This is a genomic window from Micromonospora sp. NPDC005298 (genome assembly GCF_040607375.1).
GTDB lineage: Bacteria > Actinomycetota > Actinomycetes > Mycobacteriales > Micromonosporaceae > Micromonospora.
This window is the reverse complement of record NZ_JBEXGP010000005.1, coordinates 115,344-230,686: the sequence shown is the minus strand read 5'-3', so window position 1 is coordinate 230,686 and position 115,343 is coordinate 115,344. Positions and strand designations below refer to the sequence as shown.

Sequence of the window (115,343 nt, the reverse complement as noted above, 5' to 3'; positions counted from 1 at the left end):
AGCACCGGCACCACCCGGACGCCGCGCCGCCGGGCCCGCAGCACACCGAACCACAGGAACGGCGAGTGCACGCCGTGGACGAGCAGCACGTCGGTGGCCTGCTCCCGCAGCTCCCGGCTCCCGGTACGCCAGGCCGCCCCGAACCGGGTGAGGTGCTTGAGGCCGAGCAGGTTGACGAACGCCAGCAGGTGACCGTCCACGTCGTCCTGTCGGAACCGTCCGGGGCGGAAGCGCACCTGACGGTTGCCCGGCCAGGTGGACACCGGGGCGGCGGACAGCAGGTGCACGGGACAGTCGGCGGCGCGCAGGCTGCGGACCAGGCCCCAGGCGAACGTGTGCGTCTGGGTGGGCATGATGGTGTCCCGGGCGATGATCTCGGCCAGGACGTCGTCCGGCACGGTGAAACCCAGCAGGGTGACCCGAGGGCTGCGCTGGCGCACCCTGCTCACGTCCGGATGATCCGCTGGTAGACCCGGTCGAGTGAGCCGAGCATGACGTCGAGGCTGTAGCTCTCGGCCACCACCTTGCGGCCCAGCTCACCCACGTGCAGCCGCTCGGCGGAGTCGTCGAGCAACGGCGAGAGCGCCCCGGCCAGCGCGTCCGGATCGCCGGCCGGCACCAGCCGGCCACCGCCGGACCGCAGCACCTCCACGTTGCCGCCGACCGCCGACGCGACGACCGGCAGCCCGTGGGCCATGGCTTCCAGCAGCGCGTTGGAGAGGTTCTCGTGCAGGGTCGGGAAGACGAAGAGGTCCGCCGCGCCGAGCAGGTCCGGCACGTCGAGGCGGTTGCCGAGCAGGCGCACCTCGACGTCTCCGGTGTCGGCCAGGGCCGCGGCGACCCCGTCCCGGTCCGGGCCGTCGCCGGCGACCAGCAACACCCGGCGGGCGGCGGGCCGGTGCGGCCGGCGGACCGTGGACGGGGGCAGCCGGCGCAGCGCGTCGGCGAGGACGCCGTAGCCCTTCTCCCAGGTCAGCCGGGACACCGCGATCATGGCCACGTCGTCGGGGCACAGGCCCAGCTCGGCGCGGACCCGGTCCCGGGACGCGCGGGGGTGCGCCGGCAGCGGCACCCCGTTGGGGATCACCCCGACGAACCTCCCGCCCAGGTCGCGGAGGAAGTCCCGCCGGGCCGCGTACTCGCAGACGGTGCCGACGTGGCTGGCCATCCGCAGCGTGGCGGGTTCGGCCCCGTGCACGAGCAGCCGGCGACGCCAGGGCCGGCCGGACTGGCGCAGGTCGCGGACGGTGCCGTGCACGGTGACCAGGATCCGGCGGCAGCCGGCGAGGCGGGCGGCGAGCACGCCGTGGAAACCCTCGTTCTGCAGGCCCCGCACGTGCACGAGGTCGGGGCGGACCTGTCGCAGCAGGCGTACCCACTCGCGCAGCAGCGGCACGTTCAGGCTGCCGTTGCCCTCGTGCTGGTGCATCCGCACGAACTCGTACCTGTCGGCCAGCGGTGAGTCAAGCACCCGCCGCACGGCCGTCAGTGGGCCGTTGGCACCCGGGGTGCCGGCCGAGTGCTGCACCACCACCGGCCGGCTCACGGGGTGACTCCGACCGACGCCGGCAGGCGTCGGGTGCCGCGTGCGGGGAGACGCTGCATGACCTCTCGTTCCGGCAGGGCTCGACGGCGAGCCGGTCCGGGTGTGCGGACCACACCCCGGGTGGTAACGGCGGCGTCGGCGGCCAGGTGACGCCGACGCGCCGCACCCCGACCCGTCACGACGTCACGTCCGTCGCGGTCGCGGCCGGCCGGGACGATCCGCCGGCCAGCACCCGGCGGTAGCCGACCACGGCGGCCGGCAGGACCGTGAGCCCGTAGGTCACGGCCGAGGCGAGCGCCACCCCGCTCAGGCCCACCCGGTTGGCCAGCACGATCTTCAGGGGTACGGCCAGTAGCAGGCAGCCCGCCCAACCGACGAACTGGGGCCGGAGCAGACCGACGCTGTTCTGCACCATGAACAGTGGAGCCGCGACGGCCAGCAGCAGCGACCAGGCGGCGAGCCCGGCGAAGAGCGTGGGCGACACCGGCGGAAGGTCGGTGGCGCGCACCCAGAGCCGCAGCACGTCGTTGCCGACCAGCACGAGCACGATCGCCGGCAGGGCGACGACGCCGGCGGACAGGCAGACCATCCGGCGGGTGACGCGCCGCACCCAGGCCAGGTCACCGCGGGCCAGCGCCTCGCCGTTGGCCGGCCAGAGCGGCAGGTTCACCAGCGTGACGAAGAGCGTCAGCAGGGCGAACATCCGCAGCACCACCGCGTACGTGGCGGCGGCGGGCAGCCCGAGGACCCGGCTGACCAGGAAGCCGTCCAGGTTGAGCACCACCGACGAGAGCACCGAGAGCAGGAAGAACCGGACGCCCAGCCGGAGCAGCCCTCGGGCCGCCGTCGCGCGCACGTGCCGCGGGCGGGGCCGCAGGTCCCGGTCCTGCCAGGCGAAATAACAGACCGAGTTGGCCAGGTTGACCGCCGGGACCGCGAGCACCGCCGCGGCGATGACCGGCACGGGACCGGCCCCACCGGTGACCGCCGCGTAGACGAGGGCGACCGAGACGAGGCTGCCGCCGGCCTGCCAGAGGTTGCTCTGGGCCACCTGCTGGTGGGCGTACTGGACCCGCTGGATGAGGGCGAGTGGGATGTTGACCAGGAAGGCGCCGAAGCAGAGCAGCACCACCGCCCGGGCGTCGCCGGCCACCGCCGGGTCCGTGGCGTTCAGCAGCGCCGGCCAGGGCACCCACCACAGGGTCGCGACCAGCACCGCCGCCAGGAGTACGGACAGCGCGCCCAGCAGCGCGTACGCGCTGGAGACCTCGCGGGCCGCCGGCTGCCGTTCGCCGGTGCCGCGCAACCTCGCGAGCCGGGTCAGCAGCCCGTTGCCGAGACCGAAGTCGGCGAAGAGCGCCATGCCGGTGAGGGAGGTGACCGCCATCCAGAGGCCGTACCGCTCCGCGCCGAGGCTGCGGAAGGCCAGCGGGGTGATCAGCAGTGGCGCGGCCAGGCCGACCATCTTGCCGGCCAGTGCGGACACGATGCCGCCGGCGAGCACACGGCCGCGGGACCTCCGGGTGGGCGGCGGGACCGGTGGACTCTCGGCCGCCGGCCGGTCGACGACGACCAGACCGGGTCGCCCGGCGACGGGGGCCTGGTCGGTGGTCGGTCGTCGCATGCCGTTGCCGCCTCCGCGCGCCGTCGACTGGTCACCCGGTACAACGAAGGTCCGATGGCCCTGGTTGCTGTGTGTAGTCATATCGCTACTGAAAGCGTTCGAGGCTTCCGGTCCGACACGAGGGCGCGAGCGGTCTCCGATCACCCACGATTGCCTAGACTAAACGGCCATAACGGCTGAACAACCCGAATCTCTCTCGAGGGGGGCGGACCGTGGGCGAGCCCACCACGACGACGGACCTGACCCCGGCACCGCGACCCACCGCGACGCCACAGGTGCTGGCGGTGGCCGCCTACCGGTTTCCGCACGGGGACGCGATGTCCAACCGCCTGCTGCAACTGGCCCGCTCGGCCACCCCGCCGGGAGGGACGACCCTGGTGGTGAACGACTGGCCGGACGACGGGTCGTGTCCGCCGGAGAGCCCGGAGCTGCCCTGCGGCGTCCGGCTGATCACGCTGCCCCGTCGCCGCGTCGGCGGCGGGATGGCGGGCCGCTGGCTGCACCGGTACACCCGCCCGCTGCGGGTGCTCGCCGGCCTGCGCGCGGCGGGCGTCCGACCGGACGCCCTCGCCGGGGTGCACCTGCCGCTCAGCCTGTGGAACCTGTCCACCTGGCTGGTGCTGCGCACCGCGGTCCGCTGCCCGGTGACCGTTGACGTGCTCGAACGACACGACCGGGAGCAGTTCCCCCGGGGCTGGCTGACGCCGTACTTCGTCCGGCACCGCTGGGCGTTCTTCCTGGCCGGCCGGCTCGCCGACCGGGTCATCGCCATCTCCGAGACGCTGGAGCGGCACTTCGTCGGCCGGGGCCGCGCGACACTCGTGGTACCGCCCCAGGTGGACTGCGCCGACTACGACGACCCCGCGCCACCCTCACTCGACGACGGACTCCGGCTGCTCTACGCGGGCTCCGCCGGCGCCAAGGACCAACTGGCCGTGGTGCTGGAGGGCATCCGTCGCCTCGCGCCCGAGGACCGCTCCCGGGTACGCCTGGTGATCGCGGGCGTCAGTCGGGACGCGGCCGGCAGCCTCTCCGACCTGGACGCGAGCAGCCCGGACGACCTCGACGACCAGGTGCGCTTCCTCGGTCGGGTGCCCCGCGACCGGGTGCTCGCCGAGCTGCGCCGGGCGCACTTCTCGGTGCTGGTCCGCCCGCCGGCCGGGTACGCGCAGGCGGGTTTCCCGTCCAAGGTGCCGGAGAGTCTGGCCGCCGGCTGCCCGGTGCTGCTCAACCACACGAGTGACCTGCGCCGGTACATCGTGGACGGCCGTGAGGGCATCGTGCTCGACGGCTCCGGGGCGGACGACGTACGGCGCGGCCTGGAACGGGCGCTGCTGCTCGACGACCCGGCCTGGCGGGCGATGAGTCGGGCGGCCCGGGACCGGGCGCGCTGCTTCGACTACCGCGCCTGGACGCCGCTGGTCAGCGACTTCGTCACGGGCGTCACGCGCGGCCCGGACGTCGGCAGCGCAGACGTCGGCGACTCAGACGTCGGCAGCTCGGCTGTCGGCAGCTCGGGCGTCGGCAGCTCGGCCAGCCCGGCCAGCTCGGCGGAGGTCAGCCGCCGCCGGGGCGGGTAGAGCTGCCGCTCGTGGTCCCGGATGGTCTCCAGTGGCCACCGCAGCCGGAGCACCCGGGCCGGGTTGCCGGCCGCCACGGCGTACGGCGGAACGGACCGGGTGACGACCGCCCCGGCGCCGATCACCGCGCCCCGGCCGATGGTCACGCCGTGCAGGATCACCGCGCGGGTGCCGACCCAGACGTCGTCCCCGATGGTCACACCCCGGTCGTGGCTCTCGTCGCCGGGCTTCTTCCTGACCGCGATCATCGGCACGCCGACCTGGTCGATGCGGTGGTTGCCGCCGCGGATGGTCACCTCGGGACCGAACATGACGTTGTCACCGATCCGGATCCGCCCTCGGGCCGCCATCAGGATCGGCCGGTAGCCGAGGTCCACGTTGTGTCCGACCTCGATCGTCTCGCAGGTGTAGACGCCGTCGGGGTCAAAGGTGAAGTTGTCTCCCCGAGCGGCGAACCGGTTGGCGAGGGCGAGACCCCGGACGGCCCGGCGCAGGCGGGCACCGGTGTCCGCGAGCCGGTGCAGCGCCCGGACCACCGGGCCGACGACGGCACCGGGCCGGCCGGCCGCCACCCGCATCAGAATCCCGCCCGGCCGGCACCGACCTGCTGGGGTACCCCGTAGATCTGACGGATCACCGCGGCCTTCTCGGCGGCCGGCAGGTGCCCGCACCCCAGCGACCGGGCGCGCATCCGGTCGAGGTAGTCGTCGACGCTGCGGATCACCCGGGCCGGAACGCCGGCCGCGACACTGTTGGCCGGGATGTCCCGGGTGACCACCGAGCCGGCGCCGATGATGCATCGGTCGCCGATCGTCACGCCGGGCAGGATGGTCGTCCGTACCCCGAGGTAGACGTCGTCCCCGATGGTGATCGGCGCGGTCCACTCGAGATCGGGCACCTCCCGGCGCAGGATGAGCGTGCCGCCGTCGTGGGTGATGAACTGGACTCCGGCGGTGACGTAGACGTTGTCTCCGAGAGAGACGAGCCACGGTTCGGAGCCGAACATCGCGCGGTCGATGCCGTAGAACCGGACCCGCCCGCGCAGGTCGACCCCGAGGGACCGGGCGAACGCCTCCGGGTCACGGGCTGCGGCCCGCCGGTCCCGCAGGGCGTTCGCCACGCCGCGCACCATGCTCAACAACGCTGTCTCCGTCTCCACTGTCGATGGTTGATCACGCGGTCCGAAGTGTAAATTCGACGACTTGCGCGTATTGCCGAAATCCGAGAAATACCGACAAATCTGGCAATCGCCGCGCGGGTGACCGGCCCTGGCGACGGCGTGAACGCCCGCCCGGACCACTCGACCGGCGAGGAAAGGCCCCGGCGCGGCCGTGTCCGGCGACGGATGCGTCGAGTTGATCGGTCATGCTGTTTGTCCGCATGTCTGGAAATGTCCAGTCGTCGTACCGGCGCCGGGCGGCCTCGTGACCGACACCGTGCACCTGTCACCACCCGACGTCGGGCCGCTCGAGGAGTCGTACCTGATCGCCGCCCTGCGCTCCGGGTGGGCCGCGCCTGTCGGTCCGGACCTGGAGGCGTTCGAGCGGGCGATCGCGCGACGGGTCGGCACCGACGGCGCCGTGGCCGTCAACTCGGGGACCGCCGCCCTGCACCTGGCCCTGCTGGGCGTCGGTGTCGGGCCGGACGACGTGGTCATCGTGCCCACGCTCACCTTCGTCGCCACGGCGAACGCCGTCCGGTACATCGGCGCGCGCCCGGTCTTCGTGGACTGCGACCCCCGGACCGGCAACGTGGACGTCGACCTCGTCGACGGACTGATCCGGCGGCTGCGGTCGCGGGGTGAGCGGGTGGGCGCGATCGTCCCGGTGGACATGTTCGGCAGTTGCGTCGACTACGGCGCCCTGATCCCGATCTGCGCCGAGGCCGGCGTGCCGGTGGTGGAGGACGCCGCGGAGGCGCTCGGCGCCAGCCACGCCGGACGGGCCGCCGGATCGTTCGGGGAGGTGGGCGTGCTCTCCTTCAACGGCAACAAGATCATGACCACCTCCGGCGGCGGGATGCTGGTGTCCGACGACACCGCGCTCCTGGCACGGGCTCGCCACCTGGCCACCCAGGCCCGCGAACCGGCACGACACTACGAGCACCGCGAGACGGGCTACAACTACCGGCTCAGCAACCTCCTCGCGGCACTCGGCCGGGCCCAGCTGGTCCGGCTGGACACGATGATCGCCCGACGCCGCCGACTGCGTGACAGCTACGCCAAACTCTTCGCGCCGGTGCCGGGGGTACGGCTGCTCAACGCCGAGGACACCGGCTCCAACTGCTGGCTCACCGTCATCACGGTCGAGCGGGACCGGTGCGGTTGGACGGCCGACGACCTGGCGATCCACCTGGCCGAGCGGAACATCGAGACCCGACCGGTGTGGAAGCCGATGCATCTCCAGCCCATGCACCTCGGAGCGGAGTGCCTGCTCACCGGCGCGGCGGAACGACTCTTCGCCGACGGCGTCACCCTGCCCAGCGGGAGCGCCCTGACCGATCCGCAGACCGCCCGGGTGTTCGCCGCCATCGACGAGTTCCTCGCCCTGCGGGCCGGCGGGTAGCCGCCGCGTCGACGTCGGGCCGAAGCCGAACTGGCACGGGACGTGGGCCGATCAGGTGGCGATGAGAGGCGGTCCGGCCTGCCCGGTTCCCCCGGGACAGGCAGGAAATCGCGCCAATACCCGAAAAACGGTTACCAAGGATGAGTCTGCCTGTAACAAGGACAAAGGGCGCGGTACGCCCTTCTGCCAGGCACGGCGGAAGCAGTCGGAAAGACGGGCAGGGAGCCAGACATGCCGCAGGACACCGAGCACACGGACCACGCGCAGCGGCAGACGCGACGAGCCAGGGCACGCCGCCGCGCCGTCGCCTTCCTCGCCACCGACACCACCGCCTGGATCGGCGGTTTCGTCGCCGCCGCCTGGACCCGGTTCGAGTTCCACCTCCCCCCGGGCCAGCTGGGCCGGGCCGCGGCGATCGGCGTCCTCGCCGCGATCGTGCACGTGGCGGTGGCGGCGGTACGCCGGCTCTACTCCGGACGTCACCCGCTGGGCAGCCTCCAGGAGGTCCAGGGTGTCGCCGGCACCGCCATCACGACCGCCGCCATCGTCCTGCTCGGCCTGCTGCCCAGCGGCCACCGGCCGATCCCGGCGAGCACCCCGCTGGTCGGCGGCGCACTCGCCCTGCTCCTGATGCTCGGCGCCCGGTTCGCGTACCGGAACCGGCGGGACCTGTCCCTGCGCCCGGACGTCCGCTCCTCGACACCGGTGCTGCTGTTCGGGATCGGCGACGCCGGACAGGAGCTGCTGCGCGCCCTGCTCGGCGATCCGCGCGGCCGGTACCTGCCGGTGGGAGCCCTCGACGACGACCCCGACAAGCGCGACCTGCGCATCCGGGGCGTACGGGTGCTCGGCGGGCGGCACGACGTCGGGCGGGCCGTGCGACGCACCGGCGCGAAGGCTGTCATCTTCTCGGTGGCGAACGCCGACGCCGCGCTGATCCGTCAGATCCGCGAGGCCACCCTGGCGGCGGACGCGGTGTTCAAGGTGCTCCCCCCGGTACGCGACCTGGTCGACCACCGGATCACCGTCACCGACGTGCGGGACGTGCAGATCAGCGACCTGCTCGGACGCCGCCAGGTGGTCGGCGACCTGCCCCTGGGTACGAACAGCCTGGCCGGACGGCGGGTCCTGGTCACCGGCGCGGGCGGCTCGATCGGCTCCGAACTCTGCCGCCAGGTGTTGAAGGCCGACCCGGGTGAGCTGATGATGCTGGACCGCGACGAGTCGGCCCTGCACGGCCTCCAGATGTCGCTCGCCGGACGGGCACTGCTGGACGGCCCCGAGCTGATCCTCGCCGACCTGCGGGACGACGAGGGCATCCGGCGGATCATCAGGGAGCGACGGCCGGAGATCATCCTGCACGCGGCGGCGCTCAAGCACCTGACGCTGCTGCAACGGCACCCCGGCGAGGCCGTCCAGACGAACGTGTGGGGCACCCTGTCGGTGCTGGACGCCTGCCGGGACGTGGACCGGTTCGTCAACATCTCCACCGACAAGGCGGCCAACCCGGTGAGCGTGCTCGGGTACTCCAAGCGGATCACCGAGCGGCTGACCGCGCACGCCGCGTCCCGGTTCCCGGGGACGTTCCTGAGCGTCCGGTTCGGCAACGTGTTGAGCAGCCGCGGTTCGGTGGTGACGGCCTTCCAGCGGCAGATCGAGGACGGCAGGCCACTGACCGTCACGCACCCCGAGGTCACCCGCTACCTGATGACCGTGCAGGAGGCGGTCCACCTGGTGCTCCAGGCCGCCGAGATCGGCCGCGACGGCGAGGCGCTCGTGCTGGACATGGGTGAGCCGGTCCGCATCGCCGACCTGGCCCGGCAGATGGCCGAGCAGGCGTCGAGCACGGTGCCGATCGTCTACACCGGCCTGCGCCCGGGAGAGAAGCTGCACGAGGACCTGCTCGGCGCCGGGGAGGTCGACGCCCGACCGCTCCATCCCCTGGTGTCCCACGTGGCCGTACCGCCGCTCGACCCGGCGGATGTGAGCGGACTCGACCCGTACGACGACACGGCGAAGGTCATCCAGCACCTCGCCCTGCTCAGCGCCCAGCCGAGCGACCCGACGGTCCACGGGCCGCTGGGCGTACCCGTGCGGTCGCACTGATCGACCGCGACCGGGCACGGCCGGTGCGTCCGCATCCAAATCCCCTCACCGACAGTTATGCCGGGAGGACCCAGAGCGATGTCGCACCGCGGCACTCGCATCGTCGGGCGCGTCTTCGCGACGCTCGCCCCGAGATCGATAGGACCGACACTTTGCGGGCCCCCGACGGCAGGTTCGAGCGGCCGGAACAGCCGGACCCCGGGTCGCCGGGGCCGGGGCTCGCCGTCCAGACGGTCGAGCCGCCTCAGCCGGCCGCCCCCGCCGCCCCGAGTCCCGGTCGCGGTCGCCGGCTGCTGTCCTGGATCGCCACCGCGGCACTGAGCCGGGCGGTCAGCGCTGTCGTACCACTCTTCCTCCTGCCGGTGACCCTCTCCTACCTCGGCACCGATCTGTACGGCCTCTGGGCGGCCGTCCTCGCGGTCACCGGGATGGTCGCCTTCGCCGACCTGGGCGTCGGCCTCGGCCTGATGACCAGACTCGCCGCCTGCCGGGTGGACGGCGACTCGGACACGGCCCGGCGGTACGTCTCCAGCGCCTACGCGGCGGTCTGCGGCATCGCGCTGCCGGCGTGCGGCCTGCTCTGGCTGCTGGGTGGACTCGTGCCGTGGCCGCTGCTGTTCAACGCCACCGGAACGGCCGCGCGCGACGCCCACCTCGTCGCCCTGATCTGCCTGACCGCCTTCCTGCTCAACATCCCGTTGTCGCTCGTCGCCCGGGTGCAGTACGCGTACCAGCAGGTGGCCGTCAGCAACGTCTGGCAGGCGGCCGCGAGCGGCCTCTCGCTCCCCCTCGCGCTCGGCGCGGTGTTCGCGGGGCTCCCCCCGATAGCGGTGATCGCCAGCATCGCCATCTCCCCGTTGCTGGTCAACGTCGCCAACACGGTGTGGACGTTCGGCTGGCGCCTGCCGCAACTGGCGCCCCGACCGCGATTCGTCGACCGTCGGGGAATCCGCGACCTGTTCGCGCTCGGCGGCCTGTTCTTCCTGGTGACGCTGGTGATGGTGCTGGCCGACAACGCCGACCCGCTGATCATCGCGCACATCCTGGGCCTGGCCAGCGTCACGGCGTACGCGGTGCCGGCCAAACTGTTCACCCAGCTCGGCGCACTCGTCACGCTCGTCAACCAGCCACTGTGGCCGATGCACGGCGAGGCCCTGGCACGCGGCGACCTCGCCTGGGTACGCCGGACCGTCCGCCGGATGACAGTCGTCTCCACGCTCATCGCGCTGCTGCCGTCGACCTTCCTGGTGGTGTACGGCGAGCGGTTCTTCGCGGCGTGGCTTCCGGTCCCCATCGGCAGCCGGTCCCTGCTCGTCGGCCTGGCCTGCTGGTGGCTGGTGCTGGCCGCGATCTCGCCGCGCTTCATGGTGCAGAACGCCGCCGGGGTCGTCCGCCCGCAGCTCTTCGGTTACCTGCTCTACCTACCACTGTCCATCGTCGGCAAGGTGTTCGGCGTGCACTGGCTGGGACTCTCGGCCGCGCCGTTCGTCGCCGTCGTCGTCTACAGCCTCACGGTCGTCCCGGCTGCCATCTACGGCTACCGGCGGACGCTCTCCGTGCGGGCCACCTGAGAGAGGCGGATCCACTGATGCTGTCGCAGGAGGAACATCCCCGGGTGCTGGTGGTGAGCCACACGCCGTTCAGCCGGGTCAGTGGCACCGCCATGACCCTGTCGAACCTCTTCTCCGGTTGGCCGAAGGACCGCCTGGGGCAGGTGCACACCGGCAACATCGCGCCGTCGACCGAGGTGTGCGAGACCTTCTTCCACTTCCCGCCCCGGGACCACTACCTGCCGATCCAGTACTACTCGATGCGGATGCTGGGCTGGAACGGTCGCACACCGTTGCAGCAGAGCCGGCCTATCGCCGCCGTACACGCCGCGGCGGAGAGCCGCCCGGCCATGGCCAAGGCCTACGCCCAGCTGCGCGCGACCGCCGACCTCAGTCCCATCCGGGTTCCCCGGACGCTCACCGACTGGATGCGGGACTTCCGCCCGGACGTCGTCTACTCCATGCTCGGCAGCGTCCGGCTGACGAGGATCACCGCTCTCGCGGCGCGTACCTGCGGCGTCCCCGTCGTGCCGCACTTCACCGACGACTGGCCGGCGACGCTGTACGACAAGGGTGAACTCCTCGGGCGGGCCAACCGGTCCGTGCAGGAGTCCATCGCGCGGCTGCTCCGGCTGGCTCCGCTCGGCATGGTCATCAGCCGGCCGATGGCGCAGGAGTACGCCAGGCGGTACGGCATCCCGTTCAGCCCCTTCGTGAACTGCGTCGACGAGACCTACTTCGCCGCGCCCCGGGAGGAGACGGACCAGCGACCGACGACGGAGCTGGTGTACGTCGGTGCCCTGCACCTGAACCGGTGGGAGTCGCTGCGCGACATCGGCGCCGCCCTGGACCGGCTGGCCCAGGACGGCCGACCGGTCCGGTTGACCATCCACGCTCCGGAGAAGGACCTCGCCCGGTACGGCCGGCACTTCGCCCACCTGGAGCGGGTGCGCCTCGGGCCGTCGCTGGCGAGCGACGAGGTGCCCGCGGCGCTGCGGTCGGCGGACGTCCTGGTCCACATCGAGTCCTTCGACGAGGAGATCCGGCGGTACACCCGCTACTCGGTGTCGACGAAGATCCCCCAGTACCTGGCCTCGGGCCGCCCCATTCTCGGCTACGGTCCCGCCGAGGTGGCGTCGATGGACCACATCCGCGCGGCGGACGCCGGCGTGATCGTCGGTACGAACGACCCGGCGGCGCTTGTCGGTGACCTCGCCAGGCTCTGCCGTGACGCGGCGCTGCGCCGGCGGCTGGCCCACAACGGGGTCGACTTCGCACGGCAGGAGCACGCGAGGGAGAGCGTGGCCGCGCGGTTCGCCGCCACGCTCCGCTCGGCGGTGGACGTCGCATCCGGCCGGCAGGTGCCCCAGCGGCGAGCTGAGGTGGGGAGGTGAGACGCTCGGGTTGGGTCGCCTGTGTGGGCCCGTTCCTCTTCCCGTGGGGTGAGGCGGGGTCGCGACGTGTCCACGGCCTGGCGGCGTCGCTCGCCGCCGCCGGCTACGACGTGGTGGTCGCCGGCGGTGGGGCGGAGCCGCGCACCGTCACGCCGCTGCCGGGCATCGACGGGCCGGGCTCGGTGGCGTACGTCGGCCTCGCGGAGAAGCCGCCGCCGGACGCCGGGGCGCTCGCCAGTTCGATCCAGACGTTGGTGCGCTGGGGTCAACTGACGGTCCGTTGGCTCGACGCCCAGCCGACCAGACCCTCGCACGTCCTGGTGCACGGCGGTCAGGCCCAGTACATGTACCACCTCCAGCGCTGGTGTCGTCGTCACGGCGTGCCGTTGATCGTCGACGTCGTCGACTGGTTCAACGGACGCTACGTGCGCGGCGGGTACCTCGGGCCGTTGCACGCCAGCATGAAGCTCGCTCTGCACCACTACTACCCGCGGTGCGACGGCCTGATCGCGATCAGCTCGTACCTGGAGAACCACTACCGTCGTACCGGCAAGCCGCTCCTGCGGGTGCCACCCACGCTCGACGTCAAGGGCCTGACGCTCGACGCCCGGCAGACCGCTGCCGGCTCGTCCGGGCTCACCCTCGCCTACGCCGGCAACCCGCACGGGAACAAGAAGGACCTGCTGGGCACCGTCATCGAGGCGGTGAGCCGTGTCCAGCGCGAAGGCGCGCACGTCGAGTTGCGCATCTACGGTCCGACACCGGACGAGGCACGCGGCCTGTTCGACGGCCGGGCGCTGCCCGACGGTGTGCGGTGCCTGGGTCGCCTCCCGCAGGCCGAGGTGGCGGACGCCCTCCAGAACGCCGACTTCACAGTCCTGATCCGCCGACCGGAACGGGCGACCGACGCGGGCTTCTCGACGAAGTTCTGCGAGAGCCTGGCCAGCGGCACACCGGTGATCGCCAACCTCACCAGCGACATGGGGAGATACCTGCGCCCGCACCGTGAGGGGCTCGTCTGCCGGGACCACACGGTCGCCGAGGTCACCGAGGCGGTCCGCACCGCCGCCCGGTTGAGCGACGCCGATCGCGCCCTCATGCGCCAGGCCGCCCGCAGCCAGGCCCTCGAGTCGTTCGACTACCGGGCCTACGCGGAGCCGATCGGCAGGTTCTTCCGGAACTGGGACTGACGGTCCTGGGCTGCCGCGAACTGCCGGCGCCAACTGTTGAGCGACTGCATCGCCCAGAGCCCGAGCAGCGTGGCCATCCCGACGATGGATTCGGGCGCCATACCGAGCTGGTTGTTGGCCGGCACGTAGACGACGAGGATGCAGAGCTGCGCGAAGATCAACGTCGGGACGACCCGGCGGGAGGACACCGCCGCACGCCACGAGCCGGCGAAGAGCCAGCCGATCAGCCCCATGAGCAACGCCGCGCCCGGAAACGTGAGGTCCGAGGCGAGCCAGGGATAGATGGTGGCCCAGTACATGCGCGCCGGCCAGCCCTTCTCGTGCTCCGTCCGGTCGGGAAAGGGCGGGTGGTCGGTCAGGTCCACTCCGAACCTCTGCTCGGCGAAGATCGCCGCGGACGGTGAGCTGCCGAGGCCACGGGACCACTCGAAGGGCACCTGGAGGTTGTAGGAGAGCCCGAGGTAGCCGTGCGTCGGGTAGCCGATCACGTCCGCGACGCCCTCGGCCACCGGCGTACCGACGACCCGCTCGACCGTGGGGTTGACCTGGACCAGGGCGCCGGTGGTGCCGAACTCGGTCGCCCGCGTGGCATGACTGTGGACCATGTAGATGGCCAGCAGTCCGAACGCCACCCCGACCACCACGAGCGCCCCGCGACGTCGCGAGCTGGTGCGCCGCCGACGCCTGACCGACGCCCGGGCGACGAGCATCCCCGCCGCCAGCATGATGGCGACGTCACCGAGCCCCTTCGTGGTGCCGATGAAGAGGTAGAACGCCATGTGCAGCGCCGTACCGGCCATGCCGGCGAGCCGCAGCCAGGCCGGGAGGCTCCGCCAGTGGACCACCAGCAGCGGTACCAGGGCCACGCTGAGGACGCCGAGCGGGAACAGGACGTTCATCCACGGGCTCGTCGTGCCGGTGCCCTGCTGGTAGATCTCGAACTTGTTGAGGTAGCCGGTGGCGGGTGCCCGGATGCTCGCCCACACGCTCCGCGGGCCGGTGGCGCCGAACTCGGCCAGTCGCGTCAGGCTCACCACGACGTAGTAGACGGCGCTGGCCAGGACCAGCTGGCGTACCTGTCGGATGCGGTCGACGGAGTGGGTCACGACGGCCACGGCCGGCGGGCGGCGCGACATCTGCGCCACGTATCCGCCGGCGAAGAGAGCTGTCGCCGCGAACACGAAGACGCAGAGCTGGCCCGGATTGACGACCTGGCTGGCCAGCCCGGTCAGCCAGAACGCGCCGAACGTGCCGAGCAGCCACGCCAGGGCGAGCCACAGGGGAAGCCAGGTCAGCGTCCGGGAGCGGGGTCTGCCGGCGGTGGACTCGGCCCGCGGCGCGCGGCGGTCGCGCTGCGGCGACGGTGTGAGCCTGGCGTCGTCGACGTCATCGCGGGACGATCGGTGCCGACCACGGCTGATGCCGTCGACGGTGGTCACCACCGTCCACTCCCGACCGGCGGTCCCGGCGGCCGGGCAGCACGGGGCCGCGGCGGGTCACCCCGTCGAGCGCACCGCGATTCCCCACGCCAGAACTCCCAAGACACACCACGCGCAACGACCTCACGACCGACGAGGCAACGCGGAAACGACCGGTGTGGCCTCGAATCGGGAATTCCTGAACACGCGGTCATAGTCCGTCTTAATTGCGTGAATCACCTCTAATGACCTGATAGCGTCGGCGGCACTGTTTCGAGCTGCCTGAGTTCGGCATTCGCGAACAATCCCGCAGACCACGCTCGCCTCCGCCGCGCCCAAGGGATAGCTGATGGTGAAGAACCCCCTCCGCGCGATCGCCGCGGACCTGCGCGCCCTGGGCGGATCAGCGCCGCTGCGGGCGGCGTACGAGACCTCCAAGCGCACCGGATTCCACGCCGTCCTGTTCCACGCACGGGCACACCGCCACCACCCGGCGGCGCCGGTGCCGCTGACCAACGCGCGGCCGATCAGCGACGAGGCCGAAAGGCGCTGCCTGGACGACGCCCGACGCGTCCTGCACGACGGCCTGCGGGTCTTCGGCGGCCGAGTGGCCACGGGCGTGTCGGCGCCGTGGTGCACCGATCCCCTGAGCGGGCAACCGTGGCCGGCCGACGAACCGTGGTGGCGCATCGACATCCGTTCCGACGCACGACTGTCCGACGTGAAACACATCTGGGAGGCGGCCCGGCACCGCGACCTGGTCGTCCTGGCGCGCGCCGCCCGCCTCGACCCGGACGGCCCCTGGCAGGACGGCCTCGACGGCCTGCTGCGGACCTGGTGCGACCAGTCCCCGCCGGAGCGGGGCGTGAACTGGTACTCGAGCCTCGAACTCGCCCTGCGCGCCATCGCCTGGAACCAGATCCTGACGCTCGTCGGCGAACGACTCCCGTACGACGTGACGACCGCCATGGACCGGCTCCTGCTGGCCAGCGCCCGCCACCTGATGGTCGAGCTGCCGTACACGGTGAGCAGCATGCGCAACAACCACATGCTCGGAGACGCGCTCGGGCTGATCCTGCTCTCCCGGATGTACCCCACCGCGCCACGCGCCCGGCTCTGGGCGCGCACCGGGGAGAGGATGTTCGCCGCCCAGCAGCGCCGGCACTTCGGACCCGACGGCCGCATGATCGAGGATTCGCTGTCGTACCACCGCTTCGTCCTCGAGATGCTCACCGTGCGGACGCTGCTCGGCGGCGCGCCGGCGAGCGTCCTTCGTGACCTGCGCGCGGCCAGCCTGCACCTGGCGCGGCTTGGCGTGTTCGACGGGGACGTCCCGCAGTACGGCGACTGGGACGAGGGCCGCGTGCTCGCCTCCTCCGGCGATCCGCTGGACGTGGCCGGCTCGACCGCGCTCGGGCTCGCGCTGTGCGGTGAGCGGCTGCCCGCGCGGTGGTACGCCGACCTCGACGAACTGGCGTGGTACGCGCCGGCGCCCACCAGAGATGCCGCCGGGGAGGAATTCGGCGCGGCCACCCCAGGACGGTCCCCGTCGACGACCTCCGGCGGCATCGCGGTGGTCGACCGGGGGCCGTGGCGGGTGTGGTTCAAGGTGGACGGCGGCCCGTCGCACGGCCACGCCGATCTCACCTCGGTCTGGATCAGGCACGGCGGGCCCTGGCTGGTCGCCGACCCGGGCACGGGCACCTACAACGGGCCGCTGGAGGTCCGCAACGGGCTGCGCACCTCGGCCGCCCACCCGGTGCGCCGGCCGGACGGGCAGGACCAGCTCGTCCCGCACCGCGCGTTCCGCTGGCGGCACACCGCGCGCGGACACCTCGGGCCGCCGCTCGACCTGCCGGACCGCACCGTCCTGTTCGGGTGGCACGACGCGTACGAGCGGGGCGAGCGCCCGGTCCGGGTCGGCCGTGCCGTCGTGGTGGCCGACCAGTACGTGGCGATCGTCGAGTTCGCCGATCCGCAGGCGTCCGTCGGGACCTGGTCGCTCACCGTCCCACTGCACCCCGAGGTGATGGTGGAGGACGACACCCTCGTCGCCGGTGGAACCAAACTCCACCTCTTCGGGCTGGACGGTCACACGGCGGTACGGGGACGGTCGGCCCCGTTCGCGGGCTGGCACAGCCGGACGTACGGGCGCTGGGAGCCGGCGACGTGGATCACCGCCGAGAGCCGGGCCGACACCGCCGTGTGGGGGTTCGGCACGGTGGCCGGGTCACCGCCCACACCTGACGCCCTCGACGGTTACGCGTTCGAGGTGACCTGGAGCGACGGTGGCGCGTCCCTGGCCGTCACGCACCTCGCCTCCGGGACGGTCCGACACGTGCGAGCGCCGCGATGACACACCGCAGGGTCCTCGTCCTCAACCACTTCGCGGTCCCCCCGGGTCAGCCGGGCGGCACCCGACACGTCGAGCTGTTCAGCCGACTCCCCGGCTGGACGTACGTGATCCTCGCCGGTCGCCGCAACATGATCACCGGCGCGCCGCAACGCCCCGAGCCCGGCTTCCATCCGGTCGCCGTGACGCCGTACCGGGGCAACGGTCTGGGCCGGGTGGTCAACTGGGCGAGCTACGCGGTGACGGCCACGGCGGCCGGCCTACGGCAGCCCCGCCCCGACGTGGTCTACGCGTCCTCGCCGCACCTGCTCGCCGGCCTCTCCGGCTGCGTGATCGCGACGCTGCGCCGCACGCCGTTCGTCCTGGAGGTGCGGGATCTGTGGCCGCGGGTGCTCGTGGAGATGGGCACGCTGTCCGAGACGTCGCTGGCGAACCGCGCGCTGGAGCGCCTGGAGCGGTTCCTGTACCGGCGCGCCGACCGGGTCGTGATCATGGCGCCGGGCGTCCGGGCGGCGATCGAGGGCAAGGGCGTGGCGCCGGAGCGGATCGCGTTCATCCCGAACGCGGCCGACCCGGAGGACTTCACCCCCAGCGCGCCCCGCGACGAGCTGCGCCGCCGCTACGGCTTCACCCGCCGAACCGCCGTGTACGCGGGCGCACACGGCCCGGCCAACGGGCTCGACCTGCTGCTGGCCGCCGCCGAGGCGGTGCCCGAGGTCGACGTCGTGCTGGTGGGCTCGGGCGTGGAGAAGCAGCGCCTGCGGGACAGGGCGCGCGCCATCGGCACCGTACGGTTCCTCGACCCGGTGCCCAAGACCGAGATCCCCGACCTGCTGCACGCGGCGGACGTCGGGCTGCACGTGCTCGCCGACGTCGAGCTGTTCCGCGCCGGTGTCAGCCCCAACAAGGTGTTCGACTACATGGCGGCCGGGCTGCCGATCGTCACCAACAGCCCGGGAATCGTCGGTGACCTCGTCATGGGCGCCGACGCCGGCTGCGTGACCCCGCCGGGTCACCTCGCCCACGGCCTCGCCCAGATGGTGCAGGCGAGCCCGGACGAGTTGACGAAGATGGGCGCGGCGGGCCGGCGCTGGATCCGGGAGCACCAGTCGCGCTCGGCGATGGCCCTCGCGCTCGCGCGCCTGCTCGCCCCGCTTGTCGACGGCGAGGACGACGCCCCGCGCTGATCCGGCCCCTCGGCGGCACTTCCGTCAGAGGGTGAAGCCGCTGCTCACGCTGCTGTCCGCGTCGAGCTGCGTGGGCAGGCGCGACGGCTGCTCCTCGGCGCCGGTCAGCGCGGCGACAGCGGACAGCGCCGCCCGGGTCGTCCCGAGCGACGCCTCGAGCGCGCCGTCGTCGGACGCGTCGCCGGCGATCACCGCCCGCGTGTGGGCGAGCAGCTCCCGGTGTCCCTTGCCGCCGGGCACCCGCTTCACCTCCCGGCCGTCGATCTCCAGACGCTGGAAGTCGTCGATCAGTATCGTGCGTCCCCGGCCGAGGACCTCCAGCCGTTCCTTGGGCGTACGCCGGTGCCCCCGGGTGGAGTAGGTGATCGTCGCGGTGGACCCGTTCGGGTAGCCGAGCAGGACGCTCACGTCCTCCTCCAGCCCCGGCTCACCACGGCCGCTGCCGTACGCGGACACGACCCGGGGCTGCTCGCCCACCAGCCACGACGCGAGGTCCAGGAAGTGGCACACCTCGCCACGGACACGACCGCCCTGACGCCGGTCGTGGTACCAGTGCGAGTCCGGCAGTTGCCCGGCGTTGACCCGGTAGGCGACGGTGATCGGCCCGGACCCGGCGGCGAGCGCCGTCCTGGCCGCGACGACCATCGGCGCGTGCCGGCGGTTGAAGCCGACGAACAGGTGCCCGGAGTTGCGCTGGTACGCGGCCGTGACCTCGTCGAGTTCGTCCTGCGTCAACGCGAGCGGCTTCTCCACGAAGACGTGCTTGCCGGCGTCGAGCGACTGCACCACCAGGCGGGCGTGCGAGTCGTGGCGACTCAGGACGAACACGACGTCGACGTCGTCGCGGACCAGCAGGTCCTCCACGGTGGGCGCCACCACGCCGATACCGTTGCGCTCGGCCGCGTGGCGCGCCGACAGGCCCTTGGCGGACGTGATGGCGGCGAGGTCGTCCGCCCAGCCCGCCGCCTTGAGCGCGGGCAGGAACGTGGCCTTGGCGTAGTTTCCGGCGCCGATCAGGCCGGCCCGTGGCGACGTCGAGCTACGGCGCGGCCGGATCGTGATGGTCTGCCGGGACGGCTGCGCGGGAGCCGAGTAGTCGAGCTGCACCGCGAGCGAGCGCGGATCCGACGCCAGCACCTCGTACGCCGAGGTCGCCTGCTCCACGTCGAAGACGTGGGTGACCAGGTCGTCGACCGCGATGCGTCCACCGGCGACCAGATCGAGGTACGCCTCGATGTTGCGTCGCGCCGTCCAGCGCACGTGGCCGATCGGGTAGTCGATGCCCCACTCCTCGTACGCGCGGTCGTAGCGGCCGGGGCCGTAGCTGCGGGCGAACCGCAGATCCAGCTCGCGTTCGTAGAACCGCCGGCGGTCGAGGTCCAGGCCGACGTCACCGACCACGACCAGCCGGGCCCGGTCGCGGGCGATCTCGGCGCTGCGCGCGACCGGCTCGGACGAGGCTGTCGCCGCCGTGATCAGGACCGCGTCGACGCCCCGGCCCCGGGTCAGTTCCCGGATCTGTTCGGTGGTCGCCGCGCCGGCCTCGACGAGACCGACCGCGCCACCGCCCTCGGCCAGCTCGGCGGTCCACCGGCGCAGGTCGACGCCGATGACGGTGAGGCCCGACGCGAGCGCCAGGCGTACGGTCAGCTGCCCGACCAGACCGAGGCCGACCACGGCGATCGAACCGCCGAGCCCCACCTCGGCCTGCCGCAGGCCCTGCAACGCGATGGCCGCCACCGCCCCGAACGCGGCCGCCTGGTCCGACACCGAATCCGGTACGGGTACCGCGAGCAGGCCCGGCACCGCCTGGTACTCGGCGTGCCCGGCGGACGCGGTGGCCACCCGCATACCGGGGCGGATCCCGTCCGTCGCGGTGCCGGCGGTGACGACGACACCGGCGGCGCTGTACCCCAGCGGCATGTCCTCGTCGAGCCGGCTGCGCACCGCGGCGAGCGTCGACCGCACTCCGCCGGTGCGCGCCCGGTTGACGACCTGGCGGACCAGGTCCGGCCGCGCGCGGGCCTTGCTCAGCAGACTCGCCGACGCCAGCTCGCGGACGGCTCGCTCGGTCCCCGCCGAGAGCAGTGACCGGCGGGTGGCGACGAGCACCTCGGTCGGGCCGGGCTCCGGCTGTGGGACCTCGACGACCTTCAACTCGCCGGCGGACACGGACTGGACGATCTGCTTCACGTAAGGCCCGCCTGCCCTCAGGAGTAGGAAACTTCGCTCACGGCAGCCCGCCCCTCGGGCAGCGCAAACCGCAACGCATCCGTCATTCGACATTGTATAGAGAGCACAGGCATCAAACTGGATAACTTGTACTATTGCCGCGTCGCTCCTGATTGTCGGCCACGAGGAGACCCATGCCAGCCGGGATCGTTCTGCACGTCACGGGCGCGCGCCCCAACTTCCCCAAGGCGGCGCCCGTGATCCGCGCGCTCGAGCGGCACGGCGTCCGGCAACGTCTCGTCCACACCGGACAGCACTACGACGACCGGATGTCCGAGGTCTTCTTCCGCCAACTGCGCCTACCCGAGCCGGACATCAACCTCGGCGTCGGGTCGGGCAGCCACGCCAGCCAGACGGCCCGCGTGATGACCGGGCTGGACGAGCTGATGGCCGTCGAGCGCCCCGCGCTCACCGTCGTGTACGGCGACGTCAACTCGGCGCTCGCCGCCGCCCTCGTCGCGTCCAAGCTGGACATCCCCGTCGCGCACGTGGAGGCGGGCCTGCGCAGCTTCGACAGGTCCATGCCCGAGGAGATCAACCGGGTCGTCGTCGACCACGTGTCCGACCTGCTGTTCGCCACCAGCCCCGACGCCGTGACACACCTGCGCAACGAGGGCATCGCGGCGGAGAGGATCCACCTGGTCGGCAACCCGATGATCGACACGCTGCTGGCGAACCTCGACCGCTTCGACGTCGCCGGCATCCGCGCCGCCCTGTCGCTGCCGGAACGCTACGTGGTGGCGACGCTGCACCGGCCCGGCAACGTCGACGACCCGGCGGACGTGGTCGACCTGGTGAAGGCGATGCACGCCGTCGCCGACCAACTGCCCGTCATCCTGCCGCTGCACCCGCGCGGACGGCAGCAGCTCGAGAACGCGGGCCTGCTCTCGCACCGCGCGCTGCGCGTGGTCGAGCCACTGGGCTACCTCGAGTTCGTGAGCCTCGTACGCGGCGCGGTGGTCGTCGTCACCGACTCCGGCGGCGTCCAGGAGGAGACGACGATGCTCGGCGTGCCCTGCCTGACCCTGCGCCCCAACACCGAACGCCCGATCACCATCACGCACGGCACCAACCGCCTCGTCACCCGCTCGACGCTCGCCGACGCGGTGGCGAACACCCTGGCGGCCGGGCGACAGACCCTGCGTCCCACACCGCCGATGTGGGACGGCGCGGCCGGCGGACGCATCGCGGAGATCATCTCGGCGGCGCTCGGTTGACCGGCGGCGCCCGGCGCACCTTCGACGTACGCCGGACGTGTCCGACGCCGATGTGGTGAGCTGTACGGGTGTCGGGGCTGGGACTTGTGCTGCACCCCACCCGGGATGTCACCGAGGTGGTCGGGATCATCGAACGGTGGGCGACGCGCCACCGCAAGACGCTGATGGTGCGCGCCGAGGACAAGCATCGGGTGCCGGCCAGTGTCGAGCCCGTGCCGGAGGGCCAGCTGGCCACCCGCGTCGACGCGCTGATCAGCATCGGTGGTGACGGCACCATGCTGGGCGCGCTGCGCTCGGCCATCCTCGACCCGAAGCCGGTGCTCGGCGTACACCTGGGTCGGCTCGGTTTCCTCGTGGAGGTCGAACCGCCGGAGCTGCCCGACGCGCTGAGCCGGTTGCTGTCCAAGGACTTCACCGTCGAGTCGCACGCCTGCCTGGCCTGCGACGTGTGCGGCGACGACGTCGTGGCGTTCAACGACATCGCCCTGGTCCGGCAGCCCGGGTCCGGCTTCGTCACCGCCACCCTCGCGGTCGACGGCCAGCAGTACGGCTACTACCGCGCCGACGCCGTGGTGGTGAGCACGCCGATCGGCTCCACGGCGTACAGCTATGCCGCCGGCGGCCCGCTGATCTCCCCGGCGGCGGACGCGGTGGTGGTCACCCCGTCGGCGCCGATGGCCGGCATCTCCCGGTCGGTGGTGCTCTCCCCGGACGAGAAGATCCGCCTGGAACTCGAACCCCACTCGTCGGCCGTCGTGGTGGAGGTGGACGGGCAGGTGCTGCGCGACGCGGCGACCGAGGGCGCGGTGGACATCGGTTACCGCCGCAACGCCGGCCTGGTGGTCCGCTTCGACCCGCTGCGCTACCAGGAACGCAACCAGCTCAAGATGGGCCTGCTGGACCTGCCGTTCCTGCCCGAGCAGCTCCGCGAGCTGCTCCCGCAGGAACTGCGCAGAACCCAGGAGGACATCCCCCCACCCTGCTGACCCCATCCCCGGCCCCGGACGACGGGGCCGGGGGATGGTGGTCAGGACTGGGTCAGTGCCTTGTCCACCAGGTTCTTCGCCTCCTGCTGGATCTGCTTGAGGTGGTCGGGCCCCTGGAAGGACTCGGCGTAGATCTTGTAGACGTCCTCGGTGCCGGAGGGCCGGGCGGCGAACCAGCCGGACTCGGTGCTGACCTTCAGACCGCCGATCGGGGCGCCGTTGCCGGGCGCGGTGGTCAGCGTCGCGGTGATCGGCTCACCGGCCAGCTCGGTGGCGGTCACCTGGTCCGGGGAGAGTTTGCCGAGCACGGCCTTCTGCTCGCGGGTGGCCGGCGCGTCGATCCGGGCGTACGCGGGCGCGCCGAACCGATCGGCCAGCTCCGCCCAGTGCTCACTCGGGCTGCGTCCGGTGGTGGCCAGGATCTCGGAGGCGAGCAGGCAGAGCAGGATCCCGTCCTTGTCGGTGGTCCAGGTCGAGCCGTCGCGGCGCAGGAACGACGCCCCGGCGCTCTCCTCACCGCCGAAGCCGACCGCCCCGTCGAGCAGGCCGGGCACGAACCACTTGAAGCCGACCGGCACCTCCAGCAGCGGCCGACCCAGGTCGGCGGCCACCCGGTCGATCATCGAGGACGACACCAGGGTCTTGCCCACCGCGGCGGCCGGACCCCATTCGGTACGGGTCCGGAACAGGTGCCCGATCGCCACCGCCAGGAAGTGGTTGGGGTTCATCAGGCCGGCGTCCGGGGTGACGATGCCGTGCCGGTCCGCGTCGGCGTCGTTGCCGGTGGAGATCTGGTAGTCGGCGCGGGTGGCGATCAGCGACGCCATCGCGTTCGGCGACGAGCAGTCCATCCGGATCTTGCCGTCGCCGTCCAGCGTCATGAACCGCCAGGTCGGGTCGACCGTCGGGTTGACCACCGTCAGGTCGAGTCGGTGCCGGTCGGCGATCTCCCCCCAGTACGCCACGCTCGCCCCGCCCAGCGGGTCCGCGCCGATCCGGATCCCGGCGTCGCGGATGGCGTCGACGTCGATCGCCGACGGCAGGTCGTCGACGTAGTGCGCGAGGAAGTCGTACTCCCCGGTGGTGTCCGCGGCCCGGGCCCGCGCGTAGGTGATCCGGCGGACCTCCTTGAGCCCGGCGGCCAGGATGGCGTTGGCCCGGTCCTGGATCCACCGGGTCACGTCGGTGTCGGCCGGCCCTCCGTTGGTCGGGTTGTACTTGAAGCCACCGTCGTCCGGCGGGTTGTGCGACGGGGTGATGACGATGCCGTCGGCGAGCCCGCTGGTGCGCCCCCGGTTGTGGGTGAGGATCGCGTGCGACAGCGCCGGGGTGGGGGTGTAGCCGTCACGGCTGTCGACGAGCACGGTGACGCCGTTGGCGGCGAGGACCTCCAGGGCGTCCACGGCGGCCGGCGCGGAGAGCGCGTGAGTGTCCCGGGCGAGGAACAGCGGGCCGTCGAGGCCCTGCTCGCGCCGGTAGTCGCAGAGCGCCTGGGTGACGGCCAGGATGTGGTCGGAGTTGAACGCGTTGCGCAGGCTGGAACCCCGGTGGCCGGAGGTGCCGAAGGCGACCTGCTGCGCCGGGTCCGCTGGGTCCGGATGCTCGGCGTAGTAGGCGGTCACCAGGCGCGGCACGTCGACCAGGTCGGCGGGCTCGGCGGGCTGGCCGGCACGGGGATGGGTCACGGGGTCAACCTTCCTGCTGGTACGACGGTCACGGTTCGACCCGCTGGCCCTTGCCGATGACCACGATGCCGTTGTCGGAGACGGTGTAGCGCTGCCGGTCCTTCTCCAGGTCGACGCCGATCTCGGCGCCCTCCGGGACGAAGACGTTCTTGTCCAGGATGGCGCGCCGGACCACGGCGTGCCGGCCGATCTCCACACCCTCCATCAGGACCGAGCCCTCGACGTGCGCCCAGGAGTGCACCCGTACCTTCGGCGAGACGATCGAGTTCTCCACGAGTGAGCCGGAGATCACCACGCCGGGCGAGACCATGGAGCCGACCGCGCGGCCGACCCGCTCACCCCACTGGTGGACGAACTTCGCCGGCGGCCACGGCGGCTGCTCGGTGTAGATCGGCCAGTCGAAGTTGTAGAGGTTGAACACGGGGTGCACGTTGATCAGATCCATGTGCGCGTCGTAGAACGAGTCGAGCGTCCCCACGTCACGCCAGTAGCCGCGGTCCCGGTCGGTGCTGCCCGGCACCTCGTTGTCGCGGAAGTCGTAGACGTTCGCCTCGCCGCGCTCGACGAGCATCGGGATGATGCTGCCGCCCATGTCGTGCTTGCTTGACTTGTCCGCCGCGTCCCGCTCGACCGCCTCGCACAGGGCGCGGGTGGTGAAGACGTAGTTGCCCATCGAGGCGTAGATCTCGTCCGGCGCGTCGGGCAGGCCGACCGCGTCGGTGGGCTTCTCGCGGAACGCCCGGATCCTGCGGCCGTCCTCGCCGACCTCGATGACACCGAACTGGTCGGCCATCGACAGCGGCTGGCGGATGCCGGCGACGGTCACCGCCGCGCCGGACGCGATGTGGTCCTCCACCATCTGCCGCGGGTCCATCCGGTAGATGTGGTCGGCGCCGAAGACGATCACGTAGTCGGGCTGCTCGTCGTTGATCAGGTTGAAGCTCTGGTAGATGGCGTCGGCCGAGCCGGCGAACCACCACGGGCCACGACGCTGCTGCGCGGGCACCGGGGTGACGTAGTTGCCGAGCAGCGTGGACATCCGCCAGGTCTTGGTGATGTGCCGGTCGAGGGAGTGGGACTTGTACTGGGTCAGCACGACGATCTTGAGATAGCCGGCGTTGGCCAGGTTGGAGAGGACGAAGTCGACCATGCGGTACATCCCGCCGAACGGGACGGCCGGCTTGGCCCGGTCCGTGGTGAGTGGCATCAGGCGCTTGCCCTCCCCACCCGCCAGGACGATCGCGAGCACCTTGGCAGCCATGCCCCGACGCTATCCACCCGCGTCGGACTTCACCACTCGTACGGGGAGTCTTCTGCACTAGGGTGCGGGGTCATGACGGAACCCACCCCGCTGCGCGTCGACCTGCTCACCCGCGAATACCCACCGGAGGTCTACGGCGGCGCGGGCGTGCACGTCGAGTACCTCGCCCGGGAGTTGCGCCGCCTCGCCGACGTCCGGGTGCACTGCTTCGGTCAGCCGCGCACCGAGCCGGGGGTCACCGCGTACCCGGAACCGCCCGGCCTGACCGGCGCGAACGCCGCGCTGCGCACGATGGGCGTCGATCTGGAGATGGCCGCCGCGACGGCGGGCGCCGACGTGGTGCACAGCCACACGTGGTACGCCAACCTGGCCGGTCACACCGCGAAGCTGCTGCACGGCGTGCCGCACGTGGTGACCGCGCACAGCCTGGAGCCGCTGCGGCCGTGGAAGGCCGAGCAGCTCGGCGGCGGCTACGCGCTCTCCTCCTGGATCGAGCGCACGGCGTACGAGTCGGCCGACGCGATCATCGCGGTCAGCGGGGGGATGCGCAACGACGTGCTCACCGCCTATCCGCAGATCGACCCGGACCGGGTCCGGGTGGTCTACAACGGCATCGACACCGTCCAGTACGCCCCGGACGCCGGCACCGGCGTGCTCGACCGGCTCGGCATCGACCCGGCCCGACCCAGCGTCGTCTACGTGGGAAGGATCACTCGGCAGAAGGGCCTGCCGTACCTGCTGCGCGCCGCCCGCGAGCTGCCGGCCGACACGCAGCTCGTGCTGCTCGCCGGCGCGCCGGACACGGCCGAGATCGCCGCCGAGGTCGAGGAGCTGGTGGCCGAACTGCGGGCCAACCGGTCCGGCGTGGTCTGGGTGGCCGAGATGCTGCCCAAGCCCGAGGTGATCCAGGTGCTCACCCACGCCACCGTCTTCGCCTGCCCGTCGGTGTACGAGCCGATGGGCATCGTCAACCTGGAGGCGATGGCCTGCGAGACGGCGGTGGTGGCGACCGCCACCGGCGGCATCCCCGAGGTCGTCGCCGACGGCGAGACGGGCCTGCTGGTGCCGATCGAGCAGGCCACCGACGGCTCGGGCACCCCGCTGGAGCCGACCCGTTTCGTGGCCGACCTGGCGGCGGCGATCAACACGCTGCTGGCCGACGCGGCGCGCACCGAACGTTTCGGTCTGGCCGGCCGTCAACGCGCGGTGGAGCACTTCTCCTGGGACGCCATCGCCCGGCAGACCCTCGACGTCTACCGCTCGCTGCTGCCGCAGGGGCGCTGACGGAGAACGCCGCCGGACCGCGCCCGCGCCCGCGCTAGATCAGGCTGCCGAGCCAGAGGCCGAGGGAGGCCAGCACGAGGCTCGCGCAGAGGCTGCCGAGCACGTTGAACGCCTCGACGGCGGCGTTCTTGCGTAGCAGTCCCAGGGTGTGCCACTCCTCGGTGGAGAAGGTGGTGTAGGCGCCGAGGAAGCCGACCCGATCGGTCCGGCTCAGATCGCCGTTCCCGGCGGGGACTTGAGCAGTGAGGTCGCCTCGGCGGCATGACCACCACGCCCGTTGCGCAACGCGCTGGCGGCGATGCGGACCAGGTCGATGTTGACGCCCGCGGCTCCACTCGGATCGTGCACCGTCAGTTTCACGTCGAGGCTCACCGAGGTCTCACCCCAACCCTGCGCCTCAACGTTGAGGTGCGCCACCTTCTGCGACGCGAGGTGCGGCAGGTAGCCGAGCGGGGCCACCTCCACGCGGTCAGCCGCCGACAGGGCGTTGAGCTTGGACTGCTTCTTGGTGGTGGGGTTCTCGACCAGGTTGCGGAAGTCTTCGGTGCCGCCCAGATTGACCTGGTAGGAGCTGACCAGTGTGAGGCCCCGCTCCTGTAGCAGCCGCAGCAGCGCGTTGTGCAGCACCGACGTGCCGAACTGGCTGGCCAGGTCGTCGCCGATCAGCGGCAGACCGGCCGCCTCGAACCTGCCCATCCACTGCGGGTCCCGGGCCACCGGGTCGGAGGTGGTGTTGATGAAGGCCAGCCCCGCCCGGTGCGCGGCTTCGGCGTACGCCAGTGCCGTCTCGGGCCGGCCGCTCGGAGCCGAGTAGAGCAGCACCTCCGCCCCGGCCAGCGCCGCCGCCACCCGCCCGACCTCGGTCGCGTCGACAAGGCCCCTGGTCACCGGGACATCCGCTAGGGGAAGCTCACAGTCGAGCCGAGGAAAGTTGTTGGGCGACATGAAGATCGCCTCGGTCAGGTCCCTGCCGACCTTCTCCGCGGAGGTGGCGAAGGCCGCGACCACGTCGACGTCGCCCACCCCGAGCCCGTCGATCACCGGTCGGCGAACTCCCACCAGGCTGCCGCTCTGGCGGTAGCGGGCGAGCCCCTGCACCAGCGCCGAGGTGTTGTTTCCGACACCGACAACCGCGACCCGCGCCCGTTCGATCATGGCCGGGAGGCTACGTCACCCGAGTTGATCCGGCGGTCCGGTGACCCGCGCCGGCAGCGCCGGAGATTGTCGTACGTCTGTTCTAATCTTTGCTGGTGATCGATGAGTTGGCGCAGGCAGAAGCCGCCGTGGCGGGCTGCCTCGACCGCGCCACCTGGGCCGCCGACGAGCAGGACCTCGTCGCCGCCCTGGACACCGCCCACCGCCTGGAGCAACGCCTGGCCGCGGTCACGCTGACCCTCGTACGCGAGCTGGACGGCAGAGGCACCGCCACCGCGCAGGGCGCCTCCTCGACGGCGGTGTGGCTACGCGACCGCTTGCGCCTCGGGGTCGGCGCCGCACGCCGTCTGGTCGAGCTCGCCGCCACGCTCGACGCCGCCCCGGCCGGGGTGCGCGACGCGCTGGCCGGCGGGGCGGTCACCGTGGAGCAGGTCCGCGTCATCGCCGACACGGTCGGGACGGTGCACACCGCCGCCGGCGCGGAGGCCGCCGACAAGGCCGTCGGTGTCCTCGTCGACTGGGCCGCGCAGTTCGACGCCGCCCTGCTGCGCAGGCTCGGCACGCGGATCCTCGACCATGTCGCCCCGGACGTCGCCGACGCCGCCGCCGAGGCGGCCCTGCGGGCGCAGGAGTCGCGGGCCGCCCGGGACCGGCACGTCACCATCAGCGAGCAGACCGACGGCCGGCTGCGCCTGGCCGGCATCCTCGACACCGAGGCCGCAGCCGCGTTGCGCGCCGCCATCGACCCGCTCATCGCGCCCACCGGGCCCGACGACACACGCACCCCGGCGCAGCGCCGCCACGACGCCCTGGCCGACGTGTGCCGGCTCGCCCTTCGCAGCGGTGACCTACCCGAGAACGGCGGCGACCCCGCCCAGGTCGTCGTCACCACCGACTACGACACGCTGACCCGGCAGTTGGGAGCCGGCGCCCTCGACACCGGTCTTCCGCTCACCCCCGAGGCCGTGCGTCGGCTCGCCTGCGACGCCGCGATCCTCCCCGCCGTCCTCGGCGGCGCCGGGCAGGCACTCGACGTCGGCCGGCAGCGCCGCCTCATCAGCGGTCCGCTGCGACGCGCCCTGGTGCTGCGCGACCGGGGTTGCGCCTTCCCGGGCTGTGACCGCCCGCCCCGCTGGTGCGACGGTCACCACATCCGGCACTGGGCCGACGGCGGCGACACGAGCCTCGGCAACGCGGTTCTGCTCTGCGGCCACCACCACCGGCACCTGCACCACGGCGACTGGAGCGTCCAGCTCGGCGGCGACGGGCATCCCGAGTTCGTCCCACCGGCCTGGCTCGACCCCGAACAGGTCCCCCGCCGCAACCACTACCACCGGCGCAACTAGGCGGCTACCGCGCCGGTCTGAGCTTCCCGCAGGTTCACCGTGCTGACCGACTCCCCGGGATCGGCCCGCCGTCATCCGCCAGGGAGCCACCCGGAGCCGCCGGCCGGACTCCCTGGGCCACCGCCCACGGGTATGAGCTCGACGCCCTGATGGCCGGCTGCCACGATGCTGAACCATGGCGGACGGTGGGTCGAACAGACCACTCCTCGCGACGTGGGCGGAGGTCGATCCGGCACGGCACCCGTTCGACCCGGTCGAGATGTCGGTGGCGGTCCGGACGTTGGTCCCTCCGCCCCCTCCCCGGCCCGCATGTCGCGACGGTCGGTGGGTCGGGGAGTCAGAGGCCTTCACCTGGGTCACGTGCTCGACCCGGGCGGCCGGGACCGTGCCGGCCGCCCGGGTCGACAACTGGCCTGACACCTGGCCACACGGTTGGCCGTCCTGGCGGGCCACGAACACCGGCTGGGGCGCGGGCCCACCGTCCCCCTCCTGAGGTCACCCGCAGCGGGCACCGCGACCGGGTGTGGGGCGGACCGGAAGGCTTGGCCGCGCGCGAGCCGATCTCGCACAGTAGGTTGGCGGGGTGACTGGACGGTTCCCGATCGAAGACGTCTCCCCCGTCGTCTCCTGCGGGCGGTACCCGGCGAAGGCGGTGGTCGACGAGCCGGTTCCGGTGTCGGCGCGCGCCTACCGGGAGGGGCACGACGCGCTTGGCTGCAACGTGGTGTGGGCCGGCCCGGACGGCGAGACCCGGCCGTTCACCCGGATGCGTCCCGGCGAGCCGGGCCAGGACCGTTGGCACGCCACGATCGCACCGGACGCCGTGGGCGAGTGGACCTTCTCCGTCGAGGCGTTCCAGGACCCGTACCTGACCTGGCAGAACGCGGTGACCAAGAAGATCGCCGCCGGGCAGGGGCCGGAGGACCTGGCCAACGACCTGGCCGAGGGCACGCGGGTGCTCGCCGCCGCGCGGGACCTCGTTCCGGCGAACGACAGGCCCCGGGTCGCCGACGCCCTCACCGCCCTCGCGGCCACCGACCTGACCCTGCCACACCGGGTCGGCCCGGCGCTGGCCCTGGCCGACCTGCTCTGGGAGCACCCGGTGCGGGAGCTCGTGACGGCAGGTGACACGTACACCATCTGGGTGGACCGCAAGCGGGCGCTCTTCTCCGCCTGGTACGAGTTCTTCCCGCGCTCGGAAGGAGCGGCGGGCGGGCGGTCCGGCACGTTCGCGACCGCCACGCGGCGGCTGCCGGGTGTGGCCGCGATGGGCTTCGACGTGCTCTACCTGCCGCCGATCCACCCGATCGGCCGCATCAACCGCAAGGGCCGCAACAACGCGCTCACCGCCGGGCCCGACGACGTGGGCTCGCCGTGGGCGATCGGCGCCGCCGAGGGCGGCCACGACACGATCCACCCCGACCTGGGTACGCCCGCGGACTTCCGCGCCTTCGTCGAGGCGGCGGCGGCGCAGGGGCTGGAGGTGGCGATGGACCTGGCGTTGCAGTGCGCGCCGGACCACCCGTGGGTCACCGAGCACCCGGAGTGGTTCACCACCCGGGCCGACGGCAGCATCGCGTACGCGGAGAATCCGCCGAAGAAGTACCAGGACATCTACCCGGTCAACTTCGACAACGATCCGGAGGGCATCCGGGCCGAGGTGCTGCGGGTGGTGCTGCACTGGGTCGGCGAGGGCATCCGGATCTTCCGGGTGGACAACCCGCACACCAAGCCGTTCGACTTCTGGCACTGGCTGATCGCCGAGGTGAAGAAGGTCGACCCGGACGTGCTGTTCCTGGCCGAGGCGTTCACCCGGCCGGCCATCATGCACGGGCTGGGCAAGATCGGCTTCACGCAGTCGTACACCTATTTCACCTGGCGCACGACGGCCGCGCAGATGCGGGAGTACTGCGAGGAGCTGGTCGCGTCGGCTGACCACATGCGGCCGAACTTCTGGCCGAACACGCCCGACATCCTGCACGAGTCGTTGCAGCACGGCGGCCCGCCGATGTTCAAGATCCGGGCGGCGCTGGCCGCGCTGCTCTCCCCGTCCTGGGGCATGTACGCCGGTTTCGAACTGTTCGAGCACGTGGCCCGGCCCGGCGCCGAGGAGTACCTGGACAACGAGAAGTACGAGCTGCGGCCCCGCGACTGGGCCGCCGCCGAGGCGCAGGGCCGCTCACTGGCGCCGTTCCTGACCACCCTCAACCGGGTACGCCGCGACAACCCGGCCCTGCACCAGCTGCGCAACCTCCGGTTCCACGAGATCGACAACCCGGCGCTGCTCTGCTGGTCCAAGCACGACCCGGAGACCGGCAACACGGTCATCGTGGTCTGCTCGTTCGACTCGCGCGAGGTGCAGTGGGGCAACACGACACTCGACATGCCGGCGCTGGGCTTCGACTGGCACGAACGGTTCACCGTGCACGACGAGCTGACCGGCACCAGCTACGACTGGGGTCAGCGCAACGCGGTACGGCTCGACCCGTACCTGCAGCCGGCTCACGTGTTGACCGTGCGCCGTCCGACCCCGCCCGCCGCACCGGCGCCGGCCGCGACCGTCGCGGCGGAGCTGACCGTCGCGGACGTCCCCGACGACCTCTCCGGCGGCACCGCGCCGACCACGCCCGCGCCGACCACGCCCGCCCCGACCGCACCCGCGCCGACCGCACCCGGACCGGCCACGCCCGCGCCGACCGCACCGGGGCCGACAAAGCCCGCGCCGACCGCGCCTCGGCGGTCCGCCCCCGTCCCGACCCCGCCCCGCCGGTCCGGCGCCCGCACGCCCGGAGCCCGCAAGCTGACCGGGACACCGGGCGACGCCCGCACCGACGCCGCCCGCACCGACACCGCACCGACCGACGCCGCCCCGAAGGACGACCGATGGACCAGCTGATCTCCGGCGCGACGCACGACCCGCACGCGCTGCTCGGCGCGCACCCCGCCGACGGGTCCACGACGATCCGCACGATGCGCCGGGGCGCCGGCGACGTGGTGCTGCTCGTCGGCGACGAGCGGCACCCGATGAAGCGGGTGCACGACGTGGGTGTCTTCGAGGCCACCGTCGAGGGCAGCGTGCTCGACTACCGGGTAGAGGTCGACGGCACCGCGCACGACGACCCGTACCGCTACCCGCCCACCCTGGGCGAGCTGGACCTGCACCTGATCGGCGAGGGCCGGCACGAGCGACTGTGGGACGCGCTGGGTGCCCGGGTCTTCGACGAGGGTGTGGCGTTCAGCGTGTGGGCGCCCAACGCCGGCGGGGTGCGGGTGGTCGGCGACTTCACCGGCTGGGAGCCGGACGACGGCTGGCCGATGCGCTCGCTCGGCTCCAGCGGCGTGTGGGAGCTGTTCGTGCCCAACGCCCGGGTCGGCGCCCGCTACAAGTACCGGGTGCTCGGCGCCGACGGGCAGTGGCGGGACAAGGCCGACCCCCTGGCCGCGTACGCGGAGGTGCCCCCGGCCACCGCCTCGGTGGTGCACCACTCGACGTACCGGTGGAACGACGAAGACTGGCTGGCCCGGCGGGCCGAGCGGCAGCCGCACCAGGAGCCGATGAGCGTCTACGAGGTGCACCTCGGCTCGTGGCGACCCGGGCTGAGCTACCGCGAGCTGGCCGACCAGCTCACCGCGTACGTCACCGAGCTGGGCTTCACGCACGTGGAGTTCCTGCCCGTCATGGAACACCCGTTCGGCGGGTCCTGGGGCTACCAGGTGACCGGCTACTACGCGCCGACGTCCCGCTTCGGTGACCCGGACGACTTCCGGCACCTGGTCGACCGGCTGCACGCCGCGGGCATCGGCGTGATCCTGGACTGGGTGCCCGCGCACTTCCCCAAGGACGAGTGGGCCCTCGGACGGTTCGACGGCACCCCGCTCTACGAGCACCCCGACCCGCGGCGCGGCGAGCACCCCGACTGGGGCACGTACGTCTTCGACTTCGGCCGCAACGAGGTCCGCAACTTCCTCGTCGCCAACGCGCTCTACTGGTGCGAGGAGTTCCACGTCGACGGGCTGCGCGTCGACGCGGTCGCCTCGATGCTCTACCTCGACTACTCCCGCGAGCACGGGCAGTGGGCTCCCAACCGGTACGGCGGCCGGGAGAACCTGGAGGCCATCACGCTCATGCAGGAGGTCAACGCGACGGTCTACAAGCACCACGCCGGCGTCGTCATGATCGCCGAGGAGTCCACCGCCTGGCCGGGCGTCACCCGCCCCACCGCCGACGGCGGGCTGGGCTTCGGCTTCAAGTGGAACATGGGCTGGATGCACGACACCCTGCTCTACACCTCGAAGGACCCGATCTACCGCCAGCACCACCACCACCAGCTCACCTTCTCCCTGGCGTACGCCTGGAGCGAGAACTACGTGCTGCCGATCAGCCACGACGAGGTCGTGCACGGCAAGGGCTCGCTGGCCGGCAAGATGCCCGGTGACACCTGGCAGCGGCTGGCGAACGTCCGGGCGCTGCTGGCGTACATGTGGGCGCACCCCGGCAAGCAACTGATCTTCATGGGCTCCGAGATGGCCGACGACCGCGAGTGGAGCGAGGAGCGCGGCCTCGACTGGTACCTGCTGCACGATCCGGCCCGCGCCGGCGTGCAGCGGCTCGTCGCCGACCTGAACCGGGTCTACCGGGACACCCCGGCCCTCTGGGCACAGGACACCGAACCGGCCGGGTTCCGCTGGATCGCCGGCGACGACGTCGCCAACAACACCGTGTCGTTCGTCCGGATCGCCCCGGACGGCTCGACGCTGGTGTGCGTGGCGAACTTCTCCGCCCAGCCGTTGCACGACTACCGGATCGGGCTGCCGGCCGGCGGGACGTGGGCCGAGGTGCTCAACACCGACGCGCACCACTACGGCGGCTCCGGGGTGGGCAACATGGGCGAGGTACGCGCCGAGGACGTGCCGTGGCACGGGATGGTCGCCTCCGCCGCCCTCCAGGTCCCCCCGCTGGGCGCGGTCTGGCTGCGCAGGGACTGACCGTGCGACCCGTCCGGGGGCGCCGAGGCGCGCACCCCGGACGGGTCCGGCTCAGAGCCGGGTGATCCGGACGGCGTCGGCGACGACGTACCCCTGGGTGCTGGTCCAGCGGCTGACCCCGACGACCTGGCGCGTCCCCGCGGCGAGGTCGTAGATGCCCAGCACCCGCCACTGCCCGCCGCCGCTGCGCTGGTCGACGGAGGCGGTCACGGTCCCGTTCGCCGTCGCCACCAGGTACGGCGTGGCGCTGTTGTAGCCGGGGTCGGCCGGGTACCAGACCTCGACCCGGTACGAGCCGGCGGCGGGCAGCGTCGCGCTGAACCAGGCCGGGTCACTGACCGCCTGCGGCTCGGCGAACCGGTAGTTCGTGCCGTACCGCGTGGTGAGGTACGACGACGTGCCCCAGGTAGCGGCGGCGGTGAAGCCACCGCTGGTGGTGTTGTCCACGATCACGCTGAACGTGCCGCCGGTGCCGGTGACCACCCGCGCGTTGCTGGCCGGGCTCTCGTGGTGCAGCCGGTCCAGGGCGGTCACCAGGTACCGGTAGGTCGAGCCCGTCGCGGCGGTGGTGTCGGTGAACGTCCCGGTGCTGCCGGAGGCACGTACCGTGCCGAGCAGGTTGCGGGCGTCGGCCAGGTCGCAGGGGTCGACCGTGCCGTCGCCGGGCAGTCGGTACACTGCAAACGAGGCCGTGCTTCCGGTGCCGCCGCGCTGCCAGTTCAGGGTCACACCGCCGGTGCCGCGTACCGCCGAGGTGAGGTTCGGCGCGGCGGGCGCCGAGCCGCCCACCCCGGCCGGCGCCAGCGCGGGCCTGCGGTAGTGGTCGGTGGCCACCCGGGAGACGGCGCCGATGCGGTCGGCGCGGACGTCCTTGGCGCTGAAGTGGATGTCGCCGAGGACCCGGGGGTAGGTGCGGTTGAGGGTCAGGTGGTCGGTCAACTCCGCCGGGTCCTGCCAGGCGGCATCCTGCCCCGAGGCCCCGGCGCGGTAGGTGGCCTGCCCGACGAGCAACTGCACGTTGGTGCCGGTGACGGTCTCCGACCACCAGCGGACCAGCTCGGCGTAGTCGGCCGCGGGGTGGCCGATCTGCCAGTAGATCTGCGGGGCGATGTAGTCGATCCAGCCCTGCTTCACCCAGCGTCGGGTGTCGGCGTAGATGGCGTCGTACGACTGGAGGCCGGTGGTGCGCGAGCCGAGCGGGTCGGTGCCGGCGTTGCGCCAGATGCCGAACGGGCTCACGCCGAGCTTCACCCACGGCTTCGCCGCGCGGATCCTGGCACTCATCTCCTGCACCAGCAGGTTGACGTTGTTGCGCCGCCAGTCGGCGATGGTGGCGAAGCCGGCGCCGTACTGGGCGTACGTGGCCTGGTCGGGGAAGCCCCCACCGCTACCCGGGTACGGGTAGAAGTAGTCGTCCCAGTGCACCGCGTCGATGTCGTACCGGTTGACGGCGTCCATCATCGCGGTCTGCACGAAGGCCCGGACGGCGGGAACGCCGGGGTTGTAGTAGAGCTGGCCGTTGTAGGCGACGGCCCAGCCCGGGTTCCTGCGGGCCGGGTGGCTGGCGGCCAGCTTGGTGAGGTCGGTGTGGGTGGCGACCCGGTACGGGTTGAACCAGGCGTGGAACTCCAGGTCGCGGGCGTGCGCCTCGGCCACCATGAACGCCAGCGGGTCGTAGCCGGGGTCACCGCCCTGGGTTCCGGTGAGCCACTGCGACCACGGCTCGTACGTCGACGGCCAGAACGCGTCGGCGGCGGGGCGGATCTGCACGACGACGGCGTTCATCCGACGTTGTTTGGCCAGGTCGAGCCACCCTCGGTACTCGGCCTGCTGGGCGGCGGCGGTGAGCCCGGTGCGGCTGGGCCAGTCGATGTTGGCCACGCTGGCGATCCACATGCCCCGGAACTGCCGTTTCGGGGTGGCCGGGTCGGTCACGCAGGCTGCCTGGGCGGCCACCGGCACGGTGTCCCGCGGGGAGGCGGGTGCCGCCGGCGCGCCGAGCATCAGCGCCGCTACCAGCGCCAGCGCCGAAAAGTATCGATAACAGTCTCTGGGCATGAAGGGATCTTCAACGTTGCCCGACTGTTGTGCAAGTAACCTTCAGAGCCGGCGACGGCTGACGGTCAGACCAGGCCGGCGTCGCGCAGCAGCTGCCACAGGCCGGCGCCGTCCGGGGCGGACAGCCACTTCTGCCCCACCGGCCCGGACGACGGGCGGCCGGCCGGGGCGGGCAGGCTACCGGCCAGCACCGACTGCGTCGGGGAGAGACGGCGGATGGCCACACCCGCGACGTTCTCCGGGTGGGCGGCGGCGAACTCCCGGTAGATCTCCTGGTCGTGCTGGCCGTCGTCGCCGACCAGCAGCCACCGCACGTGGGGGAACTCCTTGGCGAGCCGCGCCAGGGTGACCCGCTTGTGCTCCCGGCCGCTGCGGAACCAGCGGTCGGCCGTCGGCCCCCAGTCGGTGAGCAGCAGCGGCCCGGCCGGGTAGAGGTGCCGAGACAGGAAGCGGGTCAGGGTGGGCGCGACGTTCCACGCGCCGGTGGAGAGGTAGAAGACCGGGGCGCCCGGGTGCGCGGTGACCAGCCGCTCGTAGAGCACGGCCATGCCGGGCACGGCGTTGCGGGCGTGCTCGTCGAGCACGAACGTGTTCCAGGCGGCGAGCAGCGGCCGGGGCAGCGCCGTCACCATCACCGTGTCGTCGATGTCGGAGAGGATGCCGAACGTGACGTTCGGGTCGAGGATGCGCACCGGCGCGTCGACCGGCTCGGCGTCCGGGACGCTGAGCCGGACCGTACCCCACCCGGGCGGTAGGTCGGCCTCGACGAGGGTGTCGACGAAGCCGCTGCGGTCGGCCCGGGTCTCGTGCCGCACGCCACCGGCCTCGATTGTCACCGTGACGTGTTTCGCCGGCAGGGTGGTGAAGCTGCGCCAGCCGCGCACCTTGTCCAGACGGCCCCGCTGGCGGGTGTCCGGACGGCCCAGCAGCACCCGGCACATCACCCGCACCCAACCCGGGGAGCCGTAGCCGGTGTACGCGACGATGTTGACCCGCCAGCCGGTGCGGCGCAGGCGCCGCTCCACGAGCTGGTGAACGGCGTCCTCGATCCGCGCTGCCCGGTGCAGGTTCGGAATGGCCAGCTGGCCGGCGGGAGTGGGTGGCACGCGCCAACCCTGCCACACGTCGACACCCACGGCCACGCGAGCCGACCCCGACTGCGCCGAACCTCCCCGGCCCGCCCGTGGTCCGTGAAACACTCCGGTCGGGACGACGACGGGGGCGTTGGTCGTGTCGCATCCAGAGCAGCACCGTGGGCGGTGGCGCCCACGACTCGACCGGCCGGCGCTCGTGGCGCTGCTGCTCGGGCTGGTCGGCGTCGTCTACCGACTGGTCCTGACGCTCTACACGGTGCCGGTGTCGAACAGCGACGAGGCCACGTTCGGCCTCGCGGCGCTGCACATCGGGCAGGGCCGGGAACGACCGGTCTTCCTGTACGGCCAGCACTACATGGGGATGCTGGAGTCGTACCTGGCGGCGCCCCTCGTCGCGCTGGCCGGGCCGAGCTGGCCGGTGCTGCGGCTGCCGATGCTCGCGCTGTACGCGGTGTTCCTGTACCTGATCCACCGGTTGACCCGCCGGCTCTGCACGCCCTGGTTCGCCACATTCGTCGTCGGTCTGCTCGCGCTCGGAGGCGAACGGGTGGTGCGCGACCAGCTCACCGTCGTCGGCGGACGGCCGGAGGTGAAGCCCGCGGTGCTGCTGATGCTGCTGATCACCGTGGGATTGGCGGCCGGCACCGTGCGCCGCCGGCGACTCGCGGTGGCCCTGTTCGGCCTGCTCGTCGGCCTCTCCGCCTGGTCGGACTGGCTGATCCTGCCGTACCTGGCGGTGGCCGGGCTGGCCCTGGTGTGGGCGCTGCGGCGGGAGCTTCTCGGCTGGTCCGGTCTGCTGCTGGTGGCCGGCGTCGTGGTCGGGATCGCGCCGATGATCCTGGACAACCTGCGTGCCGGCCCCGGCGAGGACTCGCTGACGGTGTTCCGGGAGGTCAGCACCAAGGCGGGACCGCAACCACCGTGGTCCGAGCGGATCTCCGGCGGCCTGCTGGAGGGGGTGCCGCTGGCGCACGGGCTCTGCCCGGTGGACGGCTGCGGGCGCTGGCAGCAGTGGTTCGGGGTGATCTACCCGCTGCTGCTGGTGGCCGGCGCGGCGCTCGCCGTACTCGCGTACCGTCGGGCGGCCGCGACGCGCGGGGAGCGGGTCGCGCCGGTCGTGCAGCTCGCGCTGGTCGCGGGCGCCGCGCTGACCCTGCTGTCGTACGTGCGCAGCCCGCTCGCCGCGACCAGCCCGCTGGACAACGCCCGCTACCTGTCGGTGCTGCAACTGTCGCTGCCGGCGGTGCTGTGGCCGCTGTGGGTGGTGGCGGTGACCTGCTGGCGGGGCACGGCCAGCGTGCTCGGGCGGCTCGCCGGAGTGCTGGCCACCGCCGTGCTGGTCGCGCTGACCGCGACCACGCTGGTGACCACCGTGCTGTTCGTGACGACCGGGGCCGCCGCGTCGCGGACCGAGGAGCGCGCCGCCCGGGAGCTGGCCGCCGCGCTGCGCGCCGACGGACCGCACGAGGTGTACGGGGACTACTGGACCTGCAACCGGCTGATCTTCAACACGGACGAGACGGTGATCTGCGGGGTGCTCGACGGCGACCTGTCCCCCGGGCAGAACCGCTACCGGGCGTACTGGCGGCAGGTTGGCCGCGCCGAGCGACCCGGCTACGTGGTGGAGATCGACTCGCCGATGGACCGGCGGCTGCGCCGACTGCTCGCCGACCGGGACGACGCCACACCGGTACGGGAGGTCGCCGGCTATCGCGTGTACCACCCCGACACACCGGTGCGGCCCTGGCGGTAACGGCGGGTCGTACGCTGGCCGGGCCGCCCGCCGTCGCATCCGTCGAGGAGTCCCATGCTCATCCTGCTGCCGCCCTCGGAGGGGAAGGCCGACGCCGGCACCGGACGGCGGTTCAGCACCGACCGGATCTCGCTGCCCGAGCTGAACCCGGCCCGCGAGCGGGTGCTCGACGCGCTGGTGACGCTCTGCGCCGGCCCGGACGAGGAGGCGGCACGGGTCGCGCTCGGGCTCAGCGAGGGCCAACGCGACGAGCTGCGCCGCAACGCCCGGCTGCGCGTGGCGGCCACCGCCCCGGCCGAGCGGCTCTACACGGGCGTGCTCTACGAGGCGCTCGGACTCGCCTCGTTGCCCGCACCGGCGCTGCGGGCGGCACGTCGGTCGATCCTGATCAGCTCGGGCCTGTGGGGGGCGGTACGCCTCGCCGACCGGATCCCGCCGTACCGCTGCCCGATCGGCGCGCGCCTGCCCGACGTGGGCGCGCTGTCGGCGTACTGGCGCGGGGAGCTGGCGGCCGCGCTCGACGACGCGGCCGGTCGCGGGCCGGTGCTGGACCTGCGCTCCGGCGCGTACGCGGCCACCTGGACGCCGCGCGGAGGGCTGGCCGAGCGGACGGTGACCGTGCGGGTGCTGCACGAACGGGAGGTCGACGGGGCGCCGGTCCGCTCGGTGGTGAGCCACTTCAACAAGGCCACCAAGGGCCGGCTGGTCCGTGACCTGCTGGTCGCCGGCGCCCGGCCGCGTACCGCCGCGCAGCTCATCGGCACGCTGCGCGAGCTGAAGCACACCGTCGAGGAGCAGACCGCCGTACCCGGCCGGGTACGACAGGTGGATCTGGTCGTCACCGACCTGTGACGGCGGCCACCCGCAAGATTTGCTCAAGGCTGGGCGAGAGGCATTCCGCAACGGCGTCGCAGGGGCCACGGTAGGGGAACCCAGACTCCGACGAGGGAGCCTTCCGTTGACCCCGGAACCCGCACTGCTCGACGCACCCCGCGTGCCCGCGACGCCACCCCCACTGGACTGGCTGACCCTCGGCGACGCGTTCGAGGCCGCCTGCCTGCTGCGCTGCACACCGCCCCCGACCGGAGCGCGGCGCGCGACGGACGCGGTGCCGGGTGTGGAGTTCAACCGGGAGGACGCCGCGCAGCGGATGCGCCAGCTGCTCGGCCGCCTGGATATCCCGGTGACCCACGAGGCCGCCGTCGGTGGCCTGCGCCGCCGCTACGAGCTGCACCGCCTCTGGGTGCCGCGCGAGCATCACGGCGCGTACACCCGGGTCCTGGACGCCGGCTGGCGGCAGGGGCGTCGGGAGCTGCTCGGCGGGCCACTGCCCGGTGCCTCGCCGGCCCGGCGGCGGTGGGTGTCCCGCCTGGCGGCCGCGGCCTGGCGGTCGGCGCTGCTGGCCGGTGGGCGGCACGTGCGCCGGCACATCCTCGGCGTCCGGATCACCGACCGGGAACTGGCCGCGGTGCTGATCCGCGCCGCCGCCGTGCTCGACGTGCCGGCCCGGCTCCGACCGGGCACCGGCTGTTTCCTGGTCAGCGTCGCCGACGGCCCCGACCGGGAGCGGATCCTGAGCAGCGCCGCCCTGGAACCGGCCCGCCGCCCGGTCTGCTGAGCCGACGCCGCTGACGCGCCAGCCGACCGAACGGGCTTGCGCCCACGCGGCCGACGGCGCACAGTGCAGCGCGTGAGGCGTACCCCGTCCTGTCGGCCCGGCCGTCGCCGCGCGGGCCCGGCAGCCCTGTTGACGCTGCTGCTGGCCGCGACCCTGACCGTCGCCGGCTGCCGGGAGACGGCGAGCGAGCCGCTGCGGATCCGGATCGCCACCGGCAGCCCCACCGCCGTCTACTACGCCTTCGGCCAGTCCCTCGCCGCCATCCTCAACCGGGAACTACCCGACGTGCGGGCGAGCGTGGTGGTCACGGCCGCCTCGGCGGAGAACGTCCGACTGGTCGGCTCCGGCGCCGCCGAGCTGGGCTTCACCCAGGCCGACGTGCTGCCCAGGGCATCGGCGAAGGATTCGCCCGTCGACGCCATCGCCCGGGTGTACGACGACCAGCTGCACCTGGTCACCACGGGTGGCGGCCCGGTGCGCACCGTCGCCGACCTGCGGGGCCGGCGGGTCTCCGTGGGCGCCCCCGGATCGGGCACCGAGATCACCGCGACCCGGCTGCTGGAGGTGGCGCGGCTCGGCGGCGACGAGGTACGCCGCGAGCGACTCGGACTCGACGACTCGGTGGCCGCCCTGCGCTCCGGGCGGATCGACGCGTTCTTCTTCTCCGGCGGGCTGCCGGTGCGCGGCATCGAGGAGCTGGCCTGGCGCAGCGCCACCCGGATCGTCGACCTGAGCGCGCTGACCGAGCCGTTACGCTCCCGCTACGGGCCGGTCTACGTCTCGCGGGACATACCCCGCTCGGTGTACGGCATGGACCCGGTGACCACGGTGGCCGACCCGAACTACCTGATCGTGCGGGCCAACCTGCCCGAGCGGGTCGTCCGGGAGGTGACCCGGCTGTTGATGGAGCGCCGGGCCGAACTCGGCGCGGCCCATCCGGCGGCGGGACGGATGAGCCCCCGCTCGGCGATCGTCACCTCTCCGCTGTCGCTGCACCCCGGGGCCGCCGACTGGTACCGCGCGGCCAAACCCTGACGACCCGCTACGGTACGGCGAACGCGTCCCCGGCGGGTTCGGTGTCCGCGTCCGGCCGGTCGGCGTCGGGGGCGGGTACGGGCGCCGGGAACCACAGACCGGCGATCAGCCCCCGCGACTCCCCCGCGCGCATCGTGAGCCGCCCGTCGGAGGCGTCCACGAGCACGGCGACGATGGTCAGGCCGAGTCCCGCCCCGTCCACGTTCTGCGCGTCCGGCGCCCGCCAGAACCGCTCGGTGGCCTGGCCGAGCTGACTCTCGGTCATGCCCGGCCCGGAGTCGCGCACCTCCAGGGCGACCCCGTGGTCGCGGCGGACCACGGTCACCGTCACCGTCCCGCCGGGTCCGCTGAACTTCACCGCGTTGTCGATCAGCGCGTCGAGAGCCTGGTCGACGGCTGTCGGCACGGTGCGGGCGTACGCCGGGGTGTCGCCCGGGGCCAGCCGCAACGTGACCGACCGGTGCCGCGCCAGCGGCGCCCACGCGGCCACCCGGGACGCCGCCACCGACGCCGCGTCGACGGTGACCCGCTCGTTCTCCTCGCGTTCGGCACGGGCCAGGGTGAGCAGGGCGTCGAGGACCAGCGCCAGCCGGTCGGTCTCCTCGAGCGCCAGCCGGTGCTCGGAGCGCCCGTCCGCGTCGGTGAGGCTGGGGCCCAGTTCCTCCACCCGCAGCCGCAGCGCGGTCAGCGGGTTACGCAGTTGGTGACTGGCGTGCGCGACGAAGGCACGCTGCCGGTCCATCACATCGGAGACCACGTCGGCCATGTGGTTGAAGCTGGCCGCGAGCCGGCGCAGCTCCGGCGGGCCGAGGCGGTGCTGCACCCGGGCGCTCCGGTCACCCTCGGCGATCTCGTGGGTGACCGCGTCCAGTTCGGTGACCGGGCGCAGGACCCACCCGGCCAGGCCGAACGCGGTGAGCACGCAGGCCAGCACGGCGAGCAGGCCCGCCAGGGCGAGCAGCAGCCACCAGGTGGCGACGGCCCGACGGATCGGGTCGGCGGGCGTCACGATCACCACCGCGCCGAGGACCTCCCCGCCGTCGCTCACCGGCACGGCCACCACCACCGGGCCGGTCGTCCACGGCCACACCGACTGGGGGGCGCTGGCCTGCTGCCCGGACAGCGCGATGTCCAGGGCCGTGGCGGTCGGGGCCGGCTGCCACCGCGGCGAGGCGACCAGGGCGCCCCGGTCCCGGTCGACCACTGCCGCGCCGATCGCGTACAGCTCGTCGTAGCTGCGCAACTCCGACTCGATCGGGTCCGGGCCGCCGCCGCGCAACGTCGGCCCGGCCAGCGAGGCGAACCGGGTCGCGTCGGCCAGCCGGTCGGCGCGCACCCGTTCGGTCTCACTGGCGGCCAGGGTGGCGGCCAGCGGCGTCTCCAGGGCGATGAGGACGAGCACCATCAGCAGCAGATAGCTGATCACCAGTCGGCGACGCACGGCGGCTCCTCAGACCTCGCGCAGCCGGTAGCCGACCCCGCGTACGGTCTCCACCAGGCGGGCGTCGCCGAGCTTGCCGCGCAGCGACCCGACGTGCACCTCGACGGTGTGCCGGTCGGCCCAGGTGGTGCCCCAGGCGTCGAGCAGGATGCGGTCGCGGGGCACCGCCACCCCGGGCTGGCGGGCCAACGACAGCAGCACGTCGAACTCCTTGCGGGTCAACGTGACCAGCCGGCCGTCGACCGTCACCGTCCGGGCGGTCACGTCGATGCGCACCACCCCGGCCTCGATCAGGTGCCGCTCCGGCGCGGCGTTCGCGGCCCGGCGCAGCACCGCCTCGATCCGGGCCTGCAACTCCACCATCGAGAACGGTTTGACCACGTAGTCGTCGGCGCCGAGGCGCAGCCCGAGCACCCGGTCGCGCTCCTCACCCCGCGCGGTCACCGCGATGATGCCGAGCTGACTGCTGCGCCGGCGCAACTCCCGGCACAGGTCGGTGCCGTCCCCGTCGGGCAGCGTCAGGTCGAGCAGCACCAGGTCGCACGGGGCGGCCGAGAGCGCCGCGGCGACGGTGGCCGCGTGCTCGACCTCGTATCCGCGCCGGCCGAGGGCCGAGGAGAGCGCGGCGGCCACCCGGCGGTCGTCCTCCACCAGCAGGATCCGCACCCGTGCCCCCGTCCCTCGCAGCGCCGTCCTGCGAATGGTGGCAGAAGCGGGCGGCGAGCGGGAGGCCCGCCCACCCGGGGCGGACGCTCAGAGGCCGAAGACGTCGTCGGCGACGCCGTCCCGGACGCCGTCGGTGAAGCCGCGAAAGCCCGGGTCGTCGTGGCGGGCCGGCACGCTCGTGACGTTCACGCCGCCGGCCTGGGTGACGGCGTCCACCAGGGGCGGGAAGTCGATCTCGGCGTCGTCGAAGGCGTCGTCGTCCGCCTCGGCCAGGTTGATCACGTGCTGCACGTCGTCGGACGGGGTGTCCGGATCCGCGGCCCACTCGCCGCCGGCCCGGTAGCACTCGTCGTACAGCGCCCGCTGGCTGTCGGTCCAGTCCTCGTCGTAGCTCTCCATCGCCATCCCCTCCGCGGCCGTTCCACCTGAGCATGCCGGGCCGCGCCCGGCGTCGGCGGCGGTACGGCCGAAACGCGTACCCGCCGACGTAGGCTGCGGACGTGATCTACAAGCTGCTGCCCACCGTCGAGTGGGACGACGCCCGGGCGGCCGGGCACCTGGCCGGCTCGGCGGTGGACCGGCAGGACGGTTTCATCCACCTCTCCGGCACCGACCAGGTGGTCCAGACGGCACGGCTGCACTTCGCCGGCGCCACCGGGTTGACCCTGCTGAGCATCCGGGAGGACCGCCTCGGTGACGCGCTGCGGTGGGAGCCGTCGCGCGGCGGAGAGCTCTTTCCGCACCTGTACGGTCCGCTGCCGGTCACCGCCGTGGTCGACGCGCGGGTGTTGCCGGTGGACGTTCCGGTCGCCGACGCGGTGGCCGCGCTCCTGAGCTGACGCGACCGCGCCCGGTCCGACGGTGTCGGGCCGGGCGCGGGTCGTCTCGCCGGTCAGCGGCAGAGGCGGGCGATCTCCTCCTGGAACCGGTCCATCGGGTTGGCCTCGGCGGGGCCGAGCAGGTACGTCTTCAACTCCCGGCGGGCCTCGGTCATCGGGTCGTCGCCGGCCCGGGTCACCGACACGATCTTCTCCAGCTCCCCGCAGTCCTTCGAGAGCAGGTACGCGGCCCGCGTGGTCGGGAACTCCCGGCGGAACTCGTCCTCCGGCAGGCCGGCCGGGTTGGCCACCACGTACGGGCGCTGGCTCTGCACGAAGTCGGAGACCACACTGGACACGTCGCTGACCAGCAGGTCGGTCTGGTTGAAGCAGTCGAACAGCGCCGGCGTGCGACCGGTGATGACCAGGTGCGCGGTGCCGTCCAGAGAGGACGCGTTCGGGTTGCCGCCGGCGGCGCGGATCGCGTCGACGATCCGCTCGTGCACGGCACGGGCCGCGTTCGACCGCGACCCGGTGAGCGGGTGCGGCTTGTAGATCAGTCGCACCCGTGGGTTCGTGGCCAGCAGCCCCTTGACGATCCGCTCACCCATCAGCACCAGCGACGTGTGGTACGGGTCGTCGTCGAGCCAACCCTCCCAGGTGGGCGCGTACAGGACGGTGAACGGCCGGTCCACCGACTCGGCGCCGAACGTGTGCACCCCGGCGAGCTGCGGACGACCGATCTCGACGATGTCCGAGTCGAGCACACCCACACCGGCGCGGGCGTACCGCTCCCGACCGGCCAGTCCGGCGACCCAGACCTCGTCGTACACCTTGCTGTACGGGTTGACGCTGGCCTGCTTGTCGCTGTCACCGTGCCCGACGAAGACGTGCTTCGTGGTGGGCTCGCGCAGCATGTGGATGTTCGCGCCGACGTTCGCGGCGTACAGCGCGGCGCGGATGCCGCCGAGGTCGAGGTTCATGAAGTCCACCCCGGCCGGTACGCAGATCACCGGCAGCCGGGTGTCGGCCAGCTCCAGGAACGCGTCCCGGCTGCGCATCAGCACCACCGCGCGCTGCTTGAGCGCCTCGGTCGGTGCGAGCCACATGTTCGCCTGGTAGACGTCCTTCGCCGGGCCGGCGAAGTAGAGCGCCACCTCGGGCTGGTAGGTGTCCAGCCACCGCTGCACGGCGGGCAGCAGCGGACCCTCGCCGGATCCACGGCCACGCAGCCAGGTCAGCGCGATGATCGCGCCCACCACGCCGGTCGCCACCACGGCCACCACGGCGGCGACGAGGAACGGGGTCACGTCGTGCCGCACCGCGGCGGCCACGGCCGCCGGCACCAGAAGCAGGTTGAGCAGAGGCATCCGGTCACCGGCGACGGCCGCCGCCCAGGCCGGCGGCTGGGGGGCCGAGCGCAGCGGACCCAGCTCGATGTTGCGCACCATGGCGGAGAGCGGGTTACGACGCTCGATCATGGTGGAGAAGGCGCCGGCGAAGACCGACACGACCCACACCGCCGCCGGCAGGACGAGCAGCCACGTCAGCTCACCGCCGGTGAGCGGAACCTCGGCGGCGACCAGCAGCACGGCGGCGAGGTCCCGGGTCAACTGCCGGTACGGGAAGTGCAGGCCGACCTTCTCCAGCAGCAGCTGCGACAGGGGGGACCAGCGGGCCACGGCGAACTCACCGATCACCGCGACCAGCCCGGCGACAGCGAACAGTGCGACCCAACCGAAGATGCCAGCGACGAGCATGACCAGGTAGGACAGCACCAGCAGCGCGCTGCGGGCGGCGACGCCGAGGCGTCCCGATAACGTGCCGAACAAAGGTACAGCTCCCTACGAGAGTGGTGACCGGCTGGGCGCGTGGCCCCTGGTGGCGACGCCGGATGGGGGCGACCCGCGTACGACGCGGGCGCCACACGGCGGTGCGGAGTTCGCAGCCTCGCGCGCCGCCGACGGGTCTCCCCCACGACCGCGCACGCCACGCCCCATGTCCGAACTCCTGAAATGCCAGTGTGCCACGCGCGAAAACCGCGCCTCGGGCCGTGCGCGCGTGACTGCGACCTTAACGCCGTGGAACACCGAGGGATCACCCGGGTATCGGGCCGCAATCCGGACAGTGGACCGGCTCGCCGCTGTGCGGTCCGTCACCGGTCGCGGCGCTCTCCCGAGCCGCTGAACCGGTGGCCGACACGCCACGACCCGGGCGCGGTCAGGCGCCCGGGTCGTGGTGACGACGTGGTCCGGCAGGTCAGCCGCCAGTGGTCGGGGTCGCGGTGGTCCGGTAGCAGTACATCGCGCCCGGTGGCGTGCGCGACGCGATCTCCTCCAGGCCCAGGTACGGGGCCGCGTCCGCGACGAGGGTGTTGGACTTCCAGACGCAGACCATGCTGACCCCCACCCGGCGCATCGCGGCGTCCGCCTCGTAGATCGAGACGGTCCGATCGGCGTCGGCCAACCTCGCCAGCAGCAGCCGGTCCCGGGCGAACTGCGAGTCGATCCCGTAGTCGGTGAGGTAGAGGTCGCGGGGGAGCACCACCCGGACCTCGGTGGTGACCTCCGGGATCGACCGCATGACCGACGACGGCGCGAGCACCAGGCCCTGCGGGCGGTTGTCCAGGTTCTTGATCCAGAAGGAGGCGGCCTTGCGGGCCAGCGGCATCCGCCAGGTCGGCTCCGTCTTGACCATGTCGTCGGTCCACATCGGCTTGCCCTGGGTGAAGAAGATGCACACCAGCACGGCGGGGAGCGCGAACGCCAGGACGCGGTTGACCCGTGCCAGGCTGGGGAGCCGGATGACGGCCAGCATGCCGACGAGCGCCGGCACCGGCAGGATCCACGGCACCCGCCACAGCACCGCCCGCAGACCGCTGAGGTCACCGGCGACCTTCAACAGGCCGGGGATCATCAGGACCGTCACCGCGAGCACGGCACCGGCGGCGAGCTGCCGGGGCGCGCCCGCGCGCAGCAGCAGGGGCGACCACCACACGGCGAGCCCGGCGACGACACCGAGGATGCCGAGCCACAGGGTGAGCTCGTAGATGGTCCGCAGCGGCAGCAGCGGCGCGTACGTGGCGACGGTCGTCTCGATCCCGCCGCGCAGGACCTGGACGAGCGCGCCGGACAACACGGGGTAGAGCGACACGGCCGCGAAGCACAGGACGGCCTCCCGCACCCGCCGGGTGGCCAGCAGCACGACCCCCGCCGCGGCGCCGAGCAGGGGCAGGAGCATCACGGCAGTGGTGGTGTAGCCGACGCTGGCGACCGAGAGCAGGGTGAGCATGATCAGCGCACGTCGGGACCGGCGCTCCAGGTAGTCGGTGAGGTACACCCAGGCCAGGGGGATGAGCGCGTGCACGAAGACGCTCTTGCCCTGGGTCAACCGGGGCAGGTGGTAGGTGTTCAGGGAGTCGGCGTAGTAGGCGACGAGCAGGATGTAGGCCGCCGCCACGCCGAACGCGACGAGCGGACGCCGCGGCGCCCACCGCTGCACGAGTCGCCACAACGCGAAGATGGCGAACACGGCGAGCACCGGCAGGAGCAGGTACCACGTCGCGGACGCGGCGTGCACGTGCAGGACGCGCGCCATCGCCCCGATGAAGACCTCGAAGGACGGCAGCGGCGGGTTCGCCGAGCCGGCCGGCAGGACGCCCTCGGTGAACAGGAAGTCCCGGAACGGGATCTCGTCCCGCTCGGCCACCCAGACGGACTTGCCGACGTAGAAGACGTCGTCGAGGGAGACCCGCTCGATGAGTGTCGCGAAGTAGGCGGCGGCCAGCGAGACGACGAGGACCACCCAGCCCTGCGCCGGCGTGGTCCCCCGGCTGACCGGCGCGGCACCCGCCACGGCCTTGCCGCCGTGCCGGGACACGGCCAGCCACGCCGAGATGACCGAGACCAGGCCGAGCACGGCCGCGAACCACCAGGTGACCATGCCGGTGCCGAGGGCGGCGAACAGCGCCGCACCGAGCGCGGCGCCGACGGGCAGGGCGTACCGGCGCAGCAGCGCCATCCGGTCGGCGGGCGCCCCGGCCGGCGTGCCCGCCGGCTCGTCGTCGGCACGGTCGGCGACCGCGACGCGCCGCCGGAGTTTCCAGGCCACGTACGCCACGACCGGCAGCAGGGCGACCCAGCCGAGGAAGACAACCGACGGACGCAGGTTGAGGCCGAGGTTGAGGTGGTAGAGCAGGGTCCAGAGGGCGAAGCCGACCACCGCGGCGTCGGTGAACACGACGGGTGCGGCGGCCACACCGGCGTTGAGTCGCCCGATCAGACCCCGGCCACGGACGGACCGGCTGGCGTCCGCCGCCGCGGTGTCCGCGACCGGCGCGGTCTCTCGGTCGGCTGGCGCTGGCGCCACAACAGCGTCTTCGACTTTCGTCACGGGTCGTCCTTGTCGTCCGGCGGCGAGTGAGGGAGCGAGAAGTGGATGTCTTCTCGGTGACAGCCCGGTGTCAAGGGGGCAGCCTAGCGGAGGTGGGCGGAGGATCCGGGCCCACCGTTCGGCGGGTGTCGCGGGGCCGGTCAGCCGGCCATCGGGGCTGCCCGGGGATGCGGTACGGCACCGGTCACGCCGAGTCCGGCGACCACCGATTCCACCAACCGGTCCAGGTAACTGTCGGTGAGCGGGAGTCGGGCGATGGCGAGCCGCCAGTAGAGCGGGCCGACGATGAGGTCGATCGCGGCGTCCGGGTCGGTGTCGGCGGGCAACTCACCTCGCTGCACGGCCCGGCTCACCAGGCGACCGCCGATGTCCTGCTGGCGGGCGTGCAGGACCTGGCGCAGGGTCGCGTCGATGCTGGGGTTGCGGGCGGCCTCGGCCAGCAGGTCCGGGATGATCTGCGAGGCCAGCGGGTGGCGCAGCGCGTGCGCCACGGCCTGGAACAGCAGCGTGAGGTCTCCGCGCAGAGTGCCCGTGTCCAGCGCCGGGAGCTTGCCGCGTGCCGCCGCCGCGACGATCTCCAGCACCAGGTCGAGCTTGGAGTTCCACCGGCGGTAGATCGCCGTCTTGCTGACACCGGCCCGGCGGGCCACCGCCTCGATGGAGAGCCGGCCGTAGCCGACCGCGGCGAGCTCCTGCATCAGCGCGCGCCGGATGGCCGTGGTGATCTCGCCACGGAGCACCGCCGCACCGGCCGGGGCACGCCTCTTCTCGGTCGTCACCAGAGACTCTTTTCGCAGGTCACGCCGGCCAGCGTAGCGCAACGACGATACGGTTGCGTCCCGACGTGTTTCGGACTACTGTCCACGCAGCGACGAGGCGGCGCCCCGCGCACACCTCCCACTAGGATCCCATCGTCGCGAGCAACCCCGTCTGCACGAAAGATCGGAGCGCCATATCCATGGCCACCACCGCGCTGGTCGACCCCGACACGGGCCTGACCCAGGCGCAGCTGGCCGCTCGGCACGGGCTACGGGTCGCCGGTGAGCGGCCCAGCCTCGTCGAGTACAGCCGCCGACTGTGGGCCTACCGGCACTTCATCGCCGCGTACGCCAATGCCAAGCTGGTCGCCTCGTACAGCAACGCCAAGCTGGGCCAGCTCTGGCAGGTGCTCACCCCGCTGACCAACGCGGCGGTCTACTACCTGATCTTCGGGGTGGTGCTGGCTCAGAACAGCATTCCGAACTTCATCGCCTACCTGACCACCGGGCTGTTCATCTTCAACTTCACCCAGAGCGCGGTGCTGGCCGGCACGCAGTCGATCAGCAGCAACCTGGGGCTCATCCGGGCGCTGCACTTCCCCCGGGCCAGCCTGCCGCTGTCCACCACGATCACCCAGTTCCAGCAGTTGCTGGCCTCGATGGTGGTGCTGATCGGCATCGTGCTGGTCACCGGCGAGCCGATCACCCTGAAGTGGTTGCTGCTGGTGCCGGCCCTGCTGCTCCAGGCGGTGTTCAACGCCGGCGTGGTGCTGCTGGTGGCCCGACTGGGCTCCAAGTCGAGCGACCTCAAGCAGGTCATGCCGTTCGTCATGCGCACCTGGATGTACGGCTCCGGCGTCCTGTACAGCGTCAGCCTCTTCGAGCGGCTGCCGGCCTGGGCGACGACGCTCGTGCAGTACAACCCGCTGCTGGTCTACATCGAGCTGGCCCGCTACTCCCTGCTCGAACAGGCGCCGCTGCTCAACGAGTCGCTCACCCAGCTCTGGCTGGTCGCGGCGGGTTGGGCGCTGGTGGCCGGGATCGGCGGTTTCATCTACTTCTGGCGCGGCGAACAGGAGTACGGCCGTGGTTGAGCACATCGGGACGCCCACCGAGGCGACCGCGACACTGACCGCTACGCAGGAGCGCATCCCGACCGTGGTGGTCGACGACGCGCACATCATCTACCGGGTGCACCAGGGTGCCGGCGGTGGCACCACTCCGGTGGCGGCGCTGCGCCGGCTGGTGAAGCGCACCCACGCGCCGAACGTGCGGGAGGTGCACGCGGTCAAGGGCATCTCGTTCACCGCGTACCGGGGCGAGGCGATCGGGCTGATCGGCAGCAACGGCTCCGGCAAGTCCACCATCCTGCGCGCCATCGCCGGCCTGCTGCCGGTCAACCGGGGCGCGATCCACACCCAGGGGCAGCCGTCGCTGCTCGGGGTGAACGCGGCACTGCTCAACGACCTGTCGGGTGAGCGCAACGTCGTCCTGGGCTGCCTGGCCATGGGTATGCATCCCGACGACGTGGCCAAGCAGGCACAGGGGATCATCGACTTCTCCGGGATCAACGAGCGCGGCGACTTCGCCAGCCTGCCGATGCGGACGTACTCGTCCGGCATGGCGGCCCGCCTGCGGTTCTCCATCGCCGCCGCGAAGAAGCACGACGTGCTGCTCATCGACGAGGCGCTCGCCACCGGCGACAAGGGCTTCCGCAAGCGCAGCGAGCAACGGGTACGCGAGCTGCGCGAGGGCGCCGGCACGGTGTTCCTGGTCAGCCACCAGCTCTCCTCGGTACGCGACACCTGCGAGCGGACGATCTGGCTGGAATCGGGCGTTCTCCGCATGGACGGCCCCACCGACGAGGTCATTCGCGAGTACGAGGCGTACGCGAACAGCAAGTAGGGTGCCGGCGAACCCTGGCATCGACACGGCGCCATGGACCGCGTCGCCCGCGTTGGGGCGGCGCGGTCCGCGCGTTAAGGTTCATTCCGTCGCCGCTCGGGCGGAACCTTCCGGTAACGCAATGCTGAGAGTGAGGATCCGGCAATGACGCAGGACCAGACCACTGGCCCGGACGCCGCAACGGAGACCCCGGCACCGTGGCGGCCCTCGCGGACAGTGGCCGTGGTGCTGGCGGGCGGCACCGGCACCCGGTTGGGCCTCGGCATCCCGAAGCAGCTGCTCAAGATCGCCGGTAAGCCGATCATCGAGCACACCCTGGCCGTCTTCGAGGCCGCACCGGAGATCGACGAGATCATCGTGCTGATGGCCACCGGCCACGTCGAGGACGCCCGGCAGATCGTCGAGAAGGCCGGCCTGCGCAAGGTCACCAAGGTGATCGAGGGCGGCGACACCCGCAACGCGACCACCCGGATCGCGCTGGACGCCGTCGGGCCGGCCGACTGCAACATCCTCTTCCACGACGCGGTCCGCCCGCTGCTCAGCGGCCGGATCGTGCGCGAGTGCGTGAACGCGCTCTGGACCTACGACGCCGTGGACGTGGCCATCCCCTCCGCGGACACGATCATCCAGGTCGACGAGAACGACTGCATCACCGACATCCCGACGCGCTCCCGGCTGCGTCGTGGCCAGACCCCGCAGGCGTTCCGCTCCCCCACCATCCGCGAGGCGTACCGGATCGCCGAGGGTGACCCGGACTTCGCCGCCACCGACGACTGCGGCGTGGTGCTGCGCTACCTGCCCGGCACCCCGATCAAGGTGATCGACGGTTCCGACGAGAACATCAAGGTCACCCACCCGGTCGACGTGCACCTGGCGGACAAGCTCTTCCAGCTCGCCGCCGCGCAGGCGCCCCGGCTCACCGACCACCGCAGCTACGCCGAGGAGCTGACCGGCCGCACCATCGTGGTGTTCGGCGGCAGCTACGGCATCGGTCACGAGCTGACCGAGCTGGCCCGCCGCTACGGCGCGCAGGTCTTCCCGTTCAGCCGCTCCACCACCGGCACCCACGTCGAGCGCGCCGAGGACGTCGAGGCCGCGCTGAAGACCGCCTTCGAGGCCACCGGCCGCATCGACCACGTGGTGGTCACCGCCGGCATCCTGGAGAGGGGCGCCCTCACCGAGATGGACGAGGAGACGATGGACCGGGTGCTCCAGGTCAACTTCGTCGGCCCGGTGACCATCGCCCGGCAGTCCCTGCCGTACCTGCAACAGACCAAGGGCCAGCTGCTGCTCTACACCTCCAGCTCGTACACCCGGGGGCGGGCCCGCTACGCGCTCTACTCGGCCACCAAGGCCGCCCTGGTCAACCTCACCCAGGCGCTCGCCGACGAGTGGGCCGACGTCGGCGTACGCGTCAACTGCATCAACCCGGAGCGGACCGCCACCCCGATGCGTACCCGGGCCTTCGGCGAGGAACCGGAGCACACCCTGCTTGCCGCCGAGGCCGTCGCCCAGTCGTCGCTGGACGTGCTGATCTCCGACCTGACCGGTCAGGTGATCGACGTACGCCGGGCGCCCGGCGACGGGCCGACCGTGCCGGCGCAGTCCGGCCCGGACCGGGTCGACGCGCCGGCGGCGGCTTCCGCGAACTGACGGTCGGCAGCGGGACAGCGAGGGCGGCGAACGGAGCGACATGCGGGGTGACCTGGTCCGGAAGCTGGCCGCCCGGTGCCTGAGCACCGGTCTGGCGGTGCTGGCCTTCGTCGTGCTGGCGCTCACCGGCGCCACCGGCTGGGGGCTGGCGCTTGCCGTCGCCGCGCTGGCGGCGGCCGCCGTGGAGCAGCGGATCCGGCCCGGGGCCGACCTGGTCGCCGAGACGGCGCTGATCGCCGCCGCCGTCCTGGTCGGCTACTCCCGGCGGCTCGACGGCGGGCTCGACCCGGCGCTGGTGGCCACCGCACTGGTCCTGCTGGGGCTGGTGCTGCTGGTGGGGCCGCTGCGGACCGCCGGGAACCTGGAGATCCGGGCGGCCAACCTGCCGGTGCGGTCCTGGACGCCGCTGGTCGCCGACCAGCTCGGCACCGCCCTGCTCGGGCTGCTCGCCGCCGTGACCCTCGCCGCCGCGCTGGTACTGCCCGCTGTCGTGGCGCTGGTCGCCAGCCTGCTGGTGGGCGCGGGCGCCGGGGTCGTCGCCCTGGACCTGGCCCGGCGCCGGTTCCGGCCGGCCGCCGGTGGCGGGGCGGTGGCCCGTGCGCTGCGCCGGCACGAGCCGGAGTTCCTGCTCTACTTCTCCGCACCCCCCGGTTCGGAGTACCAGGTCACCATGTGGCTGCCGTACCTGGAACGGATCGGCCGGCCGTTCGTGGTGCTGGTACGGGAGCCGGAGTTCCTCGCGCCGATCGCCGCGGCCACCGACGCGCCGGTGGTCTACTGCCCCACCCTGCGGGCGATGGACGAGGCTCTGGTGCCCAGCCTGCGGGCGGCGTTCTACGTCAACCACGGCGCGAAGAACAGCCACTGCATCCGGTTCACCCAGTTGACCCACGTCCAGTTGCACCACGGCGACAGCGACAAGGCACCCAGCGCCAACCCGGTGTCCGGAATCTTCGACCGGATCTTCGTGGCCGGCCCGGCGGCGATCGAACGCTACGCCCGCGCCGGCGTGCGGATCCCGGAGGAGAAGTTCGTCGTGGTGGGCCGCCCCCAGGTCGAGGCCATCGAGGTACGCCCCGAGCCGGTACGCGGGCTCGCCCACCCGACGGTGCTCTACACCCCCACCTGGACCGGGCACCACGCCGACGCCGACTACTGCTCCCTGCCGGTGGCCGAGACGCTGCTGCGGCGGCTGTTGGAGCGCGGCGCGACGGTCATCCTGCGGGCGCACCCGTACACCGCGCAGAACCCGGCCTCCGCCCGGCAGCTCGGCCGGCTGGTCGAGCTGCTGGTGGCCGACCGTGCCCGCACCGGGCGGCAGCACATCGTCGGCGCGGCGGCCCGCGAGCTGAGCCTGACCGAGTGCGTCAACCGCTCGGACGCGCTGGTCTCCGACGTCTCCGGGGTGATCTCCGACTACCTCTACTCGGGCAAGCCGTACGCGGTGACCGACATGGGCGACGAGGGCGACCGTTTCGCGCGGCGCTTCCCGTTGGTCGAGGCCGGTTACGTGCTGCGGCGGGACATGTCGAACGTCGACGAGGTGTTGACCGCCCTGCTGGACACCGATCCGACGGCCGAGGCGCGCTGGGCCGCCCGCCGCCACTACCTCGGCGACTTCCCGGCCGAGACGTACGCCGAGGCATTCCTGACCGCCGCCCGGCGGGAGTTGACGCCGGAGCCGGCGCTGCCCACCCCGGCGGCCGTCTAGCGCCTCAGCGGTAGCCGTCGAGCAAGGCCAGCACCGCCGCCGGGTCCTGCACGTGCGCGTTGTGCCCGAGACCGGGCAGCGTGACGACCGGGACGCCGTACTCCTTGAGCTGCGCGTCGGTGACCATCGGGTCGTGCTCCCCGCGGGCCAGCACCACCGGCACGTCGGTGGCCGCCAGCAGGGCGGCCAGGTCGGGCTCGCCGACGGCGAACGCGCCCGGGTCCATGGCGAGGCGCCAGCGGCCGTCGACCTGGCGCAGCCCGGCGTCCACGACCGGGTGGTCCGGCGGCAGCAGACCGGCCAGCCCGGAGACGCGCAGGTAGCGGCGTGCCGCCTCGATGCGGTTGGCGAACCAACCGACCGGACGGGCGGCGAGGTCGGCGGCGCGGTCCAGTTCCGCAGGGGACCAGACCGCCTTGATGCCCAGTCCGACCACCGCGTCCACCGGCAGTCCGGTGTCGCGGGCGGCCAACGCGAGACCGACCACCCCGCCGAGCGAATGCCCGAGCACGACGAGCCGGTCGTCGGCTGCCAGGCCGTGGGCGACCCGGTCGGCGAGGCCCGGGAACGAGTACGACGCCAGCGGTGCCGACCAGCCGTGACCGGCGAGGTCCGGAGCCAGCCACCGTCCGGGCCAGTGCCGCTCCAGCAGCGGCGCCCAGGGCAGCCACACGTCGCCGGTCGCCCCCATCCCGTGCAGCAGCAGAAGGACCGGGCCGCGACCGGCTCGACCACCCGACTCATCCGCCACGGCCGCAGTCTCCCACGGTTCGCCGCCCGGTACGAGCGTCGTACACGGGACCCGACCGGCGGCGATCCACAGTAGAGTGCGGCGCCTGGACGGGCAGTTTCACCACGGGAGGGAGTCCTCGTGCTCAGAAGACATCGATCAACACTGGTGGCGGCGGTGGCCGTCGTCGCGCTCGGTGCGGCGCCGACCGTGCCCGCGCTCGGCACACCGTCGAGCGCACCGGGGCCGGACGCGGGTGTCGCGGCGGCCGACCGGGTCCTGCGCGTCTACAACAACAACATCGAGAACCTGGTGGTGAACAACGCCGACGGGAGCTGCACCCGGATCTCCGGACCGGACCACCTGACCTCGATCCTCGTCGACGACGCCGGACGCACCGGCACCAGCGGTGTGGTGGCGCCCGACCTGCTGATCGTGCAACAGGTGCGCGGCACCGGCCAGGCCGAGGCGTACGCCGACCAACTGGCGGCCAAGTTCGGCTACCCGGCGGGCACGTACGGGGCGATCGTGGCCTGGACCGACCCGGAGCCGTGGGGCAGCACGCACAAGTGCAGCTCCCAGTCGCTCGGCGACCTGAAGAAGAAGCAGACCAACGCGATCATCTGGAACACCAGGACGCTGAGCCTCGCGGCCGGCGACATCTCCAAGTACTGGAGCGCGGGCTGGCTCAAGCCGGGCACCGCGTACGCCAACGGTGCCGGGTGCACGCTGTACAAGCCGCCGAACAGCGACCCGGACAGCACCGACTACTACAAGTGGAAGCGGACCAGCGCCATCGCGGCCCGGTTCACCATCAGGGCGACCGGCACCAGCGTGTTCGCGGCGACCATGCACTTGCCGCAGGAGAACCGGCAGAACGCGTGCGCCGGCGACGGCGACCGGGGCATCGCCAACAGCGGCATCCACCTGGGTGCGGACGCGACGAGCCTGTTGAACGCCTCCACCATCCGGATCGTGGGGATCGACGCGAACCGCACGGGTATCGCGGCCGGCACGCTGAGCGGCTACGGCATGACCGGCTACGGGACGGCGCCCACCAGCGGCTCCAGCAAGATCGATTATCTGTTCGTGAAGGGGACGGTACGGCCGTCCACCATCGGCCACACCGTCACCGGCACGAGGTCGAACCACCGCGCGCTGTACGGGTTCATCGACTACTGAGCACCACGCGAAGACGCCGCGGGCGCCGACCCCTCGTGGGGGTCGGCGCCCGCGGCGGTGCTCACACCTGGGTCAGGCGGAGTAGCCCCGGGTGGCGATCCAGTTCGCCAGGTCGATCGTGGTGATCCAGTACGACGGGTCGGCCGCGTTCGCCGAGTCGGCGATCCGCACGGTCCGGCCGTTGTCCTTGTAACCCACCACCGCGACGTAGTGTCCACCGCCGTAGGAGTGCCAGCCCCCGTTGGTGTCGACGGCGTCGCCGACGACGTTCGCCACCACGCCTCGGCCGTCGGTGATGGCCTTGACGACGTCGGCCTGGAGCTGGTCCATCTGGGCCGGGCTGGGCGAGCCGGCGAACATCCGGGTCCGGTACGGGGAGCCCTTGACCTCGGAGTTGAGCACGCGGGTGGTGTCCTGGGCCGAGTTGGTGCCCATCTCGGTGGTGCCCAGCTTGACGCCGAGCTGGTTCTGGGTGCGGTCGATACCGCTGGCGCTGAGGGCGTTGCGGGTGGCCGCCGGGCCGCAGTTGTAGTACGTGTTCTGGGCCTCGTAGTCGTAGTCGAGCACCTTGGTCGCGGGTGGCTTCGGCGGTGTCGGCTTGCGGGTGAGGTCCGGGTTGGTGCTGGCCTTCGCGGCGGGCGACGCGGCGCTGGTGGCCGGGGCGGCGCTGCTCGGCGCGGCGCTCGCCGAGGGGGACGCGACGCGCGCCTGGTCACGGGAGGCGGCCAGGTCGCCGCGCATCTCGGCGACGGTGGTCGGGGTCTGCTGGCCGGCCGGGGCGTCGTCGGTGTCGGCGAGCAGGACGCCGGTGGTGGCCGCGAGCGCGAGGGCCGCGGCGGAGGCGGCGACCATCCGGTACGGGCGTTCGGTGGTGAGACGGCGGAGCTGACGCTTCAGGGTGTGCTTCACGGGGTCCTCCACGGTTCGGGGGGAGAGCGGCACACCGGGGCCGAGCCGGTATCCGGGCAGGCGCCAGCGCGCGAACCGTGGTCCGCGGATGGTGAACCGCTCAGGGGAACGCCCGGCGTGGCCGGGCGGGAAGGGCGATGACCCGGGGGGTCAGCTCACCGGACGGATGAGCGGGGGCACCGCGGCGCCGTGGAGGCGGGGGAACAGCCGAGGGGTGGAGAGGTGCTGCACGAGGATGGAACTCCTTCCGACACCGCCTACCGGGTTAGCTGACGGATTCGGGCGGGAAGATCGCCCTACCGCGGGCCGTGGCTCGCGGATTCACCCCGGACTTACTGATGGGTCCCCGGTTCGTTGATCACGATTGAGCGGGTCGGCGCGGCGTCGCCTCTTGCGATCGGTAACCGCACCGGACGGGACGACACTACTGGCCGGTGCGTACCCCTGCCAAGCCGCGCCCACCTGCGTAAACATCATTCTGGACGACAATTTCTGCGCGTATTGCCGATGACGTGACTCGATGGGACAAGCGGTGACGGCGACGCCTGTGGTCGACAACCGGACAGGCTGGCGACAACGTCTCCGTATTCGCGCGAACAACAGGCCCGGTCGCGCCCCGCGCCCGATTTCGGGTGCCCGTGACCGGGCTCACGTCACAGATCGGGCTCAACCGTGGACGGGTTCAACTGACGCGGGCCGGACGCCAGCGCGCCACCGCCGCGGGACGCACCGCTCCGGCCGCCGCCCGACGGGCGGGTACCGGATTCGGTCGCAGCCGGGCCGCCGCCGCGTACGCCTCCTCGGCGAGGGCGCGCGCCGCCTCGGCGGCCAGTTCCGCGTCCCGCCACGCCGACCGCTCCCGCTCGGCGGCGGCCCGGTGGTCGGCCAGCCTCGCGTCCCTGATCGCCCGGGCGAGCAGCACCTCCTGCTCCACCGGGTGCCGGCGGGGGTCCCAACCGCGCCGGTGCCCGAACACGTCACCGAGCTGCCCCATGGTCAACTCCCCGCGCCAGTACGCCGCCATCGCGGCGCGGTGCAGGTACCGCTCCCGAGCCGCGTACTCGGCAGGGGTGTGCGGGGTACGCGGGGTGGGCAGCGCGCCGGCGCCGACGAACCGACGGGCGGCGGTCTCCGCCTCGTCGTACCCGGCCCAGGCACGTTCCGCCTCCTCCTGACTGACCAGCCAGTCGGCGCGCCGCCGTCGGGCGGTCTGGGCGGCGCCGGCGGCGGCGACGGCCACCTCCTCGGCGTACCGCCGCAGGTCGGCGGCCTCGGCCGCCGCCACCTCCCGGGCGGTGGGCGCCGTCGGGCCCGGGTCACCCGGCGGCGCGTCCCGCTGCGGGCGGGCGACCAGGACGGCGGGCACGCTCAACGCCAGCAGGAACAGGACCGACCAGATGGCGGCGGCCTGGGGCACCTCGGTCAGGAACTGGTAGAAGACGACGGTCTCCATGCTCGACACCTCGGAACGACAGCGATGCGACGGTGGGCCGCACGGGCCGGACGGAACGTGGCAGGGCCACGGGTCGGCGGGTGCGGGCGGTGGATCGACAGGGCGCGGCGGCGGGACGCTCGTCCCGGTGGCTCAGCGTGCGGGCGGAGCCCGGGGCGCCCGGGTGGCCGGGCCGTCGGCGTGGGGCTGTCGCTCGGCCCCGGACGCGCGCACCGGAGTGTCACCGGCGACGCCGGGGAGGAGGTGCAGAGCCAGCCGTGCGGGCTGCGGGTCGGTCGGGCCCGTCGAGGTGCGCCGGTCAGCGGTGTCGTCGGCGACGACCGACGACCCGTGCCCGACGGCGACCACCGCGCCGGCCCGGCCGGACGTCGTGCTCGGCCCGGCCGCGAACGCCGACGTCGTGCTCGGCGGACCCGCGACCGGCCCGACCGTGAACGCCGAGGCCGTGCCCGCCGACGTCGGGTGGCCGGCGGCGGAGGCGGGCGACGCGCCCGCGCCGAACGCGAGGGCGGCGACGACGGCGAGGCTGGTCAGCACCCGTGTCGCCCAGCGCGCCACCCACCACAGGGGACAGGTGAACGCGACCGGAAGCACGACCCCACGCTACCGCCGTCGCCAGCCGGACGCACCGACGCCGGGCGTGTCGGCTCGCGCCGCGCCGACCAGCGTGGACGCTCAGCGCGAGTCGGCGTACGTCGATCGACCCTCGGCCCGGCCGGGGCCGCCGGCCAGCGTGTTCCCGGCCTGGTCGGCGGACCCGTCCGCGCTGGTGACCTCGGGTGTCCGGGGATGCGGGACGACCGGCGGGTGGCCCCGACGGCGTGGGGCGAGCCGGCGCATCATCGGCGTCTCGACGAAGCGGTGCAGCAGGCCGGCGAGGACCAGATTGGCCAGCAGGAAGCCGAGCACCACCGCGGGGCCGCGCCACCCCTTGAACCCGGTCCCCCAGTCCCCCGTCCACCGCAGCACGCTCGTCATCACCAGCACGTGCACGAGGTAGAACGCGAACGACACCTCACCCAGCCAGACCAACGGCCGGGACCGCCACGGCGAACGCCGGCCCCGCACGTCCGCGTCGGCAGCGGCGGTGATCACCAGCAGGTACGCCACGGCCAGCAGGGTGGTCCACAGTTCGGCGCGGATCCACTGTGCGGCGGCCACCCAGGTGGCCACGAAGATCGCGCTGGCGACGGTCAGCCCCGGACCGCGCCACAGTCCCCGGCGCATCAGCTCGGCGGCCACCGCGCCCAACCAGAACTCCAGCGACCGGGTCAGCGGGAAGACCTGGGTGAACCACCACCGGCTGTCCTCCGGCACCAGGTGCTGGGCCGGCCAGAGCGCGAGGATCAGCAGGGGCAACGCGACGATCAGCGTCCACAGCAGCGCGGGCCGCGCCCGGCGCAGCAGGGGCAGCACCAGCGGCAGGCACAGGTAGAAGAAGAACTCACAGGACAGCGACCAGCTCACCGTGTTGACGCTGTAGAACCAACCCGGCCGGGGATCCCAGGCCTGCAACAGCAGGAGGTTCTCCAGCGCGACGGCCGGCAGGACGGGATCGGCGAACCACCAGGCGACAAGCAGGGCCGCCGCCCACAACACCAGGTGGTTCGGGTAGATCTTGGCGACCCGCCGTCGCCAGAACGTCAGCCGGGAGTCGCCCGGGCGGGCCGACCAGACCAGCACGAACCCGCTGAGCACGAAGAAGAACTGCACCCCGGACAGGCCCAGGGTGAACAGCACGTCGACCACGGCCTTGTAGTCCGGCTCGGCGATGATCCGCATGGTGCCGGCGTGGAAACCGAAGACCAGCAACGCGGCGATCCAGCGCAGGCCGGTCAACGAGGGCAACCGGGTGACCGGGGCCGGCCGGGCCACCGGGACGTCGGCGGTGCTCATGCCGGTCTCCTGACGATCCGCAGGGTCACCAGCACGTACGTCTCCTCGTCGGCGCGGCGTCGGACGGCGCGACGGCGACGCCCGCGACGACCCGGCAGGGCCGCACCGAGGCACCCTACCGGGTCACTCCCGGGTGAACCGGACGACCGTCGTTAACCTTCCGCCCGGCGGGAGTTCAGGGACTCCACCTTCGTCGGCCACGTCAGGTTCCGGGACCGGCCACCCACGTCGTCGAAGGTGGCGGCGTGGTCAATGAGCCGACGCACGCACCGCTGCTGAGCATCGTCGTGCCCGTGTACGGCGTCGAGGCGTACCTGTACCAGTGCCTCGAGTCGATCCGGGCCGACATCCCCGCGGGCGAGTCGGACGCGGTCGAGCTGATCGCCGTCGACGACGCCTCGCCGGACGGCTGCGGCGCGATGCTGCGCGCGTACGCCGGACACGACGGCGTGCAGGTCGTGCACCTGGGCAGGAACGTGGGTCTGGGGCTGGCCCGCAACGCCGGCCTCGACGTCGCCACCGGCCGGTACGTCTGGTTCGTCGACAGCGACGACTGGCTGCCCCCGGGCACCATCGCGGCGGTGCTCGACCGGCTGCGCCAGCACCAGCCCGACGTGCTGATGCTCGACCACCTGCGGGTGCACGAGGACGGCCGGCGCGAGGTGGACGCGAGCAGCCACCTGCTGCGCGGGGTGCCGGGCGTGGTCCGCCTCGCCGACCAGCCGCACCTGCTGCGCGTCCAGCACACTGCCTGGAACAAGGTGGTCCGCCGGGCCTTCCTCGACGACCTGGAGCTGCGGTTCTTCCCCGGCTGGTACGAGGACATCCCGTTCAGCCACCCGCTGATCATCGGCGCGGAGAAGATCTCCGTGCTGGACCGGGTCTGCTACCTGTACCGGCAGGGCCGCCAGGGCGCGATCACCTCCACCCGCAGTGGCCGGCACTTCGACGCGTTCGGCCAGTACGAGCGGCTGATGGACTGGGTCGCCCGCATCCACCCGGACGAGCAGGTGCGGGCCGAACTGTTCCAGCTGATGATCAGCCACTATCTGGTGGTGGTCGGCAACGACGACCGCCTGCACCCGCACCTGCGACGGGCGTTCTTCCACCGCGTCGCCGAGCACTACCGCCGCTACCTGCCCACCGGCGGCTACCCGATGCCCCCCGGGGTGACCGGGCTCAAGCACCGGCTGGTCGGGCGCGGCGACTGGCTGGCGTACTCGGCGCTGCGCCGGGCGCACCGGGTCGCGGGACGGCTGCGGCGTCCGGGCCCGACCGGCGGCGGGTCGCCGGCGACCGACGAGGACCCGAACCGGTCCGACGACCGGCCCGCCGTCGCGCCCGACCGGACCGACGCGCTGGCCGGGGGCCGCCTGCCGTGAGCGCGGGCGCCGGAGTTTCCAGGTCGTCCACCCCTCGGGGGGACGACGACAGCACCACCGCACCCGGTGCGGACGTACCTGAGCAGAGGTCGGAATGACGGCGACAATCACGATCGGACCGCACGCGGTCGGTGCCGGGGAGCGACCCTTCGTGGTCGCCGAGATGTCCGGCAACCACAACGGCGACCTGGATCGGGCGCTGACCATCGTCGACGCGGTGGCCGAGAGCGGGGCGCACGCGCTCAAGCTCCAGACGTACCGGCCGGACACGATCACGATCGACGTCGACACCCCCGCGTTCCGCATCTCCAGCGGGCACGAGCTGTGGGGTGGGGAGAACCTGTACCGCCTCTACCAGCGGGCGCACACCCCGTACGAGTGGCACGCCCCGATCTTCGAGCGGGCCCGCGAGCGTGGTCTGACCGTCTTCTCGTCGCCGTTCGACGCGACGGCCGTGGAACTACTGGAGTCACTTGACGCGCCGGCGTACAAGATCGCCTCGTCGGAGCTGGTCGATCTGCCGCTGATCCGGCTCGTCGCCAGCACCGGCAAACCGATGGTGATCTCCACGGGCATGGCGACGGTCGCCGAGATCGACGCCGCCGTGCGGACCGCCCGGGACGGCGGCGCGGCGGGCATCATCCTGCTGGCCTGCACCGCGTCCTACCCGGCGCCGCCCGCCGACAGCAACCTGCGCCGGTTGCCGGTGCTGGCCGGCGCGTTCGACGTGCCGGTCGGCCTCTCCGACCACACGCCCGGCATCGGCGTGGCGGTCGCGTCGGTGGCCCTCGGCGCCTGCTTCATCGAGAAGCACGTGACGCTGGACCGCGCCGACGGCGGCGTGGACTCGGACTTCTCCCTGAACCCGGCGGAACTGTCGGCGCTGGTCGCCGAGTCGGGCCGGGCGTACGCCGCGCTGGGCGGCACGGCGATCGGCCCGACCCCCGCCGAGCGGGAGGGGCTGCGGTTCCGCCGTTCCCTGTTCGTGGTCGAGGACGTCCGCGCCGGCGACCCGGTGACCGCGAACAACGTCCGCTCGATCCGCCCGGCCGGTGGCCTCCCCCCAGCCGACATCGACAGGGTCCGAGGCCGCACCTTCACCACCGACGTCCCCCGTGGCACCCCCCTGACCTGGTCCCTGATCTGACCCCCAGCTGCGGCGATCTCGCACTTTCTGCCGCCGCAGATGGTGGATCACGCGCGAATCAGCGTCCGAACGTGCCAGATCGCGGGCTGCGGGGGGGCCAGGCCCACGGTGATGACCAGGTCGGCCAGGTGCAGGGTTCGCCAGAGGGCCGCGCCGTTCGGGGCGGCGAGGCCGTGGCGGCGCCACCACAGGGCGATCGGTACGTCGGCGAGTTTGGCGCCGGATTCCGCGCGGGTCCACCGTGCCCAGAAGTCGGCGGCGCCGAACCGGCGGGCCAGCGCCGGGGGCACCGGGGCGTCGGAGCGTTCCGCGTCCACCGCCACCCGCCAGCCGGGCACCGGCGGGCCGTACCAGCCGACGCACCTGCCGTCGTCGAGGTGACTGCGGGTGGTCGCGTCGGCCATCGCGGCCGGGGTACCGACGCGTAGGTGCCGCTCGGCGGCGGCGAGCAGTCCCGGTACCGGGCGCGGCACGGTGCTGCCGGAGCGCCGCGCCGGTCCGGCGGAGGACGGGACCCGCGAAAGGTCAGATGGAGGCGGCACCGTCCACCACGATGACCTGGCCGTTGATGTTGGTGTGCTCGCGCAGCAGCATCCGCACGACCGGTACGACCTCCTCCGGCTCGGTGAGGTGACCGCTCGGCGTGCGGCGCACGATCTGGTCGAGCTGGGTCGGGCCGAGCACCGCCGACATCTCCGAGGCGAAGAACCCGGGCGCGACCGCGTTGACGAGCATCCGGCCGCCCAGCTCCCGGGCGAGCGACCGGGTGGCGGCGTCCATGCCGCCCTTGGTGGCCGAGTACGCGACAAGTCCCGGGAAGCCACGCTGCGCGCAGATCGAGGTGATGTTGACGATCCGCCCCCGCAGGCCCTTGCCGAGCATCCGCCGGACCACCAGCCGGGTCAGTTGCAGCGGCGCGGTCAGGTTGGTCTCGATGATCCGGGCGATGTCGTCGGTGGCGGTGTGCACGTGCAGGGAGTCCTGCCCGACGGCGGCGTTGTTGACGACTCCGTCGACGGGGCCGAGGCGCTGCTCCACCTCGCGGACGAAGGCCTGTGCGGCGCGCAGGTCCGTGACGTCCACCGAGCCGACGTGCACCCGGTCGGGGTGCTCGGCGGCGAGCTTCTCCAGCTCCGGGGTGACGGTACGGGCGAACGCGGCCACCCGTACGCCCGCGTCGAGCAGGTCGGTGACGATGGCCAGGCCCAGCCCCCGTGAGCCTCCGGAGACCAGGACGACGGAGCTGGGGGGAACGAGTCGGGTGTCGGTGGGGTCAGACATCGCTCTTCAGGGTCTCCTTGACGGGGATCTCGGTCAGCACACGGATCCGGCGTGGCACCGCGTGGTCGGGCAGCCGGTCGGCGCACCAGCGCACCAGCGCCGCCTCGTCCGGCAGGCCGGCGTCCGGCGGGCCGGACGTCGCGGACGGGGCGAGGACCACCTCGGCGACCACCATCCGGCCGAGCACCGGGGCGCGGCGGCCGATGACCCGGGCCCAGGCCACCGCGGGGTGGCCGGTCAGCACGCCGCGCACCACTCCGGCGGAGACCTTGCTGCCACCGACGTTGATCTCGTCGGAGTCCAGCCGTCCGGTGATCAGGACCCGGCCGTCGACGACCTGCGCGCGGTCCCCGGTGGGCACCGGGCCGGCCAGACCGACCCCGTGGTACGGCGAGGTGACCACCAGTTCGTCATCGCGCACGGAGAGGGTCGGCCGGCCGGGGACGTCCCGGTCCAGCCAGTCGACGGGGAACCCGGCCCGCCCGTCGTGCACCACGATCGACGCCCCGACCTCGGACGACGCGTAGATCCAGGAGATCCGGGCGGTCGGGTGGACGGCCCGCAGCTGGTCGAGGATCGCCTGGTCGACCGGCTCCCCGCCGAGAGTGATCTGGCGCAGCGGCACCCGGGCCAGCGCGGTGGCGTCCCGGTAGAGGGTGCGACGCCAGAACGTCGGCGTGCCGGAGGCCGCGTCCACGCGGTGGGCGGCGGCGACCGCGGGCCAGTCGTCCAGCTCGTCCGGCTCGACCACCACCAGGTGCTGCCCGGGTTGGGTCAACGACAGGGTGACCACCTGCCACCAGGCGTACGTGCCGAGGGCGTAGGGGCAGAGCCAGGTCCGCTCGGGCTGGTCGGCCCGCACGGTGGTCAGTGTGTCGAGGGTGTGGCCGACCCGCTTCGGGCGGCCGGTCGAGCCGGACGTCAGCAGCCACAGCCGGCCGGGGTCGGCGGCACGCGCCCGGGCCGGCGCGCTCGGATGGGTGCCGTCGTCGTCCAGCACGGTGACCGTGAAGCCGGCCTCCGACAGCTCGGCGCGCATTTCCGCGTCCACCCGGCTCGCGGTGGTGAGCAGCAGTTCGGTGCCGTGCACGGCGTGCTGCCGCGCGGCGGCGAGGGCGTGCGTGGCGGAGTGCGCCAGCACCGCGGCGGGGTCGGGCAGCGCCGGCGTCGGCAGCTCCCGCCAGGTCAGCGCGACGCCGCCGAGGACGACCCGGTTGTCCACGCCGGCCGGCTCGCGACGCGCGGCCGTCGCGGGGCCCGGTGCCGCGACGGTCACCGGTGCGCAAGCTCGACGAGGAAGTCCAGGACGTCGCCGACGGTGGCGATGCGACGCAGCCCGGGGGCGTCGAAGTTGAGCTCCTCCCCCGTCTCGTCCTCCACCCGCAGGGCCAACTCGGAGAAGTCCAGCGAGCGGAAACCGATCTCGCGCAGCTGCGCCGCGTCGTCGGCGGGCAGCTCCCTGTCCTGGTTCTTCAACACCTGCGCCATGAGGTCGCGGATCTGCGCGCGACTCAATTCGTTCATGCGCCGGAGTCTACAACCCAACGAATGCATATCCGATTTCCCGGTGCACCCGGGTACGGTTCCCGAACCGGGCGGGAACAGATGGAAAGCGAGAGGCACGTGCTGCGCGAAGCAACGACGGACGACGTTCACCTGATGTTGTCCTGGCGTAATCAGAAAGCCAACCGGCAGGTCAGCAAGAACAGCCACGAGATCACCGCCGAGGAGCACGCCCGGTGGTGGTCGGCGGTCCGCGACGACCCGTCGCGGCGGGTGCTGGTGTACGTCCGCGACGACCGCCCCTGCGGTGTCGTCACCTTCTTCGACCTGCGGCTGGACGGCCCTCGGACCGGCGCCTGGGGCTTCTATCTGGACTCCGACGGGCTGGCCGAGCGGGGCGAGACGCTGCCCGCCTGGCTGGGCGTCGTGCGCGAGGCAGTCGAGTACGCCTTCGACGGGTTGCACCTGGACCGGCTGGACGGGGAGGTGTTGGAGCACAACACGGTCGTACGGCAGATGAACCGGCGTTTCCGTTTCGTCGAGGGCACCTGCCGCCGGGAGGTTTCCGACGGTCGGGAAATCACGGTCATCCCCATTTCGCTCGACCGGGCCGACCGCCGCCCACGCTGATTGTCGCGCATTTTCGCGCAATTTTCCGACACCATTAACCGCTGCCACCCCCGTTGGACATCATCCGTTCACGATCGGCCGGGGTCAGGCCCGTCGCCACGCCGCCCAGTGCTGGCGCTCATTGCCGCCGAGCCGGACGAAGCCGTACCTGGCGCCGTCCCAGTCGTCGGGTTGGCCGGGCGCCCAGCGGGCGAACACCACCTGCGCGGCGGCCGGCGGCTGCTCACGGAACCACCGCACGTCGGTCCACGTCACCTGGTGACTCAGGTTGAACCGCAGGATGTAGTGCACGCCGGTGGACGCCCACACCCGCTCGCCGGGGCGTACCCCGACGTCGGCGACCCGGGGGGTGGGAGCGGTGCTCGCCACCGTCGGGAGCACCAGCCGCTCGTCGATCACCTGCATGGTGACGAGGTTGACCACCACGAGGGCGCCGAGGATCGGCAGCCGCAGGCGGGGCACCCGGACCACGGCGACCAGCAGCAGGCAACCGGCGACGCCGATCAGCGATCCGACGACCGGGCGCATCTCCCGCCATCCGCCGGTCAACGCGATCAGGTCGGGCGCGCCGAAGCCGCCGTAGCGCAGGGTGTGCCCCCGGCTGGCCACGTACGCGAGTCGGGCCGCGACGACCGCGCCGCCGGCGGCCAGCAGGCCCACCGCGACGGCCGCGCGGCGCAGCACCACCAGACGCCCGGCGGTGAGCAGCACCCCGAGCCCGACGAGCATCCAGAACGGCGCGAGCATCTGCACGTAGCGCGCGTAGATCGCGTCCAACGGTTTGCTGGTGATGCCGGCCAGGATGACCGAGGCCCCGCCGGCCACCCCGACGCTCGTGACGAGCGCGACGCCCATCGTCCAGCGGGTCGCGTCGCCGCGCCGGGGCCGCCACAGTTCGTGGACGGCGGCGGCCCAGGCCACCCCGGCCATCCCGAAGGTGACCACGACGAGGTACCAGAGTTGGGTGGTGACCGCCGCGCCGACCCGGACCACACCCTGCGCGGATGCGACCGCGTCGACCACATTGCCGCCCGGGGTGCTGCCCAGCAGGTAGACCCGGTCCCCGAGCAGCCGGATGCCTGCCTCGTTGACCAGTGCCAGGGCCAGCACCGGCGCCAGCGCCGCGAGCACCCCGGCGGGGGTGATCCGGCGGCGGACCAGCAGCAGCAGGACGAGACCGGCGTGGATTCCGACGATCACCAGGCCACGGGAGTGCAGCAGGTGGAACGCGCCGACGAACAGGCCGACGCTGGCCGCGGCCAGCGGGCCGGGCCGCCCGATCCACCGGTGCACGGCGAGCAGCCAGGCCACCACCAGCGGCGCCATCACCGCGTCGATCATGGCGACGCCCGCGTAGAAGGCGGTCGCCGGCAGGGTGGCGGCCACCACCGTCGCGCCCAGGGCGTAGGAGCGGCGCAACCCGAGCAGCCGCCGGGCCAGCAGGTACGCGAGCGGGAGCAGCGTCGAGTTCACCATCGCGTTGATCAGTTGGACCAGCCGGTAGCTGTCGGCGAAGTCCCGGTCGCCGAGGAACGCAGGCGAGATCAGCATCGGGTAGCCGACCCGGCGGAGCAGGTCGTTCTCGCTGCTGAACCCGCCCGGCCCGCCGGCCAGCGCGCGGGCGGTGTCGAGGTAGCTGTCCTCGTCGGTGTGCGCGATCGGCAGCACGATGTGCCGGGACAGCCACATCCGCCACGCGACGCTGAGCACCCATCCGACGATCAGCAGCAGCGGCACGAGCCAGCGCCGCGCGGGTGCGGCGGCCGGCGTACCGGCCGGAGCCGCCGGCCGTTCCATCACGTCGCTGCCGGATGCCATCAACGCCTCCTGGATTCGCCGGCCGGGCCGGTGGAGCGCGGGCCGGACGGCGCCGTGGCCGGACGGTGACGCGCGGGGGTGAACCACTCGCGCCGAGTGGCGCGGCTGTCGGGTGAACGCGGGACCCGGCGGCACGAGGCGCCCGGGTCGCTCGCGCGGCCACTGTAACGGCCGGATCCGGCCTGGTCAGCCCGCTTCGCGCACCGACGGAAGTGTTCGCCTGCGCGGTGTCCGGCATTCACGGGGGCAGTGGACGCGGTTAACCCGCGAGCGCCGGGGCGTTAACCCGCCATGGCTAGCGTCTCACCCCGGTCGGCCGGCCGAGGGCCGCTCGTTCATCCACGAACACGGGAGCACCACATTGAGTGAATTGGATGGATCGTCCATTCTGATCACCGGGGGGACGGGTTCCTTCGGCAGGACGTTCCTGCGGCACATCCTCAACGAGGCCGACCCCGCCCGGGTGGTGGTGTTCTCCCGTGACGAGCTCAAGCAGTACGAGCTGCGCCAGCAACTCGGCGACGACCCCCGGCTGCGCTGGTTCATCGGCGACATCCGGGACCGGCACCGCCTCACCCGCGCCATGCACGGCGTGGACCACGTCGTGCACGCCGCCGCCCTGAAGCAGGTGGACACCGCGGAGTACAACCCCTCCGAGTTCATCGCCACCAACATCACCGGCTCGCAGCACGTGGTCGACGCCGCGATCGAGGCCGGCGTCCGGAAGGTCATCGCGCTCTCCACCGACAAGGCGTCCAGCCCCATCAACCTGTACGGCGCCACGAAACTGGTCGGTGACAAGCTGTTCGTCTCGGCCAACCACTACGCCGCCCACCACCCCACCCGGTTCGCGGTGGTCCGCTACGGCAACGTGGTCGGCAGCCGTGGCTCGGTGGTTCCGCTGTTCCACCGGCTGGCCGCCGAGGGCAAGAGCCTGCCGATCACCGACAAGCGGATGACCCGTTTCTGGATCACCCTGGAGCAGGCCGTCCAGTTCGTCATGGACTCGTTCGACCAGATGCAGGGCGGCGAGCTGTTCGTGCCGCGCATCCCGAGCATGCGCATCCTCGACCTGGTCGAGGCCGTCGCGCCGGACGCCACCACCCACGAGATCGGCATCCGGCCCGGGGAGAAGCTGCACGAGGAGATGATCGCGCCGGACGACAGCCGCCGGACGCTGCGCGCCGAGGACCGCTACATCGTCCAGCCGACGATCGCCGGCTGGGGCTACCGGCCGCCGGTCGACTGCGAGCCGGTGCCGGACGGCTTCGCGTACCAGTCGGACACCAACGACGAGTGGCTCGGCGTCGAGCGGCTGCGCGACATGCTCGGCCTCACCGCATGACGGGGATGCTCCCGTACGGCCGGCAGTCGGTCACCGAGGACGACATCGCGGCCGTCGCCGACGTGCTGCGCGGCGACTGGCTCACCACCGGCCCGCAGGTGGACGCCTTCGAGGCCGACCTGGCCCGGTGGACCGGCGGGGTCGGCGTCGCCGCCGTCTCCAACGGCACGGCCGCGCTGCACGTCGCGTACGCGGCCGCCGGGGTCGGTCCGGGCGACGAGGTCGTCGTACCGCCGATGACGTTCGTGGCGACCGCCAGCAGCGCTGTCGCCCTCGGCGCGACGATCGTGTTCGCCGACGTCGACGACGAGACGTTCTGCCTCGACCCGGCGGCCGCCGCCGCGGCCGTCACCTCGCGCACGAAGGTCGTCGCCGCGGTGGACTACGCCGGCCATCCGGCCGACTACGACGCCCTGCGCCGGTCGCTGGCCGGCAGCGACGCGCTCCTGCTCGCCGACGCCGCACACTCGATCGGCGGCACGTACCACGGCCGCCCGGTCGGTTCGCTCGCCGACCTGACCACGTTCTCGTTCTTTCCCACGAAGAACCTCACCACCGCCGAGGGCGGTGCCGTCGCCGCCGTGGACTCGCGGATCCTCAAGCGGGCCCGACGGTTCCGCGGCGTCGGGGTGGTCCGCGAACGCGACGAGCTGCGCCTCGCCGACGAGGGCGGCTGGCACCAGGAGGTGCACGAGTTCGGGCTGAACTACCGGCTGCCGGACGTGCTCTGCGCCCTGGGCCGCAGCCAGCTGCGCCGCCTCGCCGGGTTCAAGGCGCGACGGGCCACCCTGGTCGCCCGCTACGACGAGGCGCTGTCCGACCTGGACGGCGTGCGCACACCCACCCGCCGGCCGTGGGCCGACCCGGCGTGGCACCTCTACCCGATCCGCGTGCTCGACGGCCGCCGCCGCGAGGTGTACGACCGGATGCGCGCCGCCGGCATCGGCGTGCAGGTCAACTACCTCCCGGTGCACTGGCACCCGGCGTTCGCCGACCTGGGCTACCGGCGCGGATCCTGCCCGGTGGCCGAGTCGTTCTACTCCCAGCAGCTGTCGTTGCCCCTCTACCCGGGTCTCAGCGACGCCGACCAGGACCGCGTCGTCGACGCGCTGACCGCAGCCCTGCGGGGCAGCGCGGTGCGTTCCGCCGCCTGATGGGGACCTGATGCACCACGCGAACCACTTCTACGGCCACGCGCACGTGCTGGCCCGCTACGCCGGTCTGGGCGACCGGCACCCACCCCGGATCAACGGGTACGTGCAGCACGGCTGGAACATCGGCGACGGGCTGGCCCCGGGACACCCGTACGCCGACCGCACCCCGAGCCTGCTGTGGTCGGAGCAGACCCGCCGGCGGGCCTGGTCGGTGGGCCGGCGCAACGTGGTCGTCATCGGCGCGCCCTTCGTCTACCTGCTGGCCACGCGTCCCGAGGAGCCGCCGGTCGAGGAGCGCGAGGGCACCATCTGGTACCCGTTCCACGGCTGGGAGGGTCAGCACGTCAAGGGCGACCACCCCAAACTCATCGCCCTGATCCGGGACACCGAGCCCGGCCCGGTCACGGTCTGCCTGTACTGGCACGAGTACGGCATGCGCAACGTCCGCCGCCTCTACGAACGCGCCGGATTCCGGGTGATCTGCCACGGCTACCGGGGGCACTGGTGGAAGGACACCGACCCGGACTTCCTCGACAAGCAGTTGACCGAGCTGCGACGGCACCGCCGGGTGGCCTCCAACCGGCTGACCAGCGCGATCTTCTACGGAATCGCGGCCGGCTGCGAACCGGCGGTCTACGGCGACCCGATGATCCTGTCCAACGAGGACCCGACCTTCGGTGGGACGGCCCGCATCCGGCGACAGTGGCCGCAGCTGCACGGCACCTCGGTCGACCTGTCCACCGCGACCGGGATCGCCCGCGCCGAACTGGGCACCGACCACCGCTGCTCGCCGGCCGAGCTGCGCGAGCTGCTCGGCTGGGCGAACCTCCAGGAGGAAGAGGACGACCGTGACGACTGAGACGGCACCCGCCGGCCGGATCACCCTGCCGGGCGGCGAGATGCTGGCCTGGTCCGACCTGCCGCGTGAACGGCTGGCCGACGGTGGGCCCCTCGCCGTCCTGGCCGCCCGGATCGTGCCGCCCGGGGCCCGGGTCCTGCTGGCCGGCCCGCACGACCCGGCACTGCTCGACCGGCTCACCCACGCCCAGGTGACCTGCCTGCTGCGCAGCCACCCGGACGCGGTGGCGCTCGCCCCGCGCGCCGCCCACGTGGTCGTGGGCGGCCCGGCCGGGTTGCCCGCCGACGAGACGTACGACGTGGTGATCGCCGCCGCCGGACTGGACCCGGTGGAGTCGGTGGAGGGCACCCGGCTCGGCTGGGACGGCGTACTGGCGCGACTCGTCGCCGCGCTGCGGCCGGGCGGCACGCTGCTGCTGCGCCTGGACAACCCGCTCGGACTGCACCGACTCGTCGACACCACCCCCTGGTACGCCGGCCGGGACGACTCGGCCTGGGTGATCGGTGGCGTGCTCGACCAGACCCACCCGGCGAACCGCGACCAGCTCCGCGAACGGCTGCGCGACGCCGGGTTGCTGGCGGCCGCCTGCTGGGCCGCGTACCCCCACTCGGGCGCCCCGACCGCGCTGCTCGACGCGGACCGGCTCGACCGGGGCGCCGGCTCCGGCCTGTTCGACGCGGTGCTGCACGCCGCCTGCGCGGCGGGCTTCACCGGCGCGACCGTCCTGCAGGACCCGGCCCGGTTGGCGGTGGACGCGCTGCACGCCGGACGCGCCGCCGACCTCGCGCCCGGTTGGCTGATGCTCGCCCGCCGGCCCGGGGCGCCGGCAGCCGACGGGGACCTGCCGGTGGCGCTGACGCAGACCGGGCAGCCCGGAATCGGCGTACTGGAGGTGCTCGACGGCCCGACGGGCTGGCGCTGGGAGCTCGCCCCGCGCACCGGCGCGGGCCTTCCCGTCGCGCAGCCGTTCGCCAGCCGCGCCGCCGCGTACCGGGACCCCGACGCGGTGGACGGGCCGGTGCCATCCGGCCGGCTGCTGCGTACCCTGCTGCTCGACGCGGCCCTGCGCCGCGACCTGGCGGGGCTACGCGCGCTGCTGCGGGGGTACACGGGCTGGCTGGCCGCCCAGGCCGACGCGGCCGGACTCGTCGGCGGCGCGACCGCGCTGGCCGGCACCGACAACGTGGTCGTCGACGGCGAACGGTACGCCGTACTCGATGCGAGCTGGCGGGCCACCGACGCCCTGCCCACCGACGTGGTGCTGGCCCGCGGCCTGTGGCGGTTCGCGGCGGGCCTGCTCACCGGCGGGTACGCCCACCCGTGGTCGTCCACCCTCGACGTGGCGGGCCTGACCGTGGTGCTCGGCGGGCTCGCCGGACGCGACCTGGACCGCGCGACGGTCACCCAGGCGGTGGACGCCGAAGCGGAGATCACGGCGGCCCTGCACCACCTCGACCCCGACGGCCGGATCACCCTCGCCACCCGGCTGCACGCCGTCACCCCGACCGACCCGCCCGTCGGCCCGCACAGCTACCAGCAGTTGCGGGAGGCGTGGCTGCGTCAGCGCGAAGAACTGAGCAGGCTCGCGGCCCTGACCGCGTGGACCGAGGAGCTGCTGACCTCACGCGAGCGGGCGCTGCGCCGCGCCGAAACCACGATCGGCCTGCTCAGCGGCTCACTCAGCTACCGGGTCGGCCGGCTCGCCATCACGCCCGCCCGACTCGCCAAGCGGAGCGCCCGCGCCGCCAGGCGCCGTGCCCGCACGGTGCTCGGCCCCCCACAGGAGGAGCAGCAGTGACCGGGCCACGCATCGTCGGGATCGTGCAGGCCCGGATGGGATCCTCGCGGCTGCCCGGCAAGGTGCTCCGCCCCCTCGCCGGACGGTCCGTACTGGGCCGGGTGGTGCGCGCCGCCAACGACAGCGGCGTCCTCGCCGACCTGGTGGTCGCCACCAGCACCGACCCCGTCGACGACGCCGTCGTCGCCGAATGCGAACGGCTGGACGTCCCGTGCCACCGGGGACCGGTCGACGACGTCCTCGACCGGTTCGTGGGCGCCCTCGCCGCGCACCCCGGCGACGCCGTCATGCGGTTCACCGCCGACTGCCCCCTGCTCGACCCGGAGATCGTCACGCTGGTCGCCGCCGTGTACCGGGCCGTCCCCGGACTCGACTACGCGAGCACGTCGATCGCCCGTACGCTGCCCCGGGGACTGGACGTCGAGATCATCCGGGCGGACGCGCTGCGCACCCTCGACCGGCTCGCCACCGGACACCACCGGGTGCACGTCACCTCGTACGCGTACACCCACCCCGACCTGTTCCGGGTGCTCGGGGTGACCCTCACCCCGGACCGATCCGGACTGCGGCTGACCCTCGACACCGAACAGGACTGGGCCCTCGTCAACGCCGTCGTCGACCACTTCGGCGACGTCAGCGTGCCGCTGACCACCCTCGCCGACTGGCTGGACGGGCAGCCCCGGCTGCGGGCACTCAACGCCGACGTCCGACAGAAGCAGCTGGAGGAGTCCTGAGCACCATCCGGGTCGGGATACGCTGCGATGCCGGACCGCGCCGCGGCGTCGGACACCTCGTACGCTGTCTGGCCCTCGCCGAGGAATTCCAGGCCCGGGGCGCCCACGTCACGATGTTCGGCACTGTCGAACGGCTCGACTGGGCGGTCGCCGAACTGGCCGCGCGGGACATCCCCCTGCACACCGGCCCCGACACACCGGCCGACCTGGTCGAGGCCGCGCACCGGCACGACCTCCACGTGATGGTCCTCGACTCCTACGAGCTGGACCCCGCCGGCGCGGGCGCGCTGCGAGCCGCCGGCGTGTGCACCCTCGCCGTCGTCGACGGTGACAGCCGAGGGCAGGACGCCGACCTCTACCTCGACCAGAACTACGGGGCGCGGCACCCGCGGCTGCCCGGACGGCTGCTCGCCGGCAGCGCGTACGCCCTGCTGCGCGACTCGGTGCGCACCGCCCGCCCGCCGACACCCCCACCCGCCACGACCGTCGGCCGACCCCGCGTGCTGGCCTTCTTCGGCGGCACCGACGCGGTCGGCGCGGCCCCCGTGCTGACCCGGGTACTGGTCGCCACCGGCCACCCCATCGACCTCACCGTCGTCGTCGGTCGACCCGAGACCGAGGCCGAGCTGGACGAGATCACCCCCGGCCGGGGGCAGACCATCCGACCCGTCCCGCCCACCGGCGCGTTGCCGTCCCTGATCACCGAGGCCGACCTGGTGGTCAGCGCCGCCGGCACGTCCACCTGGGAACTCTGCTGCCTCGGCGCACCCGCAGCCCTGGTCTGCGTGGTCGACAACCAACGCGAGTCGTACCACCAGGTGGTCCGCCACGGCCTCGCCGCCGGCCTCGGTGAACTACCCGAGCTGACCGCCACCGGCATCGCCGGACGGGCGGCCCGCGCGACGGCAGCCCGAACCCTGAACGGCCTGCTCAGCTCACCGCAGCGGCGGGCGGCACTGGCCGCGCGGGCCTGGTCCGCCGTCGACGGGCGGGGGCGGGCACGGGTCGTCGACGCGGTGCTCGCCGCCGTCCCCACGACGACCCCCACGGACTGACAGGCGACGGCCCTGAGCGTCACGTTCGGCGCCGGGCGCTCGGGCGTCGCGCCTGGTCACGCTCGATCCTGAAAATAGTCCCCTCGAAGCGCGTAGGAGGCCACTACATCCGGGATCGAGCACGATCTTGCCGAGGGCGGCCGGGGTGACTAGCACTGGTGTACGAAAGTGCTGCTAGGGTGGCCGTATGACGCAGGCCGCTTATCAGCCGTCGATGCTCGACCTGACCGACGCCGAGCCGACCCTGGGGCCGCTGGCCGGGCAGATCCGCCGGCACCAGCTCACCCGGGGCGCCTGGGTCGACCACCTCCCCGGCTGGGTGCGCGCCTCCGACACGGTCCTCGACACCCTGCTCTCCGACGTGCCCTGGCGCGCCGAACGACGCACCATGTACGACAGCGAGGTCGACGTGCCGCGCCTGCTCTGCTGGTACGCCGGCGACCGGCAACTCCCACACCCCGTGCTCACCGAGGCACGGGCGGCACTGACTCGGCACTACACCCCTGAGCTGGGCGAGCCGTTCGTCACCGCAGGCATGTGCCTCTACCGGTCCGGGCGCGACAGCGTGGCCTGGCACGGCGACACCATCGGCCGCTCGGCGCACACCGACACCGTCGTCGCGATCGTCTCCTTCGGGGCACCCCGCCCGCTGCTACTGCGCCCCCGAGGCGGCGGCGAAAGCCTGCGGTTCCCGGTCGGGCACGGCGATCTGATCGTGATGGGCGGCTCCTGCCAACGCACCTGGGAACACGCCATCCCGAAGACCACCCGCCCGGTGGGCCCACGGGTCAGCGTCCAGTTCCGCCCGCACAACGTCGCCTGACCCAGGTCCCGCACCGCCCGGCCCGACCCCGGCAACCCCGCCGGCCCCTGGCCCGGCCCCGCCTGACCGTGCGCGCACCGCAGGCCCTCACCCGCGCCCCGGGCCCGCGCCCCGCACCGCTCGCCCAGCCCGCAGACGATGCACGCCCACATCGCTCGCCCGCTCCGCAGGCCCGCGCCCGCGCCTTGCCCGGCAGGCTCCGCACCCGCGCCCGCCCCGCAGGCCCGCGCCCCGGATTACCCCGCCCGCTGCATGATCGTGCTCGATCCAGGATCGAGTGGTATCCCGCGCCAGCGATGCCACTATTTCCGGGATCGAGCACGATCATGCAGCGGGTCAGGCGCCAACATACGGGCATTTGGGTGGAAAGCACTCTGCCAGAAGCAGCAACTTCCCGGAAGTTGTGCGGATCTTGGGCCGGACGAGCCGGCAGGCCGGACAGGCCGGCACACCAGACAAGCCCGCACACCAGACAAGCCCGCACACCAGACAGGCCGGCACGCCTGACAAGCCGGCCGTGGGGGTTAGTCGCGCTCGATGAGGTGGCCTACCACCGTCGGGCCGAGCATCACGGCGAAGCCGGAGCCGTCGCGGCGCGGGTCGGCGGCGGGCAGCTCCACCGGGTCGCCGGTGCCGGTCGCGCCGACCGGGCGCGGTCCCACCCAGGCGACCGCCACGTCGGTCTCACCCTTGAGGAAGCGGTGCGCGCGTACGCCGCCGGTCGCCCTGCCCTTCGCCGGGTACGACTTGAACGGCGTCACCTTGACCGTCGCCCCGGTGGAGGTGACCACCATCGGTTCGCCGTGACCGGGGTCGTCGGTGCGCACCGCGCCGAAGAACACCACGTGTGCTCCGGCCGGCAGGTTGATGCCGGCCATGCCGCCGCCCTTGAGCCCCTGTGGACGGACCAGCCCGGCGGGGAACCGCAGCAGCGACGCCTCCGAGGACACGAACGTCAACGTCTCGGCACCGTCGGTCAGCCAGGTCGCCCCGACCACCTCGTCACCGTCGCGCAGACCGATCACCTCGAACTCGTCGGAGCGCACCGGCCACTCCGGCGAGCAGATCTTCACCACGCCCTGGCGGGTGCCCAGCGCGAGCCCCGGGGAGCCGTCCGCCGGCCCGCCGAGCGGGGCCAGACCGACGACGGTCTCCCCCGCCTCCAGCGGCACCAGCTCGGCCGCGGACATCCCGCCACGCAGCGACACGGTGCCGGCCTGTTCCGGCAGCACCGGCAACGGCAGGACGTCGACCTTGAACGCCCGGCCCGCGCTGGTCAGCAGCAGCACCCTGCCACGGGCGGTGGAGTGGGCGATGGCGCGTACCGTGTCGTGCTTGACCCGGCCGTTGCGGCGGCGCCCCTCGGCGCTCTCCTCCGACTCGGCCGCGGTCCGGGCGACCAGCCCGGTCGCGGAGAGGATCACCTGGCACGGGTCGTCGGCGACCTCCAGTGGGCCGGCCGGCGCGGACGCGGCCAGCACCTCCTTCAGGTCACCGTCGACGAGGGTCGTACGCCGTTCGGCGCCGAACTGCTTGACCACGGCCGCCAACTCGTCGGAGACCACCTTGCGGAGCACCCGCTCGTCGTCGAGGATCGCGCTCAGCTCGGCGATCTCGGCGCGTAGGCGCTCCTGCTCGGCCTCCAGCTCGATCCGGTCGAACTTGGTCAACCGGCGCAGCGGCGTGTCCAGGATGTAGGTGGCCTGGATGTCGGAGAGGCCGAAGCGGCTCATCAGCCCGTCCTTCGCGGCCTGCGCGTCGTCGCTGCCCCGGATCAGCCGGACCACCTCGTCGATGTCCAGCAACGCGATGAGCAGACCGTCGACCAGGTGCAGCCGTTCCTGCCGCTTGCGGCGGCGGTACGAGGTGCGCCGGGTGACCACCTCGTACCGGTGGGCCAGGAAGACCTCCAGCAGCGCCTTCAACCCGAGCGTGCGCGGCTGCCCGTCGACCAGGACCAGGTTGTTGACGCCGAACGACTGCTCCAGGGGCGTCAACCGGTAGAGGTCGGCGAGCAGTGCCTGCGGGTTGACGCCGACCTTGCACTCGACGACGAGCCGGGTGCCGCTCTCGCGGTCGGTGAGGTCCTTGACGTCGGCGATGCCGGTCAGCCGCTTGGTCTTGGTCACCTCGTTGGTGATCGCCGCGATGACCTTCTCCGCGCCGACGCCGTACGGCAGCTCGACCACGGTGATCGCCTGGCGGCCCCGGCTGCCCTCGATCGGGCCGATCTCCACCTTGCCGCGCATCCGCACCACGCCGCGCCCGGTCTCGTACGCCCGGCGCACCTCGTCCAGGCCGAGCAGCACACCACCGGTGGGCAGGTCGGGGCCGGGGACGAACTCCATGAGCCGGTCCAGGGTGGCGTCCGGGTGGTTGATCAGCCAGCGGGCGGCGGAGACCACCTCGGCCAGGTTGTGCGGGATCATGTTGGTGGCCATGCCGACCGCGATGCCGGACGCGCCGTTGACCAGCAGGTTGGGGAACGCGGCCGGGAGCACGGTCGGCTGGGTCAGCGACCCGTCGTAGTTGGGTTCGACGTCGACGGTGTCCTCGCCCAGCTCACCGACGAGCAGCATGGCCTCGCGGGACATCCGCGCCTCGGTGTAGCGGGAGGCGGCCGGGCCGTCGTCGGGTGAACCGAAGTTGCCGTGCCCGTCGATCAGCGGCACGTTGAGCGAGAAGTCCTGTGCGAGGCGGACCATCGCGTCGTAGATCGCCGTGTCGCCGTGCGGATGGTACTTACCCATCGTGTCCCCGACGATGCGGGCGGACTTCACGTGCCCACGGTCGGGGCGGTAGCCCTGCTCGTACATCGACCAGAGGATGCGCCGGTGCACGGGCTTGAGGCCGTCGCGGGCGTCCGGCAGGGCGCGGGAGTGGATGACCGAGAACGCGTACTCCAGGTAGGAGTCGGAGACCTCGGTGACCAGCGGATTGTCGAAGACCCGCGCGCCGGCCTGGTCGAACGAGGAGAGGTCGACCTTGTTTTCCTTACGGCGTGCCATGACTCAGCTCTCCACTCGAACGGAACGGGCGCTCATGCGTCGATCGCCTCGCGGTCGACGCGGTCGGCGGAGTCGATCAGCCAGTTGCGCCGGGGCTCCACCTTCTCGCCCATCAGCAGTTCGAGGATCCGTTCGGCGGCGTCCACGTCGTCGAGGGTGATCCGGCGGACGGCGCGGGTGGCCGGGTTCATCGTGGTGTCCCACAACTCGTCGGCGTCCATCTCACCGAGACCCTTGAACCGTGGGATGGGGGTGACGATCTGCTTGCCGGCCTTCTCCAGCTTGCGGACCGTCGTCTCCATCTCGGCCTGGGTGTAGGTGTAGACGGTCTGCGGGTTGCGCCCCTTGGTGGTGACCTTGTGCAGGGGCGGCATCGCGGCGTAGAGCCGCCCGGCCTCGATCAACGGGCGCATGTACCGGGCGAAGAGCGTGATCAGCAGGGTACGGATGTGCGCGCCGTCCACGTCGGCGTCGGCCATGATCAGTACGCGGCCGTAGCGCAGCGCGGAGAGGTCGAACGTACGCCCGGAGCCGGCCCCGAGGACCTGGACGATGGCCGCGCACTCGGCGTTGTCCAGAACCTGCTGGAGGTTGGCCTTCTGCACGTTGAGGATCTTGCCCCGGATCGGCAGCAACGCCTGGTATTCCGAACTGCGGGCCATGCGGCTGGTGCCGAGGGCGCTGTCGCCCTCCACGATGAACAGCTCGCTGCGGTCGATGCCGGTGGCGCGGCAGTCGACCAGCTTCGGCGGCATCGACGCGCCCTCCAGGGCGGTCTTGCGCCGGGCGGCGTCCTTCTGCTGCTTCTGGGTGAGCCGCACCCGGGCCGCGTCGACGATCTTCTGGAGGACGGTACGCGCCTCGGCCTTGGTGCGCCGGTCCTCCAGCCATGCCTTGACGTGCGCGTCGACCAGGGTCTGGATCACCTTGGTGATGCCGGTGGTGGACAGCTCGTCCTTGGTCTGCGAGGTGAACTGTGGCTCGGGGATCCGCACGTGCACCACGGCGGTCATGCCCTCCAGGACGTCGTCCAGGGTGGGCGGCTCCTCCTTGGCCTTGAGCAGGCCACGGGTGTTGCGGACCGCGTCGGCGAGGGTGCGGACGAGGGCGCGTTCGAAGCCCTTGCGGTGGGTGCCGCCGTGCGCGTTGCGGATCGTGTTGGTGAAGCACTCCACGGTGCGTTCGTAGCCGGTGCCCCAGCGGAACGCCACCTCGACCTCGGCGCGGCGCTGCACGTTCGACTGCATGACCCCGTTGGCGTCGGCGGCGTTCTCCCGGTACGTCCCCTCGCCGTTGACCAGCAGGATGCCCGAGACCGGCCGGTCGCCGGCCGGGGCGAGGAACTCCACCATGTCGCTGAGCCCGTTGGGGTAGTGGAACCGCTCCTCGGCGGGCGCCTCGCCGGTCAGGTCACGCAGCAGGTAGGTCACGCCGGGGACCAGGAAGGCGGTGTTGCGCAGCTTCATCCGGACCGCGTCGACGTCGAGCGCCGCGCCGGTCTCGAAGTAGCGGGCGTCGTGCCACCAGCGGATCGAGGTGCCGGTGCGGTGGCCGCGCTTCATGGCGCCGACCACCTGGAGCCCGGGGCCGGGGGTGAAGGGCGCGTCCGGGCCGTCGCCGTCGAAGACCCCGGGGACGCCGTGCCGGAACGACATGGCGTGGACCTTGCCGGCGCGGCGGACCGTCACGTCGAACCGGCGGGACAGCGCGTTGACCGCGGACGCGCCGACGCCGTGCAGGCCGCCTGAGGTCTTGTAGCCGGAGCCCCCGAACTTGCCGCCGGCGTGCAGCCGGGTCAGCACCAGCTCGACGCCGGAGATGCCGGACTTGGCGTGCACGTCGGTGGGGATGCCCCGACCGTCGTCGTCGACCTGCACCGAGCCGTCGGCGTGCAGGATCACCTCGACGTGGCTGGCATGACCGGCGACACCCTCGTCGGTGGAGTTGTCGAGGATCTCGTTGACGAGGTGACCCACGCCACGGCTGTCGGTGGAGCCGATGTACATGCCGGGCCGCTTGCGGACAGCGTCCAGCCCCTCAAGGTGGGTGAGGTCATCGGCCCCGTACAGGGTGTCAGGCTCTGCGGTCAACTGGTCGTACTCCCCGGTCTCGGCGGTGTGCTGCCGGTCACCGGCGACATCAGCCGGCGTGGCGCGCCGCAGCGAGCCTAGCCGGAGGCTGGGACAACTCCCGGACGCCCTACGCGACCCGCCGCGTGACACCGCCCGGACGTGAGCGAGGGAACAGCTACGGGTGATCGCGGGACCACGCTCCGACACCCCCACCGGTAGGCTCGCGTACCTGTTCGGTCGTCGAAAGGTGACGGGGTGGACGAGACGACGCGCGGCGCGCTGCGGCGCTCCCTCGGCACGCGGGGCCGGTTCTGGCTGCTCGTGGGCACCCTGGCGGCGGGGCTGCTCGCCGCGGTGGCGCTGGTCGCGGCGGCCGCTCCCGCCGACCGGACGTTCGCCGCGGTCTCGGACACGGCCCAGAGCCTGATGTCGGTGCTGACGCCACTCTTCGGCATCCTGCTGGTGCGTGATCGTCGGCGGGCGTCCGACGCGGTCGGGGTCGTTCCCACGGTGCTCGCGGTGCTGCTGCCCGCCATCGTCGTCGGCGTGGCCGGGGTGCTGATCTGCGCCGCCACGGTGGCCCTCACCCCGGCCGCCGTGGCCGACGAGCCGTGGCGGCACGCCGGGACGGTCGCGGTGGGCAGCGTCCTGGTGCAGGTCGTCGCCGGCCTGGTGGGCACCGGGCTGGGTCTGCTGCTGCGCTCGACGGTGATCGCGTTCCTCGCCACGATCGTCCTGCCGTTGGGTCTGTTCGGGCTGCTGGGCGCGGTGGACTCCCTCCGTCCGGCGCAGCCGTGGCTCACCCCGTTCGGCAGTGTCCGCCACCTGCTGTCGGGCGAGATGAGCGTGCTGCGGTGGGTGCAGTGGCTGTGCGTACTGCTGATCTGGGGTGTGGGTCTGAACGCCCTGGGCGCGGTCGCGCTGAGGCGTCGTGGGCGCCCCGACCGGGCGGTCGCCGCGCCGGCGAGGTAGCGGTCGCCCGGCGGTCAGGCGGGCCCTGACGGGCCGGTACGCCGGCGGGCCGTCCGGTTCGGACGGACGGCCCGGCGGGCCGAGATGTCATTCGTCGAAAGATTCTGTTACGGGCCATTGACGCCCGTCACGCGCGGGTGATCTGATCGCGCCCTCAGAGAATCTTTCATCTTTCGATGGACGGGAGCCCCATGCCCAGGTTCCGCCGTACCGCGCTCGCCGCGGCACTCACGATCGTCACGGCCGCGCTGTCGACCGCCGTCGCGCTGCCCTCCCCCGCCACCGCCGCGCTGCCAACCGCCGCGGTGGCGCTCGGCGACAGCTTCATCAGCGGCGAGGGCGCCGGGGCGTACACCCCGGTGGTCGACGTCAACGGGGTCGCCCAGGGCTTCCCCGGCTGGACGGCGCCGAACAACAACGCGTACTTCTGCCACCGGTCGGCGAACGCGTCGCTGAACCAGGCGAACCTGCCGGGCATCCAGAACCGTTTCAACCTGGCCTGCTCCGGCGGTCAGCCGCACGACATCGCCAACGCCTCGCAGGCGCGCGCCAACGGCCGGACCGTCGCCGCGCAGCTCGACCAGCTCCGCGCCGTCGCGCAGACCCAGGACATCGACCTCGTGCTGATCGGGCTGGGTTCCAACAACAGCTCGTTCACCTTCGGCAGCGTCGCGGAGAAGTGCGCCAACCGGTTCATCGCCGACGCGTGGACCGGCTGGTGGGAGTTCTGGGCGTACCTGAACGGGCCGGTGGAGCAGAAGCCGTGCAGCGACGCCGACCTGGCCACCGCCGCGCAGCTCAGCGCCGCGACCGCGGAGACCACCGCCGCCGTACGCCAGATCCTGACGACCCTCGACCAGGTGGACGCGGACGGGCAGCACCGGATCGTGTTCCAGGACTACACGAATCCGCTGCCGCTGGAGCTGAACCCGGTGTTCCACGAGGAGGACGGCCGGGACGACACCCGGGACAAGTTCCGTGACCTGGGCGCCGAGCGGTACGCCGCCGGCTGCCCGATCCACCGCGCCAGCCTCGCGCCCGGGCACCGCTTCTCCCAGGGCCTCGGCGGCATCGTGAAGTCCACCCGGGACACCCTGGCCGCCGAGTTCCCCTCGGCCGACCTGGTCTACCTCAACGTGCAGCGGGCCTTCGACGGCGCCCGGCTCTGCGAGCAGACCAACAGCCCGACCGGCGCGCTGGCCACCCCGATCCGCCTCCAGGACGGCGCGAACGGCACCTTCGTCACGAGCCTCGCGGGCAAGGACAAGATCGCCATCCAGCGGATCGCGAACACCTGCGTCAGCTACTTCCAGACCTGCCAGGAGTCGTGGCACCCGAACGCCACCGGGCACCAGGTGCTCGGCCAGTGCCTGGCCGGGGCCGCCACCACCGCCGCCCGCGCGGTGTCGTGTGTCCGGGCCGGCAACGGGGCGATCTCCGTCTCCTGACCTGACGCGTCACCGGAAGGCCCCGCCACCCGGCGGGGCCTTCCGTCGCGTCCGGGCCGCCTCGGCTACCCGCCGGTAACGTCGGGCCGTAAGCTGGGCCGGTGAACGGGGAGACGGAGTACGCGCAGGAGTTCGTCGAGGTCGACGGCGCCCGAATCGGTGTGCAGGTGTATCCCGAGCCGGACGGATCGGCGGGCGCGCCGGTCGTCGTCATCTGGCCGGCGATGGGGGTACGCGCCCGTTACTACCGCCCGTTCGCGGCCGCGCTGCGCGACGCCGGGCTGGCCGTGGTCGTCGCCGACCTGCGAGGCACCGGGACGAGCACGCCGGCGCCGAACCGCGCCGACCGGCACGGCTACAGCGAGCTGGCCGGTGACGTCGGCGCCGTCCTGGCCGCCCTCAAGCCACGGCTGGACGGGCGCACCCGGGTGCTGCTCGGTCACTCACTCGGCGGGCAGGCCGCCCTGCTGCACCTCGCCCTGCACGGCGACGCCGACGTGGACGGGCTGGCACTGGTCGCCGTGGGCGTCCCCTACTGGCGCGTCTACCCGGGTCGGCGCGGCCTCGGCGTCCTGCCGTACACCCAGGGGATCGCCGCCACCGCGGCACTGCTCGGGGTCTGGCCCGGCTGGGGATTCGGCGGTCGGCAGGCGCGCGGGGTCATCCGGGACTGGGCGCACACCGCCCGGACCGGCCGCTTCCCGCGCCTGGACGGCACCGACACCGAAGCGGCGGTACGCGCGGTGCGGACACCGGTGCTGGCGATCAGCGTGGACGACGACCAGTACACCCCGCACGAGACCATGGACCACCTCTGCGCGAAGCTCGCGGCGGCGCGGGTGACCCGCCAGCGCTACACGGTGGCGCAGGCCGGCGCGCCACTTGACCACTTCACCTGGGTCCGCGCCAGCACGCCCCTCGCGGGGCGGATCGCCCGTTTCGCCGGCGACCTGCCACCGCGCTGAGGCGTACCGGCCGGGCACGTCGCCCGGCCGGCCGGGTTCACTCGTCCTGCTCCAGTGGAGTCAACTCGCCGTCGCGCTCCACCCGGATCTCCGCGTGGTCCTTGCGCGGCGCGACCTCCGCCGTGTTCCGGTGCGGGTCGTTGTCGGGATGCATGAGCACCGCGTCCGTCTTGGGGGTCTTCTCCCGAACCTCGTCCGGCTGCGACATTCCGTTCCCCTCTCCGTCGGCGTCAGACGGATCTACCCGCCACCGCGCCGACGACTCCTGCCGGCGGCGGTCCGGCGCCCCGACGCCCGGATGTCCCCGCCGTGCCGGTACGGCGGGGATCGACCGGTGCACGACGGGGTTAGCCGCCCGGGCGGCGGGTAAGCCGCATCGCCCGACACGGCGGAAGGGGATCACATGTCCGAACGACACACCGCACTGCGCTCGATGCACGATCTGGGTCTGGCGGCCTGGTTCGGCGGCTCCCTCATGGGTGCCTTCGGCGTCAACGGCGCAGCGGCGAAAATCAACGACTCGACCCAGCGGCTCCCGGTCGCCTCGGCCGGATGGTCGAAGTGGACACCTGTCAACGCGGCCGCCATCGGCGCGCACCTGGCCGGCGCGGTCGGCGAACTGGTCACCGAGAGCCCTCGGGTGGCGGCCCAGCGGGGCGTCGGCCGGGCCAGTGCCATCAAGACGGCGTTGACCATCGGCGCGCTCGCGGTCACCGGCTACAGCCGGCTGGTCGGCATGCGGCTGGAGAAGGCGGGCGGACCGCCGGTGAGCGGCACCACCGAACCCAACCAGCAGACACCGGCCAACGTCGCCTCGTCCCAGCGGCAGATGAAGCTGCTCCAGTGGGCGATTCCGGCGCTGACCGGATCGCTGGTCGTGGTCACCGCGTACATGGGCGAGCAGCAGAAGCCCGGCCAGGTGCTGCGCGGGATCCTCAACCGTGCCGGCGGGATGCGCAGCGCCCCGATGGGCATGGCCAAGATGGGCATGAGCATGGGGGCCGGCAAGCGGCACATGGCGATGTCCGGACGCTGAGCGTCGGGCCGGCCGGTGTCCCGCCGGACCGTCGACGGGGGCCACCGGCCGGCCCCGCACGCCCCCCACGGCGACACCGAGGGGGCGGGACCGGCCGGGGACGGGCGATCCGTCCGCCGGTAGCGGCGGACCGACGAGCGAGGTGGCCATGACCGAGGCACGCAGCAGTGGCGGCGGTGACCGGCTGGAACCGGAGGCGGTCAACCCGTGGGGCACCGGCGACGGTTTCGACGCCGACGCGCCGTGGGGCGCGGACGACGACTCGCCGATGGACGAGGGCAGCGAGGAGACGGCGGTGCCCGAGGGACGGCGCGGTGAGCGGCGCGCGGGCGCGGCGCCCGGCCGGTCCGATCCGGCGGGGCGGCACGGCTTCGGTCCGGTCGAGCCCACCCGGACGACGATGGCCGGGCCGGGCGCGCCGCCGGACCCGGCGCCCAGCGGCCGGACCTTCCCCGACGAGGCGGACGTCACGGAGAGCACCCAGGACGCGTTGCGCAGCCGGGGCCGGCGCTCCTGAGGCACCACGCTGCCCGCGTGCTCCGGCCCGGCCGGACGGCACGCGGGCGGGTGCCGTCAGGGGGTCGACGCGGCCCGCGCCGGGACGCTCTGACCGTCGAGCGGTCGACGCGGTCCGGCCGGCACTCCGCCGAGCATGCTCTCGGCGAGCACCTGCGCCAACCGGGTGGCGTCGCGCTGGGCCTGCCCGGCGCAGCAGTTGTTGAACAGCACGTGCAGGTCGTCGACCCCGCCAGCCAGCTCGGCCAGGCGCCCGGCCCAGTCCCGCAGTTCCGACTCGGCGTACGCGTAGCGGAACTTGTCCTCCTTGTCGCCGTCGCGCCACGCGTCGCTGTGCCCGTGGAAGCGGACGACAGCCGGCTCCGCGGTGCGCGTGAGGATCGGCGGCACCGACGAGGGGTGCCCCTGCGGCATGTCGACACAGACCAGTGAGAGGTCGTGTGCCCGCAGCAGGTCCAGGGTGGCCGCCCGCGCGGCACCGTCGAACCAGGACCCGTGCCGCACCTCGACCGCCACCCGCCACGGGTGGCACCGCTGCGCCAGCTCGACGATTCGACGTTCGGCCGCGGCGCCGCGCGCCAGCCACGGCGGGAACTGCAACAGCACCACGCCCAGTTTGCCGGCGCCCGCGATCGGGTCGAGCGCCGCGCGGAACCGGGCCCACAGCTCGTCGTACACCTGCTCGGGCAGGTCGCGGCGGCGGACCCGGCTGGGGCCGGTGGCGGGCCGCAGGTCCCGGGGCAGCGCGGCGACCGGCGTCGGGTGACCGGTGAAGAGGCGGAACGCCTTGACGTCGAAGGTGAAGTCCTCCGGTGTGGCGTCGACCCAGCCCTGCGTGGTCTCCGGCACCGGCACGGCGTAGTAGGAGGTGTCCACCTCGACCAGCGGGAACCGGCCGGCGTAGAAGGCCAGCCGGGCGGCCGGCGTGTTGGCCGAACGCGGGTACCAGCCGGAGCGCAGCAACGACTGGTCGGCCCAGGACGACGTGCCCACCTTGATCACACCCATGTCATTCAGTGGACAGTCCCGCACGCCGATCGGCAACCGCTGGCGGCCCGGGCCACCGTCGTGTCCCACGCCGAAGTGTCGGTGCCCCCTCCTAGTCTGACGCGCAACGGACTTCGACGAAGGGGCGAGGATGACCAGCACCGAGCAGCTCACCGGGGAACGGGCCGACCTGTTGCAGACCCTGCGACGGCACCGGGGCTTCCTCCTGCAGACCGTCGACGGGCTGAGCGACGAGCAGGCCGCCGCCCGCAGCACCGTGAGCGAGCTCTGCCCCGGCGGGCTCATCAAGCACGTCGCCGGCACCGAGGAGCGGTGGATGCGGTTCGCCGTCGGTGGCGCCGAGGCCATGCAGCGCGAGCAGATCGACTGGGTCGGTCAGTTCCGGATGGCGCCGGGCGAGACCCTGGCCGGGCTGGTCGAGCGGTTCCAGGCGGTCGCCGCGCGGACCGACGAGCTGGTCGCCACCCTCGACCTGGACGTGGCGCACCCGTTGCCGCAGGCGCCCTGGTTCGAGCCGGGCGCGAGCTGGACGGTGCGCCGGGTGCTGCTGCACCTCATCGCCGAGACGGCCCAGCACGCCGGGCACGCCGACATCCTGCGGGAGGCGATCGACGGCTCCAAGACGATGGGCTGAGTCTGCCCGCGTCCGGCGGGTCCCCCGCGTGCCACATCCCCCTCGCCGGGGCGGATGTGACGCCGCGCAGGTGGGCGGCGCTGAGGGACACGAGATGGACGCAGATCAGATGGATCAGGAGACCGCCGAGCGGCTGCTCGCTGGTGGTCCCCTCGATGCGTCTGCCGGGCCGCGTACGGTCGTGCTGCTGCTGACCGCGATCCGCGCCGCGCCGCGCCCCGCCGAGTTGGCCGGCGAAGGCCTCGCCGTGCAGGGCTTCCGCCGCGCCCGACGCAAACGCCGTCACGAGGTCGGCGGGGCGGCGCACCGCGACGAGTGACGCCCCGTCAGCGGCGGCGCGCGCCGGTGGAGCGGTCGCCGGCGTAGGCGTCGGCGTGACCCCAACGGCCGGGGATGTCCAGCAGCTCCAGGCGCCCGAAGCCCGCCGGCAGCGCCGGAGTCACCAGCAGGTCGTCCCCCGTGGGCCGCAGTCCCAGCAGGGTGCCCAGCAGCATCAGCAGCGCACCCGAGGACCACGACTGTGGGCGGCCCGCCGACGGCAGCTGGACGGGATACTTCGTGATGCTCCGCTCGTAGCCGGCGATCAGCTCGGGCACCGCCCCGCCGAGGGTCTGCGCCATGTCGAGGATGCCGGAGGCGATCCGGGCCGCGTGGGCGTCGAAGCGGTACCGCCGCAGCCCGGCGGCGATCAGCGCGTTGTCCGACGGCCACACCGCCCCCAGGTGCGAGCCCACCGGGTTGTACGGCCGCTGCCCGGCGGCGAGGGTACGCACACCCCAGCCGTTGAACAGCCGCTGCCCGATCAGGTGCTCGGCGACCGCCTCCGCACGGTGCTCCGGCACGATCCCGCTCCACAGCAGGTGCCCGATGTTCGAGGACAGCGCGTCGACCGGCTCGCCGTACGGGTCGAGGGCCAACGCGTAGTGCTCCTGCTGGGGCAGCCAGAAGTCCCGGTCGAACCGCTGCCTGAGTGACTCCGCCTCGCGCTCCAGCCGGTCGGCGTACGCGGGGTCGTCCCAGAACGTGCGGGCCAGTCGGGCGCCGCGTCGTTTCGCGTCGTACGCGTAGCCCTGCACCTCGCAGGTGGCGCGCGGGAACGCCGGTTGCCGTCCACGGGAGTCGACGATCGCGTCGGCCGAGTCCTTCCAGGACTGGTTCACCGCGCCGTGCCGCTCGTTGCGGCGCTGGTAGCGCACGTAGCCGTCCCCGGTCAGGTCGCCGTACTCGTCGATCCAGTCCAGCGCCATGCGGGCCGGGTGGCGCAACTCGCGGACCAGGTCGGCGTCGCCGGACCAGAGTTCGTACTCGTCGAGCAGGACGACGAAGAGCGGGGTGGTGTCGGCGGCACCGTAGTACAGGGCGTTCGAGAGTGCGCCGAAGGCCGCCGACTCGCCGTAGCGGAGCTGGGCCATGATCTTGCCCGGTTCCTCCTCGTGCTCGTCGTCGAGCTGCCCACCCTGCAGCAGGGCCAGCATCCGCAGCGTCGCGGGCGTCAGCTCGGGGGTGAACGCCAGCGTCTGGAGGCAGGTGATGATGCTGTCCCGCCCGCAGAACGCCATCGCCCACGGCAGACCCCCGACCGGCACCCGCTCGGTGTACGCCAGCGGCCGGTACCGCAGCGCCGCCAGGTCGGCGAGAGCGCCCTGGTACGTCGCCTCCAGGCCGTTGCGTTCGGAGACCAGCCGCGGAGCCCGGTCCAGCCAGTCCGCGAGGTCCTCACGCATCCCACCGCGGACTGCCTGCTGGTGCGAGTCCAGATGGGCCCGCATGTCCTGCCCCTTCTCGCCCTGGATGGTCAGGCTGACGTGCAGGTCGGTCTCCCATCGTCCCTCGGGGTCGAGGCGGATCCGGAACGTCATTCCACCCTCGTCCACCTCGGCGGGCGCGCTGCTGCTCACGGTGGCCTCGCGGACGAACCGCTCCCGCTGGTAGCGCAGGACGAGCCGGTGCCGCGCGGAGTCGGCGTCGACGTGCACGGCCCGCTGTCGGAGGGCGCCGACCTCGGCGATGTCGGCGAAGTCGCTGCCCAGGTCCAGCCGGACGGTGAGTTCCGCGTGCCGCGAGGAGTGGTTGAGCACCGTGATGTTCTCGTGGAAGCAGTCGTGCACCGAGCGGTGGCGGATGAGCGACACGTCGGCGTCGACGTAGTGGCTGGCCACACCGGGGACGAGGAAGAACCGCGTCTCGAAGGAGGTCATGTCGTCGCGGGAGAGGGCGTTGAGCCGTTCACCGTCGACGGTGAGCACCCAGTGGGACAGGAAGCGGGTGTCGAACGCGAAGAGACCGACGGGCGCCTGCGGATCGATCTCGATGTCGCCCTGGGCGTCGCTGATGGCGAAGACGTTGCCCGCGACGACGTGCACGAGTTCCTGCCTCACGGCTGTGCGTCCCGACCGGCCAGCGCCGCCCGCCCCAGTTCGCGCGGATGACGGGCGCCCTCGGGTCCGGGGAAGATGCGTCTCAGGAGCGTCAGCAGCCGCAGGTCGCCCCGCACGGTGAGGTCGTTGCGCAGCAGCGCGGCGGCGATGTGCGCCGAGCCGTTCGCCAGCCGGTCGAAGACCGCCCGGTCGGCGCGGACCACCAGGTCGGCGACCTCCGCGGACCTGGTCACCTGGACGTGCTGGTCAGCCACGGTCAGGTACCAGTGCTCGGTGCAGCCACCTCCTCCGCGTACGTCCAGCCGCAGCGTCCCGGCGGTGGTCTCGGGCAGGTTCGGCCGCCGTCCGTCGTCCACCTGCTGGAGGTACCGCGCCACCGTCGTGCCCATCGCGTCGCCCTTTCGCCGGGGTGTCCCAGCAGGATCACCGTTGCCGGGGCGAGTCCGGTTCACCCGGATCGGGTGAGCCGGGCCCGACGGTGCCACGTGACCTCGTTTGCCGGTCGGTGATTCGGGCAGGCTCGGGCAGGATTCAGAGACGGGGGACGGTCGGATGCGGGCACTGCGGTTGATGCGATGGAAGTCGGAACCGGAACTGGTCGAGGTCGCCGAACCGACACCGGGGCCGGGCCAGGTGGTGGTGCGGATCGGCGGCGCCGGCGCCTGCCACTCCGACCTGCACCTGATGGACGAGTTCGAGCCGGGCTCGGTGCCCTGGGACCCGCCGTTCACGTTGGGGCACGAGAACGCCGGCTGGGTGCACGCCCTGGGCGACGGCGTGACCGGGCTGCGCGTCGGGGAGCCCGTTGCCGTCTACGGCCCGTGGGGCTGCGGCACCTGCGCCCGTTGCCGGGTCGGCGTCGACCCGTACTGCGAGAACCCGGCCGACGCGCCGGTGCCCGGTGGCGGTGGCGGCCTGGGCCTGGACGGCGGGATGGCCGAGTACGAGCTGGTCCCGGACGCGCGACACGTTGTGCCGCTGCCCGACGGGTTGGATCCGGTGCACGCCGCGCCGCTGACCGACGCCGGGCTCACCCCGTACCACGCCGTGCGGCGTTCCTGGCCGAAGCTCCCGCCGGGAAGCACGGCCGTGGTGATCGGGGTCGGTGGGCTGGGGCACGTGGGTGTGCAGATCCTCAAGGCCACCACGGCCGCCCGCGTGATCGCGGTGGACACCCGTGCCGAGGCGCTGCGGCTGGCCGAGGAGTGCGGCGCCGACCGTACGGTGACGGCTGGCCCGACGGCGGCCGAGGAGATCCGGGACGCCACCGGCGGGCGGGGTGCCGACGTCGTGCTGGACTTCGTGGGCGCGGACGCCACCCTGACGCTCGGCGTCGCGGTGGCCCGCACCGTCGGCGACCTGACCATCGTGGGCATCGGCGGGGGCACCCTGCCGGTGTCGTTCTTCTCCGTGCCGTACGAGGTGAGCATCGCGACCACCTACTGGGGCAGCCGTCCCGAGCTGGTGGAGGTGCTGGACCTGGGCGCGCGGGGCCTCGTCCGGCCGACGACCACCACCTTCGCCCTGGACGACGCCCTGGAGGCCTACCGCCAGATGCGCGCGGGGACCCTCCAGGGCCGGGCGGTGATCGTGCCGTGAGCCCGCCGGTCAGTCGGCGCCGAGCAGGCCGCGGACGAAGGCGGCCTGCCCGACGTGTTGCAGGTCGTCCTCGACGACGCTGACCAGCCGCACGCCGAGGGTGACCGGCGGGTCCCACGCCTCGTCCACGACCCGGTCCAGGTCCGCCGGGGCCAGCCCGGCCAGGAACGACCGGGTACGCCCCGACACCGCGTCGTAGTAGTCGATCAACGCCTGGGCGCTCTCCGGCCGCACCGCCGCGACCTGTGCGGGCGAGTGCCCGAAGCCGGTGTCGTCGGGGTCGGCGGTCAGGCCGAAGCGGCCCGCCCAGTCGCCTTCCACCCAGATCTGCCCGGTGTCGAGCAGGTCGGCGACGGCCTGGTCCTGGATGCGGGTCAGGTGCCAGACCAGCCAGCCGATCGTGTTGGCGCCCGGTCCCGGCTCGTGGCGCAGTTGCTCCGGGCTCAGGCCGTCGACCGCGGCGCGGACGAGGTCGGGCAACCGGTCGTACGTCTCGGTCAGCAGGTCACTCACGTCCACGGCGCACGCCTCCTGGTCGGTTGGGGAACAGGTACCGCCGCCACGGGCGATCAAACCTCCCACCGCTACGGTGATCACGTGGTCGCGGCGTTGGAGTTGTATCTGGATCCGGACGCCACACGCCGGATCCGGGTGCTGTGGGACGCGCTGGAGGCCGAGGGTGTGCAGAGCATGCGCTCGCTGCTGGAGCAGCGCCACCGCCCGCACGTCTCGCTCGCGGTGGCGCCCCGCTTCGATCCCGAACAGGTCGCCGCCGCGCTGCGCGGGACGGTCGTGGCCGCCCCGCTGCGCCTCGACCTCCAGCACGCCGGGCAGTTCGTCGGCCGGGTGCTGTGGCTGGGCCCGGCGCCCACCCTGGAGTTGCTGGCGCACCACCGGCTGGTGCACGACCGGCTGGCCGCCGCCGGCATCGCCCTCGCCGAGCACTACCAGCCGGGCCGCTGGGTGCCGCACTGCACGCTGTCCATGCGGGTGCCGAACGCGCTGATGGCCGCCGCGGTGCGCCGCTGCCTGGAGGTGTTGCCGGTGGCCGCGACCGTGGTCGGCGCGGCGCTCACCGACCACGCGCGCGGGATCGCCCACCCGCTGCAGTGATCGCCGAGCCGAAAGCGGACGATAGCGGAGAATGTCCGGTTTGGCGGGCCGCAGTCGGGAAACCGAAAAGAAGCGGTGCGGACGCGTCCGGGCGTGGGATGGTTCGAGATGGCTGCCGTACCGGTGCGACCCGCTCGCGCGGGCGACCGGCCCGGCGGCGCGGCCTACGCCCGCGCCGCCCGCGGCGGCTTCGACGAGGAGAGGCAGGGCCCATGCAGGCTCAGCGCAGGCCACCGCGCACGGAGCGGAGCCAGACCAGGGACGACCGGACCGGCGGCGGGATGACCGGGGCGGCCACGCCACTGACGATCTGGGCCGCCGCGGTGCTGCTCGGCCGGATCGCCGCCGGCGACGACGACAGCGAGGACGAGCGGCACATCCTGCGCGGCATCGAGTGACCCCCCCGCCGGGTCAGAGCCAGCCGCGCCGCTTGAAGACCAGGTAGAGGGTGCCGCAGACCAGCAGCATCAGCAGCAACGCGAACAGGTAGCCGAACCGCCAGTTCAACTCCGGCATGTGGACGAAGTTCATCCCGTACACGGTGCCGATGAGGGTGGGGGCGAACAGGATCGCGGCCCACGACGAGACCTTCTTCAACTCCTCGTTCTGGGCGTAACTGGCAGCGGTGAGGCTGCGCATCTCCTCGTTCTGCTGCTGCGAGACGAGTGTGGCGTTGACGGTGAGGATGTTCTGCAACAGGTGCCGGAAGCCGTCCACCCGTTCCACCACCTGGGTCAGGTGGTCGGTCACGTCGCGCAGGTACCGGCGCAGTTCCTCGTCGGTGCCGTAGCTGCCCGCGCCGGCGGCGAGCGCGTCGAGCATGGTGAGCAGCGGACGGGCGGCCCGCTGGAACTCGATGACCTCCCGGCTGAGCCCGTAGATGCGCCGGCTGGCGTTCGGGTCACCGCCGAACACCTGGGTCTCGATCTCGTCGATGTCGTTCTCCAGTCCGGCCACCACCGGCGCGTACCCGTCGACCACCTGGTCGAGGATCGCGTACAGGACCGCCTCCGGACCCTGGGCGAGCATCGGCGCGTCGGTCTCCAGTCGACGGCGTACGGCGGCCAGGTCGGGCGCCTCGCCGTGCCGGACGGTGACCACGAATCCCGGCCCGATGAACAGGTGCAGCTCGGAGAACTCGACCTCCTCGCGCAGGTCGTCGTAGCGGGCGGCGCGCAGCACCACGAACAGCGTGTCGCCGTACCGTTCGAGCTTGGGCCGCTGGTGGGCGTTGATGGCGTCCTCGACCGCCAGGTCGTGCAGCCGGAACTCCCGGGCCAGTGAGGTGATCTGGTCGATGTCGGGCCGGTACAGCCCGATCCAGGCCATCGCCTCGTCCTGCTCCTGGAGGCAGCGGTACGTCTCGGCGAGGCCGGCCGGCGAGGCGAACCGGTGTCCCCGGATGTAGACGGCGCTCTCCACCATGCCACCGGCGGGCGGCGCCGGAGCGGGCGGCGGCGGTACGCCGACCGGGGTCGCGTGCTCGTCGAGCTGGCGGCCGAAGCCGCCACCCGGGCGGAAGCGACGGCCGCCGACCATGAGCCGCTCCCTCCCCGGTGGCATCCGCGTCCGGCAGGCCTCGGCCCGAGCGGGCGGATCGGTGCGGGGCGCCGGAGGCGGTGCATCCCCCCTGCCCCGGGGCCGAAACCCGTCCGACCCGCCGGGCCGCCGGACCTGCCCCGGACGGGTTCGGCGTACCTGCGGACGGGTGCGTGCGCACGGGCGGATACTCGCGGTGAGCAGGGGCGGAGGACGGGGGAAGCGCCGGTGCGGGTCGACAGGCGCGCCGGGCGGCTGCGCGGCTGGCTGCTCGGCGGTACGGAGCGGGCCGCGCGGCACTCCGGCCCGCTCGGCCGCCCGCCGCGGGACCGGCAGCACCCGTGGTGGAGGGTGATGTGCCTGACCGGTGTCGACTACTTCTCGACGCTCGGCTACCAGCCGGGCATCGCGGCGCTTGCCGCCGGGGCGCTGTCGCCGGTGGCGACCCTGGTGCTGGTGCTGGTGACGTTGCTCGGCGCACTGCCGGTGTACCGGCGGGTGGCGGTGGAGAGCCCGCACGGCGAGGGCTCCATCGCGATGCTGGTCCGTCTGCTGAACTACTGGCCGGGCAAGCTGCTCGTGTTGGTGCTGCTGGGGTTCGCGGCGACCGACTTCATCATCACCATCACCCTGTCGGCGGCGGACGCGACAGCCCACATCGACGAGAATCCGTTCCTGCCCGGCGCGCTCAAGGGACACGAGCTGCCGCTCACGCTGCTGTTGGTGGCGTTGCTGGGCGCGGTGTTCCTCAAGGGATTCGGCGAGGCGATCGGGATCGCGGTCGTCCTGGTGGCCGTCTACCTGACGCTGAACGCGGTGGTGATCGCCGACGCCTTGTGGCGGGTGGCGACGCACCCGAGCGCGGTCGCGGACTGGCGGACCGCGCTGACCACCGGGCACGGTGACCCCCTGCTGGTGGTCGGACTGTCCCTGCTGGTCTTCCCGAAACTGGCGCTGGGCCTGTCCGGTTTCGAGACCGGGGTGGCCGTGATGCCGCACATCCGTGGAGACCGGCGGGACTCCGAGGAGCGACCGTCGGGCCGGATCCGAGGCGCGCGTCGGCTGCTCACCACCGCCGCGACGATCATGAGCGTCTTCCTGATCACCAGCAGCGTGACCACCACGGTGCTGATCCCACCCGAGGCTTTCCAGGCGGGCGGCCCGGCGAACGGCCGCGCGCTGGCCTACCTGGCGCACCAGCACCTCGGCGAGGTGTTCGGCACCGTCTACGACCTGTCCACCATCGGGATCCTCTGGTTCGCGGGCGCCTCGGCGATGGCCGGTCTGCTCAACCTCGTACCCCGGTATCTGCCGCGGTACGGCATGGCGCCCACCTGGGCGCGGGCCGTCCGCCCGCTGGTGCTGGTCTTCACCACCGTGGCGTTCCTGATCACGGTGGTCTTCGACGCGAGCGTGGACGCGCAGGGCGGCGCGTACGCCACCGGGGTCCTGGTGTTGATCACCTCGGCGGCGACGGCCGTGACCCTCGCGGCCCGGCGACGGCGGCAGCGGGGTCGGACGCTCGCGTTCGGGACCATCGCGGTGATCTTCGTGTACACCACGGTGGCGAACGTCGTGCAACGCCCCGACGGCGTCAAGATCGCCGCGTGTTTCATCGGCGGGATGATCCTGGTGTCGGTGCTGTCCCGACTGATGCGGGCCTACGAGCTACGGGTCGACCACGTCGAGCTGGATCCGGTCGCGGCCCGGATGATCGACGAACGGGCCACCCGCCGGATCCGCCTCATCGCGCACGAGCCGGAACGCCGGGACCCGGCCGAGTACCGCGCCAAGCTGGCCCAGACCATGGCGGACAACGACTTCCCCGACGACAGCGACGTCATCTTCGTCGAGGTGCGCGTCACCGACCCGTCGGACTTCGAGACCGGGCTGCTGGTCCGTGGCAGCGTGGCCCACGACAGCTACCCGGTGCTCAGTCTGGCCAGTTCCTCGGTGCCCAGCGCGCTCGCCGCCCTGCTGCTGGAGATCCGCGACCGGAGCCGGCGACGTCCCCACATCTACTTCGAGTGGAGCGAGGGCGGCCCGGCCCGCAACCTCCTGCGCTACCTGGCGTTCGGGCAGGGCGCGATCGCCTCGGTCACCCGGGAGATCCTGCGCCGCCAGGAGCCCGACCCGCGCCGCCGACCGCACGTGCACGCCGGTTGACCTGCCGGTCGACGGTCGCCGACGGTGAGCGTGGTCATAACGGCTGGACGATCCACCGGTTCCGGCTGCTAGCCTCGGCGCAGGTCATGAGCGCCAGCGCGAAGCCCCGGCTCGCTGGCCGGCAACCCTCCTCCGCGGTGGGGTGCCCCGGGTGAAGACCAGGCACCGGCAGGACGTCGGTGCAAGCGTGGCCTGGCACCCAGGTCAGCACAGACCCGGGAGACCGTATGCGTATCCTCAGCTCCATCCCACCGGCCGACGTCGCGGATCTCCGCGTCGGCCGGCTCTCGCCGGCACTGATCCGGCGTCGGCACGTGGACATGATGCGAATGTGCAGCGCGGCGTGTCGCCGCCGCACCGCGCTCTGACGCGTCCCCCTTTCCCACACCCGTTTCCAGCGGTACGCCCATCGGGCGCACCGTCCGCGGCGCGTACCCGCCGTGGCGCACCCCTTCGGAGAGACCTGTGCGATTCCTTCCTGCCCTGACCCGCGTCGCCGCCCTGGGCGCGGCCACGATCCTGGCCGCCACGTCGCTGACCGCCTGCGGCGACGACGCCTCGACCGACGCCACCGCGAACCCGTACGGCCTGGCGCAGCCGGGCGTGCTGCGCGCCGGCACGCTGACCGACGCCCCGCCGAACGTCTACCTCAAGGACGGCAGGTTCACCGGCTTCGACAACGACCTGCTGACCGCGGTGGCCGGCAAGCTCGGCCTGCGCGTCGAGTTCGTCGGGACCGACTTCTCGGCGCTGCTCAGTCAGGTCAACAACCACAAGTTCGACGTCGGCAGCTCCTCGATCACCATCACCGAGGCCCGTAAGAAGACGGTCGACTTCGGCAACGGCTACGACTTCGGCTACTTCGGCCTGGACGTCCCGGCCGGCTCGCCGATCACCAGCTTCGACCAGTTGGCCGGCAAGCGGGTCGTCGTGGTGCAGGGCACCGTCCAGGACGACTACGCCACCGGCAGGAAGCTCGACCCGGTGCGGGTTCCGGACTACAACGGCGCGATCAACCAGCTCAAGGCGGGCACCGCCGACGCGTGGATCGCCCCGGCCGAGATCGGCGAGAAGTCGGCAGCCGACAGCAACGGCAAGATCACCGTGGCGGCGAAGCAGCTCAGCCCGGCGCCGACCGCGTACGCCGTGGCCAAGGGCGGCGACAAGCTGCGCGAGGCGCTGAACAAGGCCCTCGACGAGGTGATCGCGGACGGCACCTGGAGCCGGTTGCAGGCGCAGTACTACCCGGGTCGGCCGATCCCGGCGGATTTCGCGCCCGGCAGCGGCACGGTCGCGGTGCCGTCGGCGTCGGTAGCGCCGTCGGCGTCCGCGTCGGTAGCGCCGTCGGCGTCCGCGTCGGCCGCGTCCTGAGCGGTCACCGGTGACGAGCGAGCGGGGCGGTAGGAGAGGCGACCGATGGATCCGTTGAGCACCCTGTGGGAGACGTTCTTCGACGCCGACGCGATGCGCGAGGCGCTGCCCGAGATGCTGACCGTCGGGCTGCCCAACACGCTGATCCTGGCGGTTTCCGCCGCCCTGCTCGGCTCGGTGCTGGGCCTGCTGCTGGCCGTCGCCGGCATCTCCCGTACCCGATGGCTGCGCTGGCCGGCGCGGGTCTACACCGACGTGTTCCGGGGCCTGCCGGCCGCCGCGACGATCCTGCTGATCGGGGTCGGGCTGGCGCCGCTGGGCATGGAGATCTGGGGACCGGACCCGTACCCGCTGGGCATCCTGGCGCTGTCGTTGATCGCGGCGGCGTACATCGGGGAGATCTTCCGCTCCGGTATCCAGTCGGTGGAGGCCGCCCAGTTGGAGGGCGCCCGCGCCCTCGGCTTCTCCTGGTCCGACGCGATGCGGCTGGTGATCATCCCGCAGGGCATCCGGCGGGTGCTGCCCGCCTGGGTGAACCAGCTCATCGCGTTGATCAAGGACTCCAGCCTGGTCTACTTCCTCGGGCTGGTGGCCAGCCAGCGCGAGCTGTTCCGGATCGGGCAGGACTACGCGGCCACCACCGGCAACGAGTCCGCGCTGCTGCTGGCCGGGCTCTTCTACCTGGCGTTGACCGTCCCGCTGACGCACGTCGTCAACTGGATCGACAGGCGGCTGCGGCACGGCCGGCCGGCCACCGCGCCCGTCGACGATGACGACGACGACACCCCGGCGCTGGCCGGGGTCCCGGAAGGAGACCGGCGATGACCACCTCCGTCAGCCTGGAGGCGCGCGACGTCCACCTCGCCTTCGGACCGAACCGGGTGCTGCGCGGCGTCGACCTCTTCGTGGCGCGCGGCGCGACGGCCTGCGTGATCGGGCCGTCCGGGTCGGGCAAGTCGACTCTGCTGCGGACCCTCAATCGGCTGATCGAGCCCGACCGCGGCGACGTGCTGCTGGACGGCCGCAGCGTGCTGCGCGACGACCCGGATGCGCTGCGGCAGCGGGTCGGCATGGTGTTCCAGCAGTTCAACCTGTTCCCGCACATGACCGTGCTGCGCAACATCACGCTGGCGCTGCGCCGCCTGCGCAGGCTCGGCGAGGACGAGGCGGACGCGGTCGCCCGCGCCCAACTGGAGCTGGTGGGGCTGGCCGGCAAGGCGAACTCCCGGCCGGCGCAACTCTCCGGCGGTCAGCAGCAGCGGGTGGCGATCGCCCGGGCACTGGCCCTGCGGCCGGAGGTGATGCTCTTCGACGAGGCCACCTCGGCGCTCGACCCCGAGCTGGTCAAGGGGGTGCTCGGGGTGATGGCCGACCTGTCCGCCGCCGGGATGACCATGGTGGTGGTGACCCATGAGATGGGGTTCGCCCGGCAGGTGGCCGACACCGTCGCCTTCATGGACCGGGGTGTGGTGCTGGAGGCCGGCCCTCCCGAGGGGATCTTCGAGGGGGCCGAGCACCCTCGCCTGCGCCGGTTCCTCGCGCAGGTGCTCTGAGGACCGCCGCTCAACCGGTATGGCGGCGCAGGTGCGCGGCGAACGCCGGCAGATCACGACGCGCGGTCACTCGCTCGGTCCGCGTCCCAGCAGCCGGATCTCCTCGTTGTCCAGCGCGGCCTGCAACTCCAGGAGCACCAGGTCGTCGATCTCCCGCCGGTCGCGCAGGCGGGTGACCTCCCGGCGCTTGTGGGCGAGGACGCCCAGGCGCAGCTTGCGTTCCAGCCGGCGTTCCTCGGCGGTGTCCCCGCCACTCTCGTTGACGTCGTCCAGGTGCCGCTGGTACTCCGCCTGCAGGCGACGCACCGCGTCGTCTCCGGCGCCGACCTCGCGGGCCACGTGGGGCACCGCCGCCAGACCGACCTCGGTGGCGCGCATCCGGGCCAGCCGGGCCTCGTCGACGCGTTCCGGGTCGCCGGCCAGTCCCGCCCAGCGCACCACAAGCGGCAGGGTGGTGCCCTGGACGAGCATGATCAGCACGATCACCAGCGCGGTGACGAAGATGATCAGATCGCGTTCGATCACCGGTCGACCGGCGACGGTCATCGTCGGGACGGCCAGCGCCGCCGCGAGCGACACGGCGCCCCGGAAGCCGGCCCAGCCCGCCACGGTCCCCACCCGCCAGCTCGACGGTTGCGCGCCCTGCTCCACCATCCGGCGGCGTCGCAGTCTCGCCGACTGCGCCGTCAGGTAGATGAAGAACAGCCGGGTGCACAGGACCACCACGGTGACCACCAGCACGATCACCACGGCCCGCCTCGGCGAGGTGCTCGTGACGCCCCGCACCGCGCGGGGGATCTGGGTGCCGAGCAGCACGAACAGCCCGCCGTTGATGAGGAACGTGGACAGGTCCCAGAACGCGTACGCCAGCACCCTGGACCGGGCACGGATCACCCGTGGACCGGCGTACGCCAGCACCAGCCCGGCGACAACGACCGCCAGCACCCCGCTGGCGTGCACCGAGTCGGCGAGCAGGAACGCGGCGAACGGCGTCAGGACGCTCAGCGCGCCCTCGCGCAGGGGATCGTCGAGCCGCTTACGGATCAGCACCACGAGGGCGCCCACCAGCAGGCCGGCGACCACCCCGCCGACACTGGCCCCGACGAACTCCTCGCCGATGCCCAGCACACCCGGATCCGCGCTCTGGGTGAGCAGCCCGACGGCCACCGCGAAGACCACGAGCGCGGTGCCGTCGTTGATCAGGCTCTCCGCGTGCAGGGTGGTGAGGAGCTTGCGGGGCAACCGTTTGGCCAGACCGGTGACCGCCGCCGCGTCGGTCGGCGCGAGGACGGCGCCGAGCACCCAGGCGGCGGCGGGGTTCACCCCGAACGCCTGCGCGGTGAACGACACGGTGACCATGGTGAGCACCACCAGCACCACGGCGAGCAGACCGATCACCGGCAGGTTGGCCCGGATCTCGCGCAGGCTGATGGTGAGGCTCTCCCGGTACAGGATCGCCGGCAGGAAGATCAACAGCACCAGGTCCGGTTCCAGGGTCAGATCGGACAGCGGCGGCGCCAGCCCGAGCAGCACCCCGAAGGCGATGAGCAGGACCGGCGGCGCGACCCGGTACCGGCCGCCGAGCGTGGTGCCGACCAGGACGGTGACGCCCAGCACCACGATCAGGATGAGCACCTCCACGGCGTACCCCCCTCGGTCCCGGGCCGACGGCGGACCCGCCGGTGGTTCCATCTGACCGCACCCGCCGACCGGTTCCGACGGAAAGTCCGCAAAGTCGTGGCGGGGTCAGCCGGCGGCGCGGGCCCGGGCGGTCACCGCGCGGGCGGTACGACGGTGCCGGGCCGCCTCGTCGTCGCGGCCCAGCGCGGCGGCGAGGTCGGCGAGGTGACCGGCCACCGGGCCGACGGTGAGCACTCCGCTGCCGGCGGCCAGCTCCTCGGCGGCCGGCAGCAGCTCGGCGTGGACACGTTCCATCATCCGCCGGTCGTCGAGCGCCCGCGCCGCCCGGCCGACGAGACAGAGACGGACCTCCCGCAGCAGGTCGTGCGGCCCCGGCGGGAGTGCCGCCAGCGCCGTCGCCGCCGCGCTCCGGTCACCGGCGGCGAGCAGCAGCAGCGGACGGACCCACGGCTCGTGCGGCCCCCAGTCCAGGCCCGCCCAGTCCCCGTCGTCGGGCTGCGGGAGCGGACGGTCGTCGGCGAGACGCAGTCCGAGCAGCGCGAGCGGGAGCAGACCGTGGGTCAGGCCCGGCATGCCGTCGCCGGGCAGCCGGTCGGCAGCCACCCGGTACGCGTCGGCGGCGGCGGCCGACTCGCCGTCCAGCGCCAGCCGCAGCGCCGCGTACCACCTGGTGAAGACGCCGACCAGTGGCAGCTCGTACCGTTCGGCGAGGCGGTCGGCGGCGCGGGCGTGCGCGTCGGCGGCGTTCCGGTCGGCCAGCGCGCAGGCGGCCTGGACCAGGACGAGGTGACCGAGCACCTCGAACGTCACCAGGTGGTGCCGGGCGGCCAGGTCGACCAGGTCGGCGCCGATCCGGGCGCGTTCACCGGCCAGCCCCACCCGGTCGAAGGTGTGCATGAAGCGGGCGTTCAGCGCGAACGCCAGCAGCCCCGGGTCACCGACGGTCCGGGCGATCGTCTCGGCCTCGTCGGCGGCCCGGCGACCACGGTCCGTGACGGTGCCGCGAAGCTCCAACGCGAGGGTGCTCAGCAGGCGGCTGCGCCGCGCCGACCCGGTCGTACCGAGGGCGGCCAGGGCACGCTCGGCGGCGGTCACGATCCGCCCGGAGAGCAGGTCGTCGTCGTTGCGCGTCCAGATGGCCGGTACGTCGAAGCCGGCAAGCACCTCCTCGATGAGCTGGGGGTCGCCGACGGACTCCGCCGCGGTGATCGCCTCGGCCCGCCCCCGCCGCGCCTCGGCGAGGCGGCCCGTCACGGCGAGCGCACGCCCGAGTCCCACCAGCGCGGTCAACCGCTCGCGGTGGTGCACCCCGCCGGCGCGGTCGTACGCGTCGACGGCCTGCCGCCACAGCCGGGCCGCCTCGTGCGGGCTGCCACCCCGTTCGGCCTGCTCGGCGGCCGTGCGGGCGTACGCGGCGGCACGACCGGCGGCCTCCGACCCGCCGGCGGCCAGCAGGTGGTGGGCGAGCGCGGCGGGATCGACGGGTTCCCGCTGGCGCAGCACCTCGGCGGCGGCGCCGTGCCAGGCGGCGCGGCGCGGCGCGGACAGGTCGGCGTAGAGCGTGTCGCGCACCAGGATGTGGGTGAAGCGGAGCTGTCCGTCGGTGTCCCTCTCGGCGAGGAAGCCGGCCCGCAGCGCGCCCTCCAGGGCGTCGAGCACGGTGGTGGGGTCGTCCGCCAACGCGCTGAGCACCCGCGGGTCGAGGTCCCGGCCGAGCACGGCGGCCTGCCGCAGCACGGTGCGGGTCGGCGCGGGCAGTTGCGCCAACCGGTGCCGGATCACGTCGCGCACCCCGGGTGGCACGGCCGCCAGCGCGGCGTCGCCCTCGCCCGCGTACAGCTGGGCCAGCTCCCGGACGAAGAAGGGGTTGCCGCCGCTGCGCTTGTGGATCAGCTGGGCGGTGGCCGCGTCCAGGTCCACTCCGGCGACGGCGCTGGCCAGCGCACCCGTCGCGGGCGCGGGCAGGCCGGCGAGATACTCCCGTACCGGTTCCAGTCCGGCGGCTCGGGCCAGGGCGGCGGTCAGCGCCGGGCTGATCTCGGTGGCCCGGTACGTGCCGAGGATCAGGACCGGCCCGCTGACGGGTTGCGGGCCGGTGAGCAGCGCGGTCATCAGGTCCAGGGTGTCGCCGTCGGCGCGGTGCAGGTCGTCCAGGACGATCAGCACCGGTGCCCGGTCGGCGACCGTGGAAACCAGCGAGGCGACCGCGCCGTGCCGGCGGAACCGTGTGACGCTCGGGTCGCCCGTGGCGGCGTCGTCCGACTCGTCGACATCTGTCGAGCCGTCAAGCGCCTCGGTCACCTGCGTCCACGGCCAGGCCGCTGGTGCGCCCTCGTACTCCGGGCTGCGCCCCCACGCCGTGGTCCACCCCCGCGCGGCGAGCCGTCGGGTCAGGGTCTCGGCCAGCGCGGTCTTGCCGGCCCCGGGCTCGCCGCTGAGCAGGGCGAGCGCGGGCCGGCGGCGGTCGGCGGCGGTGTCGGCGGCCAGCCCGAGCCGGGTCAGCTCCGCGTCGCGGCCGACGAACGGACGCTCCGGCGCGGCGGGTCGATCGTCCGCCACGCTGTCGGGGGCGGCGTCGGGGGTCGGGGTGAGGTGCGGCGCCTGGGCCAGGATGTCGGCCTCCAGCCGCCGCAGCTCCGGCCCCGGGTCCACACCCAGCGCGGTCACCAGGGCATCCCGGGCCTCGCGGAGCGCGGCCAGCGCGTCACCCTGCCGGCCGGCGCGGTACCGGGCCATCGCCAGCAGCCGCCAGGCGTCCTCGCGCAGCGGGTTACCGGCGAGGTGGGCCGGCAGGTCGGCCGCCGCCTCGTCCGGCCGCCCCAACGCCAGCAGCGCCTCGGCCCGCCGTTCGACGGCGAGCATCCGCAGCTCGTCCAGCCGGTTGATCTCCGCGACCGCCCACGTCTCGTTCGCGGAGTCGGCGTACGCGGGACCCCGCCACAGCCCCAGCGCCGCGTCCAGCGCCGCCAGGGCGAGGGCCGGACGTCCCGCCAGCAGCCGGCCGGCCTCGCCGACGGCCGCCTCGAACCTGTCGGCGTCCACGGCGTCCGGGTCGACCCGCAGCGCGTACCCCGGCGCCTCGGTGACCAGGATCCGGGGCGGCGTCCGGGGCGGCCGGTCGGGTTCCAGTGCCCGGCGCAGGTCGGCCACGAAGGTGCGGATGGCGCCCACCGCCCCGTCCGGAGCGACGTCCCACAGGTCGTCGACGAGCCGTTCCACCGGCACCACCCGCCCGTGGGCGATCAGCAGCCGGGCCAGCACGAGGCGCTGCCGGTGCCCCCGGAGCGGGACCGGGCGACCCTCGGTGGCGGCGGTCACCGGCCCGAGCACACCGAAGGTCACCGCCGGAGCGGCCGCGGCCTGCCTGGTCATGGCACCAATCTAGGCGCGTCGGCGCGGACGTCGACGGGCCGCCCGTACTGATCGGATGCTGACTCTCCGCTGATCGCCGCGGGGCAGGCTCGATGACGTACGACGGCGACAGGCCACCGCCTGGGCCGGCCACCCATCACCAGGAAGGTTCCCCGTGGACCCCAGGATCGACGGATTCGACTACCAGCGCGTCACGGTCGCCGACGGCGTGGCGCTCAACGCCGCCGTGGGCGGTTCCGGGCCGGCGGTCGTGCTGCTGCACGGCTTCCCGCAGACGCACCTCATGTGGCGGCACGTCGCGGCCGACCTGGCCGCCGACCACACGGTCATCTGCCCCGACCTTCGGGGGTACGGGGACAGCGACAAGCCCGTGGACAGCGACGGCGAGGCGTACGCCAAGCGCACCATGGCCGCCGACGTCGTGGCGCTGGCCGGGGCGCTCGGGCACGAACGGTTCGCGCTGGCCGGGCACGACCGGGGCGCCCTGGTCGCGTTCCGCGCCGGTCTCGACCACCCGGCGGCGATCAGCCGGCTCGCCCTGCTCGACGTGCTGCCCACCCTCGACATGTGGGACGTGCTGCACGGTGTCAGCGCGGCGGTCGGCTTCCACCTCTATCTGATGGCGCAGCCGCCCGGCCTGCCCGAGGAGATGATCGGTGCCAGCCCGGACGCCTTCTTCGGTCACTTCCTGGACGTCTGGACCCGGGATCCGGAGGCCCTGCCGGCGGAGGCGCGGGCCGCGTACCTGCGGGCCTCCCGCGACGCGGTGCCCTCGATCGTCGCCGACTACCGCGCGTCCGCCGGCGTCGACGTCGCCCACGACGCCGCCGACCGGGCGGCCGGTCGCCAGTTGTCGATGCCGGTGACAGTCCTTCAGCAGGACTGGGGTGCGGCGCTCGGGTACGACGCGGCCGGGCTGTGGCGGGCGTGGGCACCGGACCTGACGCACCAGACGGTCACCTGCGGGCACTTCATGGCCGAGGAGGCGCCGGCCGAGGTGGTCGGGGCGCTGCGCTCCCTGCTCACCCGCCCGCACCGTCAGTAGGAGATCCGACACCGTGTGTCACGGACGACTCGGCGCAGCCGGGCCGCCCGTGGCCGCCAAAAAGGCTCTGACCTGCGGAAATACGACGTTACACCAGGTGGACGCCAACCGGTCATCGGTGATACACAGGCAGATACCGGCAGCCAACGACGGCGAGTCGCCCATCTCCTCGACCATCGACCGTCCACACGCACCCGCCACCCCACGGGCCTTCGCCGCAGGACCGCACCCCGGTCACGACGTCCTCCACACGGCACCGGCCCGTCGGCCGTTGACGGATGGGGCCGGTCCTCGACCAGGGAGTTGCCGTGAGAGTTCTCCGTATCCGGTCCCGCCACCAGCCGTACGAGGTAGCTGTCCTGGCCATGGCGCCGGTGTGCGGCGTCCTGATGCTGACCCTCGACGTCCGGCCGACCTCCGTACAGACGTCCATGCCGGCGCCCGTGCAGGCCGCCTGGGAGATCGGCCTGATCCTGGTGGGGGTGGGCGGCCTGCTGGGCATCCTGTGGCCCGGCCGGCTCTCCACCGGGCTCGGCATCGAGCTCGCGTCGGTCCTGGTGCTCGGCACCATCACCGGCATGTACGCGGCCACCCTGGTGTCCCTGTGGAACCAACAGTCGGTGGTCGCGTCGTCGTTCGTCATCGCCGTGACTGTCGGCTCGCTGTGGCGGGCCGTGCAGATCGCCGTCGACCTGCGCCGCCTGGTCCGCGCCTGCGAATGCGTGGCCGACCTGCAACTGCAGGGGAGCGTCCCGTGAACACGTCGCCGACGCCGGCCGCACCGCACTGGGTTCAGGTGGCGCTCAGCGTGTTCGGCATCCTCGGCGGCTCGACCGGTCTGGCAGCCATCGCCACCGTGCTGGTGCAGCGGGGCAAGTTCAAGGCCGACGCCGCCGACACCCTCACCGAGGCGGCCCTCACCCTGGTGCAGCCGTTGCAGACCCGGATCACCGAGTTGGAGGGCGAGGCGCTGCACGCCCGCTCGGAGCTGGGGACGCTGCGCGAGCAGGTCAACCAGTTGCAGTTCGTGGTCCGGGTGCTCACCCGGACGCTGGACCGCTGGCGGGCCGCGATCCGCGCGCCGGACGCGACCCTGCGCAAGGTGCGAGCGGTCGTGGCAGAGTCCGAGCGGCTACCCGACGGCGGCTGACCGGCGGGGCACGGGTTCACCCGTCGCCCGAGCCGGGCAGTCGTGCGACGAGGTCGCGTACCGCCGCCCGGAACTCGGGGTCGGTCTCCCCCGGATGATGGCCCCGGACCGGCGGCGGTCGTTTGTCCCCCGGCGCGGCCAGCAGACTCCGCGGGTCCCGCACCCGCCGGTCGACCGACCCGGCCGGGTCGGCGGCGTCCGGAGGCGGGTCACCGGGGCGGTTCGCGTAGAAGATCCAACCGCCCACCGGGTCGGTGTCGCGCCACAGGTTGAGCCAGCGCCACCCGACCCGCTCCCCCACCTCACGCATCATCTCCTCGTTGAGGTACGCCGGGTAGAGCCGGGCGTACAGGCGCTCCAGCGGCGACCCGTAGGTGAGCAGAGCGACCCGGCGACGCACCTGCGGGGGCAGCCGCAGCACCGCGAGGGCCAGCAGCACCGAGCCGTGGCTGTGCCCGCAGAGCAGCACCCCGCGGTGCCGCCCGGCGAGCGCGATGATCCGGTCGGCCAACTCCGGCACCGCCCGGTCGGCGTAGCTCGCCGGCGCGAACGGGTGGGCGGCCCGGGGCCAGAAGGTGCCCAGGTCCCACAGGATCCCCACGTGCCGGCGGAACCAGGCCGTCCGGTACGCGAACACACCACCGGCCAGCAGGGTGAGGACGACCACGGCGACGAGGTAGGTGCCGCCGGTGAGGCCCATCCGGACGGCTTCGGCCGGCAGTCCGACAACCAGCGCCAGTTCCTCCGGGTGGCGCCCGGTGAGCCCGAGCAGACTGGTGGCCAGTCCGACCGCCGCGAGAACCGCGTACGTGGCGGCCAGCACGCCCAGCCACTCGGTGAACCGCGCCCGCGCGACGGCCCGGACGACCTGCCTGAGTCGTCCGGCCGCCTCCGGTGGCGCGGCGGGAAAGTCGCGGGCGGCGGTCGCCGCCGCCGCCGCGTACCGCCGTCGCCGCGAGAGGAGGTTGATCGCGCCGCACAGCAGTACCGCCGCCGCCATGTGCAGGAAGAAGGCCAGCAGGGTCCAGCGGTACGGCAGCGGTGGCCCACCGTCACCCCGGTACCCGCCGAGCAGTTCCCCCGCCTGATAGGCCAGACCGGCGGAGAGCGCACCGGCCAGGCCGACCGCGATGGCCGCGATCACCGCCGCGCCCAGTCCGCGCCGCAGCACGGCCCGGCCGCCCACCCGACCACGCTGCCACAGCACGACGCCGCTGAGCAGCACGAGCAGCAGCATCTGGCTGAGCAGCACCGCGCCGGCGATCCCTCCGTAGCCGGGGAGGCCACCCGACGACGGCCAGTCCCGCTCGTCGCGGGCGACGACGACGAGCGTCGCCACGGTCAGGCCGGCCGCCGCGACGCCAGTCGCGCGGGCGCTCCTGGTGGCCGTCCGCGCGGCCGCCACCTGGTCGACCAGCCCCGGTGCGGCGAGCAGGCCGACGCAGGCCAGCAGCACCGCCGCGCCGAGCGCCAGCAGCAGCGTCGTCGCGACTGTCGCGCCGGCCGCGCGTCGGGCCACGAGCAGCACGAGATCGAGTACGGCGAGTGCGGCGGCGACGTGGATCGCCCGCAGTCGTCCCACCAGCGGCTCAACGGCCCACACCGGATGGTCGGCCGGGCGGGGTCGGCGGGCGCCGAGCAGCCGCAGGAGCACGACGGCGGCGATCGGCGCCAGCGCCAGCACGGCGAGCCGCTGCCCGACGTGCCGACCGTCGAGCCCGTCCATCGTGTCGAAGGGTCCCCGGCACCGGGCCTCGCCGAGGCACCGCCAGGCGACCAGGTCGAGGGCGATCCCGGCCACCGCCACGACGTACAACGCGGTGAGGTTGAGCGCGAGGAGCCGGCACAGCATGGCGACCCCGTCGGCGCTGCGGCGACTCGTCGGTCGCATCCACACCGCCACGTTGCTCAGCATGAACGGCAGCAGGAAGACCATGGCGAGGGTCCGGACGACGGTGCCCGAGGGCAGGTCGCCCCACCGGTACGCCTCGAGCGTCACACCGTCCGGGTCGGTGCCGTCGGGCTCGTCGGTGCGGTGGAAGCCGCCGCTGTCGTCGCCGGCGACCTGCCGCGTCCGCGCCCGGCCGAGGATGACCGCCGGCTGCGCCCCCGACACGCCGTGCACCCGCAGCTCCACCACGTCGTCCCGGCGCGGTCGGTCACCGTGTCGTCCTGATCCCCCGGGCATCGGCCGGCTACCCGTGCCGCCGCCGGCCGGGCGCGTCGCCCGCGGCGGTGCGCCACACGAACCGCCGTATCCCGGGCATCGCGTCGAGCAGGACGATCAACAGCAGCACCAGGGTCACGGCGGCGCTGTTCACGAGCTGCGGACGTCCCTCGCTGGTCAGGCCGGCCACCACGATGGCCGGCACACCGATCAGGCGCGCCCACGGCAGGCTGGCGTCGATCACCGCCGACAGAAGGATCCGGGCGGTCAGGAACAGCGCCGGGCCGAGGACACCCACGGCCAACTGCCCGGTGCTGTGTTCACCCGGGTCGTGGATCGTCATCTCCATCGCCACGGAGGTGCCCAGGACCCCGGCGATCATGACGAGGTGCAGGTAGCCGGCGAGAAGCGCCAGCTTGCTGCCGGGCGGGCCGGCCGCCACGATGGCGGCGCCCAGCCGGGTGCCGGCGGGCACCAGGTAGAGCCGGGCCAGGGCCACTGCGGTCACGAACGCCAGCGTGAACGCGAGCGTGCGTTCCCGGTCCAGGTCCGACTGGCTGTACGTGAAGCCGGCGATCAGGATCAGCTCGCCCAGCGCGATGATGAAGATCTGTTGGTAGCGCTCGGAGAGGTGGTCCCCGTTCACCTGCAGGTCCGGCCAGGAACTGCGCCCGAGCCGCGGGAACGGCCAGCGCAGCCGGGCGAGGGAGTACTCCAGCAGCAGGGCGAGCGCCCAGAGCACCTCGCGCGCCGGGGCGACGAACGCGCCGACCACCCAGAGCACGCCGGAGATCGTGAACCAGATCGCCACCCGCAGGCTGCGCAGTTGCAGCGGGTGCCCCCGCAGAGCGGGGATCAGCAGCGCCCCCCGGCCCACGTGGATGGCGACGTAGGCGATGGCGAACAGCATGGCGTGGTCGTCGAAGGCGGTGGGCACGGCGGCGGCCATCAGCAGGCCGCCGAACATCACCCAGAGCAGCAGGACGACGATCAGCGGCGCGCGCGGGTCGAACCAGTCCGCCGACCAGGCGGTCACGAACCACACCCACCAGAGCGCCGCCAGCATCAGCAGCACCTGGAGACCGCCGTAGAGGCTGTGGTCGGCCAGCAGCGCCTGGGACAGCCGGGTCAGCGCGAAGATGAAGGCCAGGTCGAAGAAGAGCTCCAGGAACGACGTCCGGCGGGGGTTCTCCCGCTGCTGGAGCAGCCGCTCGGGGAGGCCGTTCGTCATCGCCCCCCTTCCCGGACGTCGGCTGCCGTCCCAGTCGTACCACCCGGGCTGGCGGGCGTGGGTGGGTTCGGCCGAGCCCGGGACGCCGCCGATCCGCGCCGGTGGGCCGTTGGCGCGGCGGTGCCCCTGAGCGGTGCTCGACTAGCCGGTGGCCGCCCGCTCGGCGATGACCACGGAGATCCCGTCCAGGACGCGTTGCAGACCGAACTCGAAGGCGTACTCCGGGCCGTACGCGGCGCCGTGCTGCTGGCCGGCGGCCGTACCGACGCGGGAGGCGGTCGGATAGCTGTCGGGGGTCAGGAACGTCTCCAGCCAGGGCGCGTGCGACTGCCACCACTGGCCGTCGGTCATGCCGGTCTGCCGCTCCAGGTCGACCACCTCGGACGCGGCCCGCGCGGAACTCTTCACGTGCCCGAGGACGAGGGTGAGCACGGCGTCCATCTCGACGTCGGTGAGCCCGATGTCGGCGACCGCGCCGAGTTCGTAGTCGTACTTGGCCACCAGGTTCGGCCCGAGCACCGGTCGGGTCGTCTCGGCCCGCAGCATCCACCGGTGCCGGTGGTAGAGCGCGAGATTGTCCCGGGCGATCCGCTCCAGGCGGACCCGCCAGTCCCCCTCGACAGCGGGGCGCGGCATCTCGCCGTACGCCGTGTCGATCATGACGTCGACGAGTTCGGCCTTGCCCGGCACGTAGGTGTACACCGACATCGTGCCCACCCCCAGCGCCTCACCGACGCGGCGCATGGTCAGCGCGTCGAGGCCCTCGGCGTCGGCGATGTCGATGGCGGCGCGGACGATCCGCTCGACGCTGAGCCCCTGCCCGGCGCTGCGGCTGGTCGGCTCCCGGGTGCGCCAGAGGATGGCCAGGCTACGGGCCGGGTCCGCCGTCGCCTTGCGCTCACTCGCCATGGTCCCGCCATGTTAACCGCACGCGCCGTACGTCGTGGTCGACGGTCGGGCGGCTCGCGGACGGCGGCGGCGTGGGAGGGGCTTCAAGTGCCCCTCCCACGCCGACCGACGATGTCTCAGAGAAGTCGGATGGCGTCCCAGTGCCAGGCCGCGCTGGCCGGGACGGTCAGGCTGCCGGTGAACGCCCCGAACCCACCGGCCGTGTTCGCCAGCGCGGTGTGCATCGTGATCGAGCCGTCCGCCTGGTAGTACATGGCCGCCATGTCCGTCCGACCGTCACCGTTGTGGTCACCGGTGATCGACTTGAACGAGTCCCACTTCCACGAGTTCGCCGGGATCTTGTAGCTGCCGGTGAACGTGCCGAACCCGCCAGCGGTGTTGCCCAGCGAGGTGAACAACTCGATCGAGTCGTCCCGGTAGTGGTACTGCATCGCCGCGTCGTCGCGACCGTCGCCGTTGAAGTCGCCGGCGGCCAACCTGATGGCGTCCCACTGCCACGCCGCGCTCGCCGGCACCGTCAGACTGCCGGTGAACGCCCCGAACCCGCCAGCGGTGTTCGCCAACGCGGTGTGCATCGTGATCGAGCCGTCGGCCTGGCAGTACATGGCCCCCAGGTCCGAGCGGCCGTCACCGTTGAAGTCACCCACGATCGTCCGGAACGAGTCCCACTTCCAGGAGTTCGCCGGAAGCTTGTAGCTGCCGGTGAACGCCCCGAAGCCGCCACTGGCGTTGCCGAGCGCGGTGAACAACTCGATCGACTCGTCCTTGTAGCGGTACAGCATCGCCGCGTCGTCGCGACCGTCGCCGTTGAAGTCACCGCTCGTCAACCGGATCGCGTCCCACTTCCACCCCGCGCCGGCCGGCACCGTCAGACTCCCGGTGAACGCCCCGAACCCACCGGCCGTGTTCGCCAACGCGGTGTGCATCGTGATCGACCCGTCCGCCTGGTAATACATCGCCCCCAGATCCGAACGACCGTCACCGTTGAAGTCACCCACGATCGTCCGGAACGAATCCCACTTCCACGAATTCGCCGGAAGCTTGTAACTGCCCGTGAACGCCCCGAACCCACCACCGGCGTTACCCAACGCCGTGAACAACTCGATCGACTCGTCCTTGTAGCGGTACAACATCGCCGCGTCGTCCCGACCATCACCGTTGAAATCCCCGGAGAGCTGCACCACGTTCGGATCCTCGACCGGGGTTGTCTGCGGGCCGCCGCCACCGGCGAGCGCCTGGAGCTGGGTGAGGCTGCCGTTGAAGACATCCTGGTCGCCCGGCAGGGAGCCCCCGTCCGCGTACTGCCAGAGGGTGAACTGGTTCCATCCCGCCGGCAGTGGCTTGTACGAGGAGCTGTAGTTGGCGATGAACAGTGGGTTGGCACCGAAGGTCGCATTGTTGCCGGTGCACGGGTTCCACCAGTTGGTGTTGGTGTAGATCATCGTGCGCTGGCCGGTACGGGCGTAGACGCGATCGACGAACTGCTTGATCCACTTCGACATCTCGGTGGTGCTGAGTCCGTAACAGGGGGACGGCGCACCCGACCCCTCCCAGGGCCACTCGATGTCCAGCATCGGGATGAGCGTCCTGCCGTCCTGGGAGTACTGGGCGTGGTCGAGGAAGTAGTTGGCCTGACTGGTGCCGTCGGACAACTCCGGGCGGGCGTAGTGGTACGCCCCCGCCAGGATGCCGTTCTCCTTGGCGCCCCGGAGGTTGGCGGAGAAGGAACTGTCGACGAACGAGAGCCCCTCGGTGGCCTTGGCGTAGGAGAACTTCGCGCCCCCGGCGGCCACCGTCGCCCAGTTGATGGAGCCCTGGTGGTGTGAGACGTCGATACCGGTCACCGGGTATCCCGGGGGTACGGCCGCGGTGGCCGCCATCGCGGGGGCCGCGTCGGCGATGGCCGGGTGCCCGTCCGGGGCGTCCGCGACCCGTTCCGTGGCGACCGCCGGTGCGGCGGTCGCGAGCAGGGCGACCGCGGCCAGCGCGGCGACGACACCCGACCTCTTGGTGCTGGACATTGATGCACACTCCTTCGACGGGCGCGACCTCGCGCCAGGGCTGTCGGCTGACCGGATGACACCGGGGGGTGCGGGAGGGCTCTGCGTGAGCCCTCCCGCAGCAGGGATGCTCAGAAGAGCCGGATGGCGTCCCAGTGCCAGGCCGCGCCGGCCGGCACCGTCAGGCTGCCGGTGAACGCCCCGAACCCGCCGGCGGTGTTCGCCAGGGCGGTGTGCATCGTGATCGACCCGTCCGCCTGGTAGTACATGGCGGCCAGGTCCGTCCGGCCGTCACCGTTGTGGTCACCGGTGATCGTCTTGAACGAGTTCCACTTCCACGAGTTGGCCGGGAGCTTGTAGCTGCCGGTGAACGTGCCGAACCCACCGCTGGTGTTGCCCAGCGCGGTGAAGAGCTCGATCGACTCGTCCTTGTAGCGGTACAGCATGCCGGCGTCGTCGCGGCCGTCGCCGTTGAAGTCGCCGGTGGTCAGGCGGACGGCGTCCCACTTCCAGTAGGCGCTGGCCGGAACGGTCAGGCTGCCGGTGAACGCCCCGAACCCGCCGGCCGTGTTCGCCAGCGCGGTGTGCATCGTGATCGAGCCGTCGGCCTGGTAGTACATGGCGGCCAGGTCCGAGCGGCCGTCACCGTTGTAGTCGCCGGCGATGGTGCGGAACGAGTTCCAGGTCCACGAGTTGGCGGGGAGCTTGTAGCTGCCGGTGAACGTGCCGAACCCACCGCTGGTGTTGCCCAGCGACGTGAACAACTCGATGGAGTTGTCCTTGTGGTGGTACAGCATCGCCGCGTCGTCGCGACCGTCGCCGTTGAAGTCACCGCTCGTCAACCGGATCGCGTCCCACTTCCACCCCGCGCCGGCCGGCACCGTCAGACTCCCGGTGAACGCCCCGAACCCACCGGCCGTGTTCGCCAACGCGGTGTGCATCGTGATCGACCCGTCCGCCTGGTAATACATCGCCCCCAGATCCGAACGACCGTCACCGTTGAAGTCACCCACGATCGTCCGGAACGAATCCCACTTCCACGAATTCGCCGGAAGCTTGTAACTGCCCGTGAACGCCCCGAACCCACCACCGGCGTTACCCAACGCCGTGAACAACTCGATCGACTCGTCCTTGTAGCGGTACAACATCGCCGCGTCGTCCCGACCATCACCGTTGAAATCCCCG

Annotated in this window: 93 protein-coding genes, 2 pseudogenes and 2 riboswitches (2 of these 97 cut by a window edge); of the genes and pseudogenes, 52 read left to right on the top strand and 43 right to left on the bottom strand. The window is 72.7% G+C overall.

The window, feature by feature from the left end:
* From ABZS77_RS13090 to ABZS77_RS13080, 3 genes are all read right to left on the bottom strand, one after another.
* Window positions 1–449: the 5' end (the start) of a glycosyltransferase gene (locus ABZS77_RS13090; RefSeq protein ID WP_354821871.1), read on the bottom strand. 826 nt of this gene lie to the left of the window's left edge; the window shows 449 of its 1,275 coding nt (coding positions 1–449); it begins with the start codon at window positions 447–449; the stop codon falls past the left edge of the window.
* Window positions 446–1,546, bottom strand: a complete 1,101-nt coding sequence (locus ABZS77_RS13085; RefSeq protein ID WP_354821868.1) for a glycosyltransferase family 4 protein — start codon at window positions 1,544–1,546, stop codon at window positions 446–448. Before ABZS77_RS13085 ends, ABZS77_RS13090 begins: the two co-directional genes overlap by 4 nt.
* Window positions 1,547–1,721: 175 nt before the next feature.
* The gene (locus ABZS77_RS13080; protein ID WP_354821865.1) at window positions 1,722–3,170 is read right to left on the bottom strand and encodes a lipopolysaccharide biosynthesis protein; all 1,449 of its coding nucleotides are present in this window, start codon (window positions 3,168–3,170) and stop codon (window positions 1,722–1,724) included.
* 317 nt (window positions 3,171–3,487) lie between these two features.
* On the opposite strand from ABZS77_RS13080, the pseudogene ABZS77_RS13075 reads away from it, so the two are divergent.
* Window positions 3,488–4,549, top strand: a pseudogene (locus tag ABZS77_RS13075) (glycosyltransferase); the annotation flags it as partial.
* A gap of 20 nt (window positions 4,550–4,569) precedes the next feature.
* Here the strand turns inward: ABZS77_RS13075 and ABZS77_RS13070 are convergent.
* The gene (locus tag ABZS77_RS13070) at window positions 4,570–5,328 is read right to left on the bottom strand and encodes an acyltransferase (RefSeq protein WP_354821862.1); all 759 of its coding nucleotides are present in this window, start codon (window positions 5,326–5,328) and stop codon (window positions 4,570–4,572) included.
* Window positions 5,328–5,909 carry a DapH/DapD/GlmU-related protein gene (locus tag ABZS77_RS13065; protein WP_354821859.1) on the bottom strand — a complete coding sequence of 194 codons (582 nt, stop codon included), beginning with the start codon at window positions 5,907–5,909 and terminating at the stop codon, window positions 5,328–5,330. The genes ABZS77_RS13070 and ABZS77_RS13065 overlap by 1 nt, the downstream gene beginning before the upstream one ends.
* A gap of 265 nt (window positions 5,910–6,174) precedes the next feature.
* Here ABZS77_RS13065 and ABZS77_RS13060 point away from each other — a divergent pair, with 265 nt between their 5' ends.
* The 5 genes from ABZS77_RS13060 to ABZS77_RS13040 all read left to right on the top strand — a co-directional run bounded on the left by ABZS77_RS13060 (window position 6,175) and on the right by ABZS77_RS13040 (window position 13,554).
* The gene (locus ABZS77_RS13060; protein ID WP_354821856.1) at window positions 6,175–7,314 is read left to right on the top strand and encodes an aminotransferase class I/II-fold pyridoxal phosphate-dependent enzyme; all 1,140 of its coding nucleotides are present in this window, start codon (window positions 6,175–6,177) and stop codon (window positions 7,312–7,314) included.
* Between the two features lie 231 nt (window positions 7,315–7,545).
* Window positions 7,546–9,420 carry a polysaccharide biosynthesis protein gene (locus ABZS77_RS13055; protein ID WP_354821853.1) on the top strand — a complete coding sequence of 625 codons (1,875 nt, stop codon included), beginning with the start codon at window positions 7,546–7,548 and terminating at the stop codon, window positions 9,418–9,420.
* Window positions 9,421–9,572: 152 nt separating this feature from the next.
* Complete coding sequence (locus ABZS77_RS13050) at window positions 9,573–10,991, top strand: oligosaccharide flippase family protein (RefSeq protein ID WP_354821850.1); 1,419 nt, start codon at window positions 9,573–9,575, stop codon at window positions 10,989–10,991.
* Between the two features lie 17 nt (window positions 10,992–11,008).
* Window positions 11,009–12,364 (top strand): glycosyltransferase, encoded by a 1,356-nt coding sequence (locus tag ABZS77_RS13045; RefSeq protein WP_354821847.1) that lies wholly within the window; start codon window positions 11,009–11,011, stop codon window positions 12,362–12,364.
* Entirely contained in the window at window positions 12,361–13,554 is a 1,194-nt protein-coding gene (locus ABZS77_RS13040) for a glycosyltransferase (RefSeq protein WP_354821844.1), read from the top strand. Before ABZS77_RS13045 ends, ABZS77_RS13040 begins: the two co-directional genes overlap by 4 nt.
* On the opposite strand, the gene ABZS77_RS13035 is transcribed toward ABZS77_RS13040, so the two are convergent.
* Window positions 13,512–14,996 carry a hypothetical protein gene (locus ABZS77_RS13035; protein ID WP_354821841.1) on the bottom strand — a complete coding sequence of 495 codons (1,485 nt, stop codon included), beginning with the start codon at window positions 14,994–14,996 and terminating at the stop codon, window positions 13,512–13,514. The genes ABZS77_RS13040 and ABZS77_RS13035 overlap by 43 nt on opposite strands.
* 325 nt (window positions 14,997–15,321) lie before the next feature.
* Here ABZS77_RS13035 and ABZS77_RS13030 point away from each other — a divergent pair, with 325 nt between their 5' ends.
* Together ABZS77_RS13030 and ABZS77_RS13025 are read left to right on the top strand one after the other, a co-directional pair.
* Window positions 15,322–17,328 carry a heparinase II/III family protein gene (locus tag ABZS77_RS13030; RefSeq protein WP_354821838.1) on the top strand — a complete coding sequence of 669 codons (2,007 nt, stop codon included), beginning with the start codon at window positions 15,322–15,324 and terminating at the stop codon, window positions 17,326–17,328.
* Window positions 17,325–18,512 carry a glycosyltransferase family 4 protein gene (locus tag ABZS77_RS13025; protein ID WP_354821835.1) on the top strand — a complete coding sequence of 396 codons (1,188 nt, stop codon included), beginning with the start codon at window positions 17,325–17,327 and terminating at the stop codon, window positions 18,510–18,512. The genes ABZS77_RS13030 and ABZS77_RS13025 overlap by 4 nt, the downstream gene beginning before the upstream one ends.
* Window positions 18,513–18,536: 24 nt before the next feature.
* Here ABZS77_RS13025 and ABZS77_RS13020 read toward each other — a convergent pair whose 3' ends face one another.
* Window positions 18,537–20,705, bottom strand: coding sequence for a bi-domain-containing oxidoreductase (locus ABZS77_RS13020; protein ID WP_354821832.1), 2,169 nt, complete (start codon window positions 20,703–20,705; stop codon window positions 18,537–18,539).
* Window positions 20,706–20,878: 173 nt separating this feature from the next.
* On the opposite strand from ABZS77_RS13020, the gene wecB reads away from it, so the two are divergent.
* The gene (gene wecB / locus ABZS77_RS13015; protein WP_354821829.1) at window positions 20,879–21,961 is read left to right on the top strand and encodes a UDP-N-acetylglucosamine 2-epimerase (non-hydrolyzing); all 1,083 of its coding nucleotides are present in this window, start codon (window positions 20,879–20,881) and stop codon (window positions 21,959–21,961) included.
* Between the two features lie 68 nt (window positions 21,962–22,029).
* Window positions 22,030–22,947, top strand: a complete 918-nt coding sequence (locus ABZS77_RS13010; protein WP_354821826.1) for an NAD(+)/NADH kinase — start codon at window positions 22,030–22,032, stop codon at window positions 22,945–22,947.
* A gap of 41 nt (window positions 22,948–22,988) precedes the next feature.
* Here the strand turns inward: ABZS77_RS13010 and pgm are convergent, their stop codons facing one another.
* Window positions 22,989–24,632, bottom strand: a complete 1,644-nt coding sequence (gene pgm / locus ABZS77_RS13005) for a phosphoglucomutase (alpha-D-glucose-1,6-bisphosphate-dependent) (RefSeq protein WP_354821823.1) — start codon at window positions 24,630–24,632, stop codon at window positions 22,989–22,991.
* A gap of 28 nt (window positions 24,633–24,660) precedes the next feature.
* Window positions 24,661–25,893, bottom strand: a complete 1,233-nt coding sequence (glgC, locus tag ABZS77_RS13000; RefSeq protein ID WP_354821820.1) for a glucose-1-phosphate adenylyltransferase — start codon at window positions 25,891–25,893, stop codon at window positions 24,661–24,663.
* 72 nt (window positions 25,894–25,965) lie between these two features.
* Here glgC and glgA point away from each other — a divergent pair, with 72 nt between their 5' ends.
* Entirely contained in the window at window positions 25,966–27,177 is a 1,212-nt protein-coding gene (gene glgA / locus ABZS77_RS12995; RefSeq protein ID WP_354821817.1) for a glycogen synthase, read from the top strand.
* 210 nt (window positions 27,178–27,387) lie between these two features.
* Here the strand turns inward: glgA and ABZS77_RS12990 are convergent, their stop codons facing one another.
* The gene (locus tag ABZS77_RS12990; RefSeq protein ID WP_354821814.1) at window positions 27,388–28,332 is read right to left on the bottom strand and encodes an inositol-3-phosphate synthase; all 945 of its coding nucleotides are present in this window, start codon (window positions 28,330–28,332) and stop codon (window positions 27,388–27,390) included.
* Between the two features lie 95 nt (window positions 28,333–28,427).
* Between ABZS77_RS12990 and ABZS77_RS12985 the strand changes: the two genes are divergently transcribed.
* The 3 genes and pseudogenes from ABZS77_RS12985 to glgB all read left to right on the top strand — a co-directional run bounded on the left by ABZS77_RS12985 (window position 28,428) and on the right by glgB (window position 34,664).
* Complete coding sequence (locus ABZS77_RS12985; protein WP_354821811.1) at window positions 28,428–29,678, top strand: DUF222 domain-containing protein; 1,251 nt, start codon at window positions 28,428–28,430, stop codon at window positions 29,676–29,678.
* Window positions 29,679–30,261: 583 nt separating this feature from the next.
* A pseudogene (locus ABZS77_RS12980) lies at window positions 30,262–32,310 on the top strand (maltotransferase domain-containing protein); the annotation flags it as partial.
* 251 nt (window positions 32,311–32,561) lie between these two features.
* Window positions 32,562–34,664 (top strand): 1,4-alpha-glucan branching protein GlgB, encoded by a 2,103-nt coding sequence (gene glgB / locus ABZS77_RS12975; protein ID WP_354821808.1) that lies wholly within the window; start codon window positions 32,562–32,564, stop codon window positions 34,662–34,664.
* Window positions 34,665–34,715: 51 nt separating this feature from the next.
* Here glgB and ABZS77_RS12970 read toward each other — a convergent pair whose 3' ends face one another.
* Both ABZS77_RS12970 and ABZS77_RS12965 read right to left on the bottom strand, forming a co-directional pair.
* On the bottom strand, window positions 34,716–36,722 hold the full coding sequence (locus tag ABZS77_RS12970) for a family 10 glycosylhydrolase (RefSeq protein WP_354821805.1): 2,007 nt from the start codon (window positions 36,720–36,722) through the stop codon (window positions 34,716–34,718).
* Window positions 36,723–36,787: 65 nt separating this feature from the next.
* Window positions 36,788–37,828 carry a phosphatase domain-containing protein gene (locus tag ABZS77_RS12965; protein ID WP_354821802.1) on the bottom strand — a complete coding sequence of 347 codons (1,041 nt, stop codon included), beginning with the start codon at window positions 37,826–37,828 and terminating at the stop codon, window positions 36,788–36,790.
* A gap of 124 nt (window positions 37,829–37,952) precedes the next feature.
* Between ABZS77_RS12965 and ABZS77_RS12960 the strand changes: the two genes are divergently transcribed.
* From ABZS77_RS12960 to ABZS77_RS12945, 4 genes are all read left to right on the top strand, one after another.
* Complete coding sequence (locus tag ABZS77_RS12960; protein WP_354821799.1) at window positions 37,953–39,569, top strand: hypothetical protein; 1,617 nt, start codon at window positions 37,953–37,955, stop codon at window positions 39,567–39,569.
* Between the two features lie 54 nt (window positions 39,570–39,623).
* On the top strand, window positions 39,624–40,421 hold the full coding sequence (gene yaaA, locus ABZS77_RS12955) for a peroxide stress protein YaaA (protein ID WP_354821796.1): 798 nt from the start codon (window positions 39,624–39,626) through the stop codon (window positions 40,419–40,421).
* Window positions 40,422–40,527: 106 nt separating this feature from the next.
* Window positions 40,528–41,187, top strand: a complete 660-nt coding sequence (locus ABZS77_RS12950) for a hypothetical protein (RefSeq protein ID WP_354821793.1) — start codon at window positions 40,528–40,530, stop codon at window positions 41,185–41,187.
* Between the two features lie 72 nt (window positions 41,188–41,259).
* Window positions 41,260–42,222: a TAXI family TRAP transporter solute-binding subunit gene (locus ABZS77_RS12945; RefSeq protein ID WP_354821790.1), complete on the top strand. Its 963-nt coding sequence runs from the start codon at window positions 41,260–41,262 to the stop codon at window positions 42,220–42,222.
* A gap of 7 nt (window positions 42,223–42,229) precedes the next feature.
* On the opposite strand, the gene ABZS77_RS12940 is transcribed toward ABZS77_RS12945, so the two are convergent.
* The 3 genes from ABZS77_RS12940 to ABZS77_RS12930 form a co-directional block, all read right to left on the bottom strand.
* Window positions 42,230–43,663 carry a HAMP domain-containing sensor histidine kinase gene (locus ABZS77_RS12940; protein ID WP_354821787.1) on the bottom strand — a complete coding sequence of 478 codons (1,434 nt, stop codon included), beginning with the start codon at window positions 43,661–43,663 and terminating at the stop codon, window positions 42,230–42,232.
* 9 nt (window positions 43,664–43,672) lie between these two features.
* Complete coding sequence (locus ABZS77_RS12935) at window positions 43,673–44,329, bottom strand: response regulator transcription factor (protein ID WP_354821784.1); 657 nt, start codon at window positions 44,327–44,329, stop codon at window positions 43,673–43,675.
* Between the two features lie 87 nt (window positions 44,330–44,416).
* Entirely contained in the window at window positions 44,417–44,728 is a 312-nt protein-coding gene (locus tag ABZS77_RS12930) for a hypothetical protein (protein WP_354821781.1), read from the bottom strand.
* Window positions 44,729–44,829: 101 nt separating this feature from the next.
* On the opposite strand from ABZS77_RS12930, the gene ABZS77_RS12925 reads away from it, so the two are divergent.
* Window positions 44,830–45,168: a DUF952 domain-containing protein gene (locus tag ABZS77_RS12925; protein ID WP_354821778.1), complete on the top strand. Its 339-nt coding sequence runs from the start codon at window positions 44,830–44,832 to the stop codon at window positions 45,166–45,168.
* A gap of 53 nt (window positions 45,169–45,221) precedes the next feature.
* Here the strand turns inward: ABZS77_RS12925 and ABZS77_RS12920 are convergent, their stop codons facing one another.
* The 3 genes from ABZS77_RS12920 to ABZS77_RS12910 all read right to left on the bottom strand — a co-directional run bounded on the left by ABZS77_RS12920 (window position 45,222) and on the right by ABZS77_RS12910 (window position 50,318).
* Entirely contained in the window at window positions 45,222–46,979 is a 1,758-nt protein-coding gene (locus tag ABZS77_RS12920; protein ID WP_354821775.1) for a CDP-glycerol glycerophosphotransferase family protein, read from the bottom strand.
* 427 nt (window positions 46,980–47,406) lie between these two features.
* Entirely contained in the window at window positions 47,407–49,539 is a 2,133-nt protein-coding gene (locus tag ABZS77_RS12915) for a DUF6077 domain-containing protein (protein WP_354821772.1), read from the bottom strand.
* A gap of 140 nt (window positions 49,540–49,679) precedes the next feature.
* A complete protein-coding gene (locus ABZS77_RS12910) occupies window positions 49,680–50,318 on the bottom strand; it encodes a TetR/AcrR family transcriptional regulator (RefSeq protein WP_354821769.1) in 639 nt (212 codons plus the stop codon).
* A gap of 179 nt (window positions 50,319–50,497) precedes the next feature.
* Between ABZS77_RS12910 and ABZS77_RS12905 the strand changes: the two genes are divergently transcribed.
* From ABZS77_RS12905 to ABZS77_RS12890, 4 genes are all read left to right on the top strand, one after another.
* Entirely contained in the window at window positions 50,498–51,391 is an 894-nt protein-coding gene (locus ABZS77_RS12905) for an ABC transporter permease (RefSeq protein WP_354821766.1), read from the top strand.
* Window positions 51,384–52,202: an ABC transporter ATP-binding protein gene (locus ABZS77_RS12900; protein ID WP_354821764.1), complete on the top strand. Its 819-nt coding sequence runs from the start codon at window positions 51,384–51,386 to the stop codon at window positions 52,200–52,202. Before ABZS77_RS12905 ends, ABZS77_RS12900 begins: the two co-directional genes overlap by 8 nt.
* A gap of 144 nt (window positions 52,203–52,346) precedes the next feature.
* On the top strand, window positions 52,347–53,855 hold the full coding sequence (locus ABZS77_RS12895; RefSeq protein WP_354821761.1) for a bifunctional cytidylyltransferase/SDR family oxidoreductase: 1,509 nt from the start codon (window positions 52,347–52,349) through the stop codon (window positions 53,853–53,855).
* Between the two features lie 40 nt (window positions 53,856–53,895).
* A complete protein-coding gene (locus ABZS77_RS12890) occupies window positions 53,896–55,566 on the top strand; it encodes a CDP-glycerol glycerophosphotransferase family protein (RefSeq protein WP_354821758.1) in 1,671 nt (556 codons plus the stop codon).
* Window positions 55,567–55,570: 4 nt separating this feature from the next.
* On the opposite strand, the gene ABZS77_RS12885 is transcribed toward ABZS77_RS12890, so the two are convergent.
* Complete coding sequence (locus ABZS77_RS12885) at window positions 55,571–56,317, bottom strand: alpha/beta fold hydrolase (protein WP_354821755.1); 747 nt, start codon at window positions 56,315–56,317, stop codon at window positions 55,571–55,573.
* 120 nt (window positions 56,318–56,437) lie between these two features.
* Between ABZS77_RS12885 and ABZS77_RS12880 the strand changes: the two genes are divergently transcribed.
* Window positions 56,438–57,478 carry a hypothetical protein gene (locus tag ABZS77_RS12880; protein WP_354821752.1) on the top strand — a complete coding sequence of 347 codons (1,041 nt, stop codon included), beginning with the start codon at window positions 56,438–56,440 and terminating at the stop codon, window positions 57,476–57,478.
* 72 nt (window positions 57,479–57,550) lie between these two features.
* Here ABZS77_RS12880 and ABZS77_RS12875 read toward each other — a convergent pair whose 3' ends face one another.
* From ABZS77_RS12875 to ABZS77_RS12860, 4 genes are all read right to left on the bottom strand, one after another.
* On the bottom strand, window positions 57,551–58,399 hold the full coding sequence (locus ABZS77_RS12875; RefSeq protein WP_354821749.1) for a C39 family peptidase: 849 nt from the start codon (window positions 58,397–58,399) through the stop codon (window positions 57,551–57,553).
* Between the two features lie 227 nt (window positions 58,400–58,626).
* A riboswitch (cyclic di-AMP (ydaO/yuaA leader) is annotated at window positions 58,627–58,768 on the bottom strand.
* A gap of 301 nt (window positions 58,769–59,069) precedes the next feature.
* Window positions 59,070–59,840 (bottom strand): hypothetical protein, encoded by a 771-nt coding sequence (locus ABZS77_RS12870; protein ID WP_354821746.1) that lies wholly within the window; start codon window positions 59,838–59,840, stop codon window positions 59,070–59,072.
* A gap of 132 nt (window positions 59,841–59,972) precedes the next feature.
* Complete coding sequence (locus ABZS77_RS12865; protein WP_354821743.1) at window positions 59,973–60,434, bottom strand: hypothetical protein; 462 nt, start codon at window positions 60,432–60,434, stop codon at window positions 59,973–59,975.
* An 81-nt stretch (window positions 60,435–60,515) separates the two neighbouring features.
* Window positions 60,516–61,736, bottom strand: coding sequence for an acyltransferase (locus ABZS77_RS12860; RefSeq protein ID WP_354821740.1), 1,221 nt, complete (start codon window positions 61,734–61,736; stop codon window positions 60,516–60,518).
* A 245-nt stretch (window positions 61,737–61,981) separates the two neighbouring features.
* Between ABZS77_RS12860 and ABZS77_RS12855 the strand changes: the two genes are divergently transcribed.
* Window positions 61,982–63,118, top strand: coding sequence for a glycosyltransferase (locus ABZS77_RS12855; RefSeq protein ID WP_354821737.1), 1,137 nt, complete (start codon window positions 61,982–61,984; stop codon window positions 63,116–63,118).
* Window positions 63,119–63,212: 94 nt separating this feature from the next.
* On the top strand, window positions 63,213–64,265 hold the full coding sequence (gene pseI, locus ABZS77_RS12850; protein ID WP_354821734.1) for a pseudaminic acid synthase: 1,053 nt from the start codon (window positions 63,213–63,215) through the stop codon (window positions 64,263–64,265).
* 47 nt (window positions 64,266–64,312) lie between these two features.
* Here the strand turns inward: pseI and ABZS77_RS12845 are convergent, their stop codons facing one another.
* From ABZS77_RS12845 to ABZS77_RS12830, 4 genes are read right to left on the bottom strand one after another with little or no spacing between them, the layout of a single operon-like run.
* On the bottom strand, window positions 64,313–64,738 hold the full coding sequence (locus ABZS77_RS12845; protein ID WP_354821731.1) for a hypothetical protein: 426 nt from the start codon (window positions 64,736–64,738) through the stop codon (window positions 64,313–64,315).
* Between the two features lie 52 nt (window positions 64,739–64,790).
* Complete coding sequence (locus ABZS77_RS12840; RefSeq protein ID WP_354821728.1) at window positions 64,791–65,546, bottom strand: SDR family NAD(P)-dependent oxidoreductase; 756 nt, start codon at window positions 65,544–65,546, stop codon at window positions 64,791–64,793.
* A complete protein-coding gene (locus tag ABZS77_RS12835) occupies window positions 65,539–66,822 on the bottom strand; it encodes an AMP-binding protein (protein ID WP_354821725.1) in 1,284 nt (427 codons plus the stop codon). Before ABZS77_RS12835 ends, ABZS77_RS12840 begins: the two co-directional genes overlap by 8 nt.
* Window positions 66,819–67,070, bottom strand: coding sequence for an acyl carrier protein (locus ABZS77_RS12830; protein ID WP_354821722.1), 252 nt, complete (start codon window positions 67,068–67,070; stop codon window positions 66,819–66,821). The genes ABZS77_RS12835 and ABZS77_RS12830 overlap by 4 nt, the downstream gene beginning before the upstream one ends.
* 81 nt (window positions 67,071–67,151) lie before the next feature.
* Between ABZS77_RS12830 and ABZS77_RS12825 the strand changes: the two genes are divergently transcribed.
* Window positions 67,152–67,679, top strand: a complete 528-nt coding sequence (locus tag ABZS77_RS12825) for a GNAT family N-acetyltransferase (RefSeq protein ID WP_354821719.1) — start codon at window positions 67,152–67,154, stop codon at window positions 67,677–67,679.
* Window positions 67,680–67,763: 84 nt separating this feature from the next.
* On the opposite strand, the gene ABZS77_RS12820 is transcribed toward ABZS77_RS12825, so the two are convergent.
* Window positions 67,764–69,497 carry a hypothetical protein gene (locus ABZS77_RS12820; RefSeq protein WP_354821716.1) on the bottom strand — a complete coding sequence of 578 codons (1,734 nt, stop codon included), beginning with the start codon at window positions 69,495–69,497 and terminating at the stop codon, window positions 67,764–67,766.
* A gap of 361 nt (window positions 69,498–69,858) precedes the next feature.
* On the opposite strand from ABZS77_RS12820, the gene pseB reads away from it, so the two are divergent.
* The 7 genes from pseB to ABZS77_RS12785 all read left to right on the top strand — a co-directional run bounded on the left by pseB (window position 69,859) and on the right by ABZS77_RS12785 (window position 77,265).
* Entirely contained in the window at window positions 69,859–70,842 is a 984-nt protein-coding gene (gene pseB, locus ABZS77_RS12815) for a UDP-N-acetylglucosamine 4,6-dehydratase (inverting) (RefSeq protein WP_354821713.1), read from the top strand.
* Entirely contained in the window at window positions 70,839–71,996 is a 1,158-nt protein-coding gene (locus ABZS77_RS12810; RefSeq protein ID WP_354821710.1) for an aminotransferase class I/II-fold pyridoxal phosphate-dependent enzyme, read from the top strand. Before pseB ends, ABZS77_RS12810 begins: the two co-directional genes overlap by 4 nt.
* A gap of 10 nt (window positions 71,997–72,006) precedes the next feature.
* Window positions 72,007–72,855, top strand: coding sequence for a hypothetical protein (locus ABZS77_RS12805; RefSeq protein ID WP_354821707.1), 849 nt, complete (start codon window positions 72,007–72,009; stop codon window positions 72,853–72,855).
* A complete protein-coding gene (locus ABZS77_RS12800) occupies window positions 72,845–74,653 on the top strand; it encodes a class I SAM-dependent methyltransferase (protein WP_354821704.1) in 1,809 nt (602 codons plus the stop codon). Before ABZS77_RS12805 ends, ABZS77_RS12800 begins: the two co-directional genes overlap by 11 nt.
* Window positions 74,650–75,387, top strand: a complete 738-nt coding sequence (locus ABZS77_RS12795) for a glycosyltransferase family protein (RefSeq protein ID WP_354821701.1) — start codon at window positions 74,650–74,652, stop codon at window positions 75,385–75,387. The genes ABZS77_RS12800 and ABZS77_RS12795 overlap by 4 nt, the downstream gene beginning before the upstream one ends.
* Window positions 75,384–76,442, top strand: a complete 1,059-nt coding sequence (locus ABZS77_RS12790) for a spore coat protein (protein WP_354821945.1) — start codon at window positions 75,384–75,386, stop codon at window positions 76,440–76,442. Before ABZS77_RS12795 ends, ABZS77_RS12790 begins: the two co-directional genes overlap by 4 nt.
* Before the next feature lie 187 nt (window positions 76,443–76,629).
* A complete protein-coding gene (locus ABZS77_RS12785) occupies window positions 76,630–77,265 on the top strand; it encodes an alpha-ketoglutarate-dependent dioxygenase AlkB (RefSeq protein WP_354821698.1) in 636 nt (211 codons plus the stop codon).
* A gap of 524 nt (window positions 77,266–77,789) precedes the next feature.
* Here ABZS77_RS12785 and ABZS77_RS12780 read toward each other — a convergent pair.
* A complete protein-coding gene (locus ABZS77_RS12780) occupies window positions 77,790–80,273 on the bottom strand; it encodes a DNA topoisomerase IV subunit A (protein WP_354821695.1) in 2,484 nt (827 codons plus the stop codon).
* A 32-nt stretch (window positions 80,274–80,305) separates the two neighbouring features.
* Window positions 80,306–82,435 (bottom strand): DNA topoisomerase IV subunit B, encoded by a 2,130-nt coding sequence (locus ABZS77_RS12775; RefSeq protein WP_354821942.1) that lies wholly within the window; start codon window positions 82,433–82,435, stop codon window positions 80,306–80,308.
* Window positions 82,436–82,600: 165 nt separating this feature from the next.
* Between ABZS77_RS12775 and ABZS77_RS12770 the strand changes: the two genes are divergently transcribed.
* The 3 genes from ABZS77_RS12770 to ABZS77_RS12760 all read left to right on the top strand — a co-directional run bounded on the left by ABZS77_RS12770 (window position 82,601) and on the right by ABZS77_RS12760 (window position 85,730).
* The gene (locus tag ABZS77_RS12770) at window positions 82,601–83,317 is read left to right on the top strand and encodes a hypothetical protein (RefSeq protein ID WP_354821692.1); all 717 of its coding nucleotides are present in this window, start codon (window positions 82,601–82,603) and stop codon (window positions 83,315–83,317) included.
* Window positions 83,318–83,508: 191 nt separating this feature from the next.
* A complete protein-coding gene (locus ABZS77_RS12765; protein ID WP_354821689.1) occupies window positions 83,509–84,765 on the top strand; it encodes a hypothetical protein in 1,257 nt (418 codons plus the stop codon).
* 101 nt (window positions 84,766–84,866) lie between these two features.
* Window positions 84,867–85,730 (top strand): alpha/beta fold hydrolase, encoded by an 864-nt coding sequence (locus ABZS77_RS12760; RefSeq protein WP_354821686.1) that lies wholly within the window; start codon window positions 84,867–84,869, stop codon window positions 85,728–85,730.
* A gap of 37 nt (window positions 85,731–85,767) precedes the next feature.
* On the opposite strand, the gene ABZS77_RS12755 is transcribed toward ABZS77_RS12760, so the two are convergent.
* Entirely contained in the window at window positions 85,768–85,938 is a 171-nt protein-coding gene (locus ABZS77_RS12755; protein ID WP_354821683.1) for a hypothetical protein, read from the bottom strand.
* 195 nt (window positions 85,939–86,133) lie between these two features.
* Between ABZS77_RS12755 and ABZS77_RS12750 the strand changes: the two genes are divergently transcribed.
* Window positions 86,134–86,766 carry a hypothetical protein gene (locus ABZS77_RS12750; RefSeq protein ID WP_354821680.1) on the top strand — a complete coding sequence of 211 codons (633 nt, stop codon included), beginning with the start codon at window positions 86,134–86,136 and terminating at the stop codon, window positions 86,764–86,766.
* Window positions 86,767–86,914: 148 nt separating this feature from the next.
* Window positions 86,915–87,283 (top strand): hypothetical protein, encoded by a 369-nt coding sequence (locus ABZS77_RS12745; protein WP_354821677.1) that lies wholly within the window; start codon window positions 86,915–86,917, stop codon window positions 87,281–87,283.
* 56 nt (window positions 87,284–87,339) lie between these two features.
* Here the strand turns inward: ABZS77_RS12745 and ABZS77_RS12740 are convergent, their stop codons facing one another.
* Entirely contained in the window at window positions 87,340–88,290 is a 951-nt protein-coding gene (locus ABZS77_RS12740; protein ID WP_354821674.1) for a DUF72 domain-containing protein, read from the bottom strand.
* A 130-nt stretch (window positions 88,291–88,420) separates the two neighbouring features.
* Here ABZS77_RS12740 and ABZS77_RS12735 point away from each other — a divergent pair, with 130 nt between their 5' ends.
* Window positions 88,421–88,924, top strand: coding sequence for a DinB family protein (locus ABZS77_RS12735; RefSeq protein WP_354821671.1), 504 nt, complete (start codon window positions 88,421–88,423; stop codon window positions 88,922–88,924).
* 94 nt (window positions 88,925–89,018) lie between these two features.
* Window positions 89,019–89,243 (top strand): hypothetical protein, encoded by a 225-nt coding sequence (locus ABZS77_RS12730; RefSeq protein WP_354821668.1) that lies wholly within the window; start codon window positions 89,019–89,021, stop codon window positions 89,241–89,243.
* Window positions 89,244–89,250: 7 nt separating this feature from the next.
* Here the strand turns inward: ABZS77_RS12730 and ABZS77_RS12725 are convergent, their stop codons facing one another.
* Together ABZS77_RS12725 and ABZS77_RS12720 are read right to left on the bottom strand one after the other, a co-directional pair.
* Complete coding sequence (locus ABZS77_RS12725) at window positions 89,251–91,302, bottom strand: glycogen debranching N-terminal domain-containing protein (protein ID WP_354821665.1); 2,052 nt, start codon at window positions 91,300–91,302, stop codon at window positions 89,251–89,253.
* The gene (locus ABZS77_RS12720; RefSeq protein WP_354821662.1) at window positions 91,299–91,691 is read right to left on the bottom strand and encodes an SCP2 sterol-binding domain-containing protein; all 393 of its coding nucleotides are present in this window, start codon (window positions 91,689–91,691) and stop codon (window positions 91,299–91,301) included. The genes ABZS77_RS12725 and ABZS77_RS12720 overlap by 4 nt, the downstream gene beginning before the upstream one ends.
* Before the next feature lie 181 nt (window positions 91,692–91,872).
* Between ABZS77_RS12720 and ABZS77_RS12715 the strand changes: the two genes are divergently transcribed.
* Window positions 91,873–92,901, top strand: a complete 1,029-nt coding sequence (locus tag ABZS77_RS12715; protein ID WP_354821659.1) for an NAD(P)-dependent alcohol dehydrogenase — start codon at window positions 91,873–91,875, stop codon at window positions 92,899–92,901.
* Between the two features lie 9 nt (window positions 92,902–92,910).
* Here ABZS77_RS12715 and ABZS77_RS12710 read toward each other — a convergent pair whose 3' ends face one another.
* Complete coding sequence (locus ABZS77_RS12710; protein WP_354821656.1) at window positions 92,911–93,420, bottom strand: DinB family protein; 510 nt, start codon at window positions 93,418–93,420, stop codon at window positions 92,911–92,913.
* 78 nt (window positions 93,421–93,498) lie between these two features.
* On the opposite strand from ABZS77_RS12710, the gene ABZS77_RS12705 reads away from it, so the two are divergent.
* Entirely contained in the window at window positions 93,499–94,014 is a 516-nt protein-coding gene (locus tag ABZS77_RS12705; RefSeq protein ID WP_354821653.1) for a 2'-5' RNA ligase family protein, read from the top strand.
* A gap of 212 nt (window positions 94,015–94,226) precedes the next feature.
* A complete protein-coding gene (locus tag ABZS77_RS12700; RefSeq protein ID WP_354821650.1) occupies window positions 94,227–94,412 on the top strand; it encodes a hypothetical protein in 186 nt (61 codons plus the stop codon).
* A 13-nt stretch (window positions 94,413–94,425) separates the two neighbouring features.
* Here the strand turns inward: ABZS77_RS12700 and corA are convergent, their stop codons facing one another.
* Window positions 94,426–95,553, bottom strand: a complete 1,128-nt coding sequence (corA, locus tag ABZS77_RS12695; protein WP_354821647.1) for a magnesium/cobalt transporter CorA — start codon at window positions 95,551–95,553, stop codon at window positions 94,426–94,428.
* A 228-nt stretch (window positions 95,554–95,781) separates the two neighbouring features.
* Here corA and ABZS77_RS12690 point away from each other — a divergent pair, with 228 nt between their 5' ends.
* The 5 genes from ABZS77_RS12690 to ABZS77_RS12670 all read left to right on the top strand — a co-directional run bounded on the left by ABZS77_RS12690 (window position 95,782) and on the right by ABZS77_RS12670 (window position 100,643).
* Window positions 95,782–97,719 carry an amino acid transporter gene (locus tag ABZS77_RS12690; protein ID WP_354821644.1) on the top strand — a complete coding sequence of 646 codons (1,938 nt, stop codon included), beginning with the start codon at window positions 95,782–95,784 and terminating at the stop codon, window positions 97,717–97,719.
* Window positions 97,720–97,801: 82 nt separating this feature from the next.
* A riboswitch (SAM riboswitch) is annotated at window positions 97,802–97,913 on the top strand.
* 33 nt (window positions 97,914–97,946) lie between these two features.
* A complete protein-coding gene (locus tag ABZS77_RS12685; protein ID WP_354821641.1) occupies window positions 97,947–98,087 on the top strand; it encodes a hypothetical protein in 141 nt (46 codons plus the stop codon).
* A gap of 97 nt (window positions 98,088–98,184) precedes the next feature.
* Window positions 98,185–99,090, top strand: coding sequence for an ABC transporter substrate-binding protein (locus tag ABZS77_RS12680; protein WP_354821638.1), 906 nt, complete (start codon window positions 98,185–98,187; stop codon window positions 99,088–99,090).
* Window positions 99,091–99,135: 45 nt separating this feature from the next.
* A complete protein-coding gene (locus ABZS77_RS12675) occupies window positions 99,136–99,915 on the top strand; it encodes an amino acid ABC transporter permease (RefSeq protein WP_354821635.1) in 780 nt (259 codons plus the stop codon).
* Entirely contained in the window at window positions 99,912–100,643 is a 732-nt protein-coding gene (locus ABZS77_RS12670) for an amino acid ABC transporter ATP-binding protein (protein WP_354821632.1), read from the top strand. The genes ABZS77_RS12675 and ABZS77_RS12670 overlap by 4 nt, the downstream gene beginning before the upstream one ends.
* 66 nt (window positions 100,644–100,709) lie before the next feature.
* Here the strand turns inward: ABZS77_RS12670 and ABZS77_RS12665 are convergent, their stop codons facing one another.
* Together ABZS77_RS12665 and ABZS77_RS12660 are read right to left on the bottom strand one after the other, a co-directional pair.
* Window positions 100,710–102,335, bottom strand: coding sequence for a Na+/H+ antiporter (locus tag ABZS77_RS12665; protein WP_354821629.1), 1,626 nt, complete (start codon window positions 102,333–102,335; stop codon window positions 100,710–100,712).
* Window positions 102,336–102,389: 54 nt separating this feature from the next.
* On the bottom strand, window positions 102,390–105,656 hold the full coding sequence (locus tag ABZS77_RS12660; protein WP_354821626.1) for a BTAD domain-containing putative transcriptional regulator: 3,267 nt from the start codon (window positions 105,654–105,656) through the stop codon (window positions 102,390–102,392).
* 154 nt (window positions 105,657–105,810) lie between these two features.
* Between ABZS77_RS12660 and ABZS77_RS12655 the strand changes: the two genes are divergently transcribed.
* The 3 genes from ABZS77_RS12655 to ABZS77_RS12645 all read left to right on the top strand — a co-directional run bounded on the left by ABZS77_RS12655 (window position 105,811) and on the right by ABZS77_RS12645 (window position 107,851).
* Window positions 105,811–106,701, top strand: a complete 891-nt coding sequence (locus ABZS77_RS12655; RefSeq protein ID WP_354821623.1) for an alpha/beta hydrolase — start codon at window positions 105,811–105,813, stop codon at window positions 106,699–106,701.
* Window positions 106,702–107,009: 308 nt separating this feature from the next.
* Window positions 107,010–107,459 (top strand): hypothetical protein, encoded by a 450-nt coding sequence (locus tag ABZS77_RS12650; RefSeq protein WP_354821620.1) that lies wholly within the window; start codon window positions 107,010–107,012, stop codon window positions 107,457–107,459.
* Window positions 107,456–107,851 carry a hypothetical protein gene (locus tag ABZS77_RS12645; RefSeq protein ID WP_354821617.1) on the top strand — a complete coding sequence of 132 codons (396 nt, stop codon included), beginning with the start codon at window positions 107,456–107,458 and terminating at the stop codon, window positions 107,849–107,851. Before ABZS77_RS12650 ends, ABZS77_RS12645 begins: the two co-directional genes overlap by 4 nt.
* Window positions 107,852–107,867: 16 nt before the next feature.
* Here the strand turns inward: ABZS77_RS12645 and ABZS77_RS12640 are convergent, their stop codons facing one another.
* The 5 genes from ABZS77_RS12640 to ABZS77_RS12620 form a co-directional block, all read right to left on the bottom strand.
* The gene (locus tag ABZS77_RS12640; protein ID WP_354821614.1) at window positions 107,868–110,039 is read right to left on the bottom strand and encodes a hypothetical protein; all 2,172 of its coding nucleotides are present in this window, start codon (window positions 110,037–110,039) and stop codon (window positions 107,868–107,870) included.
* A gap of 7 nt (window positions 110,040–110,046) precedes the next feature.
* A complete protein-coding gene (locus ABZS77_RS12635) occupies window positions 110,047–111,249 on the bottom strand; it encodes a low temperature requirement protein A (RefSeq protein ID WP_354821611.1) in 1,203 nt (400 codons plus the stop codon).
* Between the two features lie 141 nt (window positions 111,250–111,390).
* Complete coding sequence (locus tag ABZS77_RS12630; protein WP_354821608.1) at window positions 111,391–112,158, bottom strand: TetR/AcrR family transcriptional regulator; 768 nt, start codon at window positions 112,156–112,158, stop codon at window positions 111,391–111,393.
* Window positions 112,159–112,274: 116 nt separating this feature from the next.
* Complete coding sequence (locus ABZS77_RS12625) at window positions 112,275–114,179, bottom strand: GH25 family lysozyme (RefSeq protein WP_354821605.1); 1,905 nt, start codon at window positions 114,177–114,179, stop codon at window positions 112,275–112,277.
* Between the two features lie 110 nt (window positions 114,180–114,289).
* Window positions 114,290–115,343, bottom strand: the 3' portion of a protein-coding gene (locus ABZS77_RS12620; protein ID WP_354821602.1) for a VCBS repeat-containing protein. 647 nt of this gene lie beyond the right edge of the window; 1,054 of the gene's 1,701 nt are visible here — the last part of the coding sequence; its start codon lies off the right edge, out of view — the gene reads right to left on this strand; its stop codon occupies window positions 114,290–114,292.

What these genes read in the sequence shown, in the direction of transcription:
- glgC (WP_354821820.1), bottom strand. Translation starts at nt 25,893, where the DNA reads ATGGCTGCCAAGGTGCTCGCGATCGTCCTGGCGGGTGGGGAGGGCAAG.
- ABZS77_RS13070 (WP_354821862.1), bottom strand. Translation starts at nt 5,328, where the DNA reads ATGCGGGTGGCGGCCGGCCGGCCCGGTGCCGTCGTCGGCCCGGTGGTC.
- ABZS77_RS12970 (WP_354821805.1), bottom strand. Translation starts at nt 36,722, where the DNA reads ATGCCCAGAGACTGTTATCGATACTTTTCGGCGCTGGCGCTGGTAGCG.
- ABZS77_RS12765 (WP_354821689.1), top strand. Translation starts at nt 83,509, where the DNA reads ATGCCCAGGTTCCGCCGTACCGCGCTCGCCGCGGCACTCACGATCGTC.
- ABZS77_RS12895 (WP_354821761.1), top strand. Translation starts at nt 52,347, where the DNA reads ATGACGCAGGACCAGACCACTGGCCCGGACGCCGCAACGGAGACCCCG.
- ABZS77_RS12735 (WP_354821671.1), top strand. Translation starts at nt 88,421, where the DNA reads ATGACCAGCACCGAGCAGCTCACCGGGGAACGGGCCGACCTGTTGCAG.
- ABZS77_RS12670 (WP_354821632.1), top strand. Translation starts at nt 99,912, where the DNA reads ATGACCACCTCCGTCAGCCTGGAGGCGCGCGACGTCCACCTCGCCTTC.
- ABZS77_RS12890 (WP_354821758.1), top strand. Translation starts at nt 53,896, where the DNA reads ATGCGGGGTGACCTGGTCCGGAAGCTGGCCGCCCGGTGCCTGAGCACC.
- glgB (WP_354821808.1), top strand. Translation starts at nt 32,562, where the DNA reads ATGGACCAGCTGATCTCCGGCGCGACGCACGACCCGCACGCGCTGCTC.
- ABZS77_RS12755 (WP_354821683.1), bottom strand. Translation starts at nt 85,938, where the DNA reads ATGTCGCAGCCGGACGAGGTTCGGGAGAAGACCCCCAAGACGGACGCG.
- ABZS77_RS12990 (WP_354821814.1), bottom strand. Translation starts at nt 28,332, where the DNA reads ATGATCGAACGGGCGCGGGTCGCGGTTGTCGGTGTCGGAAACAACACC.
- ABZS77_RS12785 (WP_354821698.1), top strand. Translation starts at nt 76,630, where the DNA reads ATGACGCAGGCCGCTTATCAGCCGTCGATGCTCGACCTGACCGACGCC.
- ABZS77_RS12700 (WP_354821650.1), top strand. Translation starts at nt 94,227, where the DNA reads ATGCAGGCTCAGCGCAGGCCACCGCGCACGGAGCGGAGCCAGACCAGG.
- corA (WP_354821647.1), bottom strand. Translation starts at nt 95,553, where the DNA reads ATGGTCGGCGGCCGTCGCTTCCGCCCGGGTGGCGGCTTCGGCCGCCAG.
- pseI (WP_354821734.1), top strand. Translation starts at nt 63,213, where the DNA reads ATGACGGCGACAATCACGATCGGACCGCACGCGGTCGGTGCCGGGGAG.
- ABZS77_RS12740 (WP_354821674.1), bottom strand. Translation starts at nt 88,290, where the DNA reads ATGGGTGTGATCAAGGTGGGCACGTCGTCCTGGGCCGACCAGTCGTTG.
- ABZS77_RS12840 (WP_354821728.1), bottom strand. Translation starts at nt 65,546, where the DNA reads ATGTCTGACCCCACCGACACCCGACTCGTTCCCCCCAGCTCCGTCGTC.
- ABZS77_RS13030 (WP_354821838.1), top strand. Translation starts at nt 15,322, where the DNA reads ATGGTGAAGAACCCCCTCCGCGCGATCGCCGCGGACCTGCGCGCCCTG.
- ABZS77_RS12715 (WP_354821659.1), top strand. Translation starts at nt 91,873, where the DNA reads ATGCGATGGAAGTCGGAACCGGAACTGGTCGAGGTCGCCGAACCGACA.
- ABZS77_RS12810 (WP_354821710.1), top strand. Translation starts at nt 70,839, where the DNA reads ATGACGGGGATGCTCCCGTACGGCCGGCAGTCGGTCACCGAGGACGAC.
- ABZS77_RS12625 (WP_354821605.1), bottom strand. Translation starts at nt 114,179, where the DNA reads ATGTCCAGCACCAAGAGGTCGGGTGTCGTCGCCGCGCTGGCCGCGGTC.
- ABZS77_RS13025 (WP_354821835.1), top strand. Translation starts at nt 17,325, where the DNA reads ATGACACACCGCAGGGTCCTCGTCCTCAACCACTTCGCGGTCCCCCCG.
- ABZS77_RS12860 (WP_354821740.1), bottom strand. Translation starts at nt 61,736, where the DNA reads ATGAGCACCGCCGACGTCCCGGTGGCCCGGCCGGCCCCGGTCACCCGG.
- ABZS77_RS12870 (WP_354821746.1), bottom strand. Translation starts at nt 59,840, where the DNA reads ATGGAGACCGTCGTCTTCTACCAGTTCCTGACCGAGGTGCCCCAGGCC.
- ABZS77_RS12805 (WP_354821707.1), top strand. Translation starts at nt 72,007, where the DNA reads ATGCACCACGCGAACCACTTCTACGGCCACGCGCACGTGCTGGCCCGC.
- ABZS77_RS12665 (WP_354821629.1), bottom strand. Translation starts at nt 102,335, where the DNA reads ATGGAACCACCGGCGGGTCCGCCGTCGGCCCGGGACCGAGGGGGGTAC.
- ABZS77_RS12780 (WP_354821695.1), bottom strand. Translation starts at nt 80,273, where the DNA reads ATGGCACGCCGTAAGGAAAACAAGGTCGACCTCTCCTCGTTCGACCAG.
- ABZS77_RS13080 (WP_354821865.1), bottom strand. Translation starts at nt 3,170, where the DNA reads ATGCGACGACCGACCACCGACCAGGCCCCCGTCGCCGGGCGACCCGGT.
- ABZS77_RS12825 (WP_354821719.1), top strand. Translation starts at nt 67,152, where the DNA reads ATGGAAAGCGAGAGGCACGTGCTGCGCGAAGCAACGACGGACGACGTT.
- ABZS77_RS13045 (WP_354821847.1), top strand. Translation starts at nt 11,009, where the DNA reads ATGCTGTCGCAGGAGGAACATCCCCGGGTGCTGGTGGTGAGCCACACG.
- glgA (WP_354821817.1), top strand. Translation starts at nt 25,966, where the DNA reads ATGACGGAACCCACCCCGCTGCGCGTCGACCTGCTCACCCGCGAATAC.
- ABZS77_RS12720 (WP_354821662.1), bottom strand. Translation starts at nt 91,691, where the DNA reads ATGGGCACGACGGTGGCGCGGTACCTCCAGCAGGTGGACGACGGACGG.
- ABZS77_RS12905 (WP_354821766.1), top strand. Translation starts at nt 50,498, where the DNA reads ATGGCCACCACCGCGCTGGTCGACCCCGACACGGGCCTGACCCAGGCG.
- ABZS77_RS12730 (WP_354821668.1), top strand. Translation starts at nt 89,019, where the DNA reads ATGGACGCAGATCAGATGGATCAGGAGACCGCCGAGCGGCTGCTCGCT.
- ABZS77_RS12675 (WP_354821635.1), top strand. Translation starts at nt 99,136, where the DNA reads ATGGATCCGTTGAGCACCCTGTGGGAGACGTTCTTCGACGCCGACGCG.
- wecB (WP_354821829.1), top strand. Translation starts at nt 20,879, where the DNA reads ATGCCAGCCGGGATCGTTCTGCACGTCACGGGCGCGCGCCCCAACTTC.
- ABZS77_RS12930 (WP_354821781.1), bottom strand. Translation starts at nt 44,728, where the DNA reads ATGGAGAGCTACGACGAGGACTGGACCGACAGCCAGCGGGCGCTGTAC.
- ABZS77_RS12640 (WP_354821614.1), bottom strand. Translation starts at nt 110,039, where the DNA reads ATGCCCGGGGGATCAGGACGACACGGTGACCGACCGCGCCGGGACGAC.
- ABZS77_RS12685 (WP_354821641.1), top strand. Translation starts at nt 97,947, where the DNA reads ATGCGTATCCTCAGCTCCATCCCACCGGCCGACGTCGCGGATCTCCGC.
- ABZS77_RS12635 (WP_354821611.1), bottom strand. Translation starts at nt 111,249, where the DNA reads ATGACGAACGGCCTCCCCGAGCGGCTGCTCCAGCAGCGGGAGAACCCC.
- ABZS77_RS13055 (WP_354821853.1), top strand. Translation starts at nt 7,546, where the DNA reads ATGCCGCAGGACACCGAGCACACGGACCACGCGCAGCGGCAGACGCGA.
- ABZS77_RS12630 (WP_354821608.1), bottom strand. Translation starts at nt 112,158, where the DNA reads ATGGCGAGTGAGCGCAAGGCGACGGCGGACCCGGCCCGTAGCCTGGCC.
- yaaA (WP_354821796.1), top strand. Translation starts at nt 39,624, where the DNA reads ATGCTCATCCTGCTGCCGCCCTCGGAGGGGAAGGCCGACGCCGGCACC.
- ABZS77_RS12660 (WP_354821626.1), bottom strand. Translation starts at nt 105,656, where the DNA reads ATGACCAGGCAGGCCGCGGCCGCTCCGGCGGTGACCTTCGGTGTGCTC.
- ABZS77_RS12820 (WP_354821716.1), bottom strand. Translation starts at nt 69,497, where the DNA reads ATGGCATCCGGCAGCGACGTGATGGAACGGCCGGCGGCTCCGGCCGGT.
- ABZS77_RS12750 (WP_354821680.1), top strand. Translation starts at nt 86,134, where the DNA reads ATGTCCGAACGACACACCGCACTGCGCTCGATGCACGATCTGGGTCTG.
- ABZS77_RS12745 (WP_354821677.1), top strand. Translation starts at nt 86,915, where the DNA reads ATGACCGAGGCACGCAGCAGTGGCGGCGGTGACCGGCTGGAACCGGAG.
- ABZS77_RS12830 (WP_354821722.1), bottom strand. Translation starts at nt 67,070, where the DNA reads ATGAACGAATTGAGTCGCGCGCAGATCCGCGACCTCATGGCGCAGGTG.